This is a genomic window from Sphingobium sp. B11D3D, from assembly GCF_025961755.1.
In the GTDB taxonomy this organism is placed as follows: domain Bacteria; phylum Pseudomonadota; class Alphaproteobacteria; order Sphingomonadales; family Sphingomonadaceae; genus Sphingobium.
In genome coordinates, this window is record NZ_JAOQOG010000001.1 from 1,641,392 (window position 1) to 1,753,302 (window position 111,911).

At 64.7% G+C, this 111,911-nt stretch carries 107 protein-coding genes and 4 tRNA genes (2 of these 111 running past the window's edge); 65 read left to right on the forward strand and 46 right to left on the reverse strand.

Going from position 1 to position 111,911, the window contains the following annotated elements:
- Window positions 1-460, reverse strand: partial view of a response regulator transcription factor gene (locus tag M2334_RS07730; protein WP_264573007.1) — the 5' portion only. Its footprint begins 248 nt before the window's first position; 460 of the gene's 708 nt are visible here — the first part of the coding sequence; it begins with the start codon at window positions 458-460; its stop codon lies off the left edge, out of view.
- Between the two features lie 269 nt (window positions 461-729).
- On the opposite strand from M2334_RS07730, the gene M2334_RS07735 reads away from it, so the two are divergent.
- The 3 genes from M2334_RS07735 to M2334_RS07745 all read left to right on the forward strand — a co-directional run bounded on the left by M2334_RS07735 (window position 730) and on the right by M2334_RS07745 (window position 4,069).
- Window positions 730-2,337: a phosphoenolpyruvate carboxykinase gene (locus tag M2334_RS07735; RefSeq protein ID WP_264605153.1), complete on the forward strand. Its 1,608-nt coding sequence runs from the start codon at window positions 730-732 to the stop codon at window positions 2,335-2,337.
- Window positions 2,338-2,486: 149 nt separating this feature from the next.
- Complete coding sequence (locus tag M2334_RS07740) at window positions 2,487-2,978, forward strand: hypothetical protein (protein WP_264594378.1); 492 nt, start codon at window positions 2,487-2,489, stop codon at window positions 2,976-2,978.
- 59 nt (window positions 2,979-3,037) lie between these two features.
- Complete coding sequence (locus M2334_RS07745) at window positions 3,038-4,069, forward strand: mechanosensitive ion channel family protein (RefSeq protein ID WP_264605154.1); 1,032 nt, start codon at window positions 3,038-3,040, stop codon at window positions 4,067-4,069.
- Window positions 4,070-4,072: 3 nt separating this feature from the next.
- Here the strand turns inward: M2334_RS07745 and M2334_RS07750 are convergent, their stop codons facing one another.
- Genes M2334_RS07750 through M2334_RS07760 form a run of 3 tightly spaced genes read right to left on the reverse strand, consistent with a single transcriptional unit; the run spans window position 4,073 to window position 5,870 of the window.
- On the reverse strand, window positions 4,073-4,396 hold the full coding sequence (locus M2334_RS07750; protein ID WP_264594380.1) for a YnfA family protein: 324 nt from the start codon (window positions 4,394-4,396) through the stop codon (window positions 4,073-4,075).
- Window positions 4,393-4,890, reverse strand: a complete 498-nt coding sequence (locus M2334_RS07755; protein ID WP_264606053.1) for an NfeD family protein — start codon at window positions 4,888-4,890, stop codon at window positions 4,393-4,395. The genes M2334_RS07750 and M2334_RS07755 overlap by 4 nt, the downstream gene beginning before the upstream one ends.
- Before the next feature lie 5 nt (window positions 4,891-4,895).
- Window positions 4,896-5,870, reverse strand: a complete 975-nt coding sequence (locus tag M2334_RS07760; protein ID WP_264579048.1) for an SPFH domain-containing protein — start codon at window positions 5,868-5,870, stop codon at window positions 4,896-4,898.
- Window positions 5,871-5,962: 92 nt separating this feature from the next.
- Between M2334_RS07760 and M2334_RS07765 the strand changes: the two genes are divergently transcribed.
- From M2334_RS07765 to M2334_RS07785, 5 genes are all read left to right on the forward strand, one after another.
- Window positions 5,963-6,811: an HpcH/HpaI aldolase/citrate lyase family protein gene (locus M2334_RS07765; RefSeq protein WP_413716111.1), complete on the forward strand. Its 849-nt coding sequence runs from the start codon at window positions 5,963-5,965 to the stop codon at window positions 6,809-6,811.
- Window positions 6,812-6,865: 54 nt separating this feature from the next.
- The gene (locus tag M2334_RS07770) at window positions 6,866-7,207 is read left to right on the forward strand and encodes a hypothetical protein (RefSeq protein WP_264605155.1); all 342 of its coding nucleotides are present in this window, start codon (window positions 6,866-6,868) and stop codon (window positions 7,205-7,207) included.
- A 120-nt stretch (window positions 7,208-7,327) separates the two neighbouring features.
- Window positions 7,328-8,785, forward strand: a complete 1,458-nt coding sequence (guaB, locus tag M2334_RS07775; protein ID WP_264594382.1) for an IMP dehydrogenase — start codon at window positions 7,328-7,330, stop codon at window positions 8,783-8,785.
- Between the two features lie 30 nt (window positions 8,786-8,815).
- Window positions 8,816-10,009, forward strand: coding sequence for an RsmB/NOP family class I SAM-dependent RNA methyltransferase (locus M2334_RS07780; protein ID WP_264605156.1), 1,194 nt, complete (start codon window positions 8,816-8,818; stop codon window positions 10,007-10,009).
- Between the two features lie 50 nt (window positions 10,010-10,059).
- Window positions 10,060-10,569 carry a tetratricopeptide repeat protein gene (locus M2334_RS07785; protein WP_181559856.1) on the forward strand — a complete coding sequence of 170 codons (510 nt, stop codon included), beginning with the start codon at window positions 10,060-10,062 and terminating at the stop codon, window positions 10,567-10,569.
- A gap of 20 nt (window positions 10,570-10,589) precedes the next feature.
- On the opposite strand, the gene rsmA is transcribed toward M2334_RS07785, so the two are convergent.
- The 4 genes from rsmA to M2334_RS07805 all read right to left on the reverse strand — a co-directional run bounded on the left by rsmA (window position 10,590) and on the right by M2334_RS07805 (window position 16,323).
- Window positions 10,590-11,411: a 16S rRNA (adenine(1518)-N(6)/adenine(1519)-N(6))-dimethyltransferase RsmA gene (gene rsmA / locus M2334_RS07790; protein WP_264605157.1), complete on the reverse strand. Its 822-nt coding sequence runs from the start codon at window positions 11,409-11,411 to the stop codon at window positions 10,590-10,592.
- Entirely contained in the window at window positions 11,408-12,436 is a 1,029-nt protein-coding gene (gene pdxA / locus M2334_RS07795; protein ID WP_264605158.1) for a 4-hydroxythreonine-4-phosphate dehydrogenase PdxA, read from the reverse strand. Before pdxA ends, rsmA begins: the two co-directional genes overlap by 4 nt.
- Window positions 12,437-12,449: 13 nt before the next feature.
- Window positions 12,450-13,820 carry a peptidylprolyl isomerase gene (locus M2334_RS07800; RefSeq protein ID WP_413714889.1) on the reverse strand — a complete coding sequence of 457 codons (1,371 nt, stop codon included), beginning with the start codon at window positions 13,818-13,820 and terminating at the stop codon, window positions 12,450-12,452.
- A gap of 142 nt (window positions 13,821-13,962) precedes the next feature.
- Window positions 13,963-16,323 (reverse strand): LPS-assembly protein LptD, encoded by a 2,361-nt coding sequence (locus M2334_RS07805; protein ID WP_264605159.1) that lies wholly within the window; start codon window positions 16,321-16,323, stop codon window positions 13,963-13,965.
- Window positions 16,324-16,549: 226 nt separating this feature from the next.
- On the opposite strand from M2334_RS07805, the gene M2334_RS07810 reads away from it, so the two are divergent.
- Together M2334_RS07810 and M2334_RS07815 are read left to right on the forward strand one after the other, a co-directional pair.
- Window positions 16,550-18,004, forward strand: coding sequence for a leucyl aminopeptidase (locus M2334_RS07810; RefSeq protein ID WP_264594387.1), 1,455 nt, complete (start codon window positions 16,550-16,552; stop codon window positions 18,002-18,004).
- Between the two features lie 61 nt (window positions 18,005-18,065).
- Window positions 18,066-18,503 carry a DNA polymerase III subunit chi gene (locus M2334_RS07815; RefSeq protein WP_264575676.1) on the forward strand — a complete coding sequence of 146 codons (438 nt, stop codon included), beginning with the start codon at window positions 18,066-18,068 and terminating at the stop codon, window positions 18,501-18,503.
- A gap of 25 nt (window positions 18,504-18,528) precedes the next feature.
- Here the strand turns inward: M2334_RS07815 and M2334_RS07820 are convergent, their stop codons facing one another.
- A complete protein-coding gene (locus M2334_RS07820) occupies window positions 18,529-19,269 on the reverse strand; it encodes a hypothetical protein (RefSeq protein WP_264594388.1) in 741 nt (246 codons plus the stop codon).
- 171 nt (window positions 19,270-19,440) lie between these two features.
- Here M2334_RS07820 and ndk point away from each other — a divergent pair, with 171 nt between their 5' ends.
- Window positions 19,441-19,863 (forward strand): nucleoside-diphosphate kinase, encoded by a 423-nt coding sequence (ndk, locus tag M2334_RS07825; RefSeq protein WP_181559849.1) that lies wholly within the window; start codon window positions 19,441-19,443, stop codon window positions 19,861-19,863.
- Between the two features lie 74 nt (window positions 19,864-19,937).
- On the opposite strand, the gene M2334_RS07830 is transcribed toward ndk, so the two are convergent.
- From M2334_RS07830 to moaA, 4 genes are all read right to left on the reverse strand, one after another.
- The gene (locus M2334_RS07830) at window positions 19,938-21,155 is read right to left on the reverse strand and encodes a glycosyltransferase family 4 protein (protein WP_264605160.1); all 1,218 of its coding nucleotides are present in this window, start codon (window positions 21,153-21,155) and stop codon (window positions 19,938-19,940) included.
- Between the two features lie 109 nt (window positions 21,156-21,264).
- Window positions 21,265-21,339, reverse strand: a tRNA-Asn gene (locus M2334_RS07835).
- Between the two features lie 66 nt (window positions 21,340-21,405).
- Window positions 21,406-22,179, reverse strand: coding sequence for an NAD kinase (locus M2334_RS07840; RefSeq protein ID WP_264570410.1), 774 nt, complete (start codon window positions 22,177-22,179; stop codon window positions 21,406-21,408).
- A gap of 9 nt (window positions 22,180-22,188) precedes the next feature.
- Window positions 22,189-23,220 (reverse strand): GTP 3',8-cyclase MoaA, encoded by a 1,032-nt coding sequence (gene moaA / locus M2334_RS07845; RefSeq protein WP_413715935.1) that lies wholly within the window; start codon window positions 23,218-23,220, stop codon window positions 22,189-22,191.
- 95 nt (window positions 23,221-23,315) lie between these two features.
- Between moaA and M2334_RS07850 the strand changes: the two genes are divergently transcribed.
- Complete coding sequence (locus tag M2334_RS07850; RefSeq protein ID WP_264605161.1) at window positions 23,316-25,436, forward strand: putative bifunctional diguanylate cyclase/phosphodiesterase; 2,121 nt, start codon at window positions 23,316-23,318, stop codon at window positions 25,434-25,436.
- A gap of 10 nt (window positions 25,437-25,446) precedes the next feature.
- Here the strand turns inward: M2334_RS07850 and M2334_RS07855 are convergent, their stop codons facing one another.
- The 3 genes from M2334_RS07855 to murI all read right to left on the reverse strand — a co-directional run bounded on the left by M2334_RS07855 (window position 25,447) and on the right by murI (window position 27,959).
- Complete coding sequence (locus M2334_RS07855; protein WP_181559792.1) at window positions 25,447-25,623, reverse strand: hypothetical protein; 177 nt, start codon at window positions 25,621-25,623, stop codon at window positions 25,447-25,449.
- Between the two features lie 174 nt (window positions 25,624-25,797).
- Window positions 25,798-27,018: a 5-aminolevulinate synthase gene (hemA, locus tag M2334_RS07860; RefSeq protein ID WP_264572941.1), complete on the reverse strand. Its 1,221-nt coding sequence runs from the start codon at window positions 27,016-27,018 to the stop codon at window positions 25,798-25,800.
- Window positions 27,019-27,143: 125 nt separating this feature from the next.
- Window positions 27,144-27,959, reverse strand: coding sequence for a glutamate racemase (murI, locus tag M2334_RS07865; RefSeq protein WP_264585135.1), 816 nt, complete (start codon window positions 27,957-27,959; stop codon window positions 27,144-27,146).
- A gap of 109 nt (window positions 27,960-28,068) precedes the next feature.
- Between murI and M2334_RS07870 the strand changes: the two genes are divergently transcribed.
- Window positions 28,069-29,082: an acetylserotonin O-methyltransferase gene (locus M2334_RS07870; RefSeq protein ID WP_264594392.1), complete on the forward strand. Its 1,014-nt coding sequence runs from the start codon at window positions 28,069-28,071 to the stop codon at window positions 29,080-29,082.
- A 54-nt stretch (window positions 29,083-29,136) separates the two neighbouring features.
- On the opposite strand, the gene folD is transcribed toward M2334_RS07870, so the two are convergent.
- Window positions 29,137-30,033, reverse strand: a complete 897-nt coding sequence (gene folD / locus M2334_RS07875) for a bifunctional methylenetetrahydrofolate dehydrogenase/methenyltetrahydrofolate cyclohydrolase FolD (protein WP_264578979.1) — start codon at window positions 30,031-30,033, stop codon at window positions 29,137-29,139.
- A 401-nt stretch (window positions 30,034-30,434) separates the two neighbouring features.
- Here folD and M2334_RS07880 point away from each other — a divergent pair, with 401 nt between their 5' ends.
- Window positions 30,435-30,968, forward strand: a complete 534-nt coding sequence (locus M2334_RS07880) for a PEPxxWA-CTERM sorting domain-containing protein (RefSeq protein WP_264605162.1) — start codon at window positions 30,435-30,437, stop codon at window positions 30,966-30,968.
- A 93-nt stretch (window positions 30,969-31,061) separates the two neighbouring features.
- Here M2334_RS07880 and M2334_RS07885 read toward each other — a convergent pair whose 3' ends face one another.
- Entirely contained in the window at window positions 31,062-31,541 is a 480-nt protein-coding gene (locus M2334_RS07885; protein WP_264605163.1) for a PH domain-containing protein, read from the reverse strand.
- Window positions 31,542-31,726: 185 nt separating this feature from the next.
- Between M2334_RS07885 and M2334_RS07890 the strand changes: the two genes are divergently transcribed.
- Window positions 31,727-33,109: an AcvB/VirJ family lysyl-phosphatidylglycerol hydrolase gene (locus M2334_RS07890; RefSeq protein ID WP_264605164.1), complete on the forward strand. Its 1,383-nt coding sequence runs from the start codon at window positions 31,727-31,729 to the stop codon at window positions 33,107-33,109.
- A 15-nt stretch (window positions 33,110-33,124) separates the two neighbouring features.
- Here M2334_RS07890 and mprF read toward each other — a convergent pair whose 3' ends face one another.
- The 3 genes from mprF to M2334_RS07905 are packed head-to-tail and all read right to left on the reverse strand — an operon-like array spanning window position 33,125 to window position 36,821.
- On the reverse strand, window positions 33,125-35,674 hold the full coding sequence (mprF, locus tag M2334_RS07895) for a bifunctional lysylphosphatidylglycerol flippase/synthetase MprF (protein ID WP_264605165.1): 2,550 nt from the start codon (window positions 35,672-35,674) through the stop codon (window positions 33,125-33,127).
- Between the two features lie 24 nt (window positions 35,675-35,698).
- Window positions 35,699-36,109: a DUF2147 domain-containing protein gene (locus M2334_RS07900; RefSeq protein ID WP_264605166.1), complete on the reverse strand. Its 411-nt coding sequence runs from the start codon at window positions 36,107-36,109 to the stop codon at window positions 35,699-35,701.
- Window positions 36,102-36,821: a virulence factor gene (locus M2334_RS07905; RefSeq protein ID WP_264594397.1), complete on the reverse strand. Its 720-nt coding sequence runs from the start codon at window positions 36,819-36,821 to the stop codon at window positions 36,102-36,104. The genes M2334_RS07900 and M2334_RS07905 overlap by 8 nt, the downstream gene beginning before the upstream one ends.
- Window positions 36,822-37,055: 234 nt before the next feature.
- Here M2334_RS07905 and M2334_RS07910 point away from each other — a divergent pair, with 234 nt between their 5' ends.
- From M2334_RS07910 to M2334_RS07920, 3 genes are read left to right on the forward strand one after another with little or no spacing between them, the layout of a single operon-like run.
- Window positions 37,056-37,337, forward strand: coding sequence for a hypothetical protein (locus tag M2334_RS07910; RefSeq protein ID WP_264605167.1), 282 nt, complete (start codon window positions 37,056-37,058; stop codon window positions 37,335-37,337).
- A gap of 19 nt (window positions 37,338-37,356) precedes the next feature.
- Window positions 37,357-38,037, forward strand: a complete 681-nt coding sequence (locus M2334_RS07915; RefSeq protein ID WP_264605168.1) for a winged helix-turn-helix domain-containing protein — start codon at window positions 37,357-37,359, stop codon at window positions 38,035-38,037.
- Window positions 38,034-39,413, forward strand: a complete 1,380-nt coding sequence (locus M2334_RS07920; RefSeq protein ID WP_264605169.1) for a sensor histidine kinase — start codon at window positions 38,034-38,036, stop codon at window positions 39,411-39,413. Before M2334_RS07915 ends, M2334_RS07920 begins: the two co-directional genes overlap by 4 nt.
- 110 nt (window positions 39,414-39,523) lie before the next feature.
- On the opposite strand, the gene M2334_RS07925 is transcribed toward M2334_RS07920, so the two are convergent.
- Together M2334_RS07925 and M2334_RS07930 are read right to left on the reverse strand one after the other, a co-directional pair.
- Window positions 39,524-39,712: a hypothetical protein gene (locus M2334_RS07925; protein ID WP_264587294.1), complete on the reverse strand. Its 189-nt coding sequence runs from the start codon at window positions 39,710-39,712 to the stop codon at window positions 39,524-39,526.
- A 177-nt stretch (window positions 39,713-39,889) separates the two neighbouring features.
- Window positions 39,890-39,979, reverse strand: a tRNA-Ser gene (locus tag M2334_RS07930).
- Between the two features lie 148 nt (window positions 39,980-40,127).
- Here M2334_RS07930 and M2334_RS07935 point away from each other — a divergent pair.
- The 10 genes from M2334_RS07935 to M2334_RS07980 all read left to right on the forward strand — a co-directional run bounded on the left by M2334_RS07935 (window position 40,128) and on the right by M2334_RS07980 (window position 49,256).
- Window positions 40,128-41,210 carry a lytic transglycosylase domain-containing protein gene (locus M2334_RS07935; protein WP_264594402.1) on the forward strand — a complete coding sequence of 361 codons (1,083 nt, stop codon included), beginning with the start codon at window positions 40,128-40,130 and terminating at the stop codon, window positions 41,208-41,210.
- A 97-nt stretch (window positions 41,211-41,307) separates the two neighbouring features.
- Complete coding sequence (locus tag M2334_RS07940) at window positions 41,308-42,468, forward strand: D-alanyl-D-alanine carboxypeptidase family protein (protein ID WP_264594403.1); 1,161 nt, start codon at window positions 41,308-41,310, stop codon at window positions 42,466-42,468.
- An 8-nt stretch (window positions 42,469-42,476) separates the two neighbouring features.
- Complete coding sequence (tmk, locus tag M2334_RS07945) at window positions 42,477-43,106, forward strand: dTMP kinase (protein ID WP_264594404.1); 630 nt, start codon at window positions 42,477-42,479, stop codon at window positions 43,104-43,106.
- Window positions 43,103-44,083: a DNA polymerase III subunit delta' gene (locus tag M2334_RS07950; RefSeq protein ID WP_264605170.1), complete on the forward strand. Its 981-nt coding sequence runs from the start codon at window positions 43,103-43,105 to the stop codon at window positions 44,081-44,083. The genes tmk and M2334_RS07950 overlap by 4 nt, the downstream gene beginning before the upstream one ends.
- A 240-nt stretch (window positions 44,084-44,323) precedes the next feature.
- The gene (locus tag M2334_RS07955) at window positions 44,324-45,607 is read left to right on the forward strand and encodes an Nramp family divalent metal transporter (protein ID WP_264585122.1); all 1,284 of its coding nucleotides are present in this window, start codon (window positions 44,324-44,326) and stop codon (window positions 45,605-45,607) included.
- 126 nt (window positions 45,608-45,733) lie between these two features.
- Window positions 45,734-47,299 carry a methionine--tRNA ligase gene (metG, locus tag M2334_RS07960; RefSeq protein WP_264605171.1) on the forward strand — a complete coding sequence of 522 codons (1,566 nt, stop codon included), beginning with the start codon at window positions 45,734-45,736 and terminating at the stop codon, window positions 47,297-47,299.
- On the forward strand, window positions 47,299-48,081 hold the full coding sequence (locus M2334_RS07965; protein ID WP_264587289.1) for a TatD family hydrolase: 783 nt from the start codon (window positions 47,299-47,301) through the stop codon (window positions 48,079-48,081). The genes metG and M2334_RS07965 overlap by 1 nt, the downstream gene beginning before the upstream one ends.
- A gap of 4 nt (window positions 48,082-48,085) precedes the next feature.
- Window positions 48,086-48,859 carry an MBL fold metallo-hydrolase gene (locus M2334_RS07970; protein WP_264605172.1) on the forward strand — a complete coding sequence of 258 codons (774 nt, stop codon included), beginning with the start codon at window positions 48,086-48,088 and terminating at the stop codon, window positions 48,857-48,859.
- A gap of 40 nt (window positions 48,860-48,899) precedes the next feature.
- Complete coding sequence (locus tag M2334_RS07975) at window positions 48,900-49,076, forward strand: hypothetical protein (RefSeq protein WP_264587287.1); 177 nt, start codon at window positions 48,900-48,902, stop codon at window positions 49,074-49,076.
- 93 nt (window positions 49,077-49,169) lie between these two features.
- Window positions 49,170-49,256: transfer RNA gene (locus tag M2334_RS07980), tRNA-Leu, on the forward strand.
- A 222-nt stretch (window positions 49,257-49,478) separates the two neighbouring features.
- Here the strand turns inward: M2334_RS07980 and M2334_RS07985 are convergent.
- Together M2334_RS07985 and recJ are read right to left on the reverse strand one after the other, a co-directional pair.
- A tRNA-Glu gene (locus M2334_RS07985) sits at window positions 49,479-49,553 on the reverse strand.
- 77 nt (window positions 49,554-49,630) lie between these two features.
- A complete protein-coding gene (gene recJ / locus M2334_RS07990) occupies window positions 49,631-51,379 on the reverse strand; it encodes a single-stranded-DNA-specific exonuclease RecJ (protein WP_264605173.1) in 1,749 nt (582 codons plus the stop codon).
- Between the two features lie 296 nt (window positions 51,380-51,675).
- Here recJ and M2334_RS07995 point away from each other — a divergent pair, with 296 nt between their 5' ends.
- Together M2334_RS07995 and M2334_RS08000 are read left to right on the forward strand one after the other, a co-directional pair.
- The gene (locus tag M2334_RS07995) at window positions 51,676-52,623 is read left to right on the forward strand and encodes an ABC transporter ATP-binding protein (RefSeq protein WP_264594412.1); all 948 of its coding nucleotides are present in this window, start codon (window positions 51,676-51,678) and stop codon (window positions 52,621-52,623) included.
- A complete protein-coding gene (locus M2334_RS08000; protein WP_264572906.1) occupies window positions 52,620-53,390 on the forward strand; it encodes an ABC transporter permease in 771 nt (256 codons plus the stop codon). The genes M2334_RS07995 and M2334_RS08000 overlap by 4 nt, the downstream gene beginning before the upstream one ends.
- 79 nt (window positions 53,391-53,469) lie before the next feature.
- Here the strand turns inward: M2334_RS08000 and glpX are convergent, their stop codons facing one another.
- The 3 genes from glpX to M2334_RS08015 form a co-directional block, all read right to left on the reverse strand.
- Complete coding sequence (glpX, locus tag M2334_RS08005) at window positions 53,470-54,459, reverse strand: class II fructose-bisphosphatase (RefSeq protein WP_181559765.1); 990 nt, start codon at window positions 54,457-54,459, stop codon at window positions 53,470-53,472.
- A 134-nt stretch (window positions 54,460-54,593) separates the two neighbouring features.
- Window positions 54,594-55,910, reverse strand: coding sequence for a homoserine dehydrogenase (locus M2334_RS08010; protein WP_264594413.1), 1,317 nt, complete (start codon window positions 55,908-55,910; stop codon window positions 54,594-54,596).
- Window positions 55,911-56,002: 92 nt separating this feature from the next.
- Window positions 56,003-56,884, reverse strand: a complete 882-nt coding sequence (locus M2334_RS08015; protein ID WP_264605174.1) for a hypothetical protein — start codon at window positions 56,882-56,884, stop codon at window positions 56,003-56,005.
- 229 nt (window positions 56,885-57,113) lie between these two features.
- On the opposite strand from M2334_RS08015, the gene M2334_RS08020 reads away from it, so the two are divergent.
- The 5 genes from M2334_RS08020 to M2334_RS08040 all read left to right on the forward strand — a co-directional run bounded on the left by M2334_RS08020 (window position 57,114) and on the right by M2334_RS08040 (window position 60,430).
- Entirely contained in the window at window positions 57,114-57,767 is a 654-nt protein-coding gene (locus tag M2334_RS08020; RefSeq protein ID WP_181559762.1) for an energy transducer TonB, read from the forward strand.
- A gap of 72 nt (window positions 57,768-57,839) precedes the next feature.
- A complete protein-coding gene (locus tag M2334_RS08025; protein WP_181559761.1) occupies window positions 57,840-58,589 on the forward strand; it encodes a MotA/TolQ/ExbB proton channel family protein in 750 nt (249 codons plus the stop codon).
- Between the two features lie 101 nt (window positions 58,590-58,690).
- Window positions 58,691-59,176, forward strand: a complete 486-nt coding sequence (locus M2334_RS08030; RefSeq protein WP_181559760.1) for an ExbD/TolR family protein — start codon at window positions 58,691-58,693, stop codon at window positions 59,174-59,176.
- 25 nt (window positions 59,177-59,201) lie between these two features.
- Entirely contained in the window at window positions 59,202-59,627 is a 426-nt protein-coding gene (locus M2334_RS08035; protein WP_181559759.1) for an ExbD/TolR family protein, read from the forward strand.
- A gap of 482 nt (window positions 59,628-60,109) precedes the next feature.
- Window positions 60,110-60,430 carry a PilZ domain-containing protein gene (locus M2334_RS08040; RefSeq protein WP_264606054.1) on the forward strand — a complete coding sequence of 107 codons (321 nt, stop codon included), beginning with the start codon at window positions 60,110-60,112 and terminating at the stop codon, window positions 60,428-60,430.
- A gap of 465 nt (window positions 60,431-60,895) precedes the next feature.
- On the opposite strand, the gene M2334_RS08045 is transcribed toward M2334_RS08040, so the two are convergent.
- Entirely contained in the window at window positions 60,896-62,686 is a 1,791-nt protein-coding gene (locus M2334_RS08045; RefSeq protein WP_264605175.1) for an ABC transporter transmembrane domain-containing protein, read from the reverse strand.
- Window positions 62,687-62,864: 178 nt separating this feature from the next.
- On the opposite strand from M2334_RS08045, the gene M2334_RS08050 reads away from it, so the two are divergent.
- The 3 genes from M2334_RS08050 (at window position 62,865) to M2334_RS08060 (ending at window position 65,597) form a co-directional block, all read left to right on the forward strand.
- The gene (locus M2334_RS08050) at window positions 62,865-64,100 is read left to right on the forward strand and encodes a polyhydroxyalkanoate depolymerase (RefSeq protein WP_264587282.1); all 1,236 of its coding nucleotides are present in this window, start codon (window positions 62,865-62,867) and stop codon (window positions 64,098-64,100) included.
- A gap of 23 nt (window positions 64,101-64,123) precedes the next feature.
- Complete coding sequence (gene dgcA, locus M2334_RS08055) at window positions 64,124-65,146, forward strand: N-acetyl-D-Glu racemase DgcA (RefSeq protein WP_264594416.1); 1,023 nt, start codon at window positions 64,124-64,126, stop codon at window positions 65,144-65,146.
- 76 nt (window positions 65,147-65,222) lie between these two features.
- Window positions 65,223-65,597 (forward strand): hypothetical protein, encoded by a 375-nt coding sequence (locus M2334_RS08060; RefSeq protein ID WP_181559754.1) that lies wholly within the window; start codon window positions 65,223-65,225, stop codon window positions 65,595-65,597.
- On the opposite strand, the gene M2334_RS08065 is transcribed toward M2334_RS08060, so the two are convergent.
- The gene (locus tag M2334_RS08065) at window positions 65,579-66,700 is read right to left on the reverse strand and encodes a mechanosensitive ion channel family protein (RefSeq protein WP_264605176.1); all 1,122 of its coding nucleotides are present in this window, start codon (window positions 66,698-66,700) and stop codon (window positions 65,579-65,581) included. The two genes, M2334_RS08060 and M2334_RS08065, sit on opposite strands and share 19 nt — an antisense overlap.
- 62 nt (window positions 66,701-66,762) lie before the next feature.
- Complete coding sequence (ubiG, locus tag M2334_RS08070) at window positions 66,763-67,533, reverse strand: bifunctional 2-polyprenyl-6-hydroxyphenol methylase/3-demethylubiquinol 3-O-methyltransferase UbiG (RefSeq protein WP_264605177.1); 771 nt, start codon at window positions 67,531-67,533, stop codon at window positions 66,763-66,765.
- Between the two features lie 106 nt (window positions 67,534-67,639).
- Between ubiG and M2334_RS08075 the strand changes: the two genes are divergently transcribed.
- The 8 genes from M2334_RS08075 to M2334_RS08110 all read left to right on the forward strand — a co-directional run bounded on the left by M2334_RS08075 (window position 67,640) and on the right by M2334_RS08110 (window position 78,404).
- A complete protein-coding gene (locus M2334_RS08075; RefSeq protein ID WP_264605178.1) occupies window positions 67,640-68,899 on the forward strand; it encodes an aspartate kinase in 1,260 nt (419 codons plus the stop codon).
- 119 nt (window positions 68,900-69,018) lie between these two features.
- On the forward strand, window positions 69,019-70,029 hold the full coding sequence (locus M2334_RS08080; RefSeq protein WP_264570374.1) for an NAD(P)H-dependent flavin oxidoreductase: 1,011 nt from the start codon (window positions 69,019-69,021) through the stop codon (window positions 70,027-70,029).
- A 345-nt stretch (window positions 70,030-70,374) separates the two neighbouring features.
- On the forward strand, window positions 70,375-72,675 hold the full coding sequence (ptsP, locus tag M2334_RS08085) for a phosphoenolpyruvate--protein phosphotransferase (protein ID WP_264594420.1): 2,301 nt from the start codon (window positions 70,375-70,377) through the stop codon (window positions 72,673-72,675).
- A 107-nt stretch (window positions 72,676-72,782) separates the two neighbouring features.
- Window positions 72,783-73,640, forward strand: coding sequence for a helix-turn-helix domain-containing protein (locus M2334_RS08090; RefSeq protein ID WP_264594421.1), 858 nt, complete (start codon window positions 72,783-72,785; stop codon window positions 73,638-73,640).
- Between the two features lie 93 nt (window positions 73,641-73,733).
- Window positions 73,734-74,699, forward strand: coding sequence for a hypothetical protein (locus M2334_RS08095; RefSeq protein ID WP_413716435.1), 966 nt, complete (start codon window positions 73,734-73,736; stop codon window positions 74,697-74,699).
- Window positions 74,692-75,639: a tRNA lysidine(34) synthetase TilS gene (tilS, locus tag M2334_RS08100; RefSeq protein WP_264605179.1), complete on the forward strand. Its 948-nt coding sequence runs from the start codon at window positions 74,692-74,694 to the stop codon at window positions 75,637-75,639. Before M2334_RS08095 ends, tilS begins: the two co-directional genes overlap by 8 nt.
- A 70-nt stretch (window positions 75,640-75,709) precedes the next feature.
- Window positions 75,710-77,659, forward strand: coding sequence for an ATP-dependent zinc metalloprotease FtsH (ftsH, locus tag M2334_RS08105; RefSeq protein ID WP_181559746.1), 1,950 nt, complete (start codon window positions 75,710-75,712; stop codon window positions 77,657-77,659).
- Window positions 77,660-77,768: 109 nt separating this feature from the next.
- Entirely contained in the window at window positions 77,769-78,404 is a 636-nt protein-coding gene (locus tag M2334_RS08110) for a DUF3800 domain-containing protein (protein WP_264605180.1), read from the forward strand.
- Window positions 78,405-78,486: 82 nt separating this feature from the next.
- Here M2334_RS08110 and rpoZ read toward each other — a convergent pair whose 3' ends face one another.
- On the reverse strand, window positions 78,487-78,831 hold the full coding sequence (rpoZ, locus tag M2334_RS08115) for a DNA-directed RNA polymerase subunit omega (RefSeq protein WP_181559744.1): 345 nt from the start codon (window positions 78,829-78,831) through the stop codon (window positions 78,487-78,489).
- A gap of 204 nt (window positions 78,832-79,035) precedes the next feature.
- Between rpoZ and M2334_RS08120 the strand changes: the two genes are divergently transcribed.
- The gene (locus M2334_RS08120; protein ID WP_264605181.1) at window positions 79,036-80,217 is read left to right on the forward strand and encodes a phospholipase D-like domain-containing protein; all 1,182 of its coding nucleotides are present in this window, start codon (window positions 79,036-79,038) and stop codon (window positions 80,215-80,217) included.
- Here the strand turns inward: M2334_RS08120 and M2334_RS08125 are convergent.
- The 5 genes from M2334_RS08125 to dapF all read right to left on the reverse strand — a co-directional run bounded on the left by M2334_RS08125 (window position 80,186) and on the right by dapF (window position 84,664).
- Window positions 80,186-80,746, reverse strand: coding sequence for a class I SAM-dependent methyltransferase (locus M2334_RS08125; RefSeq protein WP_264605182.1), 561 nt, complete (start codon window positions 80,744-80,746; stop codon window positions 80,186-80,188). The genes M2334_RS08120 and M2334_RS08125 overlap by 32 nt on opposite strands.
- A 191-nt stretch (window positions 80,747-80,937) precedes the next feature.
- Entirely contained in the window at window positions 80,938-81,582 is a 645-nt protein-coding gene (locus M2334_RS08130; protein WP_413714723.1) for an inner membrane-spanning protein YciB, read from the reverse strand.
- The gene (gene ftsY / locus M2334_RS08135; protein ID WP_264572890.1) at window positions 81,572-82,504 is read right to left on the reverse strand and encodes a signal recognition particle-docking protein FtsY; all 933 of its coding nucleotides are present in this window, start codon (window positions 82,502-82,504) and stop codon (window positions 81,572-81,574) included. Before ftsY ends, M2334_RS08130 begins: the two co-directional genes overlap by 11 nt.
- A complete protein-coding gene (mtaB, locus tag M2334_RS08140) occupies window positions 82,497-83,837 on the reverse strand; it encodes a tRNA (N(6)-L-threonylcarbamoyladenosine(37)-C(2))-methylthiotransferase MtaB (RefSeq protein ID WP_264594425.1) in 1,341 nt (446 codons plus the stop codon). The genes ftsY and mtaB overlap by 8 nt, the downstream gene beginning before the upstream one ends.
- Window positions 83,834-84,664: a diaminopimelate epimerase gene (gene dapF / locus M2334_RS08145; RefSeq protein ID WP_264594426.1), complete on the reverse strand. Its 831-nt coding sequence runs from the start codon at window positions 84,662-84,664 to the stop codon at window positions 83,834-83,836. Before dapF ends, mtaB begins: the two co-directional genes overlap by 4 nt.
- A gap of 122 nt (window positions 84,665-84,786) precedes the next feature.
- On the opposite strand from dapF, the gene M2334_RS08150 reads away from it, so the two are divergent.
- The 3 genes from M2334_RS08150 to M2334_RS08160 all read left to right on the forward strand — a co-directional run bounded on the left by M2334_RS08150 (window position 84,787) and on the right by M2334_RS08160 (window position 87,169).
- Window positions 84,787-85,371, forward strand: coding sequence for a hypothetical protein (locus tag M2334_RS08150; protein ID WP_264605183.1), 585 nt, complete (start codon window positions 84,787-84,789; stop codon window positions 85,369-85,371).
- A gap of 113 nt (window positions 85,372-85,484) precedes the next feature.
- The gene (locus M2334_RS08155; RefSeq protein WP_264570363.1) at window positions 85,485-86,510 is read left to right on the forward strand and encodes an aspartate-semialdehyde dehydrogenase; all 1,026 of its coding nucleotides are present in this window, start codon (window positions 85,485-85,487) and stop codon (window positions 86,508-86,510) included.
- 5 nt (window positions 86,511-86,515) lie between these two features.
- On the forward strand, window positions 86,516-87,169 hold the full coding sequence (locus M2334_RS08160) for a DUF2238 domain-containing protein (RefSeq protein ID WP_264594429.1): 654 nt from the start codon (window positions 86,516-86,518) through the stop codon (window positions 87,167-87,169).
- Here the strand turns inward: M2334_RS08160 and M2334_RS08165 are convergent.
- Genes M2334_RS08165 through M2334_RS08175 form a run of 3 tightly spaced genes read right to left on the reverse strand, consistent with a single transcriptional unit; the run spans window position 87,159 to window position 90,305 of the window.
- A complete protein-coding gene (locus M2334_RS08165) occupies window positions 87,159-88,700 on the reverse strand; it encodes a DHA2 family efflux MFS transporter permease subunit (protein ID WP_264572885.1) in 1,542 nt (513 codons plus the stop codon). The two genes, M2334_RS08160 and M2334_RS08165, sit on opposite strands and share 11 nt — an antisense overlap.
- 14 nt (window positions 88,701-88,714) lie before the next feature.
- Window positions 88,715-89,842 carry an HlyD family secretion protein gene (locus M2334_RS08170; protein ID WP_264585097.1) on the reverse strand — a complete coding sequence of 376 codons (1,128 nt, stop codon included), beginning with the start codon at window positions 89,840-89,842 and terminating at the stop codon, window positions 88,715-88,717.
- On the reverse strand, window positions 89,835-90,305 hold the full coding sequence (locus M2334_RS08175; protein ID WP_264594430.1) for a MarR family winged helix-turn-helix transcriptional regulator: 471 nt from the start codon (window positions 90,303-90,305) through the stop codon (window positions 89,835-89,837). The genes M2334_RS08170 and M2334_RS08175 overlap by 8 nt, the downstream gene beginning before the upstream one ends.
- A gap of 131 nt (window positions 90,306-90,436) precedes the next feature.
- Here M2334_RS08175 and M2334_RS08180 point away from each other — a divergent pair, with 131 nt between their 5' ends.
- From M2334_RS08180 to M2334_RS08190, 3 genes are all read left to right on the forward strand, one after another.
- The gene (locus M2334_RS08180; protein ID WP_264605184.1) at window positions 90,437-91,201 is read left to right on the forward strand and encodes an alpha/beta fold hydrolase; all 765 of its coding nucleotides are present in this window, start codon (window positions 90,437-90,439) and stop codon (window positions 91,199-91,201) included.
- 71 nt (window positions 91,202-91,272) lie between these two features.
- Window positions 91,273-93,162, forward strand: coding sequence for a M2 family metallopeptidase (locus tag M2334_RS08185; RefSeq protein WP_264605185.1), 1,890 nt, complete (start codon window positions 91,273-91,275; stop codon window positions 93,160-93,162).
- Window positions 93,163-93,345: 183 nt separating this feature from the next.
- Window positions 93,346-94,179, forward strand: coding sequence for a GGDEF domain-containing protein (locus tag M2334_RS08190; protein ID WP_181559729.1), 834 nt, complete (start codon window positions 93,346-93,348; stop codon window positions 94,177-94,179).
- A gap of 15 nt (window positions 94,180-94,194) precedes the next feature.
- Here M2334_RS08190 and M2334_RS08195 read toward each other — a convergent pair whose 3' ends face one another.
- Together M2334_RS08195 and M2334_RS08200 are read right to left on the reverse strand one after the other, a co-directional pair.
- Window positions 94,195-95,643 (reverse strand): AMP nucleosidase, encoded by a 1,449-nt coding sequence (locus M2334_RS08195; protein ID WP_181559728.1) that lies wholly within the window; start codon window positions 95,641-95,643, stop codon window positions 94,195-94,197.
- Window positions 95,644-95,734: 91 nt separating this feature from the next.
- Entirely contained in the window at window positions 95,735-96,217 is a 483-nt protein-coding gene (locus M2334_RS08200) for a peroxiredoxin (RefSeq protein ID WP_264594433.1), read from the reverse strand.
- Window positions 96,218-96,426: 209 nt separating this feature from the next.
- Here M2334_RS08200 and M2334_RS08205 point away from each other — a divergent pair, with 209 nt between their 5' ends.
- The 5 genes from M2334_RS08205 to M2334_RS08225 all read left to right on the forward strand — a co-directional run bounded on the left by M2334_RS08205 (window position 96,427) and on the right by M2334_RS08225 (window position 102,342).
- Window positions 96,427-96,999, forward strand: coding sequence for a YqgE/AlgH family protein (locus M2334_RS08205; protein ID WP_181559726.1), 573 nt, complete (start codon window positions 96,427-96,429; stop codon window positions 96,997-96,999).
- A 154-nt stretch (window positions 97,000-97,153) separates the two neighbouring features.
- Window positions 97,154-98,554, forward strand: a complete 1,401-nt coding sequence (gene ahcY, locus M2334_RS08210) for an adenosylhomocysteinase (protein WP_181559725.1) — start codon at window positions 97,154-97,156, stop codon at window positions 98,552-98,554.
- 138 nt (window positions 98,555-98,692) lie between these two features.
- Window positions 98,693-99,646: a metal-dependent hydrolase gene (locus M2334_RS08215; RefSeq protein WP_264594434.1), complete on the forward strand. Its 954-nt coding sequence runs from the start codon at window positions 98,693-98,695 to the stop codon at window positions 99,644-99,646.
- 4 nt (window positions 99,647-99,650) lie between these two features.
- Window positions 99,651-101,027 carry a cryptochrome/photolyase family protein gene (locus tag M2334_RS08220; RefSeq protein WP_264594435.1) on the forward strand — a complete coding sequence of 459 codons (1,377 nt, stop codon included), beginning with the start codon at window positions 99,651-99,653 and terminating at the stop codon, window positions 101,025-101,027.
- Between the two features lie 46 nt (window positions 101,028-101,073).
- Window positions 101,074-102,342, forward strand: coding sequence for a class I SAM-dependent methyltransferase (locus tag M2334_RS08225; protein WP_413716436.1), 1,269 nt, complete (start codon window positions 101,074-101,076; stop codon window positions 102,340-102,342).
- A gap of 701 nt (window positions 102,343-103,043) precedes the next feature.
- Here M2334_RS08225 and M2334_RS08230 read toward each other — a convergent pair.
- Together M2334_RS08230 and M2334_RS08235 are read right to left on the reverse strand one after the other, a co-directional pair.
- Window positions 103,044-105,413, reverse strand: a complete 2,370-nt coding sequence (locus tag M2334_RS08230) for a patatin-like protein (protein WP_264605186.1) — start codon at window positions 105,411-105,413, stop codon at window positions 103,044-103,046.
- 59 nt (window positions 105,414-105,472) lie between these two features.
- A complete protein-coding gene (locus tag M2334_RS08235) occupies window positions 105,473-106,177 on the reverse strand; it encodes an endonuclease/exonuclease/phosphatase family protein (RefSeq protein WP_264605187.1) in 705 nt (234 codons plus the stop codon).
- Between the two features lie 110 nt (window positions 106,178-106,287).
- On the opposite strand from M2334_RS08235, the gene M2334_RS08240 reads away from it, so the two are divergent.
- The 5 genes from M2334_RS08240 to M2334_RS08260 are packed head-to-tail and all read left to right on the forward strand — an operon-like array spanning window position 106,288 to window position 109,523.
- Entirely contained in the window at window positions 106,288-106,734 is a 447-nt protein-coding gene (locus M2334_RS08240; protein ID WP_181559720.1) for a host attachment family protein, read from the forward strand.
- A gap of 42 nt (window positions 106,735-106,776) precedes the next feature.
- Window positions 106,777-108,144, forward strand: coding sequence for a DNA repair protein RadA (gene radA / locus M2334_RS08245; RefSeq protein WP_264605188.1), 1,368 nt, complete (start codon window positions 106,777-106,779; stop codon window positions 108,142-108,144).
- 9 nt (window positions 108,145-108,153) lie between these two features.
- Complete coding sequence (locus M2334_RS08250; RefSeq protein WP_264605189.1) at window positions 108,154-108,729, forward strand: CvpA family protein; 576 nt, start codon at window positions 108,154-108,156, stop codon at window positions 108,727-108,729.
- Window positions 108,730-108,741: 12 nt separating this feature from the next.
- A complete protein-coding gene (locus M2334_RS08255) occupies window positions 108,742-109,191 on the forward strand; it encodes an iron-sulfur cluster assembly scaffold protein (RefSeq protein WP_264605190.1) in 450 nt (149 codons plus the stop codon).
- Complete coding sequence (locus tag M2334_RS08260) at window positions 109,188-109,523, forward strand: DUF423 domain-containing protein (RefSeq protein WP_264570348.1); 336 nt, start codon at window positions 109,188-109,190, stop codon at window positions 109,521-109,523. The genes M2334_RS08255 and M2334_RS08260 overlap by 4 nt, the downstream gene beginning before the upstream one ends.
- Window positions 109,524-109,538: 15 nt before the next feature.
- Here the strand turns inward: M2334_RS08260 and aroB are convergent, their stop codons facing one another.
- A complete protein-coding gene (gene aroB / locus M2334_RS08265; protein ID WP_264605191.1) occupies window positions 109,539-110,636 on the reverse strand; it encodes a 3-dehydroquinate synthase in 1,098 nt (365 codons plus the stop codon).
- Complete coding sequence (locus M2334_RS08270; RefSeq protein ID WP_264578929.1) at window positions 110,633-111,187, reverse strand: shikimate kinase; 555 nt, start codon at window positions 111,185-111,187, stop codon at window positions 110,633-110,635. Before M2334_RS08270 ends, aroB begins: the two co-directional genes overlap by 4 nt.
- Before the next feature lie 96 nt (window positions 111,188-111,283).
- Here M2334_RS08270 and M2334_RS08275 point away from each other — a divergent pair, with 96 nt between their 5' ends.
- Complete coding sequence (locus M2334_RS08275) at window positions 111,284-111,475, forward strand: hypothetical protein (RefSeq protein WP_181559713.1); 192 nt, start codon at window positions 111,284-111,286, stop codon at window positions 111,473-111,475.
- Window positions 111,476-111,517: 42 nt separating this feature from the next.
- Window positions 111,518-111,911: the start of a hypothetical protein gene (locus M2334_RS08280; RefSeq protein ID WP_264606057.1), read on the forward strand. Its footprint extends 1,412 nt past the window's final position; 394 of the gene's 1,806 nt are visible here — the first part of the coding sequence; the start codon lies at window positions 111,518-111,520; its stop codon lies beyond the right edge, outside the window.

The following is a 111,911-nucleotide window of genomic DNA, read 5'->3' on the forward strand; positions in this document are numbered from 1 at the left end:
ATTGCACCCGGTGGCGGGCGGGGTCCATGCTCAGCCGGCCGCGTGCGATGGTTTCGGTCTCGCCTTCGCCGCCATTATCATCGCGCGGCTGGCTGAGTGCCGTGCGGCGGAGCAGCGCCCGCACCCGCGCAATCAGCAGCCGCTGCGAGAAGGGCTTGGCGATATAATCGTCCGCGCCCATCGCAAAGCCGAGCGCTTCGTCCAGCTCGTCGGTCTTGGAAGTCAGGAAGATGAAGGGCAGATCGCTCTTCTCCCGCAGCCGGCGGAGCAGCTCGATGCCGTCCAGATTGGGCATCTTGATGTCGCACACCACGATATCCGGCGGGTTCTCGATCAGCGCCTTGAGCGCAGCCTGCCCATCGGGATAGAGCCGCGTCATGAACCCTTCCGCGATCAGGGCGATGCTGAGCGAAGACAGGATGTTCCGATCGTCGTCGACCAGGGCGATGGTAGCGCTCATCGAGCTTTGCGCCGATCCTCTGACTATTGCTGGTCATTCGGCCTAGACGAACGCGGGACCGGGCGCAACCTGGGCCGGGCGGACGATAGGGAATCCGCTGTTTTGTCCCGCCACCGGACGAAAGCGACAGATGCGCGGCACTGCACAACGGGTGGCGTTTGACGCTGGGCCATCAAACCCTTATGCGCCGGGGACGGGGCTGAATTTGAAGTTTTCTCGCGGAGGACGGCCGTAGGAGCCCGCCCTGCGTTTTTGCTTAGGAGACAGGTGTGCAGGTTATCTCTTCCTTTGGTCTTGGCGACCAAGGCATATCGACGTCGGCTGACGTCAAATGGAATCTTCTGACCGCGCCGTTGGTGGAAGAAGCGGTTCGCAACGGCGAGGGCGTGCTGGCCAAGGATGGGCCGCTGGTTGTCGAGACCGGCAAGCACACCGGCCGCAGCGCGAAAGACAAGTTCATTGTGCGCGATGGTACGACCGAGGACACGGTCGCCTGGGGCGACGTGAACGTGCCGATGACGCCGGCGCAGTTCGCCACGCTCAAGGCGGATTTCTTCGCGGCACTGGGCGACAAGAAGCAGCTTTACGTCGCCGACCTGTTCGGCGGGTCGCAGCCCGAGCATCGCGTCAACGTGCGCGTGATCAACGAGTTTGCCTGGCACAATTTGTTCATCCGCACGCTGCTCGTGCGCCCCGAGCGCGATGAGCTGGCGGGCTTCAAGCCCGAATATACGATCATCGATCTGCCGACCTTCCGCGCGGACCCTGCCAAATATGGCTGCCGCAGCGAGACGATCATCGCGGTCAACTTTACCGAGAAGCTGATCCTGATCGGCGGCACGGCCTATGCCGGCGAGATGAAGAAGTCGGTCTTCTCCATCCTCAACTATCTGCTGCCGGCCAAGGGCATCATGCCGATGCACTGCTCGGCCAATATCGGGCCGAATGGCGACACGGCGGTCTTCTTCGGCCTGTCCGGCACCGGCAAGACGACGCTTAGCGCCGATGCCAGCCGCACGCTGATCGGTGACGACGAGCATGGCTGGTCGGATACCGCCGTCTTCAACTTCGAGGGTGGCTGCTACGCCAAGATGATCCGCCTCTCGGCCGAGGCCGAGCCGGAAATCTACGCGGTTACGAAGCGCTTCGGCACGGTGCTGGAAAATGTCGTGATCGATCCCGACACGCGCGAGATCGATCTGGACGATGCGACGCTGGCGGAGAACAGCCGCGGTTCCTACCCGATCGACTTCATCCCCAATGCCTCGGCCGACAATCTCGGCCCGGTGCCGAAGAACATCATCTTCCTCACCGCCGATGCCTATGGTGTGCTGCCGCCGATCGCGCGTCTCACGCCCGATCAGGCGATGTATCACTTCCTCTCGGGCTATACCGCGCGCGTCGCGGGTACGGAAATCGGCGTGACCGAGCCGCAGGCGACCTTCTCGACCTGCTTCGGCGCGCCGTTCATGCCGCGTCGCCCGAGCGTCTACGGCAATCTGCTCAAGGAGCGGATCGCCAAGGGCGGCGTGAAGTGCTGGCTGGTCAACACCGGCTGGACCGGCGGCAAGGCGACCGATCCGGGCATCAGCCGCATGCCGATCAAGGTTACGCGCGCGCTGCTCAACGCGGCGCTCGATGGCAGCCTGAACAACGCCGAATTCCGCATCGATCCCAATTTCGGGTTCGAGGTGCCGGTGGCCGTGGGTGATATCGACCCCAATATGCTCGATCCGCGCGCCGCGTGGAGCGACAAGGCGCGCTATGACGAGACGGCCGCCGAACTGGTCGGCAAGTTCGTGGCCAACTTCGCGCAGTTCGAGGCCGACGTGGACGCATCCGTCCGCGACGTGCTGAAGGCTCCCGTCGCGGCCTGAACCCGCGCCGACTGACACCTTTCGAGACTTATGAGCGGCGGCTGCCCATGCTAGGGTGGCCGCCGTTCTCATATCTGCGGGGGGTGCGCATGAGCAGATGGAATGGCCTGTCGGTCGCAAATGATGCCGCGCAAGCTTAGGGCGCCGTTGTGACGACGGATAACAATCATCGCTTGTTCAGCGATGCCGCCCCCATCCACGCAATTGGAGCGGGGCTGCTGGATTGCACCTTGCCGCGCGAGCGCTGGACGCATGAGGCCCACCTTGCCGCCTGCTTCTGGCTGATGGTCGAGCGACCGGATATCGATCTGGACCGGGAGATCGCGCCGACCATCCGCCGTTACAATGCCAGCGTGGGCGTGCCGAACGATGATCGCCACGGCTATCATGAAACGATCACGCGCGCGTTCCTCGGGGGAGTGCGGCTTTATCGGGCCGAGCATATAGGCGGTGATCTGCTCGATCAGGTCAATGGCCTGCTGACCTCAGCGCAAAGCGCGCGGGATTGGCCGCTCAATTTCTGGTCGCGTGAGCGCCTCTTCTCGGTCGAAGCGCGGCTGTCCTACAAGCCGCCGGACCTGGAAACGCCTGCGCTGGCAGCGTTGCTTCCCTATCTGCCGCGGGAACCGGATCGCGCCTGAGCAGTAAAAGGGACATGTTTCCCCACCATTGGACCCTGCCGCCATTATTGGAATCGCTGATGCTGGGCGTTCTCGCCGTTCTGGCGGCTCTGGCTCTGCACTGGCTCAGCGTGCGGGTGCTGCGCCGTCTGCTGACCCATGCGCATTCTGAAGGTGGCCTCGCCTTGCTCCGCCGGGCGCAATGGCCGTCGCGCTGGCTGCTGGTTGCCTTCGCGCTGGCGTTCCTCCGTCCGTCGCTAACGTTGGGAGAGCGCGGTCACCTGATCTGGAGCCAGGCGGCGGCGATGATCGTGCCGGGATTGATCGGCTGGCTGGCCGTTGCCCTCATTCGGGGCACGCAGGATGTGGTCGAGCAGCGGACGGATATCAGCGTGGCCGACAATCTCCGCGCCCGGCGAAAGCGAACGCGGACGGGCATTCTCGGCAGGATCGCCGTGGTGCTGGTGATCTTCATCACCCTGTGCCTCATGCTGTTCAGCATCCCCTCGGTGCGGGCGGTGGGTGTGACACTGATGGCCTCGGCCGGCCTTGCGGCACTGGCGGTCGGCGCGGCGGCGCAGCCCTTGCTCAAAAACGTAATCGCGGGCATCCAGCTTGCCTTCACCGAGCCGATCCGCATCGATGACGTTGTCATCATCGAAGGCGAATGGGGCAAGATCGAGGCGATCTACATGACCTATGTGGTCGTGGCGGTGTGGGATGAGCGACGGCTGGTCGTGCCCATCTCCCGCTTTCTCGAAGACAGTTTCCAGAACTGGACTCGTTCGACAAGTCAGTTGCTTGGCTCGGTTTTCTTCCATCTCGACCCAACGGCCGATATCGATCAGTTGCGTGCCCGCTATGAAGCGATCGTGGCTGCCTCGCCGCTCTGGGATGGGCGGGTGAAGGTGCTTCAGGTGACGGAGGTGCGCCCGGACGCCATCGAGGTGCGCGGCCTCGCCAGCGCGCGCAATGCGGGCGAGGCATTCGACCTGCGCTGTGAGATTCGTGAGAAGGTGCTGGCCTTCATCCGCGATGAGATGCCTCAGGCGCTGCCCCGCCACCGCGGCCTGCTGGCGCGGGATGTCACTGAACGGGCGCATGCCGGGTGATCGCTAGGCTGTGCGTGGCCCGAAGACGATGATCGCGGCGCCGCACAAACAGACTGCGCCGCCCAGCACATCCCAGCGATCCGGCCTGGTGCCCTCTGCAAGCCAGAGCCAGGCAAGCGCGCTGGCAATATAAACACCCCCATAAGCGGCGTAAGTCCGCCCCGCATAATCGGCTTCCACCAGCGTGAGAAGCCAGGCAAAAACCGCCAGTGAGGCAAGGCCCGGGAGCAGCCAGAGCGGTGATTTGTCGAGCCGCAACCATGCCCAAAATGCAAAGCAACCGGCGATCTCTGCCAGCGCCGCGCCGATAAAGGCGAAAGCAGTCATTCCGGCTCCGGCATGTCCTTGCCGTCACGGGCCAAGTCGGGCGGGGCGAGCGGAGTGGGCAGGGGTTCGACAATCAGCGCCGCGCCCTTGGTGCCCGTCACCCGCACATAGCTGCCTGCATCTGCATCCGGCCCGGTCGCCGTCCAGCTTCCGTCATCCACCTTCACCCGACCGACGCCATGATTAATCGGTTCGACCACCAGCAGTTCGCGGCCAACAAGGCGCGCGGCCCGGTCATTGAGCATCGGGTCTTGGGATGCGACCGGGCGGGCGAGATACCAGAGCCGTCCGCCGCTCACCGAAATGGCCGTGAAGATGGCAAAGGCGAGCAGCTGGAAGGCCGGGTTGATCGGCAGGACCAGACTGAGCCCGGCCGTGAGCGCCGCAGCCACGCCCAGCCAGATGAGAAACACGCCGGGCACGATGATCTCCGCCCCGGCGAGGATCACCGCGAACACACCCCAGAGGATGGAAGGATGCATGCCGTCCAGCATCGGCGTCACGGCGTCCGCGTGTGAGGCACGCCGGTGCCGGACACGGGCCGTGCAGGCTGCGTTGCTGCATGATCGCCCAGCGCTTCCTTGGCGAGCTGGCCGATGCCGCCGAGCGTGCCGATGAGCTGGGTAGCTTCCACCGGGAAGAGGATTGTCTTGGCGTTGCTGGAGGTCGCGAACTTCTCCACCGCCTCGACATATTTCTGCGCCACGAAATAGTTGATCGCCTGGGCATTGCCGCCCGCAATGGCCTCGCTCACCACTTGGGTCGCCCGCGCCTCGGCCTCCGCCTCGCGTTCGCGCGCCTCGGCGTCACGGAACGCTGCCTCACGCCGGCCCTCGGCTTCGAGGATCTGCGCCTGCTTGGCGCCTTCGGCCCGCAGGATCTCGGCGCTTTTGAACCCTTCGGCATCAAGGATATTGGCGCGCTTCTCACGCTCGGCCTTCATCTGCCGGGCCATCGCGTTGACGATATCCTGCGGTGGGCGGATGTCCTTGATCTCGACGCGGGTGATCTTGACGCCCCAGGCATTGGTGGCGTGGTCCACCACGCTCAACAGCCGGGCGTTGATTTCATCCCGCTTGGAGAGGGTCTCGTCCAGGTCCATCGACCCCATCACCGTGCGCAGATTGGTGGTCGAGAGTTGGAGCAGGGCCGTATTGAGGTGGCTCACCTCATAAGCAGCCTTGGCGGCATCCAGCACCTGGAAGAACACCACCGCATCCACGGCCACCATGGCATTATCGCGGGTGATGATTTCCTGAGACGGAACATCAATCACCTGCTCCATCATGTTGATCTTGCGGCCAACCCGGTAGAAGAAGGCGGGGTAGATGTTGAAACCGGGAGACGCGACTTCGGTAAACCGGCCGAACCGCTCAATGGTGTAGCGATGGCCCTGCCGGACGATCTTCACGCTGGCAAACAGATAGAAGATCACCAGAATGGCGATGAACATTGCGAACGTGACCAGATCCATGGTCGATAGCCTCCTGCGCTTGCGGTCGCTACTATGGCCCTTCAGAACATTGCCGGAAAGCGGAATCGGCAGGATAAGAGGATTGAAAAGGCATGCAGAAGCGTCGTCCGGTCGAAAGAATTGATTTGCCTTTGCGCCTCGTACGGACGCTGCTGTTCGTCCCGGCGTCGCGCCCGCGCGCGATTGAGAAAGCGCGCCAACTCGACTGTGACTTCATTATTCTCGACCTTGAGGATTCGGTGATCGCCGAAGACCGCGACGCGGCCCGGCAGCGCGCCGTGGAGGCTGTGCAGGCCGGGTTCGACGGGCGCCCCTGCGCCATCCGCATCAATGCCGAGGGGCGTCCCGAGCATGGGCTGGACATGGTCGCGGCCCGCAGTGCCGGGGTGCCCTATGTCATCGTGCCCAAGGTGATCGAGGCCCGGCAGGTCCACGACGTCAATCGTGTGACGCAGCGGCCGGTCATTGCGATGATCGAGAGCCCGGCGGGGATCATCAATGCCTTGTCCATCGCGCGCGAGCCGGGCGTCGCAGCCCTGATTGCCGGCACTAACGATCTGCGCCGGGGCCTGGCCGTGCCGCCTGATGCACCGCGCAGCGCGATTTCCTACTCGCTGCAGTCGATCGTGCTGGCGGCGCGCGCCGCCGGTGTCGCCGCGTTCGACGGCGTCTACAATAATCTGGAAGATCCGGCCGGTCTTGCCGCCGAGTGCGACGAGGGGCGGCAGATGGGGTTCGATGGCAAGACCATCATCCACCCCAGCCATATCGACATCGCCAATGATGCCTTCTCCCCCAGCGGCCCGGCGGTGGAACAGGCCCGCGCATTGGTTGAGGCCTTCACCGGTGGCGCCCAGCGCTATGATGGGCGCATGATCGAGGCGATGCACGTCGAGGAAGCCAAGGCGATTATCGATCGGGCCGAACATCTGCGCAGCTAGGCTTTGGATCGCGTCGTAACGGATCGCTAACCTGCTTTCTTTACGAATCGCTACATGGATATTCCCGCCGCTTATGTCGCCCTGACGGAGGGGAGCCTGCGCTTTCTCGCCATTTCGCACGAGCGCGCGCACCTGATCGGCGGCTTGCTGCTCTATGCTCTGGTCGCTGCCTGGCCGCTCACGCGCCGCCATCCGGCCTTGCCATTTGCTGTGGTGGCGCTGGCCGAGCTCATCAATGAGAGCCTGCAGGCCGCTTATTACCGGTCGCTACGCCTTGATGATACGCTGGCCGATCTGGTCTGGACGCTTGCAGTGTCAGCCCTCCTGCTCGCGTTGACGCAGATGATGGCCGGCGGTCGTGCGGGGCGCGGGGTGGTCCGTCCCGCCCTCGGATAGGCGCAAACCAGCCTTCGCGCCCTTCTCTTTGACGACCCCCTAGCCCTGCACGGGGGAAATGGTTACATGGGCCGCCACTGATTCCCCCAAGGGGTCTCTCCAGATCAGGTGGCGACATATATGGACATTCGGCTCGGCCTCACTTTCGACGACGTGCTTCTTCAGCCGGGCGAGTCCGATGTGCTGCCGAGTCAGGCCGATGTGTCCACGCGGGTCAGCCGCAATATTTCACTGAATATCCCCATTCTTTCCTCGGCCATGGACACCGTAACTGAGGAAGACATGGCCATCGTGATGGCGCAGCTTGGCGGCATCGGCGTCTTGCACCGCAATCTCTCCATCGAGGAGCAGTGCGCGGCGGTGCGCGCGGTCAAGCGGTTCGAGAGCGGTATGGTCGTCAACCCGATCACCATCGGCCCGGATCAGCCTTTGTCGGAGGCGCAGGCGCTGATGGCACGGCACAAGATCAGCGGCATTCCGGTTGTGGAGTCGACCGGCAAGCTGGTCGGCATCCTGACGAACCGCGACGTGCGCTTTGCCGAAAACCCGGCCCAGCCGGTGCGCGAGCTGATGACGCATGAGAATCTCGCGACCGTGCGTACGGGGGTCTCGCAGGACGAGGCCCGCCGCCTGCTGCATCAGCGCCGGATCGAGAAGCTGCTGGTGGTCGATGATGCGTTTCGCTGCGTCGGGCTCATTACCGTCAAGGATATCGAGAAGGCGGTCACCTATCCGCAGGCCACCAAGGATGCTTCCGGCCGCCTGCGCGTGGCTGCAGCAACGACGGTCGGCGACAAGGGCATTGAGCGCACCGAGGCGCTGATCGATGCGGAATGCGACCTGATCGTCGTCGATACTGCCCATGGCCACTCCAAGATGGTGGCCGAGAGCGTCGCGCGTATTCGCAAGCTCTCCAACGAGATTCAGCTCGTGGCCGGCAATGTCGCCACGGCAGAGGCCACGCGCGCGCTGATCGATGCCGGCGCTGACGGCGTGAAGGTCGGCATCGGCCCCGGTTCGATCTGCACCACGCGCGTGGTTGCCGGTGTCGGCGTTCCGCAGCTCACCGCAATCATGGATGCGGCGGAGGAAGCGCTCAAGAGCGGTATTCCGGTCATCGCCGATGGCGGCCTGCGCACCTCGGGGGACGTTGCCAAGGCGCTGGCTGCGGGCGGCGCTGCGGTGATGATCGGATCGATGCTGGCCGGCACGCAGGAAGCACCGGGCGAGACGTTCCTTTATCAGGGCCGGGCCTATAAGAGCTATCGCGGCATGGGATCCGTCGGTGCGATGGCGCGCGGCAGCGCGGATCGCTACTTCCAGCAGGACATCAAGGATCAGATGAAGCTGGTGCCGGAGGGGATCGAAGGCCAGGTGCCCTATAAGGGGCCGGCGCGCGATGTCATCCACCAGCTGGTTGGCGGTGTGAAGGCCGCCATGGGCTATACCGGCAGCAAGACGATCCGCGAACTGCAGGAGCGCGCCCGCTTCGTGCAGATCACCAATGCCGGCCTCTCCGAGAGCCATGTGCATGACGTGACGATCACGCGGGAAGCGCCGAATTATCCCACACGATAACGATATACGCCCTGCACCGGGGGCAGCGTTGTGACGCCTGCCGCGCGGATGCAGGCCGCGATCGACCTGCTCGATCTCATCATCGCCAGCGCGCGCGATGATGGCGCTGCTGCCGATACGCTGATTACCCGCTATTTCCGTGAGCGTCGCTACGCCGGATCGAAGGATCGCCGGGCGGTGCGCGATCTCGTCTATCGTGCGGTCCGGGCCTATGGCGATCCGCCGGCATCCGGCCGTGGGGCCATGGCGGGTCTGGCGCGCGAGGATGCGGCGCTCGCCGCGCTGTTCGATGGCTCGGCCCATGCGCCGGCGCCGTTGGGCGAGGCAGAGTCTGGCCCGGATGGCTCCCGCCTGCCGGGCTGGATCGCCGATAGGTTTTCCGCCCTGATCGATGAGGCCGAGCAGGCGGCCCTGCTCGACCGGGCGCCTCTCCACATTCGGCGCAACCCGTTGATCGCGAGCAATGCCGAGACGCTGGCCCGCTGGCCGGATGCCCGGCCGATCGAGGGCGCAACATATGGCTATGCGCTGCCAACCGGCACGGACGTGCCCGATGATGGCACCGCCGAGGTGCAGGATGCCGGGAGCCAGTTCATCGCGCAGGCTTGCCGCGCCGCGCCGGGCCTGACGGTGCTCGATCTGTGCGCAGGGGCAGGGGGTAAGACCCTCGCTTTGGCCGCAGACATGGTGAACGACGGCGGTCTTGCTGGGCGGCTGATCGCGGCCGATGCGGTGCGGGACCGCCTCGCCAGATTGACGCCGCGTGCGGACCGCGCCGGCTATGGCGGGCAGATCGAAACACTGCTGCTCGATTCCGGGCGGGAAGAGGCAGGCCTCAGGCCGCTCGCCGGGCAGTGCGACATCGTGCTGATCGATGCGCCCTGCAGTGGATCGGGCACCTGGCGGCGCAACCCCGAGGCGCGCTGGCGGCTCACACCCGCGCGGCTGGAGCGCGTGGTTGCGTTGCAGGCGCGACTGCTGCGGCTCGCGCTGCCGCTGGTGAAGCCGGGCGGGCGGCTCGTCTATGCGGTCTGCTCGTTGATCGACCGGGAAGGGCGCGATCAAATTCAGCAAATCGTCAGGACCGATCCCCTATGGCAGCCGGTACACTCTACCGGGTCGGAACAGGCGCCGGGTCGTTCATGGGGCGAGGGCACATTGCTCACGCCCGCACATGACGGAACCGACGGCTTTTTCTTCGCGGTGCTTGAAAAACCATGCTAGCGTCGTCGACCATGGCGTCTGTTGCGCAGGGCTCGATCTGGGAGACAATCATGCGGTTCACCCCCGCCTCCATTTTACTTGCGAGTGCGCTTGCCCTGTCGGCGAGCAGTGGATTTTCCCAGCAGAGCGCGACGCCCGCGCCCAGCCCGCGCGCAGTCGAGTGGATGGCGAAGGGCAAGGCGGCGGCAGATGCCGGCGATCTTACCAAGGCCCGCGATGCCTACGAAACTGCGCTGCTTCTGGCGCCCGATCAGCCCGGTATCTTCATGTCGCTGGCCAAGATCGCCCGCGCCCAGAAGCTCCCCGGCAAGGCGATCCGCTATTATGGTCGCGCGCTGGATCTGGAGCCCGGCAATCAGGCGGCCCTGCAAGGCGAAGGGCTCGCGATGCTGGACAAGGGCGCGGTGGAAAGCGCCCGCGAGACGCTCGCCAAGCTGCGCCTGCTCTGCAAGACGCAATGTGCCAGTGCGGATCAATTGGCCTCCGCGATCGCCACGACCAAGCCGCCGGTGACCACGGCTGAGGCGGTGACCAACGCACCGAAGGTCGAGCAGCAGTAAATTTCGCGCTGTGAACTTGCTCAGCGCCCCATCAGGCGCGCGAGCATCACGAAATCGTCCACGCTGAGTGTCTCGGCGCGGCGGCTGGGGTCGATTCCGGCTTCCGCCAAAGAATCGAGCGCGCCCGGCAGCCCCTTGAGGCTCTGCCGCAGCATCTTGCGCCGCTGACCGAAGGCGGCGGCCGTCAACCGGCTGAGCGTTGCGACATCGACGCCGCCGGGCGCGTCGGCCGGGACGATGTGGACCACAGCGGACATGACCTTGGGCGGCGGCGTGAAGGCTGACCGATGGACTTTCATCGCGATGCGCGCACGGCTGCGCCACTGGGCCAGTACCGCGAGCCGGCCATAGGCATCGCTGCCGGGCTGCGCGACGATCCGCTCGGCCACCTCGGCCTGGAACATGAGCGAGGCGGAAAGCCACCAGGGCGGCCACACCCCGCTCTCCAGCCAGCCGACGAGCAGAGCCGTTCCGATATTATAAGGCAGGTTCGCGACGATATGCGCTGGTCCGCCGCAGGCCTCTACGGGATCGACCCGCAACGCATCATCCTCGATGACGCGCAACTGGCCCGGAAAGGCCGCTGCGACTTCGGCCAACGCCGGAATGCAGCGGGCGTCACGCTCCACAGCGGTCACCTGCGCGCCGGCGCGGAGCAGGGCACGGGTCAGCCCGCCGGGGCCGGGGCCCACCTCGAACACCCGCGCACCGGTCAGCTCCCCCGGGATCGCGGCGATGCGATCCAGCAACTGCTCGTCCAGCAGGAAGTTCTGGCCCAGCGCCTTGCTGGCCCGCAGGCCATGCGTGGCAATGACCTCACGCAGCGGTGGAAGTGGGGTCATGAGGGCTGGCAGGGATCGACCCAGGCGCGGCGATTGAGCTCGGCCTGTTGTGCCATGCGAATGGCGGCGATCATCGCGCCGGGATGCGCCTGATCCTTGCCGGCCAGATCGAACGCCGTGCCATGGTCGGGCGATGTGCGCACGATCGGCAGGCCCAGCGTGATGTTGACGCCCTCGTCAAAGTCCAGCGCCTTGATGGGGATCAGCGCCTGATCGTGATAGCAGCACAAGGCCGCATCGTAGAGCGCGCGGGCGCGGGGCGTGAACAAGGCGTCCGGCGAATGCGGCCCGGAGATGTCGAGCCCATCCTCGCGCAGCTGGTCGAGCACCGGCGCAATCAACGTTGTTTCTTCCGTGCCGAGCATCCCATTTTCGCCGGCATGAGGATTAAGACCGGCCATGGCGAGGCGCGGGTTCTCGATGCCGAACAGGCGCTTCAGACCGCGCGCGGTGGCCAGCGCGCGGGAGCGGATCAGCGCGGCGGTGAGTGCCTCCGGCACCTCTGTATAGGGAATATGGATGGTGAGCGGCACAACCCGTAGCGAAGGGCCCGCCAGCATCATCACCACATTGCCGCGCGAGACGCCGCAGCGCTCGGCCACGAACTCGGTCTGGCCCGGGTGCGTGAAGCCGACTTGCGACAGCTGGGATTTGGAGACGGGTGCGGTCACAAGGGCGCTGGCGCTTTCTGCCCTGACCAAGCCGGTCGCCGCTTCCAACGCCTGGAAGGCGCAGCGCGCGCCATCGATCGAGGGCTGGCCGGGGATGATCTCACCGGCGTCGGCGACCTGCAGGCAGGGCAGCGCCTTGCCGAACACCGCATCGGCCTCGATCGGGTCGCCGATCATCGCCACCGGGCCTTGCCAGACCGCAGCGATGGCTGCGCTGTCACCGACCGCAAAGAAAGGCGGGAGATTGTGCGCGTCCCGCGCTTCCCAGGCTTTCGCGGTTACCTCCGGGCCGATCCCTGCGGGGTCGCCCAGCGATATCGCGATCGGCCGCGGCAGCGCGGACGCGGAATACATCGTGCGGAAGACGTCAGTTATAGTCGATCACCGCATCGCGACGGAGGTCGCGCAGATATGTGCGTGCACGCTTGTTTACGCGGTCTTCCTCCATCTGCGCCATGATCGACTCCACCGAGGGCGCGCTCGCGTCTGGCGGATCGTCCCGGCCGCACAGAACGAGCGCGCGAACGCCTTCCGTTGCCGAGCCGAAGGGCGGCGTGGATTCGCCGACCTGCATCGACAGCAGAATGGACTGGAGCTGCGGCGGCAGGTTGCGCGCCTGAATATCGTTTTCGATGACCGTCGCGCCGACGCCCTTGGCCATCGCCTCGACCGATCCACAGCCCTGAAGCTTCTTGAGCGCTTCCCCGAAAGCGTTGGCGCGGCGCTGGGCTTCGGCAGCCGATGTGCCGGCGGGGAAGTCGATGGCGACCTGCTTGAGGCTGAGCACGGCGTCGCGCGCGTCGGCCATCAGCACCTGGCGCTTGTCGATCAGATAGACGAGCGAAAATCCGCCCGGAATGGCAATCGGGCCGGCGATCTGGCCGACCTGGAGCTGCTGGGCGGCTTCCGCCAGCGGCTCGGGCAGCTGCGCGGCGCGCACCCAGCCCAGATCACCGCCGACCGCAGCGGTCGATGCTTCCGAATATTGCCGCGCATAGGCCTGGAACGAGCCACCCTGGCGAATCTGCGCCATGATCTTCTGGGCGTTCTCGGCCACCTGCTGGCTGTTCGACGGGTTGGCGGAGAGATATATCTCGCCGATGTGGAACTCTTCCTTGCCCTTCGCGGCCTGGAGACGCTCATAGGTCGAGCGGACCTCGTCCTCGGAGACGTTCACGAAAGGCTGGACCTGACGCCGCAGCAGGCGGCTCCAAGCGACCTCGCCTTCGATCTGGCGCCGGATGCTGCGTGCGGACGAGCCCTGCGCGGCAAGATACTTTGCGAAATTGTCCGGCGTGTAGCGGAAGTTCGCGGCGACGCGCGCGAAGTTCTCGTCAAGCTCGGCGGCGGGGACGCGAATGTCCTTGGCCGCTGCCTCCTGAATCTGCAGCGTCTCGTCGATGAGGTTGCGCAGCACCTGCAGGCGCAGGCGGTCCTTTTCCTCGGCGCTGACATTGCCGCCATTGGCGAGAACTACCAGCGCGAGCCGCTGCTCCACATCCGTCTGCGTAATGACCTCGCCGTTCACCAGCGCCGTTGCGGTGCGGACATTGGGGTCGCGCTTGCCGAAGAGCACCACCGAGGCGGGAATATCGAGCGCGGACGCGGTCGCCCCGGCGGCGTCCTCAGCCTGGCCTTCCGGCGCTTGAGCAATGGCTGAGCACGCCAAAAGGCCCGTTGCGGCGCCTGCAAGAATCCGGGCGGTGAAACGGGAGGAAATCCTTTTCACGCTGTTCACGTCAGTCAAACTTGCTCTCCATTCAGAAGCAGGCGGCCTCAAGAGGCCGCGAACCTGCCCGGCGGATTAATGCGCGGCGGCTGAACCGGGCCTGAGCGACAGATGACGTCCGGCCTTCACACCCTTTGCGAAGCTGGAGTCTTTACAGGCCGAGATTCTTAAATACCAGCCGCAGTTGAAACGAATTGCCGCGACGGGCGTCGCCGACCGTCTGGTAATCGCGCCGCCAGGTGAAGCCGAGTTCCAGGCAGTCATCCTCATAGGCGATGCCGAGGCGGTGACGCACCGGCTCGAAGCCGGACAGGGTACTCGTCGGATCGTCCCGCTGACCGGTCAGATCGATGTTCGTCGAGCCGAAGACCGACCAGAAGCGCGCAAAGGCTACGCGCGCTGCGAGGCGGATTTCCTCGACATCGCGCAGATCCTCGACGCCGGACGTGATGTTCCGGTCCAGACGGAGATAGCCGACCTCGGCATAAGTGCGGCGCGTGCCGACCGTCGCCTCGATCTCGTTACGGCGGACGGCGAAGCCATCCTTGTCGAGCCGGAAGCGGTGGGTGAAGGACAGGAAATCCTTGTAGCGGATTTCCGACCGACCAACGATGTCCGACAGCCGATCGGACAGGCCGGTGCCATTGGGCAGCAGGGACGGGCGGTCATCGATGCGGTAGCTCTGGCCGACGGTGGTATCGAACGAGAAATTCGGCACGTCGAAGCGGTAGTCGAACCCGTAGGTGATGCGGGTCGAATCCTCGAAGCGGTCATAGCCGGGGAAGCGATTGAGCGCGAAGAGGTTGGAATCCTCCAGGTCAATCGCGCGGGCATCCTCGTTGGGTACATTCAGGTTGGCGAGGCGCGGCGCGGCAACCAGCTGGATGCGTGGTGTCAGGCGCTGGGTGCCGCCAAAAGCCTGCCCGATGAACGGCCAGCGCACATCCAGCGCCAAGGCGGCGATTCCTCGCGTCTGCCAGCCTTCCTCACCCCGATAGACCACCGTTGGCGAAAGATCGTTCTGCGCGCTGTTGTAGACATCGCCCCGCGCATAGGCGGTCAGCGAGACTTCCTGTCCCATGCCGGTCAGCCGGCTCTGCTTCCAGGTGAAGCCCACGAACGCGCGCTGGGTATCCTGCCCGTCTGTGCGGAGGATCGACAGGCTGTTGGCCTGCAGTTCCACCCGTCCGCCGAATAGCGGATCGGTGGTGCGCAGGCGGTAGTCGATGGCGGGAATGGCGATAGGAACCTGGCCGGCCCGGTCCCCCGAGCGCAATGACTGGAAGGCCCAGCCGGCAATCGAGAGATAACTGCGCGTGCCGATCCGCTCCAGATTGAGCGTGGAGCGCAGACGATCCTCGTGGCTCAGGTCATAGCGATTGAGAAAGGTGCGGTCGGATGCGTAACGCAGCGATCCGGTCAACGACCAGAGCGGGTCGAACTGGAATTTGCCGCTGGCAGCGATGTAGCCGCGCAGACGCTCATCGCTAGTGACATCGGTTTCGCCCGTAACCGGCGTGACGGCGCTGACCGTGCCGTAGCCGGTGATCTGATAGGCACCCTTAGACAGCAGGGCGCGATAGCTGGCGCCGAGCATCGGCAGCACCGCGCTGTAGACATAGGGCGTGAGCGTCAGATCGCGATTTGGCGCAAGCCGCCAGTAATAAGGCTGCACATATTGCACCCCGTTGCGCCGATCATAGCCGATATCCGGCACCAGCAAGCCGCTGCTTCCTTCATCGCCAATGCTGTGGCGCAGGCCCGGCAGGGGAAGCAGGGGCAGGCCGAACATGCTGACGCGCGCATTCTCATAGCGCACCCGCTGGCGAGCCTCGTCCAGAATGACGCGATCGGCCTGAATCTGCCAGGTCGGCTCCTTGGGGCAGCCCTTGACCGTCTCGACCTTGCAGGGCGTGAACGCCGCCTTGTCCAGCACGTAGATATTGTCGGTGCGCTGGGCCTTTACCGCCGCCAGACGATTCTCGCTGTTGGTGACGATCAGCAGATTTTCGATGACGCCGTCCCGCAGGCTTTCGGTGACGTCCATCTCGTCGGCATAAGCGCGGTCGCCACGCTCATTGACGAGCAGCACATCGCCGCGCGCGATGACGGTGCCGGCCTTGCGATCCCACTCCACCTGATCGGCGGACAGATTGGCATCCTGTCGGGCAACGCGGACATTGCCGGAGGCGCGCACGATATCGGCATTGCTGTCGTAGTCGATCCGGTCGGCCTGGAAATTGATCTCGTTCTTGGAGACCGGCGCTGCCGGCATGGGCACGGCCTCGGCCTCTGCCTTCGCCGGGCGGTCTTGAAAATCGGGTTCAGCGCCAGCGGGAATATCCTGCGGCGCCACATTGTCGATGGTGAGCGGCGGTTCGCCCTGCGTAGGCGGCTCGGCCTGCGTCTGGGCGTAGGCCGGCGCGGCCATGACCATCGCCAGAATCAGAGCTGGCGCGCTGATGCACAGGTGCACGCGCATCATGGTCCGCTCGCGCGTGTCACGGCTCATCGTGGCAACCAATCGTCATTCTCCCAGCGCGGCTCGCGGTCTGCGCGCGCCGTGTGCAACGCTGCCCTATTGCACTGCAGCGCCCGCTCCGCAATTGCCTTCCCAAGCGTGAAATCGCGCTTAACGGTCCCTTTGCCGTGGCATACCCCCTGGCAAGGCGCTATTCCGCTTCCATATTCACACCAGGTCATCTGGCCACATAATTCCTTTCCAGGAGCTTGTATCCATGCACATTGCCATTTCCGCCAGTCGCCCTGCCGACATGGACTGCCTCGTTTTCCCGGTCGCAAAGGGCGCCGCCGTGTCGCCGGGCATCGAGGCGCAGGCTCTGGCGGCGCAGGCGGCGGAGGCATCGCGCTTTGGCGGCGAGGCAGGCGCCGTGGTGGAACTGTTCGTGGCCGAGGCGGGCAAGACTCTCCGCGTCCTGCTCGTCGGGACGGGCGAGGGCACGCCGGCCGATCTAGAGAAGGCAGGCGGCGCGGTGACGGCACGGCTGCAGACCTCCGGCGTCAAGCATGTCGCGATCGATGGCGCGGGGCTTACCGCCGACGCGCTCGCCCGAATCGCGCTGGGGGCCGAACTGCGCGCATGGCGCATCGACACCTATCGCACTAAGCTGGCGGAGAAGGCCAAGCCGACGCTCGAAACCGTAACGCTGGTTCATGAGTCCGGCGATCTGGCGGCGCTCGTGGATGATGCTAAAGCCGTCGCACAAGGTGTTGCATTCACGCGCGAACTGGTCGCCGAGCCAGGCAACATCATCTATCCCGAGAGCTTCGTAGAGCGCTGTCGGCATCTGGTCGATCTCGGCATTGAAATCAGCGTGCTGGATCAGACGGATATGGCCAATCTCGGCATGGGTGCGTTGCTCGGCGTGGCACAGGGCTCGGTGCGCAAGCCGCGCATTCTTGCGATGCGTTGGGACGGTACCAATGGCGCGCAGGCCAAGCCGCTGGCGCTGGTCGGCAAGGGCGTCACCTTCGATACCGGCGGCATTTCGCTCAAGCCCGGTGCGGGCATGGAAGACATGAAGTGGGATATGGGCGGCGCCGGTGCCGTTGCCGGCGCGATGAAGGCGCTGGCCCTGCGCAAAGCACCCACGCATGTCGTCGGCATCTGCGGGCTGGTCGAGAATATGCCCGACGGCGGCGCGCAGCGTCCCGGCGATATCGTCAAGACCATGTCCGGCCAGACCGTGGAAGTGCTGAACACGGACGCCGAGGGGCGTCTGGTGCTGTGCGATGCGATCTGGTGGACCCAGCAGACCTACAAGCCCGAGACGGTGATCGATCTTGCAACCCTCACCGGGGCGATGCTGATCTCGCTCGGCAGCGAGCATGGCGGCTTGTTCAGCAATGACGATGGTCTTGCCGAACAGCTCCTCGCGGCCGGTCGCGAGAGCGGTGACAAATTGTGGCGCTTCCCGCTGTCGCCCGCTTATGACAAGCTGATCGACAGCCCCATTGCCGACATGAAGAACATCGGGCCGCGTTATGCCGGCTCGATCACGGCGGCGCAGTTCATCAAGCGCTATGTGCAGGAGGGCGTAAAATGGGCGCATCTGGACATTGCCGGCATGGTCTGGGCCGACAAGCCCGGCGCGACATGGGAGAAGGGCGCCACCGGCTATGGCGTGCGCCTGCTCGACCAGTTGATCCGCGATCATTATCAGGCCGGTTGAGGTCTTGCGCATATTTCGGCCCGGCCTTCGCAGCCGGGCCGGATCGCGCTAGAGCCGCAACATGCAGGTGGATTTCTATCAGCTCAGCCGGGATCCCGTCGAGGCGACGGTACCCGCCATCGCGCGCAGGGTGCTTGATGGCGGCGGGCGGCTGCTGGTCGTTTCCGCCGAGCGCGACCAGCTCGACCGTATCTCCGAGGGTCTGTGGAGTGCTGGGCCGGAGAGCTATCTGGCCAACGATCATGCGGATGCACCCATGCCGCAGGTCCAGCCGATCCTCCTTGCGCCGAGTTGCGATGCAGCCAATGGCGCGCGGCATGTCGCGCTGGCCGATGGCCTGTGGCGGGATGAAGCGCTGGGCTTCGAGCGGGTTTTCTACTTTTTCGATGATGCCACGGTGGCCGGTGCGCGGCTGGCCTGGAAGGCGCTGAGCCGATCGGAGGACGTCACGCCGCGCTTCTGGAAGCAGGATGGCGGGCGGTGGCGCCAAGGGCCTTGAGGCACCGCCGGCGCGCCGGATTCGCTCACCGCATGTGACGCGGCTTCTTGGTGGTATCGGCGCGCGCTTCTGCGTGACGGCTCTTGAGGGACGTCGGTGCGCTGGCCTGAAGAAATTCACGGCCGCTCAGCCCGTCTCCGCCGCGTCGGTTGAGCGGCGGTTCGAGCGTTTCGATCAACAGCGCTTCCATGGTTCTGAGCATATTGGCTTCGCTCCAGCACGCGCTTTGCGCGAAAGGCAGATGCTGACTGGCGTCTCGCAGGCCGAACCAGGAAAAGCGATTCCACCGGCCGGCAAGTCGGTCGGTCGTATGCGTCTTGAGTCGCGCATAGAGATCGTTGCTCGCACGCCCGACATAGACGGTCCGCGCGCCATCCTGCAGCAGATAAAGACCCACCTGACGGGCAAAGTTGAACAATGGCGTCCCTTTGGTGCGCCGGCCGAGGAGGAGGGGCGGTCCAGACCAGGGCACCAGTTCGCGTTTCCAGAACATGCCAAAGGCATTCAGGCTCTCGCCCGGTCCGAGGTCGGGCCAGCAAATGGCAGGATATTGGGAAGCCCGGTTGCAGGTTGAGCTTTTACGCGCAGCGGCTCGAGCCAGTGCCGGCTCCGCCGCCTCTGCTGGTAGGGTCAGGCAGGGCGTCGTCACCGTCGCCGCGTCCGGAAAGCGGCGCAGCTGCCCCGGCGCAATGCTGTGAAAGCGCAGCGACCCGTCATCATGCCTGTCGATCCGATAAATGGATTCCTTCGCCTCCGCGCCCTGCATGTTCCCATTCCCCCTTTGCGCACTCAACTATGGCAAACTGTAACAATGTGAACTCAAAGCGCTTAATTGATCGTAACCCGTTGGGGGACTGCTGCTCTTGATCGGTTGTCGCTTCGCGGGTAGAGCGCGCGCGACCTCAACTCGTTCGTTTTCTTTACCGGAGCATTTCTCATGGCGGCGACCCGCACCTTCTCGATCATCAAGCCCGACGCGACCCGTCGCAACCTGACCGGTGCTGTCACCAAGATGCTGGAGGAAGCCGGCCTGCGCGTCGTGGCATCCAAGCGCATCCACATGAGCCGCGAGCAGGCTGAGGGTTTCTACGCGGTGCACAAGGAGCGTCCCTTCTTCGGTGAGCTGGTCGAGTTCATGATTTCCGGCCCGGTCGTCGTGCAGGTTCTGGAAGGCGAGGACGCCGTGAAGCGCAATCGCGACATCATGGGCGCCACCAACCCCGCCAATGCCGAGCCCGGCACCATCCGCAAGGAACTGGCCGAGTCGATCGAAGCCAACAGCGTTCACGGGTCGGACAGCGAAGAGAATGCCGCGATCGAGATCGCCTACTTCTTCAAGCCGGAAGAAATCGTCGGCTAATCGGATGGCCGTCTAACCGTCGGCCTTCTAAAAAAGGGCGCCAGACCATCGGGTCCGGCGCCTTTTTGTTTGGCTTAACGCTGCCGGCCGGAGGCTGCTTCCGCCTTGAAATAATCGAGCAAGGTCTGGGCCGATTTGAACAGATCGTGCCGCTCTTCCACGCGGCGCCGCCCCTCGGCGCCCAGCGCAGCCCGCTGATCGGGCGTGGCGCGCATGATCCCGCGCAACGCCTCGGCAATGGCGTCCTCATCGCCAGGCGCGAAAATCCAGCCGCAGCCCTCGTCCAGCAACTCGGGAATGCCGGCGATGGTCGTGCTCAGAACCGGTCGGCCGATGGCGAAGGCTTCCATGATCCCGATGGGCAGGCCCTCGGCATAGCTCGGCAGCAGCATGGCGCGACCGGCGAGCAATTGCTCCCGCACATAGGCGCCAGTGCCCCAGCCGTGCAGGATGACATGATCCTCGACGCCATGTGCCCGGATCGCCTCCCGCAGCGCCGCCTCGTCGTCGCCACCCCCGATCAGCTCGACAACCAGGTCTGGAAACTCCCCGATCACGGCAGCGACGGCGGGCGGAATATGAATCTGGCCCTTGTTGGCGCACAGGCGGCCGATGCAGATCACTCGGCTGCTCTCGGGCGGGGCAGGCTGATAGGGGAAGTCGGAGAGGTTGATGCCGCAATGGACGATGCGGACCTTCTGGGCCGCCTCTGGGGCCTCCGCTACGATGCGATCGTGGCAGTAACGGGTGATGGCGACGATGAAAACCGCATCGCGTGCCTTCTCGCGGATGGAGAGGCGGGCCGGCTCGCCGGGCACCAACTCATCGGGACCATGGACCGTGAAGCTGTAGGACGGCCCACCCAGCCGCCGGGCCAGCATCGCCACGGTGGTCGCGTTGGTGGAGAAGTGGGTGTGGACGTGATCGATCCCTTGCGCATTGGCGCGGCGAGCGAAAGCCATGGCCTCCAGCAGATAGGCGACATGGGCGACAAGGTTTCGCCCCGCGTTGCGCCACACCCGCCACCAGAGCGGCAGTACCCGCAGCGTTCTGACCGGATGCAGCAGGCAGGTGAGCAGCACGTCCCACAGCAGCGCCGCCTTGCTGCCGGTGATGATATAGTGCGTGCGCGCCTGCTCGGCGATATCTTCTGGGTCAACCAGCTCACCATCCCAGTGCCGCAGGGCAAAACGCTCGACCGGCTGACCAAGCGCCTCGATCGCGCCGATCTCGCGGCGGATGAACGTCGTGCTGATAAGCGGATACATGTTGAGAAGATAAGCAAGTTTCATGGCCGACCGCTCATGGGAGCGGAGAGGCGAGCCTGTCAACGCGGCTAACCCTTTTTGCGGTAACGCCGGCCAGCAGGTCCGGCCCAGCAGGCCGGCAATGTGTGGAAAGTGGCTCCCCGAGTAGGATTCGAACCTACGGCCATTCGATTAACAGTCGAATGCTCTACCGCTGAGCTATCGGGGAGCAGCCGGGCTTTCGTCCGGCGAGGCCGCGCCTATAGCAGCGGGTTTGAAAGAAACGCAAGAGCACTCATGAGATAAATTGTTCAGCCGCGATCCGATCGTCCAGCGTGTGCTCGGGATCGAACAAAAGCGTGAGCGGCATGGCGAAATCCACGGCGATCTCGACCTGCGAGACATCGCGCACTTCGCGCTGGTCGGCCACGGCGGAGACCGGACGCTTGACGGGGTCGACCACGCGCAGCCGAATCTTGCTGCGTTCCGGCAGAATCGCGCCCCGCCAGCGGCGCGGACGGAAGGGGCTGATCGGCGTGAGCGCGACGAGGCCGCAGTCGAGCGGGAGAATGGGCCCATGTGCCGAGAGATTATAGGCCGTGGAGCCGGCCGGCGTGGCCACCAGCGCGCCGTCGCAGACCAATTCCTGGATCACGACTCGCCCATTGACGGAAACTTCGAGCCAGGCGGTCTGGCGCGTCTCGCGCAACAGAGAGATTTCGTTGATCGCGGGCATGGCGAAGGTTTCGCCGCTCACTGTCACGGCGTGCATCCGCAAGGGGTTCACTTTGAAGGCCTTGGCCTTGTCGAGGCGCTGGTCCAGCCCGTCCTGCCGCCATTCGTTCATCAGGAAGCCGACGGTGCCCAGGTTCATACCGAACACGGGCACCCGACGATGGCTCTCCAGCAGCGCGTGAAGCGTCTGCAGCATGAAGCCGTCGCCGCCCAGCGCGATGATGATATCGGCCTCGTTGAGGCTGACGAAAGGAATGACCGCCTGCAGCCGCCGCGCGGCTTCCTGCGCAGCGTCCGTGGGCGAGGCGAGCAGGGCAAGTTTGCGATCAGCCATGAGGTGGCGTTATCCGCCCGTCACGCTCATGTGGCGGCGCGTGGCGGGCTGCGCGCCAGCCGCGACGCTGAAGTCATGTGCCAGCGGCTTGGCAGCCAGCGCCCGGTCGAGCAGGGCGTCGATCCCCGCGACACCCTGTTCGCGGAATGCGGCCTTGAGATCGATATGATCTTCATGCCCCAGGCACATGTAGATGCGTCCCTGGCAGGTGAGGCGCATCCGGTTGCAATCGGCGCAGAAATTCTGGGAGAGCGGCGTGATGAGGCCCAGCCGGGTCTTGAGGCCGGAGAGGGCAAAATAGCGCGCCGGCCCGCCGGTGCGGTCATCCAGCGGGATGAGAGCGTGCCGCTCGCGAATCGGAGCGATTGCCTCGATCAGCGGCAGGAAGCGATCCGAGCGATCCTCTGCCACTTCGCCGAGCGGCATTGTCTCGATCAGGGTGAGGTCGAAGCCCTGCTGCGCGCAATAATCGAGCAGCGGCAGCATCTGGCCTTCGTTGGTATCCCGCAGCGCCACAGTGTTGAGCTTGACCTTGAGGCCCGCCTGCCGCGCGGCCTCAAGACCGCCGAGCACCTTGGCGATATCGCCCCCGCGCGTCACATGCGCGAAAATGTCCGGATCGAGCGCATCGAGGCTGACGTTGATGCGCCGGATGCCGGCATCGAACAGCATGTCGGCATAGGTCGCGAGTTGCGTGCCGTTGGTCGTCAGCGTCAGTTCGTCCAGCCGGCCGGCCTTCACATGGCGCCCCAGCGCACGGGCGAGGTCGCCGAAATCACGACGCACGAGCGGCTCGCCGCCGGACAGGCGAATCCGGCGGACGCCCCGGGCAATGAAGCGCTCGGCGATGACTGCAATTTCCTCCAGCGTCAGGATTTCCCGCCGGGGGAGGAACTGCATTGTCTCGCTCATGCAGTAGCGGCAGCGCAGATCGCAGCGATCCGTCACCGAAATCCGCAGATAGTCGATGCGGCGACCGTGACTGTCGCGCATGGCCGGAGCTGCGTCGGGGAGGCTGTCGATTGCGTTCGCCATACGCATTAGCTAGGCGATGCGGGGGGAAGGCGCAACCATCGCGCGTCGGTTGCGCTCGATCCCGTCCGCTAATCCACGAGCCTGAACGGATCGCGACCATTGTGAGTGAGCCTGCCGCAACCCGGCCCCATGAAGAGGGCGACCAGTCCTCCGGCCTGTCCGGGGACATGGGCGGGCTGCCGCTGTTCATTCTCTCGGCCGCGCACCGTGACGCGCTTTCCGCCTGTGCTGCGCAGGCCGGGTGGAAGCCCATCGCGGCGCGGCGGTTGGACCGGGCCGAGAGCCGCTATCTCGGGAGCCTAGCGCGCATCGCGGTCATCGATCTGCGCGGCGTGACGCCGGATGATGCCCTCGAAATGGTGAAAGCCCTTGCCGCCGCCGTCGAAGCCTCCGGGGGCGCCTTGCTGCTGCTCGTTGAAGACGTCGGCGCGCCGCACGTCCCCGGGCTGATCGCCGCCGGCGCCACCCATCTGCTTGATGGCGAGATCGACGAGGCCCGCTTCACCATCGCGCTGCGCACCGCGGACAAACTCGCCGAGCGATTGATCGGCAGTCTTGCCGCGGCGGGCAACCGCCATGCTGTCGCACGCAGCGATGGCCTGTTCTGGCGCTGGAACGGGGCGGAGCGGACGCTCGCGATCAGCCCGGCGCTGGGCGATCTGCTGCGGATCATGGTGCCGGATGCCGATCATGCCCGGCTGGGCATTGCCGATCTGGTCCGCGCGCTGGATCGGGCGGACCGGGCAGGGGCCGTGGCCGCGATCCGCCGCGCCGTTGACGACCTGATGCCCTCCGCCTTTGCCCATGCCGTCCCGTCCCAGCCGGATCGACGGCTGGTCCAGCATCTCTATCCGGACGCGCAGGGCTTTAGCGGTGAGGTCGAGGAACTCGATGTGCATCATCGCGCCAACCGGCGGGATCGGGACCCGATGACTGGCCTTGCCAGCCGCCAAGGCGCGATCCGCTGGCTCGACCATCATTTGGCGCAAGGGCGGCTGCCGGCGGTTCTGCTGATCGGGCTTGGCGATTTCGACCGGGTCAACAGCGCTTATGGGCGGTTGGTCGGCGATGCGATGCTCTCTCGGGTGGCGATCCGCCTCCAGCGGCTCGTGGATGCCATGGCGCCGCGCGACTCGCTGGTGGCGCGGATCACCGGCACGGAGTTCGTCATCGCCGTGCTGGGTGGGCCTGAAACCGCGCTGCCTTCCGTCGAGCGGGCAACGCTGCTCGCGCAGCAAATCGTCGCGGAAATCAGTCGGCCTTTCAACGCGGGCGACTATCTCATTCGCCTGACGGCGCGCTGCGGCCTTGCGCCCGGTCAATCGGGCGATGCGGCCGAGACGATTCTGCGCCGCGCGAGCAATGCGCTCGCGGACGCCCGGCGCGGGAGTGCGCAGGGCGGCATCCGCATCCGGGTGGCGGACGAAGCCAGCCGCATCGTGGATGACGATCGCTTGCAGAACGACCTGCGCCACGCCCTCGATTCCGGGCAGATCCAGCTCCTGTTCCAGCCGCAATATGCCATGGAGGATGACAGCATCGTGGGCGTCGAGGCGCTCGCCCGCTGGCAGCACCCCCATTATGGCGAGATCGGCGCCGGCGCGCTGTTTGCCATCGCCGAGCGATCCGATTTCATGCTGCCGCTCTCCGATCATATTCATGCGCGGGCATTGGCGGAGGCGGCGGCATGGCCCGATGAGCTGCGCGATCTGCGGTTAGCGATCAACGTGACCGCGGCCGATATCTCCGAGCCGGATTTCCTGCAGAACTTCCTCCGGACCGTCGATGCATCGGGCTTCGCGCGCGAGCGTTTGACCGTCGAACTGACCGAAAGCGGCCTGGTCGAGCATCTCGCCGGCGCCTCGCTTCTGCTCACGCAATTGCGAGAGGCGGGGCTCAAGGTCGCGGTCGACGATTTCGGAACCGGCTATTCAAGCCTTGCCTATCTCAAGGCCCTGCCGCTCGATTATCTCAAGATCGACCGGAGCATCGCGCGCGATATCGAGGGCACTGCGCGTGATCGTGTGATCGTCCTGGCGATCATCGATATGGGGCGCTCGCTGGGGCTGGGCGTGATCGCCGAGGGTGTGGAAACCGAGCAGCAACTCGCGCTTCTCGCGCGGGCGGGCTGCACTTGCTATCAGGGTTTTCTGCGTTCGCCGGCCATTGCCAGCGACAAGCTCGCCGATCTCGTGCGCACGAGCCAGCGCCCCGCCACCTAGCGCGGCCAGATCAACCGTAACGCAGTTCACCCCGGAAGGGCAGATTACGACGGGCAATTTCGGTGTTCACCGCCTGTTGCAGCGGGGTATTCGACTCGCGCGCAGCCGCACGACGGGCGATTGCGTATAACTCGGCATCGAGCATGGCTCTCGCCATGTCCGTGCATTCGTCGGTTAATTTTCTCATCGGATGTCCCTCCTATCGAGGGGCAAAGCGGAATTCCGCGCACCGTCTGCTGCAATGCACAGCCGACTCGATGATAAACAGCGAAACTCCCCGCCTCAACGCGAGAAGTGTAACACAGCTGGCAAAAAATGGGTGGGAAATCGGAACCGCTCGCCCGATTTCCCGTGCCGCCGATCAGGCCGCCTTGCGGAACTCCAGGTCCAGCCGATCCCAAATCTCGACCAGCGCGGAGACGAGCTCACGCATCATCTCTTCGCTGTGGGACGGGCCGGGCGTGAACCGCAGCCGCTCCGTACCACGCGGCACGGTGGGGAAGTTGATGGGCTGCACATACACGCCATATTCGGCGAGCAGAATGTCGCTGATCCGCTTGGCCTTCACCGGATCGCCCACCATCAGCGGCACGATATGGGTGACCGACGGCATGACCGGCAGATTGGCATTGGCCATCTCGGCCTTGAGGAACGCCGCTGCAGCCTGTTGCGCGTCGCGCTCGACCTGGCTCTGCTTGAGGTGACGCACGGCCGCGAGCACGCCGGCAACGAGCACGGGCGAGAGGGAGGTAGTGAAGATAAAACCCGGCGCATAGCTGCGGATCACATCGATGATCACCTTGTCGGCAGCGATATAGCCGCCCATCACGCCAAAGGCTTTGCCCAACGTGCCCTCGAGGATCGTGATGCGGTGCGCCGCCTCGTCCCGCTCGGTGATGCCACCGCCGCGCTGGCCGTACATTCCTACGGCATGCACTTCATCGCAGTAGGTGAGCGCGTTGAACTCATCGGCAAGGTCGCAGATGTCGTGGATGGGCGCCACGTCGCCGTCCATCGAATAAACGCTCTCGAAGGCGATCAGCTTGGGCGCATCCGGATCGGCCTCGGCCAGCAGTTCGCGCAGATGGGCCACGTCATTATGACGGAACACGCGCTTCTCGCAGCCCGAATTGCGGATGCCCGCAATCATCGAGGCGTGGTTGAGCGCATCAGAAAAGATGATGCAGCCGGGCAGCAGCTTGCCCAGCGTGGCGAGTGTCGCCTCGTTGGAGACATAGCCGGATGTGAAGAGCAGCGCGCTCTCCTTGCCGTGCAGGTCAGCCAGCTCGGCTTCCAGATCGATATGATAATGGGTGTTGCCGCCGATATTGCGGGTGCCGCCGGAGCCGGCGCCGACATCGTGCAGCGCCTCTTCCATGGCCGCGATCACCTTGGGATGCTGGCCCATGGCGAGATAATCGTTGGAGCACCAGACGGTGATCGGCTTCGGACCGTTATGCCCGGCAAAGCAGCGCGCATTGGGGAAGGCGCCCTTGTTCCGCAGAATGTCGATGAAGACCCGGTAGCGGCCCTCGCCATGCAGGCGCTCGATCGCCTGCGTGAAAACATGCTGATAATTCATGGTCGGCAGCTTGTCCCGTCTCGATACCGCGCCTCTAGCGGTCTATGGCTCGCAATTCCACTGATAATGGCTTGCAAGTCGATATTGGCGTCTAATGATGTGGCGCCGCTACGCTTTGATTTGGCTCAAAGTAGTTCGGTTTTGGTGATGCCGTAGGTCTGCAGCGCGGGGCTGAGTGCTTCGATGTCCGGTGAGGGGCCGGTGAAGACGGCTTTGCCCGGCGCCGGGTCGGCCGGCCAGGGCGCATCGCCGTTCAGCCAGGCGATCCGCCGCGCGATTCCGTCGCCACCGTGGAGAAAGGTGATGGGGTGCGGCGCGGCCTCGGCCAGTTCAGCTTCCACCAACGGAAAGTGCGTGCAGGCGAGGACCACCATGTCCATCCGGTCTCCGCCCGGCTGCTCGAGCAGGCCGGCGAGAGCAGTAGCCGGAATTTCCGGGTCGGCCGGTGCACCGCGCAGCCGCGCCTCGGCATAAGCGACCAGAGCGGCGCTGCCATGCCGCAAGACCGTACAGTCCGCGCCATGCTCGCGGGCGAGCCGATCCACATAGGGCTGTCGCACCGTGGCATCGGTACCGAGCACGCCGATGACTCGAGTTTTCGAGGCCAGAGCGGCCGGCTTGATCGCCGGCACCGTGCCGACGACGGGAATATCGAGCGCCGCACGTACGGAGGCGAGGGCGATGGTCGAAGCGGTGTTGCAGGCGATCACGGCCATGCGGGGGCGATAGCGCTCCACCAGCCGGCCCAGGAGCGCCGGGACGCGTGCCGCGATCTCCGCCTCGCTCTTGATGCCGTAGGGAAAGCCGGCATTATCGGCGGCATAGACGATGGGCATCGTCGGCAGCAGGGCCATGGCGGGGCGCAAGATGGAAAGCCCCCCCACGCCGGAATCGAAGAACAGGACGGGAGCCGCTTCAGGCGGGCGGGTCGGTTCAGCCATGGCGCTTCTCTTGACGCTGCGTGTTCGCACAAGTCAATCGTCGATGATGGGCGCGGTTGAGCGCTGATGGCGGCTCTGCCATCATGGCATCCGATAAGGGAGGAAGAGCATGGACGGCACAATCGACCGTGAAGAGCGGCATCGGCTTATAGACATGATCACGGCGGCCTGGAAGACCAAGGTGATTGGCGAGGCGGTTGGGCTGGGCCTCGTCGAGGAACTCGCGGCCGGACACCACGATAGCGCGGCTATCGCTCAGTCACTGGGTGCCAGTGAGGACGGGGTCATGCGCCTGCTGCGCGCACTGGCGGTGCTTGGCCTTGTCACGCATGAGGGCGCGGATCGCTTCTCGCTTACGCCGGTCGGGGATTGCCTGCGCAAGGACGCGCCAGATTCGCTGTATGGCATGAGCGGACATTGGAATGAGCGGATGTGGAACAGCTTCGCCAATTTGGGTGTCAGCGTGAAGAGCGGGGAGCCCTCCGTGCCCTCCGGTCCTGATCATTTCGTCCAGCAGCAAGCTGATCCGGCGCGGGCGGATGTCTTTAACCGCGCCATGGCAGAAGGGAGCCTGCGTGCCGGCCGGGCTCTCGCGCGGGCTTATGACTTTTCGGATGTGAAGACGGTGCGGGACGTCGGCGGCGGCTATGGCGCACTGCTCGTTGGCCTGCTCGAAGCCCATCCCCATCTGCGCGGCGAAATTTTCGACCTGGCAACGCTCGGCGATGCTGCGCTCAAGTGGCAGGATGGGCAGTCCGTTCGAGATCGCATTGCCTATCTCGGCGGCAGCTTTTTCGATACCGTTCCGCCCGGCGCGGACCTTATTCTTCTCAAATTCATTCTGCACGATTGGAACGACGCGCGGTGTCGGACAATCCTGTCCAACTGTCGGGATGCAATAGGGGACGGGCGCATCCTGATCATCGAGCGGATCGTGCCCGAGCGTGTCGGGCCGGGCGACGAAGACGTGATCCGGGGCGACCTCATCATGCTCAGCGTTGGCGGCAAGGAGCGAACGGAGGCCGAATATCGCACCTTGCTGAGCGCGACTGGGCTCGAAATGACCGGCATCACCCCGATCGATGACCGTTATGCGGCCATTGAAGCGCGGCGCGTCGGCTGATCGATTGAAGCGGAGCGCACCGGCGGGCGATCCGCCAGTGCGCTGGAACACTGATCAGCCTTCCTTATTGGCCGCGATTCGCTCGGCTGACTGGATGGTGTTCTCCAGCAGCATCGCGATGGTCATCGGGCCGACGCCACCCGGCACGGGCGTGATGTGGCTCGCCTTTTTGGAAACGCCCTCGAAATCCACATCGCCGACCACGCGGCCATCGGGCAGGCGATTGATACCGACGTCGATCACCACCACACCGGTCTTCACCATCTGCGGCACGATCAGGTTCGGGACGCCGGCCGCGACGACGAGAATATCGGCGAGGATGGTCCACTGGCCGAGATCCCGCGTCTTGGCATGGCAGATCGCGACCGTCGCATCATTGGCCATGAGCATCAGCGCCATCGGCTTGCCGACGATGTTGGATGCGCCGACCACGACGACATTGCGCCCTTCGATGGGGATGCCCTCATGCTTGAGCAGGTTCATCACGCCATAAGGCGTGCAGGGCGGGAAGACCTGGCGCCCCACCACCAGCGCGCCGACATTGTAAAGGTGGAAGCCATCCACGTCCTTCTCGGGCGCGATCGTCTCCAGCACCTTCTCCATGTCGATATGCTTGGGCAGGGGCAACTGGACGAGAATACCGTGGACATTGGGATCGGCATTCAGCTTGCCGATCAGCACGAGCAATTCCTCATTGGTGATGGTGGCCGGGTGACGATGGCTGATCGACTTGATGCCGACCGCCTCGCAGGCCTTCACCTTGCGGCTGACATAGATGGCGGAGGCGGGATCCTCACCAACCAGCACAACCGCAAGACCCGGCGTTACGCCGCGCGCCTGAAGTGCCTCGACCCGCGCGCGCTGCTCGTCGCGCATCTTGAGGGCGACGGTCTTGCCGTCGATCAGCTTGGCGCCGCCCACTGGCCGATTGTCCGTTGCGAGAGCGTTCACGCGATCCTGCCTTTCTGATGCGGCCTGTGATGTCGGCCCATTTGCTGTTCGTCCCGATCCCATGCCCGGCGGTCGCGCGCGTCACGCTTGATCTCTCCCAGGTGGAATGCCCTCATAGAGCCTTCTGCTCTTTAAGGGCCGCGACGCAGCAGGTGCAGCCAAGCAATTGATCTTTGGCGCCGTCCATAAGTGGCGGGATAATTCAAGTCAAACGAGGCTGGGGCTTTCTCAGGAATGCCTGATGGGCCCGGCGTAGCCTTACCGCGCTGGACCATCGAAGCGATAAAGAGTGGCCCATTTTAGAACAGCAATGGTTAATATCGTTGTTAATCAATTTTAAAGGTCTGCTATGTCGCTCGCTGTCAGCTGCAGAGTCGCAGCGACACATGTGGGAGACTATCATGCGTAAATCACTTTTGGCGGCGGCTTCGCTCGGTGCGATGCTGCTGGCGGCAGCGCCTGCCTCTGCAGCAATCACCTTCACGCTGGATGACGTGAACTTCATCGGCGGTGGTGCGCTGACGGGATCGTTCACCACCAGCGACGATCTGTCGACACTGCTCGATTTCTCGATCAGCACCACGGCAAACAATTACGGCTTCTTCGGCAATTTCCCGGGTGACACCTACACGCTTGCGGATGCGACAAGCGTCGCCTGGTCGTCCACCCTCGGTCTGGGCGCTACCTTCGTTTCGCCGATCTCGGCGATCGCGCTGGTCTTCGCGAGCCCGCTCACGGCTGATGGCACGTCGCTGGCGCTCTCGAACGAGACCGTCGTGAAGTGGAATGGCGGCACGCGCTTCGCCCTGTCCGGCAGCGTTTCGCCGGTTGCGGCGCCCGTGCCTGAGCCGGCAACGTGGATGATGCTGATCGGCGGGTTTGCGATTGCTGGTACGATGATGCGTCGTCGTCGCACGACTGTCAGCTTCGCCTGAGTCGAACGCTCGATTTCAAGGAAGCCCGGCTGGAAACGGCCGGGCTTTTTTGTGCGCGCCGTTCTCGCCGGTCCGGCAGCGCGCCCGGTGCGCTCACATATCGATTTCGCGCACGCCCTTGATCCTGCGCGCGCGCTCGACGCGGTTGCGAAGCTCGGTGCGAATATGGCGGGCATTTTCGAGGTTGCTGATACGCAGCGCTGTGCGTTGATCGCCGCCTTCGCCCGTCAGATCCGAGGAGATGATTTGTAGATTGCCGACGTCGAACATCTGCTGGATGATCGAGAAATCCGCGCGCACATCCTTGATGCGGTAGAGTTCGATCTCCTCTTCCGTCCGGGCGAGGATGCCCTGCCGAATGAACAGGCGCTCGCCGCTCAGCTCGTACCATGTCATGCGATAGCGCAGCGCGACCACGCCCACGGCAATAAAGGGAATCCCCAGCAGCAGGATCGATCCGGCCAAGGTCAGCCAGCCCTTGAAGGATTTGAGCAGGAAGGCGGACATGGTTGGGCGAAATCCGATGACATGCTCGGTCTGCCATCCCGCCATCTGAACTGCTCTGCCGGTCATGCTCTGCTCCATCCTCGCCGCGCTCTAGTCGGCCGGGGCAGGGGGCACGTCAAGAGGGGTGAATGATCGCTTTTGCGACGAGCCCATCTTGCGTCTCGCAGAGCAGCGGGCGCTGTAGTATTCCGGCCCGCTAGAGGCATCGGGCGACGCGGTCGCCGACGGTCGGATCGAAGGCGAGGTAGAACATGCGCAAGAAACTGCTCGACTTTCTGGCGTTGGGATTGCTGGGTGCGGTCAGCGCGACTGCGCAGGGGCGCACACCCTCCGCCGCGCCGGGCGCATCCTATCGGCTTGCGCCCTTTGGCGCCGTGCATGTCGACCGGCCGGCCGGTGCGCCGCAGGGTGTCGTGATTTTCCTTTCGGATTCGCCGACGGCCGCCCCGATCGCGCGGGGCTTGAGCGAGCGCGGGTTGCTGGTCGCGACGGTTTCGGCCGCTACGTTGCTCAAGACCGTTCAGGGTTGGCATCAACGCTGCCTCAACCTGAATGCGCCGATCAACGATCTCTCCAAGGATCTCCAGCATCGTGCGGGAATTGAGGCCTATCTCAAGCCCGTGCTGATCGGCCAGGGTACGGGAGCGGCCCTGGCCTATGCCGCGCTCTCGCAATGGCCCAACGCGCCCTACCGTGGGGTGATTTCGATTGGTTTCACGCCGCAGGTGACCAGCGCCAGCCCTTGGTGCGCGACCGGCGGCGCGTCCTTTGCGCGAGCCGGGCAGACCGGCCGCTGGTCGTTGAATCCGAACAGGCAGATTGGCGTGCCGTGGCTCGTCATGGGCACGGCGGCGCAAGTCGGCCGGACGCAATCCTTCGTGCGCGCGGTGCCGGGCGCCAACCAGAAAACGCTGCCCCCAGCCGCGCAGGCATGGCCGCAAGCCATCGCCGATGCGACGATGGCGCTGCTGCCGCGCGACCAGCCGCGCCCTCCCGCCGGCGCGCTCCCGCACCTCACCATGCCGCTCACATTGGTGCAGGCGGCGCCGACGCCGATGAACCGCGATCTGATGGCGATCATCTATTCGGGCGACGGTGGCTGGGCGAGCATCGACCGCGACGTGGCGAGCCAACTCGCTGCGGCAGGGATACCGGTGGTCGGCGTGGACAGCCTCGAATATTTCTGGACCGCGCGCACGCCTGCCGGGACCGGGCGCGATCTCGCGGCGCTCATCGACATGTTTAGCGAGCGATGGGCGCGTCCGCGGGTTCTGCTCATCGGTTACAGCTTCGGCGCGGATGCCCTCCCGTTCATGGTCGATGCTCTTCCGTCGGCTGTCCGCAGCAAGATCGAGCGCGTGTCCCTGCTGGGCTTGAGCAGCACGGCGGATTTCCAGTTTCACCTCAGCAGCTGGCTGGATGTGGGCGATAACGGCGGGCTGCCGACCATTCCGGCGATTACGCGGCTGCGGGGCCTGGCGGTCCAGTGCGTGCGCGGGCAGGATGAAGACGAGAGTGCCTGCGGCAAGATCCCGCAGGGGGTCGCCCAGCAATATGTCGTGCCTGGAGGCCATCATTTCGATAGCAATGCGGCGTTGCTGGCGCAGATCATCCTCGCTCGCAAGCGCCCCTGAAGCGCTGACGATGGATCAGGTCTGGGGGCTGCCGCCGATGAGGCTCTGCAGGTCGATCAGCGCGCGGGCGAGCGAGATGCCCTGAGGCCCGGCGATGTACCGCGGCTCCCATTCGGGCGAGAATTTCTCCTTATAGGCGCGCAGCCCCTCAAAGCCGTAAAAGGCATTGCCATGCTGGTAGAGAAAAGCCCCGAGCTTTGACCACAAAGGCGCGAGGCGGCGCGCTTCCAGGCCGGAGAGCGGCGCCATGCCGATGTTGAACCAGCGATAGCCCTGCTGCTGTCCCCACTGCATCAGGCGGATGAAAAGAAAATCCATGGTGCCATAAGGTGCGGCGTCGTCATGGCGCATGAGGTCGATGGAGAGTTCCGAGCGGGTCTGTGTCGGCCAGATATTGGCGAAGGCGACGATCTGCCCCTGACTGCGCACGACGGCACAATCGAACCTTGCCAGATAGGCCGGGTCGAAGCGGCCGACACTAAAGCCCTTCTCGCGCTGGCCCTTGGCCTTGAGCCAGAAATCGGAAACGCGCTCGAGCTCGCCCATATGGGCGGGCACATCGGTGGCAGGGATGAACTCGAACGTCGCGCCCTCGCGCGTCGCCCGGCGCTCTGCATGGCGCAGCGACTTGGCGCTGGGGCCATCGAGCGAGAATGTCGCGAGGTCGACATGGGCTTCCTCGCCATATTTGGTGATGCGCAGGCCCAGCTCAATGGCCGTCGGCAGAGCGACCGGGCTGATCTGGTAGAGCAGCAGGCGCCCCTGCGCCGCGTCCGCCTTTTCGCGCAGGTCCCAGAGCAGGTCCGACCATTCGTCCTCGGCGCCGACGGGATCGCCCATCACGATCCAGCTCGCTCCCTTGATCTGATACATCAAAAAAGCGCGGCCGCTTGGCGAGTGGAGGAAGCGCTTGTCTCCGGTGAAGGCAAGATTTGCGTCGGTCCGATCCGCCAGCGCGAGAGCGGCGGGGGACGGCTCATCGCCCTCAGCTTCTACGGCGCGTTCGGCCCGGGCCGGCTCGAACAGGCGGGCAAGGCCGACGCCCACGAGCAACACCGCGACGGCAAGACTGGCGCGCAGGAATCGCGCAGCATCGGCGCGCTCGGCAAAGCGCCACCATAGATCATTCTGATAATCCACATGGCGGTAAGCGAACAGACCGATCCAGATCGACAGGCCGACCACCACCGCAATCGTCGCCAGCCAGCCGGGCGAGAAGGCTTCCGCCAGCAGACGTGTGCGCCGGTAGAAAGCGGGCTTGGACCATTGCAGCGCGGCCGCGATCAGCAGCATGACGCCCGCTTCCTCATAATCCAGGCCCTTCACGATCGAGAAGACCGCACCAGCGAGCAGCAGGAGCCGCGTGAGCCAGAAGGCCCCGTCGAGGCGACGGTAGAGGCCGGCGGAGAGCACCAGTAGAGCCGCGCCGATCAGGCTCCCGGCCATGTGGGAAAGCTCCACGAACGGCAGCGGCACAATGTCGGACACGGTGTTGGCGCGCCAGGGGATGGTCGGCAGCGATCCGGAGATCAGCAGCACCGTGCCGCCGAAAAAGACCAGCGCGGAGATCATCAGCGGCGCCATGCCGGAGGCGACGACCTGAGCGCCACGCAGCGTTCGCCCGATGGGCTTATGCCACCGAGCGCCCTCCTGCACCACGATCAGCACGGCCGCCACAATCAGCGGAGCGATATAGTAGATGAGGCGATAGGCCAGCAGGGCGGCGACCAGCTCCGGCCGGTCCACATTGGGCAAGGCAATCAGCATGATTGCCTCGAACACGCCAATCCCGCCCGGAACATGGGTGATGAGCACGGCGACGATTGCTAGGGTATAGCCGATGAAGAAGGCCGGCCAGGCGCTGATCTCGATGCCGGGGATCAGCACGAACAAGGCCGCGCTGGCCGCCGCGAGATCGAGCGCGCTGATCCCGATGAGCGCGATGATCTGCTTGGCCGGCGGCAAGGGGACCGACCAGCGACGGACGTGCAACGTCCGCCCTCGTCGTCCGGACCACAGGAGGACTGCAGCGGTGGCGAGCAGCAAGGCGAGCCCGATCGCACGCAGCAAAGCGGGCGGGGCGACCATCCCGTCATAAGCCAGCGCCTCGGGGCGCCAGGCGAGCATGGCACCGGAAAGCACGAACACACCGCTCCAGAAGGTGAGGCTGGCGATCAGGATCACGCGGGCAATATCCCCGGCGCCGAGCCCAGCCGCGCTGTACACCCGATATCGCGCCGACCCGCCGGTCAGCAGCGAGAGGCCGAGATTATGGCTCAGCGTGTAGCTGGTGAACGAGGCGATCGCGGCGGTGCGGTAAGGCAGCGGGCGCCCAATGGTGCGCAGAGCCATCACATCATACATAGTCAGCGCGGCATAGCTGCACGCGGTGAGGAGCGCGGCAGCCAGAAAGGCGAGTGGAGGCAAGGCGTGGAATGCCGCCCGCACGTCGCGCAGATGGACCTCGCGCAGCAAGTGGCTGAGCGCCACGAAGCCGAGCACGGCCAACAGCAAGGCAACGCCGATGGTCAGGATCGTGCGATGGCGCTGAGTCATGGTCTTCATCTGCTCCCCGGAGGCCATCGGGCGCTATTCGGCCTGAACCTGGCGGACCCAGATCTGGCTTTTGCACAGCCAGCCGCCGATCAGGCAACCGGAAATCTTCACCCGATCCCGGTCGAGCTGCTCGATGGTGGACGAGAAGGTGCGGCCAAGGTCCGGCACATAGACGCGGCCCGCCCAATGCCCCGGTGACTTGGCATGATAATCCTGCAGGAGTTTGGTCCCGATCAGCCTGGAGACCCCAGCGTCGGCGGCATCGGCAAGGGCGGTCGCGTTCGCCCAGCTCACCCAGCCGCACAGGCCGCCGTCGCAATCGCCCGTGGTGACGACCACCGTGCCGCGCGGATTGATCCAATGCCCGGCAATGGCATTCTCGGCATGGGCCGGCGTGAAGGCGCCGATCATGGCGGCAACGGCTATGGCGAGCAGCTTACCCATGAGGATTGATCCCGGCCGAGGTCATCGCGTCGAACAATAGCCCCCTAACCGCCTCGACATCCCAGTTCAGCTGATGCCCACCGGGCAGACCCTGACTGCGCAAATTAGGCAGGTGCAGGCGCGGACAGAGGCTGTGCGGTTCTTCCTTGCCGTAGACGCAGAGCAAGGGGAGCCAGCTGAGCGTGCTCGCGGTAGGCAGGGCATCATGCTCGGTCTCCCAGAAGCTCAGCACCTCGCCTGGCGATGCACGATACTCGACCGTCGCGCCGGGCACGAAGAGCGCCGCCAGAGCGATATCGCGCCGCTGCGCCTGCGGCAGGTTGGCGAGGCCGACATGGAGCATATCCGCGCCAAAGGATTGGCCGATCAGCACCACGCGCCCCTGCGGGTTCACGGCGCGCGCCTGCGCCAGTGCCTGGGTGATGAGCGCAGCAGCCTCAGATGGGGTGCGGGTCTGGCGATAATAGGTCAGGCTGTTGACGCCAACCACCGGGATGCCAGCCGCCTCAAGGCGCTGCGCGATCTTGGGGCCCATGCCGACGCGAAAGCCCATGTCGCCGGAAAAGATGACCGCCACGGGCGCACCGGCGCGGGGCTGGTAGCCGGCGGGCCGCAAGACCGTAAACGGGTCGCTGCCGAGATAGCCCAGCCAGCCGAACGCCATAAGCACCAGAGCCGTGAGGGCCGCGAGCGTGATTGCCGTCTTCCGCATCCGTCCTCCGCGCCTCGTCATGCTGCTCTCATGTTCATGATCGTCCGAGGGTTATCCTCTGGCAGCGACAGCCGGTCAACGCGGTGGCCGCTTCATGAACTTCATGTCATGTGGCGGTCAGCCGCTCGCCATTCGCGATGGTCTAGGCCGGATGTCATGGGCCTCCCGAACCGCCTCCTCTATATCTTTCTCGTTCCGCTGGCGGGAGCGCCACCCTTGCTGTCCTCTCACCTCGTGCCCCCGTCCGCGGCCGCGCCTCGCCATGCTGCGCATGCCGGGTTTACGCTGGGCGAGGACAAGGCTGGCCGGATCGTTGTGACCAGCCTGCGGGACGGGCAGGCAGGGGGCGGGCCGATCGCGGTGGGCGATCAATTGCGCGCTGTGGATGGGCATGCAGTGCGAAGGCTCGGCGTGGCGCGGCACATGATCGACGACCCCGCCCATTGCGACATTCCGCTATCGCTGGCGCATGGCGCCGTGCGATATGAGGCCCGCGCTCGGCGATGCGGCAATTGATGGCGGCAGGGACGGTGGAATGGGCAGAAAAATACTCCTGATTGAAGATGATCGTGCGACGGCCGAGTTCATCCTGAAGGGGCTGGCGGAGCACGGCCATGTCGGCGATCACAGCGCGGATGGACGCGACGGCCTCTTCATGGCGACCGATGGTGGCTACGACGCGATTATTCTCGACCGGATGCTGCCGGGCATGGATGGCATGGCCGTGCTGGGTGCGCTGCGTGCTGCCGGCATCGAAACACCAGTGATCCTGCTCACCGCGCTCGGCTCCGTCGACGACCGCGTGACGGGGCTGACGGCGGGTGCCGACGATTATCTGGTCAAGCCCTTCGCCTTTGCCGAACTGCTCGCCCGGCTGGAACTGCTGATGCGCAAGCGCGGCCATGGTACATCCGTGGAGACGACCCTTGCCTGCAGCGATCTCCACATGGACCTGCTCAAGCGCACGGTACAGCGCGGCGGCCGACGCATCGAGCTTCAGCCGCGCGAGTTCCGGCTGCTCGAATATCTCATGCGTTACGCAGGGCAGGTCGTCACCCGCACGATGCTGCTCGAAGGCGTGTGGGATTATCATTTCGACCCCGGCACCAACGTCATCGACGTGCATGTCAGCCGCTTGCGACGGAAGATCGATACCGAGGGCGACGTCCCGCTGATCCACACCGTGCGCGGCGCGGGCTACCGGCTGGGCGAATGAGTCGACCGGGTGTCGCATCCGGGGCGGGCCTGCGCTGGCTGCGCTCGTCGCATGTCCGCTTCATGGGCTGGATATTGCTGCTGGAGCTGGTCTTCGGCGCGGCATTGCTGGCCTCGGTCACGCAGTTCGTGCGCGCCGACCTCGCGGCGGCCGACCGCAGCATCGCCGTTGAGGATCGCGACAGCCTGCTGATGATCGGCCGGGACGAAGGTGCGCAGGCGCTGAACCGGGCGATCGCCGAGCGAACGGCGGAAGATGACGATGCCCTCATTCTGCTCGTGGATCGCAACGGGCGCAAAGTGGGGGGAAACCTCTCGGACTGGCCGCCCAATGTCACGGCCGAGGCGGGCTGGACGCGCGCCGAGCTTTATCGGCTGGGAGATGCAGAGCCTGCCCCCTTCGGCATCACCGCCGCGCGGCTGGGCGATGGGCGCCGCTTGCTCGTCGGCCGCCGCGCCGAGGCCAGCGATCAAATCCGCCAGACCGTCCACGAGGCCCTGCTGACCGCGCTGGCGCTCGCTTTGCCGCTCGCGCTCGCCGGCGCCTGGTTCGTGGTGCAGATCATCGATCGGCGGATCGGACACATCGCCGCGACGGCAGAGGGCGTCAGCGCGGGTGATATCGAGCAGCGCGTGCCGCTGCACGGTTCCGGGGACAGCTTCGACCGGTTGGGGGAGGCGATCAATGGGATGCTGGACAGGATCGGCAGCCTGATCGGCGAACTGCGCACGGTCACCGATAGCATGGCGCACGATCTGCGCTCGCCATTGACCCGCCTGCGCGCACGAATCGACCGGGCGCTGGAGACGGACGATCCGGCCGCGATGCGCGCGGCCATCGAGGGCATCAGCCGCGAGGCGGACCAGTTGCTCGCCATGCTCACCACCGCGCTGGAGATCAGCCGCGCAGAAGCGGGCATCGGGCGCGAGCGCTTCCGGCCCACGCTGCTGGGCGAGATGTTCGCCGATCTGGAAGACTTGTACGCGCCACTTGTCGAGGAGCAAGGCCGCAGCCTTTCCATCGCAATCGAGCGGCCGATCGAGGTCAGCGTCCATCGCGAACTGCTAGGGCAGGCGATCGCGAACCTCCTCGACAATGCGCTCAAATACGGCGCGGGTGCGATGACGCTGTATCTGGATCGCGAGGGCGCAGACGTGATCATCGGTCTTGCCGATGAAGGCCGGGGGATCGCGCCGGATCGGGAAGCAGAGGCTTTGCGGCGCTTCGGTCGGCTGGATGCCGCGCGCGGGCAGGCGGGCGCAGGGCTTGGATTATCGCTCGTCGCGGCCGTGGCGCGCATGCATGGCGGTCAGGTCCGTTTCACCCGCCGCCATGGTCTGTTCGCGGTTGGAATTCTCATCGGCTTGGGAGGCTGAGCGGCCTTCGGTCTGCTTCCGCTGCCGACAGGATCATGCCTGTCTCGATGAAGCAGTCGACCGGAGCCATGCGGGCAAGGGGAGGGACGGCATGGCTCCGGTGACGGGGGTCACTTCTTGTCGGTCGTGCTCTTGGCCGGGGCAGCGAGCGATGCAGTCGTCGTGCTCTTGGCCGGCTTGGCGGGCTTGGACACCTTGTGAGGGCTTTCCTTCGCCGGTGCCGTCTTGGCCGACGCGACAACCGGCGTGGCAATGGCTGCGAGGGATGCCAGGCCGGCAATGATCAGGCGACGGTTCATGAGGGTATCTCCTTCAACAAGCGACCCTTCGTGGATCGCAAGCCCCTTATGGCCCCGCGCACCGAACCGGAGCATGGCGCCTGCATGAACTTTTGGACATGTGGGCAAGCGGGGTGGCGCACGATCCGCTGCCGCCAAAGAATAGCGACCGGAAGAGAAAGTCCGCGTGAGAAGATTTGGCGGACAGGGTGGGATTCGAACCCACGGTGAGCTTCCACCCACGGCGGTTTTCAAGACCGCTGCCTTAAACCACTCGGCCACCTGTCCGTTGTCCCGCGCCCTAATCGAAACTGTTCAGCAAAGGAAGCCCGCGCGAGCGAGGGATTGTTGCGCGGGCGGTTCGTCGCAGGGGCGATGCGTCCAATTGCGGAGGCTTGCCTTGCGCGCCGTGCGTCAACTCTGCCAATATGCACCGATGACAACGCACTCGCTTCGCCGTCGGCTCCTGCCGCTATGCGGTCTCGCTCTTGGTCTATCCCTCGCGGCGCAGGTTCCTGCAAATGCGCAGGCGCTGCCATCATCGAACGATCCGGTGGATGCGCAGACGGCGGCCGGGTTCACCGGCTATCTGGAGAGCCTGCGGGGTAAGGCGCGGGCGCAGGGCGTGAGCGATGCGACATTCGACCGTGCAATTGCTGGGCTGAGCTTCAATCCGCGCGTCGCGGCCCTGGATCGCGGCAATTTGCCGACAGCTGACAATGCCCCGATTCCCGATTTCGAGCCGTATCGCCAGCGCCATATCGATGCGCGGAAGATTGCCCGCGGCCGCGCCGTCTATAATGCCAATCGCGCGCTGCTGGTGGCGATCGAGCGCGATACGGGCGTACCGGAGGAGATCATGGTCGCGATTTACGGCCATGAGACCAATTACGGCACGATCAGCGGCGATTTCGACCTGCTCCGCTCGCTGGCGACGCTGGCTTATGAAGGGCGCCGGCGTGCGCTGTTCGAGCCGGAGCTGCTGGCCGTGATGGCGATGATGCAGCGCGGCGTGCCGCGTGAGCGGCTGGTCGGCAGCTATGCTGGCGCGTTTGGCTATCCGCAGTTCCTGCCCAGCGTCTATCTGCGCGATGCGGTGGATGCCGATGGTGACGGGACGCCCAATATCTGGTCGAGCGAGCCCGATGCGCTGGCCTCCATCGCCAATTATTTCCAGCGCGCCGGCTGGCGCAAGGGCGAGCCTTGGGGCGTCGCGGTGCGCTTGCCGACCGGGTTCGATCGAGGCCGGATCACCAGCACGCTCAATCCCACTCGCTGCCCGCGCGTGTTCGGTCGTCACAGTCGCTGGCTTTCGATGCGCGAGTGGCAGGCGCTCGGAATCACGCCGGAGGGCGGCTCCTGGCCGGATGGCAGCATTCAGGCGACGCTGATCGAGCCGGATGGCCCGGGCAAGACGGCCTATCTGCTCACCGGCAATTACCGCGTGATCCTCGATTACAATTGCTCGAACTTCTACGCGCTGTCCGTCGGCCTGCTGGCCGATGCGGTGCGGCCTTGATCCGGGGCTAGGCAGAGCCATGGCGGATGGCTAAGGACGAAGCGAAGCCGCGATGCCCGCAGGGCGCGCGATGACCTGTCAACGACCGGATTTTCCCATGCGCGCACTTCTGCCGATTGCCCTCGTTCTGCCGCTCTTCCTGTCCGCCGCGCAGGCGAACACGCCGAGCTACACCTCCGAGGCCTCTGTGGCCTATATGATCGATCTGTCGTCCGGCCGGGTGCTGTTCGACAAGGATGCGGACCGGCGGATGCCGCCGGCCTCGATGGCCAAGATGATGACCGCGCATGTGGCGTTCAATCTCATCAAGCAGGGCAAGCTGCGGCTCGACCAGAAGTTCACCGTCCGTCCGGAAACCTGGCGCAAGTGGCACAGCCAGGGCTCGACCATGTTCCTCTCCGTCAATGAGGAAGTCTCGGTCGAGAACCTGCTGCACGGCATCGTCACGCTCTCGGGCAATGATGCCTGCGTGGTGCTGGCCGAGGGCATTGCCGGCTCGGAAGAGGCCTTCACCGATCTCATGAATGCCGAAGCCAAGCGGCTGGGCATGACCAACAGCCATTTTGCGAACACCACCGGTTGGCCCGACGAAGGCCGCACCTACACCACCGCCCGCGATCTCGCGACGCTGGCCCGCAACACGCTGGACGAGACGCCGGACCTCTACAAGCAATTCTACACGGTCAAATCCTTCACCTGGGGCCAGACCATGGGCGGATCGGAGATCAGCCAGGCCAATCGCAACCCGATTCTCGGGCGTGTGGATGGCGCGGATGGCCTCAAGACCGGCCATACCGAGGAGGCAGGCTACGGCTTCACCGGCTCGGCCCAGCAGAATGGCCGCCGTCTCGTGATGGTCGTTGCGGGCCTCACCAGCTTCAATGGCCGCGTGGAGGAATCGGTGCGCTTCATGGACTGGGGCTTCAAGGCCTGGCGGTCCAAGCCGCTGGCGAAGAAGGGCGTTACCCTGGGACAGGCGCAGGTTCAGGGCGGCTGGGCACGCTCGGTCGATCTGGTGACGCCGCGCGATCTCGTCGCGACCGTGCCGATTGCGGCGGCGAATGGCGAGATCAAGGCGCGTGTCGTCTATCGCGGCCCGATCAAGGCGCCGATCGCGCAGGGGCAGGAGATTGCTCATCTGGTGGTGGATGCCGGGGACGGCACCACGCAGACCTTGCCGCTTGTAGCCAAGGAAGCTGTCGCAGAAGGCGGCTTCTTCGCGCGCCTGTGGAACGGCTTCCTCTCCTTCTTTAGCTGAGTACCGACATGACGCGCGGCCGCTTCATCACGCTGGAAGGCGGGGAGGGCGTCGGCAAGTCCACGCAGGCCCGTCTGCTCGCGGAGGCGCTTGAGGCACGCGGCATCGAGACAGTGCTGACCCGCGAGCCCGGTGGCAGCGAGGGGGCCGAGGCCATTCGCGGCCTCCTGCTCTCCGGTGCGGCGGATCGCTGGAGTGTGCGCGCCGAGGCGCTGCTGTTCGCTGCGGCCCGGGCCGATCATGCCGAGCGCACCATTCTGCCGGCCGTGGAGGCCGGCAAATGGGTGATCTGCGACCGTTTTCTGGACAGCAGCCGTGCCTATCAGGGCGTGGGCGGCGCGCTGAGCGACGAGGACATTCTGACCCTTCACCGCATCGGCTCGGGCGGGCTGTTGCCGGATCGCACCCTGCTCCTCGCCCTGCCGCTCGATGAGAGCAGCGAGCGGGCCGGCACGCGGGATGCCGGGGCGGTGGACCGGATCGGCGGGCGCGATGCTGGTTTTCACCGCGATGTGGCCGAGTCCTTTCGTCGGTTCGCAGCTGCTGAACCTGTGCGTTTCCGGGACATTGATGCCAGCGGATCGATGGAGACGGTGCGCGATCGGCTGCTGGCCGCGCTCGCCGACTGGCTGCCATGACGCGCTGGCTCGGCCATGACGAGCAGATCGCGGCGCTGATCGAGGCCAGCGCGACGACCCGGCTCCATCATGGGTGGATCTTCGCCGGGCCGCGAGGGCTGGGCAAGGCCGGGATCGCCTATGATTTCGCTCGGCGGCTACTGGTGAGCGGCGCGGGTCGTCCCGTTCCGTCCGACCGGCTCGCACCGGACCCCACCGACCCGGCCATGCGCCTTTTCGACGGCGGGGCCCATCCCGATTTCATGCGGCTCGAACGACTTGAGCGCGACAGCAAGACTGACAGCGGCGCACTCGCCCGCAACATCACCGTCGATCAGGTGCGCAGCCTCTCGCGGCTGCTGCACAGCGCGCCCTCCATGGGCAGCCGGCGGGTCGTACTGATCGACAGCGCGGATGATCTGGAGGCGGGCGCGGCCAACGCCCTGCTCAAGAGCTTGGAAGAGCCGCCGACGGGTGCGATCTTCCTGCTCGTGGCGCATCGGCCCGGTCGCCTGCTGCCCACTATCCGCTCGCGCTGCCGGGTGATGCGCTTCGCACCGCTCGATGATGCGAGCATGGCGCAGGCGCTGGCGACCGCGCTGCCGGAGGTGCCAGAGCCTGAGCGCGCCGCGCTGGCGGCCAGTGCCGAGGGATCGCCGGGGCAGGCGATCGTCAATCGGGATCTGGATCTGCCCGGGCTGGAGCGTGCGCTCGATGCCATCGCGCAGGGTGGACGCGGTGGGGAAGGCGCCCGCGCCGGCCTGATGAGCGCGCTCTCGGGTGTCGCGGCACGCCCCCGCCTCGAAGCCTTTGTCGATCTTGTGCCGCGCTACATTGCCCGCCGTCTGCGGGGTGCGCCCGCACCCAGTCTCGGGCCGGGCATCGCCGCCTATGAAGAAGCCCAGCGTATCGGCGCTGGCGCGGTCACCCCGCTGCAACTGGAGCCGGGTGCGCTGGTCTACACCTTGTGCGAGACCGTGGCGCGCGTCGGGCGATAGCTGCTCGCTGGCCTTTCTGCATAGGGTGCTCCTGCGAAGGCAGGAGCCCAGGGCACAACCGACGGACCTAGCCGCCCCAGGCTCCTGCCTTCGCAGGAGCGCATCCAAGCGTACATCATCGGCTCGCTCCGCAGGAAAATCACCACACCGCCAAAATCGCGCTATACCCCTCGCGGGACAGCAAGTGTGGGGACTGACAGGATGGTGAGTGAGCACAGGCAAACCCGAGATGCGCCCGACTTGCCTTCCACACCGATAGACGAAACCCCGCCCGTCGGACTGGAGCGCTGGAAACGGCTCGGCCCCGGCATCGTCGTGGCCGCGACCGGCGTCGGTGCCGGCGATCTCGTCGCCACGCTCGTTGCCGGCGCGCGCTTTGGCTATGCGTTGCTCTGGGCCGCCGTCATCGGCTGCATCATCAAGATCGCGCTGGCCGAGGCGACCGGGCGCTATCATCTCGCCACCGGATCGACGATGCTGCAAGGCTGGCGGTCGCTCGGCCATTGGACGAGCTGGTATTTCGGCATCTACATCCTGATCTGGGGCTTCGTGTATGGCGGCACGGCGATGAGCGCGACTGCGCTGCCGCTCGCTGCGATGTTTCCCGGCCTGTTGCCGTTCTGGGCGTGGGGCATGGCCTCGGGCCTCGCCGGCGCGCTGTTCGTCCTGTTCAATCGCTATGCGGCGTTCGAGGCCGTGATGAAGCTGCTGATCGGCGTCATGTTCGTCGTCGTTGTCGGGCTTGCGATCCTCGTCATGCCGGATCTCGACGCAGCACTGGTCGGCCTCGCGCCCACGCTGCCGGAGGGCTCGGCCATTTACACCTTGGGGCTCATCGGCGGCGTCGGCGGCACGATCACGCTCGCGGCCTATGGCTATTGGGTCAACGCAAAGGGTTGGCGCTCCCCAGCCTGGATCCCGATGATGCGGTTCGACAATCGCGTGGCCTATGTCGCGACAGGGGTCTTCGTGATAGCCATGCTCATCGTCGGTGCCGAACTGCTCTACACCGCGCAGATCGCGCTTTCCGGCGGTGATCGGGGCCTGCTCGATCTGGGGGCGGTGCTGGAAGCGCGCTTCGGGCGCACCGTGGCGACCTTGTTCCTCATCGGGTTCGCGGCGACGACCTTTTCGTCGGTGCTCGGCGTCTGGCAAGGCGTGTCGCTGCTGTTCGCGGACTTCGTCCGCAGTATCCGGGCGGAGCGAGCGGGGGAGACTGCCGTGCATGATCCGGCCATCGCGGCGACGCTGGACCGGACGCCGGCCTTCCGCTTCTATGTCCTCTGGCTCACCTTCCCGCCCATGCTCCTGCTGTTTCTGGGCCAGCCTTTTGCGCTCATCATCGCTTATGGCGCGTTCGGCGCCTTCTTCATGCCCTTCCTCGCCGTCACGCTCATGTGGCTGCTGAATTCGAAAGCCGTGCCAGCGCAATGGCGCTCGGGCTGGTGGTCGAACCTGATGCTGGGGCTGGCTTCGCTGTTATTTGCGGTGTTGTGCGTGGATCAGATCCGCTCGCTGCTATAGGTCACGGCTTTCCGCGCGGCGCTGTGCTGGGAGGTCGGAGAGGAGTCTAGGCATCCTCCCTGTACCCGGCTAGAGAAGCCGCAAGCGAAAGCCGCGCCTCAGACGGCCCTTATCCAGCAGGACATCATGCCCAAACCCTTCACCATTACCACGGCGATCAGTTACCCCAATGGCCGCCCTCATATCGGCCATGCCTATGAAGCAATCGCGACGGACGCCTTCGCCCGCGCGGCCCGGATGATGGGGCGGGACGTGTTCTTCCAGACAGGCACCGACGAGCATGGCCTCAAAATGGCGCAGGCCGCCCGTGCGCGCGGGGTCGAGCCTGTCGCGCTGGCCGATGAGATGTCAGGCTATTTCAGGGAGATGGATGATCTTCTGAACATTAGCTATGATCGCTTCATCCGCACCAGTGAGCCGGCCCATCATACCGCAAGCCAGGCCATCTGGCAGGCGATGGTCGACAATGGCGACCTTTATCTGGATCGCTATGAAGGCTGGTACTCAGTCCGCGATGAGGCATATTATGATGAGAGCGAGCTAAGCCTCAGCGATGGCGGGGAAAAGCTCTCCCCGCAGGGCACGCCGGTCGAATGGACTGTCGAGGAAAGCTGGTTCTTCCGCCTCTCGGCCTATCAGGACGGCCTGCTCGCGCTGTATCGCGATCAGCCGGACTTCATTCAGCCCGAAAGCCGCCGCAACGAGATCCTCCGTTTCGTCGAGGGCGGGCTGCGCGATTTGTCTGTCTCGCGCACCAGCTTCGATTGGGGCGTGAAGGTCCCCGGCTCGCCGGATCACGTCATGTATGTGTGGGTGGATGCGCTCACAAACTATCTCACAGGTTGCGGCTATCCCTCTGATCCAGAACGCATGGCGCGCTACTGGGCGGAAGGGGGCGACATCGTCCACATCATCGGCAAGGATATCGTACGCTTCCACACGGTCTACTGGCCGGCCTTCCTGATGAGCGCGAAACTGCCTTTGCCGAAAACGGTGTTCGGCCACGGCTTCCTGCTCAACCGCGGCGAGAAGATGTCCAAGTCACTGGGGAATGTTGCCGATCCGGTCGAGCTGGCCGAGGCCTTCGGCGTCGATCCGCTGCGCTACTTCCTGCTGGCCGAGGTCGGCTTCGGCAATGATGGCAGCTATAGCGCGGAAGCCATTGTTCATAAATCGAATACCGAGCTTGGCAACGCCTTCGGCAATCTCGCCCAGCGCGTGCTGAGCTTCATTGCCAAGAATCTGGAAGGCCGCGTGCCCACACCGGCACCCAATGCCGATGATGAGGCCTTGCTGGCGCAGGTGCGGCAGATTGCCATGCAGGATGTTCCGGGCGCATTCGAGCGCTTCGCCCCGCACGAGGCGATCCAGGCCTGGCTGCGCGCGGCCTATGCCTGCAATGCCTATGTGGATGCGCAGGCGCCCTGGGCGCTCCGCAAGACCGATCCGGCCCGTATGGAGGCCGTGCTGGCGACGCTCTACGTCTGTATTGCCACCCTGGCCGTCTCGGCACTGCCGGTCATCCCGCGCAGCGCAGAGGAACTGCTCGACCGCATGGGGCTGCCCCAGGATGCGCGCACCTTCAGCGCCATCGGCACGGACTGGTACACGCCGCTGCGCGCGAGCGGCCATGTCGTCGGCCCGCAGCAGCCGCTCTTCCCCCGCCTTGAACCCCCCGCAGCGGAAGCCTGATGCTCGTCGATAGCCATTGTCACCTCAATTATGAGGGGCTGGTGGAGGATCAGCCCGCCGTCCTCGCCCGTGCGCGTGCGGCGGGGGTGGGCACGATGCTCAACATCTCCACCCGCGAGCGGGAGTGGGCCGCGATTATCGGACTGGCCGAGCGCGAGGCGGACGTCTGGGCGAGCGTCGGCATTCATCCGCATGAGGCGGACAGCCATGCCCATGTCGATACCGCCAAGCTTGTGGCCGCTGCGGCCAATCCCCGTGTCGTCGGTATCGGCGAGACCGGGCTGGATTATTATTACGACCATAGCGATCGCGTCCAGCAGCAGACGAGCTTTCGCGCCCATATCGCCGCCGCGCGCGAGACCGGTCTGCCGATCATCATCCATACCCGCGATGCCGAGGCGGACACCGCCGCTATTCTGCGGGACGAGATGGGGCAGGGGACATTCACCGGAGTGATCCACTGCTTCACCGCCAGCGATGCCTTTGCCGATATCGCGCTGGACCTCGGCCTGTTCATCAGCATTTCCGGCATCGTGACCTTCAAGAACGCCAAGGCATTGCAGCAGACGGCGGCGCGCATTCCGGCCGATCGCTTGCTGGTGGAGACGGATTCGCCCTTCCTCGCGCCGGTGCCGCACCGCGGACGGCCCTGCGAACCGGCGTTCGTCGCCGATACCGCGCGCTTCCTGGCCGATCTTCGTGGCGAGCCTCTGGAGGCGCTGACGCAGGCAACGACGCACAACTTCTTCACCCTGTTCTCCCGCGCCGTGCCGGTCGCGTGACGCCATGACGCTCAAGCTGGTCATGTTGGGGAGCGGCACCTCCTCGGGCGTTCCGCGCATCGGCAATGATTGGGGGCAGTGCGATCCCGCCGAGCCGCGCAACCGCCGCACCCGCGTCTCGATCCTTGTCGAGAGTGCGACCACGCGGTTGCTGGTCGATACCTCCCCGGATTTCCGCGCGCAGATGCTGTCGGCCGATGTCGTGCATCTGGATGCCGTCTTCTGGACCCACGACCATGCCGATCACTGCCACGGCATCGACGATCTGCGCCAGATCATGCATTATCGCGGCACCCCTGTGCCGGGCTATGGCCACCAGGCGACCATGGCGGCGTTGCGCAGCCGGTTCGATTATGCGTTTGATGGCCGCGAAGGCTATCGCGCGACGATCGCCGGCCATGATCTGCCCGCCAGGGGTGTGACAGTGGGTGACATCGCGGTCACCCATGTCGATCAGCCCCATGGCTTCATCTCCTCGAGCGGATTCCGATTCTCGTACGGGGGCCGGTCGCTGGCCTATGCCACGGATTTTCACGAGATGACCGATGCGATGGTCTCGCTCTATGCGGGCGTGGATTGTCTCGTCATCGATGCGCTGCGCGAGCGGCCGCACCCGACCCACGCCCATCTGGCGCTGACGCTGGAGGCGATCGCGCGGATACGTCCCGGCCGTGCCATCCTCACCCACATGGATAACAGCATGGACTACGCACGTCTGCGCGCCATGCTTCCCGAAGGCGTCGACCCCGGCTACGATGGTCTGACCGCCCTGATCTGATCGCCCTTCGCGGGCGCACGTTCCAGCAGGAGAGTTGGCCATGACCGATATGATTGCGCACAGCCTCTGGTTCGTCCTGGCCTTCGTCCTCGTCGGCAGCAGCCTGGCCCTGCGCCGCCTTCCGCTCCACCATCTGGTGAAGATGATCCTCGTCTGGATCGCGATTTTCGCCGCTGTCTGGATCGTCGTTCTGGCCATTCACGGCCTCTCTGGCTGACCCCAACACAATATTTTGCATCAATCCCATCTTATCTGTCCGAGGCTGTTGACACCCCCGAACAGCCCCCCTAAAGCGCCGGTCCTACCCCGTGCCCAGATGGCGGAATTGGTAGACGCACCAGCTTCAGGTGCTGGCGATCGCAAGGTCGTGGAGGTTCGAGTCCTCTTCTGGGCACCATTTTTCTGACACCCCCAAGTAGCGATGATTTCGCTCTTCCCACGCTGGGGAAGGGGTTTGGCGGCTGTGTCTTTTCCCCTTGTAGCCGGCCCCCTGACACCACACGAATTTTGCGGTCGCGAGCCGCACATGCGCGTATCCGATCACCGAAGGGATGATCGCAGGTCAAGAATCTGTTTTGGGAGATGAAGGGCTTTTCCAAGCCTGCCCAGCCGGGAAGGCTGGTGACCCCTACGGGAATCGAACCCGTGTTTCAGCCGTGAGAGGGCCGCGTCCTGACCGCTAGACGAAGGGGCCACTGAGCGAGCGATGTGCATCGCTGCCGTGAGAGGGCGCCTTTACGGGGATGGTCTGGCGCGGTCAAGGCCATTTGCTCAGGCGATGGCAAGATCCTCGATATGCAGCTCCGCGGCGGGGCGGGAGCCCCAGTCGTCGATCTTTGCGCGGCCGGCGAGCCAGAAGCGCGTGCCGGCGCGGGAGGAGAGCAGCATCTGCCCAAGCTCGGTCTCTGCCTGACGGAACGCCATGGCCTTCAGCGAGCGGCCATCCTCGCCCGCCACGATGGCGCGGACGTGGCTCGTCCCGACGATATCGGCGCGGACGACGCGCACCGGCCCCAGCGCAACGCGGGGCGCGGGCCAGCCATTGCCGAAGGGGCCGGCCTGCTCCATCGATTGGATCAGCTCCGGTGTCAGTCCGGCCGGCGCCACCAGCAGGTCGATGAGGAGAGCGCGCGCGGTGGCGGCGCGGGCGACATCCTCGCGCAGCCGCTCCTCCAGAAACTCCGCCAGCGCGGTCACATGCTCGCGGCGAACGGTGAGCCCGGCCGCCATGGCATGCCCGCCACCGGCCACGAGCAGGCCGTGGTCCTTGGCGGCCAGAATGGCGGCACCCAGATCAACGCCAGTGATAGAGCGCCCCGAGCCCTTGCCGATGCCGTCCTCGTCAATGGCGATGACGATGGCCGGGCGGGTGATCTTTTCCTTCAGGCGCCCGGCCACAATGCCGATTACGCCCGGATGCCACAGATCGCCGGCGATCACGGCGACGGAGCGCTCGCCCAGCTCTGCGAGAAGGGCTTCGGCTTCCTCTTGCACTGTCGCCTCGATCGCGCGCCGCTCCTGATTGAGCTGATCGAGCTCTGCGGCGAGCATGGCGGCTTCATCGGGGTCGGCGGTGGTAAGCAGGCGCACGCCCAGATCCGAGCGGCCCACGCGTCCGCCCGCGTTGATGCGGGGCCCCAGGGCAAAGCCGAGGTCCGAGCATTGCGGTGCACGCTCCAGCCGGCTTGCGGAAAGCAGGGCGTTGAGGCCGATATTGCCGCGCCGCGCCATCGCCTTCAGCCCCTGGGCGACAAAGGCGCGGTTGAGGCCCCGGATAGGCGCCACATCTGCGACCGTCCCCAGCGCGACCAGATCGAGCAGGTCCAGCAAGCGCGGTTCCGGGCGGGCGGCGAACCAGCCCCGCGCACGCAAGGTGCGCACCAGCGCGGCGCCGAGCAGGAAGGCGACGCCGACCGCGGCGAGATGGCCATGGCCGGCGGCCTCATCGGCCTCATCGAGCCGATTGGGGTTGACCAGCGCAAGGGCAGGGGGGAGCGAGGCGGCGCATTTGTGGTGATCGACGACGATGACATCCAGCCCCACGGCACGTGCGGCCTCCAGCGCGGCAAAGGCCTGGGCGCCGCAATCGACCGTGACGACAAGGCTGGCACCGCCGCGTGCCAGTGCCACCAGCGCCTCGCCGGATGGGCCATAGCCCTCCATCAGTCGGTCGGGGATGTAAACGCCGGCATCGAGCCCGAGCTCGCGCAGCAGCCGGACGAGCAGTGCTGCGCTCGTCGCGCCGTCCACGTCATAATCGCCGAAGATGGTGACCGATTCCCGATCGATAACGGCTGCGGCGAGCCGCTCGGCGGCGCGGTCCATATCCTGGAAGATGGACGGATCGGGCAGGAAGCTGCGGATGGTCGGCGCCCGCTCGCGCTCCAGGCTGTCATGCGGGCACCCCCGCGCGCGCAGCAGATCGTCCACGAGATTGCCGCCGCTGCCGCAGGGCTCAGGTCCGCGCCAACGCCAAGCACGGCCGGTGAGCGATCGATCGATATCCAGAGCAAAGCGCATAGCGCCACCTTAGCCGAGCTTGTGGGGGAAAGGATAGGAGCGTCGTGATCGGGGTGGGGTTAGTCTTCGCCGCGTGCTGGGTAGGGTCGGAGGTGCGCCGCAGGCGCGTACCGAGGAGGCGTATCGAAGCATCGAATCCTTCGATACGCCGCTTCGACAGGCGCAGCAGCTGCTCAGGACGAACGGAGATATCATCCGAGATGTCGTCATTTTGCGCACAGCGTCTTTCGGGCGGAACGGCGTTTATCCGCTCGCCGCTCTTTGCAAGACCCGGCCGATGGAGTAGCTGCGCTATCATGACGGCAATCCTCTCGCTCCGCGGCGTCACCAAGCAATATGCCAGCGGTCACAAGGCGCTCGGCAGCGTCGATCTCGATGTGGAGGAGGGCGAGATCTTCGCGCTTCTCGGGCCGAATGGCGCTGGCAAGACCACGCTCATATCCATCATCTGCGGCATTGTGCGCGCCAGTGGCGGGACTGTGCATGTCGGCGGGCACGATATCGTGCGAGATTATCGCCAGACGCGCGCCACCATCGGCCTTGTGCCGCAGGAACTCTCGACCGATCAGTTCGAGCGCGTGATCGATACGGTGCGCTTCAGCCGTGGCCTGTTCGGCAAGCCGCGCGACGATGCCTATATCGAGAGGGTGCTGCGCGACCTGACGCTTTGGGACAAGCGCCACGCCAAGCTGCAGGAGCTTTCCGGCGGCATGAAGCGGCGGGTCATGATCGCCAAGGCACTCGCCCATGAGCCGCGCCTGCTGTTTCTGGATGAGCCGACTGCCGGCGTCGACGTGGAACTGCGCCGCGACATGTGGGCGCTGGTCCGCCAGCTGCGGGACAATGGCGCGACGATCATCCTCACGACCCATTATATCGAGGAAGCCGAGGACATGGCCGATCGCGTGGGGGTCATCACCGGCGGCGAGCTGATCCTCGTGGAAGACAAGGCGCGGCTGATGAAGAAGCTGGGCAAGAAGACGCTGCGGATCACGCTCAATGAGCCGATGTCGGCTGTGCCTGCTGCCCTGTCTGACTGGCGCGTGACTCTGGAGAGCGACGGCGCCGAGCTTGAATATGTGTTCGACAGCCAGGCCGAGCGCACCGGGATCTCGGCGCTGCTCGGCCAGCTGAGCGCCCTCGGCATCGGCTACAAGGACCTCAATACCAAGGAAAGCTCGTTGGAGGACATTTTCGTGGATCTTGTCCACAAGCCCACGGCCCGGTCGGAGCAGGCGGCATGAGCGGCATCAATATCCACGCGATCCGCGCGATCTATCTGTTCGAGCTGCACCGCTTTCAGCGCACGCTGATGACGGGGCTGGTCGTGCCGGCGTTGACCACCACGCTCTATTTCGTGGTGTTCGGCAGCGCCATCGGCTCGCGGATGACTGAGGTCGACGGGATTCCCTATGGCGCGTTCATTGTGCCGGGCCTCATCATGCTGTCGATGTTCACGGAGAGCATCTTCAATGCCAGCTTCGGCATCTACATGCCCAAATATAGCGGCACGATCTACGAGCTGCTCTCCGCGCCCATTTCCGCGCTGGAGACGATCATCGCCTATGTGGGCGCGGCGGCGACCAAGTCGATGATCATCGGGCTGGTGATTCTCGCGACGGCGCATCTGTTCGTCGATCTGCCCATCGCGCACCCTGCCGCGATGCTCCTGTTCATGATGGTGATCGCGATCAGCTTTTGCCTGTTCGGGTTCATCCTGGGCATCTGGGCGCAGAGTTTCGAGCAGTTGCAGGTCATCCCGCTGATCGTCGTCATGCCGATGACCTTTCTGGGCGGCGCGTTTTACTCGATCCATATGCTGCCCGAGCCCTGGCGGACGATCACCATGTTCAATCCGGTGGTCTATCTGATCAGCGGGTTCCGCTGGACCTTCTTCGGGAAGGGCGATGTCGCGATGGGCGTCTCCGTGGCGTTCGTCAGCGCGATGCTGGTCATCTGCCTCGCGGTAATCGCCTGGATGTTCAAGACCGGATATCGCCTCAAGAAGTAGAGCGAACGGGCGTCAGATACCAAAACGCCCGTCATGCGCGAACGCAGGCAGGCGGTTCAGTCTCTGAATACTCGGTGCGTCAGTCGCGGGCGCGGTGCTCGCCCTTGACCCAGCGGACCGTGCCGGACGAGGCGCGCATCACGACGCTGTTCGTGGTCATCTTACCGCCGCGCAGGAGCTTGACGCCCTCGAGCAGCGAGCCATCGGTGACGCCGGTTGCAGCGAAGATGCAGTCGCCCTTGGCGAGGTCCTCCAGCTTGTAGATGCGGTCGAGGTCGGTGATGCCCCACTTGCGGGCGCGGGCCTTCTCGTCCTCGTTGCGGAACAGGAGCTTGCCGTTGAACTGGCCGCCGACGCAGCGCAGCGCCGCACAGGCGAGCACGCCTTCAGGCGCGCCGCCAGAGCCCATGTACATGTCGATCGTGGTGTCCGGGTCCGTCGTGGCGATCACGCCGGCCACGTCGCCGTCGCCGATCAGCACCACGCCGCAGCCGATGCCGCGCAGTTCGGCAATCAGCTTCTCATGGCGGGGGCGATCCAGCACGCACACGATGATCTCGGAGGGCTTCACGCCCTTGGCCTTGGCCACGGCCTCGACATTCTCCGTCGCGCTCTTGCGCATGTCGATGATATCCGGCGGATAGCCGGGGCCAACCGCCAGCTTCTCCATGTACACATCCGGCGCGTTGAGCAGATTGCCTTCCTCGGCGGCAGCGAGAACCGCAAGCGCATTGGGGCCGGCCTTGGCGGTGATGGTCGTGCCCTCCAGCGGATCGAGCGCGATGTCGATCTTGGGGCCACGGCCGGGCGCGCCACCGACCTTCTCCCCGATGTACAGCATGGGGGCTTCGTCGCGCTCACCTTCGCCGATCACCACCGTGCCATCCATGTACAGGCCATCGAAGGCCTTGCGCATCGCTTCGACGGCAGCAGCGTCAGCGGCCTTCTCGTCGCCGCGCCCCACGAGCTTGGACGCGGCGATCGCGGCGGCCTCGGTGACGCGCACCATCTCAAGAACAAGTACCCGATCGAGTACGGAACTGGCTTCGACGGTATTCGACTTCCCCATCCTGCGGCATCCTTTGCTGAATTGATGGGACGCGATAGGCGAGGATTGTTGCAATGTCGATAATGAGCCAGCGTCTTACCGGTGCGGCCGGGCGCATATCGCATCCCGGCCTGTAAGCGCGGGGTCGCCGCCTGTCAGTCGAGGATGTGCATCAACATCGGCGCGCCCAACAGGCTGTCCGATCCGCCGAGCCTGCGCAGCAGATCATCGATGGCGGAGAGGGCGCCCGGGTGAGTGACGATGGCGACAAGAACGCCCTCGTCCGCGGTGGCGGCCCGCTGGATCACGCTTTCGATCGACACGCCCGAATCCCGCATCGACGCCGTGATTTCCGCCAGCACGCCGGGGCGATCTTGAACCTGGAAGCGCAGATAGGCGCGGCCGGTGCGCTGCCCGGCATCGGCCTTGACCTGGCGCTGCAGCCATTCGGCCGGCATGGCGAAGGCAGGACCATATTCATCGCGCGCCACGTCGATAACGTCTGCGACCACGGCGGAGGCGGTGGGGCCTTCACCGGCACCGGCGCCCTGGAAGAACAGACGTCCGACGAAATTGCCCTCCGCCACGACAGCGTTGAGCGCGCCATCGACATGGGAAAGCGGGTGGTCGAGCGGCACCAGCATGGGGTGGACGCGCTGGAAGAGGCCGACATTCTCGCTGCCGTCCGCCTCGCATTCCGCCATGCCGACCAGCCTGATCTTGAACCCGAGCGAGGCGGCCTCGCGGATATCGGCTGCCATGACATTGCGAATGCCGGTGATATCCACCGAGCCGAAATCGATCTCCGTGCCGAAGGCGAGGCTGGCGAGGATCGACAGCTTGTGGGCGGCGTCGATACCGTCAATGTCGAAGGTAGGGTCAGCCTCGGCATAGCCCTTGGCCTGCGCTTCCTCCAGCACCTGGTCGAACGGGCTGCCATGCTGTTCCATGGTGGAGAGGATGTAATTGCAGGTGCCGTTGAGGATGCCATAGACCCGCATGATGCGATTGGCAGCGGCGCCCTCACGCAGGCCCTTGATGACTGGCACGCCGCCCGCGACGGCCGCTTCATATTTCAGCGCAACGCCGCTCCGCTCGGCCTCATGTGCCAAATCGAGACCGTGATGGGCGATCATTGCCTTGTTGGCGGTAACGAAAGGCTTGCCCTGGCTCAGGCATTGGCGGGCCAGCGTCAGGGCCGGGCCATCCGCGCCGCCGATCAGTTCAACGACCGTGTCGATGTCCTCGCGCTGCGCGAGGGTCGCCATGTCGTCGACCCATTCATAGGCGGAGAGATCAAGTCCGCGATCCTTGCTGCGGTCCCGCGCGGAAATGGCGACCACCTCGATCGGGCGGCCTGCACGCCGGGCAATCAGATCCCGATTGGTCTCCAGCAGGCGAATGACACCGGCGCCCACGGTTCCCAAGCCGACGATGGCGAGGCGAAGGGGGCGGGAAGAGGCGTCGGTCATAATCATGTCCTGCAAAAAGGTGTGAGCGGCGGTCGCACGGAGGTCCGCCGCCGCTCATAGCGGGTAATCCCGTACAGGAAAGAGCCCTCTGCCTAAATGACCGGCGTTTGCGTGCGGTCGCATGGTCCCAGTGCGGCCCGGAATGCGCTGTAATCGCGACTGGCGGCTTCCGCATCGTTGCGCGCCAGTTCGGTGAGGGACAAGGGCGGGAGCTGGTCGGGCAGGCTGCACGCGAGGCGATACCACAGCAAGGTGTCCCGCTCGGGGAGCTTCGCCGAATCATCCACAACCTCGCCCAGCGACACGCTGAAATGCGGTTGCTCCTGCGGTCTGCGGATCACCGACAGTGAAATCGGCGAGCCGTCCGCCGTGCCGAGGAAGATCTGAGTCTCACCTTCGCCCACAATCGCGCCCGGCACATGGAAGGCGGAGGTGACCCCTGTGACCGGCGCTGGTGCGCCGGGGGCGGAAAGATCCGCGATCACTTTCCGCGCCAGCGCCTCGTTGGCGGGGGTCCAGGGCACGAGCGCTGTGCTCGCGCTCAACTGGAACTCGCTCACCTGCTGGCCGACTTTGCCGAAAGCGAGAAAAATCTTGTTCTTGAGGTTGGGGCGTCGGGCATTTTCCGCTGAGCCGTCCACGAGGAAAGAGATTCGCTTGGACATCACGCCATCGCTGCGAATCAAGCCGAGCGTTTCAGCCTGGACGTAAAAACGGCTCCGCGTTTCCGGCAGATCGGGCGCGCGCTCGCGCTTGAGGACGACGATAGAACGCACGGTAATGCGCGCCACCGTGGGGGATGACGATACCAGTTCGGCCATCCTCGCGTAACTCAAGCTTGCCGGCTCTGGCGATTCTGCCACCTGTGCCGTAGCGGAAGTGGAAATAAAGGGGAAAGCGGCTGTCAACAGGGCGCTGCAACCGATTGCCAACAGTTTGGATCGGGCCTTTGGGCGTCGGATTGTGTCGGTCATACGCAATTCTCCTGATAGGCCTTCCTCAGCCTCTAACATAGGGGGTTAAGCAGAGGTGACCACCGTCAACAAAGCGTTTGCTTCACACGTTTTGCCACGATAGGACATGCCTCGGAATTTAGGAGCCCGAGCGATCAGTATCGCACGGAAGACGTCGTGCTTTACGGCATTTCGTCGATTCGTGGTCTGATTGTCAGCGCTGTATCGAGCTAGGGAGTGTCATTGCTGAATGGCCTATGCTGACCAGTCACAATCGTCCGGTAGGACGGTTTCTCTTATCATCGTGGCAATCATTCACGCGATCCTCGGTTATGCGTTTGTGACGGGGCTTGGCATCAAGTATGTCAAGCAGGCTGCAGAACAGCTGAACGTCATCGACGTGGCAGAGGAGCCGCCGCCGCCAGAGGAGGAGCCGCCGCCACCGCCTCCGCCTCCGCCAGACATGCCGCCGCCACCGCCGCCGCCGCCCACAGCGCCGCCGCCGATGATTTCGCTGCCGAGCACGGCTCCGGTTCTGGCGCCGCCGCCGCCTCCCACGCCGCCGCCGCCGGCTCCGCCTGCACCACCGCCGCCGCCTGCGCCGGTTGTCAGCAAGGCCGCTGGTGCCAGGGGTAACCCTGCGAGTTGGATTACGTCTGACGACTATCCTGCCGGTGCTCGTCGTGACGAGGCCGAGGGTTCGGTGACGATCGCTTGGGATATCAATGCCCAGGGGCGCGTCGAAAATTGCCGGGTGACCGCATCGAGCGGCCGCAAGGACCTCGACGAAACCGCTTGCAGCCTGATCACGCGCCGGGGACGTTATTCTCCCGCGCTCGATCAAGCCGGCAATCCGATCAAGTCGAGCAGCTCGCGCCGCGTGGTCTGGAAGCTTGAACGTTAATCCTGATTTCGGCCGTCCCGAACCGGGGCGAGGGACGGCCCATTCACCGACTGGTTTGAGAGGAATACACGAATGTTGATTTATTTGTCCGCAGCCGCTGCGCCGGCCGATAACCCTTACGGTCTCATGGAAGCCCTCGAGCAGGGCGGCGTGATCGCCTGGACCGTTTTCATCATTCTTTGCGGCATGTCCGTGTTCTCGTTCTTCATTCTGTTCTCGAAGCTCATCGAGCAGCAGAAGGTGATCGGCCAGGCCAAGAAGGTCCGTACCACGTTCTGGCGTTCGGCGACCCTCAAGGAGGGTTCGGCCAAGCTCGAGAAGAACAGCGCCTACAAGCAGCTGGTCGACGACGGCATCATGGCGCAGGAACAGCATGCCAAGCTGACCGATCCGGTCGAGGCGCATGACTGGATGCACGCTTCGCTCGCGCGTTCGGAAGCTGCCATCAACTCCAAGCTCGGCGGTGGCCTCGCGTTCCTCGCGACCGTCGGTGCGACCGCGCCGTTCATCGGTCTGTTCGGTACGGTTATCGGTATTTACCGCGCGCTCATCAAGATCGGTGCGTCCGGTCAGGCCTCGATCGACGCCGTTGCCGGCCCGGTCGGTGAAGCTCTGATCATGACCGCGCTGGGTCTGGCCGTGGCCGTTCCGGCGGTGCTTGCCTACAACTGGCTGCAGCGTCGTAACAAGTCGATTGCTGAAGACCTGAGCGGCTTCAACAACGACCTGCTTGGCTACATGGTGTCCAACGGTGCGGTCCGTCCGACCGTGGTTGCTGCACCGGCCGCGCCCGCTGCCAAGCCGGCTGCCGCCAAGGCCTGAGCTATCAAATGAAGCAGGTGTGGCGATCCTCGAGCGGTCGCCACATCAAGCCTCCGCAAGGACGTGCGTGCTTCCAAAGCCAAGAGTTAGGATTTTGATCGATGGCAATTAGCTCTGGGGGTGGTGGTGATGACACCCCGATGTCGGACATCAACACGACGCCTCTCGTGGACGTCATGCTGGTGCTTCTCATCATCTTCCTCATCGCAATTCCGGTGGTGATCCAGACAGTGGACGTGAAGCTGCCGAAGATCGCCTTCGAGCCAACGACCACGAAGCCGGAAAATGTGAGCCTTACGGTTCGCGCAGTGGATGGGCAGTGCGAAGTGTACTGGAACGTGACCAAGGTCACGGCCGGCGATCTTCTCAACCGCGCTGTCAAGAAGCTGGAAGCGGATATCGAGAAGGCCGGTGGCGTGGAGAACATGAACCCCGACGATCTGCCCGAAGCGCACATCCGTGCAGACATCGATACGCCGTACCGGTGCATCGGTGGCACGATCTTCACGATGCAGCGCGCCGGCTATCCGAAGGTTGGCTTCATTTCTGAGCCTGACCCGGCTTCGATTTCCGTCCGTCGCCTCTGACGCCCAAGTTTAGGAGACCAGTCCCATGGCAATGAGTGGTGGCCGCGACGACGGCGAGCCGATGATGGAAATGAACACGACGCCGTTGATCGACGTCATGCTCGTGCTCCTCATCATGTTCATTATCACGATCCCGATCCAGACCCACGCGGTGAAGATCGACCTTCCGCAGAATGCGGACGCGCCGCAGAACACGATCGACCCGGTCAAGAATCGCCTGACCATCGATCCGGCAGGCACGATCTACTGGAATGGTGCCCCGGTCGACCGGGTGACGCTGCGCCAGTATCTCGATCAGACCAGCCGTATGGCCCCGGAGCCTGAACTGCAGTTCGAGCCTGACCAGTCGGCTCGTTATGTGGTGGTTGATGAGGTGCTCGCCATCATCAAGCGCGCTGGCGTGACCAAGCTCGGCTTCGTCGGCAACGACCGTTACGGCGGCGTGTTCTGATCATAGCGGAAACGCGCTTCGTCGCGGATCTGGATGCATTTGGAAAAGGGGGCTTCGGCCCCCTTTTTTTGTTGGGCTTCCGGGGTGGCGTGCCCAGGCGTGGTGACCGGCCTCGGAGGGGGCTTCGCCCCCCGCGTTGGCGTGGCCAGTCGGCCTTCAAACATTGATCCTGCGCACCGCGTACGAACACCGTTGTTTGTCTGGTGAGGCCAGCACGCGCGAGTGGCAGAAACACACACGCCAGATCAGCATAACGGTTTTAGGCCTTCGACGGCGCCAGTGACACCATTTGGGAATTAGCCGTCGCTCTGACACTGAACCCGGCGCTGCTGATTTTTGAGCGATGATAGGCAGGTGGTCGCCCGTCGAGGCCCATGTACGATTTCGGGTCCTCATATGCTGGGCCGGAAGGACTTCCTATGATTAAGACGATGGTAAGGTTCCCTTTCGTATCGTGCGATGTTCCAGGCAGGCAGGTCGATATGGGCGCAGTTCCAGACAAAATGAATGAGCCGTCCGCTCGTTCGTCAGCGCGGCAGTCGGTCTTGATTGGCGTCCGTGTGCGCCGCAAGGGCGAGAGCTGGTTCAAAAGCCGGATCTCGGACATGTCGCTCACCGGCTTCCGCCTGATGAGCTATGTGAAGCTTCAGGTCGGTATGGAAGTGTGGGTGATGTTTGCCGGCTTTGAAGGGCGCAAGGCGTTCGTCACCTGGGTATGCGACCATGAAGCGGGGTGCGAGTTCGAGACACCGATGCATCCGGCGATTTTCGATCACATCGTTCGCGGCGCTGAGGCGGACTGACGACATCGGGCCAATCAAGGGCGCGGGCTCGGCAAATGGTCCGCCTCCCCGAAAAGGGCTGGGGGGTGAGCTGAGGCTTGCGTACGCTGATCGCGGGAACACGCTCGGTCAATTCCGTGCCGCGCTGCAGATTCATTGCCGGTTTACTGCACACGACAGGCGGTGCCGAAAGGGCCCTCGGTTCGAGATTGACCGGTGTCGCTCGTGAACCTGCTAAGGACGTGTTTGATGCTGCGATGCGATTCTGAACCCGTTCTTAGACCTGGAAGTGCATGGGCGCATTGCCGGTCTCGGTGCTTCCACGTGAGATCCTGAACACCGACGCAGCCGACTTATGTGACGGTCGCCCACTTGGCCAACGCGGCTACCGGGCCAAACATGCGGCCCCTGCGCGAGCTAAGCAGCTAAGAGCCGGCGCCGCATCAGCAACAGCTGATCGCCGTGCCAACGTCCGGTAATCTCCGATCAGGTCGGTTCGTCGAACTGCAGCGATGCGAGCCGCGCATAGAGGCCACCGCGGGCAATCAGGTCCGCGTGGGTGCCGATGTCGGCGATCCGGCCCTGATCGAGGACGACGATGCGGTCGGCGGCGCGGACGGTCGCCAGGCGGTGGGCGATGACGATGGTTGTGCGATCCTTCATCAGGCGAGCGAGCGCATCCTGCACCAGGCTCTCGGATTCTGCGTCCAGCGCCGAGGTTGCTTCATCGAGCAGCAGCAGCGGCGCATCCTTGAGCAGCGCGCGGGCGATCGCGACGCGTTGGCGCTGGCCGCCGGAGAGGCGGGCGCCGCTCTCGCCGAGTTCGGTGTCCAAGCCCTGCGGCAGCGCCTTGAGAAAACCGTCAGCATTGGCTGCGCGCGCGGCCTCCATCAACTGCTCGTCGGTGGCATCCCAGCGTCCGTAACGCAGATTGTCGCGCGCACTGGCGGCGAAGATCACGGTTTCTTGCGGCACCAGGGCGATCATGCTGCGCAGGCTCAGCAGGTCTGCCTCGCGCAGGTCGACGCCGTTGAGGAGGACCCGCCCGTGGGACGGATCGTAAAACCGCTCGGCAAGCTGAAGGAGCGTGGATTTGCCCGCGCCGGATGGGCCGACGATGGCCACGGTCTCGCCCGGTGCGACATCCAGCGAGAAATCCATGAGGGCCGGCAAATCCGGCCGCGTCGGATAGCGGAAGGCCACGTTCTCGAACGTCAGTCGCGCCTGGCCGGGCTGCGGGATAGCGACCGGCCGGGCCGGTTGGCGGATTTCGGAGACGGCGCTGGTCAGTTCGCTCAGTCGTGTGGCGGCCCCGGCCCCGCGCAGCAGATCGCCATAGACCTCCGTCAGCGCGCCGAAGGCACCCGCGACAAGACCACCCGTCATGACGAAGGCCGCGATGCTGCCGCCGGACATCCGGCCCGCCGCGACGTCAAGCGCGCCCTGCCACATGATGAGGGTGATGGAGCCGAAGATCACCAGAATGATCGTCGCGGTCATGGCCGCTCGCAGGGTGATGCGCTGGCGGGCCGTGCGGAAGCTGTCCTCGACCGCGCGCCGGAACCGCCCGGCTTCACGCTCTTCCTGACCGAAGGCCTGGACGATCTTCATGGCGCTCAGCACTTCGTTGGTGATGCTGCCGACCGCAGCCAGCCGATCCTGACTGTTGCGCGAGAGCGCGCGCAGGCGCCGACCGACCAGAATGATCGGCCCGAGCACGATGGGAATGCCGAACAGCAGCATCGCCGTAAGGCGCGGCGCGAGCATGAACAGATAGACGATGCCGCCAAAACCGGTGAGCAGATTGCGCATCGCCACCGAGACCGTCGAGCCGACGACCTGCTCGATGATCGCCGTATCCGCCGTCATCCGAGAGGCGATCTCGGAGGGGCGGTTATGCTCGAAAAAGGCCGGCTCCTGCCGCAGCAGATTGGCCTGCGCGGCGATCCGCAGATCGGCCACCACGCGCTCGCCCAGCCAGGCGACGAAGTAGAAGCGCATGGCGGTCGCAAAGGCCAGGATGACCACGATGAGCAGCAGATACTGGAACCAGCGGCTGATGTCCCCATCGAGCCCCGAAGCAAAACCGCGATCGATGACCAGCTTGAAACCACTGGGGATGGCAAGCGTTGCTGCAGAGGCGAGAACCAGGGCGAAGCCGGCGCCGGCTATGCGGCCGGGGTAGCGGAGCGCGGCGCGCCAGATCAGTCGCAGATTGCCAAGATCGCCCGCTTTGCGCCGATCGTCATTGTCTGGGGTGGACGCCGAGGTAGCCATGGCCGCGCCCTAGACCAACTTTGCAACCAAGGGGAGGGCTTTTGCACCTGCGCTGTGCCTTCTGGTGTGGCAAAGGAGACGCGTCGGCACTATTTAGTGCTTCTAAGCCCGTTATCGGCGCTGGCGTCAGGGCGTTGGATGTGCTGGTTTAGACAGATGGCCCCGAGTAAGGAAACACATGCTCTATAGTGCCTATGAAATTCAGCGCAGCTTTCTGGCAAGCGCCAGTGCCATGGCGACCGCGAGCGTGGAACTGCTCCAAAATCCCGCAAATCCCTTTGCTTATTTCGGTGGCGGTCCGATGCTCGCCTCCGCGCTGGATGTGTTCGCGCATGCCGCGGCGCCGCGCGGCAAGCCCGCCTTCGACCTGCCGACTACCGAGGTGGACGGGCAGACCGTAGCGGTGCACGAAGTCATCGAGGCGCGCCAGGTCTTCGGCCAGCTGCGTCATTTCGTGCGGGAAGGGCAGGAGGGCCGGCACCCCAAGCTGCTGATCGTCGCGCCGATGTCCGGCCATTTCGCGACGCTCCTGCGCGGCACGGTGGCCCGGATGCTGCCGGGGCATGACGTCTATATCACCGACTGGCGCGATGCCCGCGATGTGCCGCTTTCCGACGGGTCGTTCGATCTGGATGATTATGTCGATTATCTCGTCGGGTGGCTCGAGCATATCGGACCGGGCGCACATATGCTGGCGGTCTGCCAGCCGTCGGTGCCCTGTCTGGCTGCCGCGAGCCTCATGTCCGCCTCCAAGCATCCGTGCCGTCCGCGCACATTGACGATGATGGGCGGCCCGATCGATACTCGCGAGGGGCCGACGGCCGTCAATCAGCTGGCGCAGGAGCGGCCGCTGAGCTGGTTCAGCCAGAATGTCGTGACCTCGGTTCCGTTCAATTATCCCGGCGCCGGGCGGAAGGTCTACCCCGGCTTCATGCAACTGGCCGGCTTCATGACCATGAACCTCGGCAACCACCTGATGAGCCATTGGCAGATGTTCCGTCACCTCGTTCAGGGCGATGATGAGAGCGCGGACGCGACCAAGAAGTTCTACGAGGAATATCGCTCGGTCTGCGACATGACCGCCGAATTCTACCTGCAGACCGTCAATGAGGTGTTCAAGAAGCACAGCCTGCCCAAGGGCGAGTTCATGCATCGTGGCGTCCGCATCGACACGGCAGCGATCACGGATGTCGCGCTGCTCGCGGTCGAAGGCGAGAATGACGATATTTCGGGCATCGGCCAGACGAGGGCGGCGCTCAAGATTTCCCCGAACCTGCCGGACGAGATGAAGCAATATTATCTCGCCGAGACGGTCGGCCATTACGGCATCTTCAATGGCTCGAAATGGCGGAACCGCATTGCGCCAGTGGTCGAGGCATGGATTGCCCGCCACGATGATCTGCCGCGCGGCTGATCGCCCGTTCTCATGAGGTCGGATTGGCAGTGATCGACATTGGCCTGCAGCAAGTCGCGGTCGAGCGCTTCGCCGTGCGCGACGCTTTCACCATCAGCCGTGGCGCCAAGACGTTTGTCGATGTGGTCATGTGCGTGGTCACGGATGGCATATTCATCGGCCGAGGCGAGGGCACGCCGATCTATTATCATGGCGAGACGGCCGAAGGGTGTGCGGCTGCGATCGAGGCGCTCGTGCAGGCGCAGGGCGGCGTGCCGGACCGCGAGACGTTGCGCACCCTGATGCCACCGGGCGCCGCACGCAATGCGCTCGATTGCGCACTGTGGGATCTGGAGGCAGCGCGGACCGGCAAGCCGGTTTGGGCGCTGGCCGGACTGAAGGCGCCCCAGCCGGTCCGGACGGCCTATACGATCAGCCTCGATACGCCGGAGAAGATGGCGCAGGCGGCCGCAGACGCGCGGGCGCGGGGGTTCACGCTGCTCAAGTGCAAGCTCACCGGCGACGGCGATCAGGCCCGCATCGAAGCGGTGCGCCAAGGTGCGCCGGATGTCGACCTGATCGTGGATGCCAATGAGAGCTGGGCCGATCTGGACGTGCAGGCGCAAGCCCGTGCATTGGCCGATCTGGGCGTCGCATTGATCGAGCAGCCCTTGCCGGCACAGGCTGATGCGGCGCTGGCCGGGCTGGCTCTGCCGGTGCCGATCTGCGCGGACGAGAGCTGCCAGTCGCTGGATGATCTCGCGCGGCTTGGGGCCTATCAAGCAATCAATATCAAGCTCGACAAGGCCGGTGGACTCACCGAGGCGCTCGCCATGGCCCATGCGGCAAGGGCCGCGGGGAAGCGCATCATGGTCGGCTGCATGCTCGCAAGCTCGCTCGGCATTGCGCCTGCCTTTCTGCTTGCACAGTTCGCCGATTGGGTGGACCTCGATGGCGCCTTGCTGCTAGCTCATGATCGCGAGGGCGCCATGAATGTCGCCAGCGGATATCTTTCGCCCGGAACTTTATGGGGCGAGGCGATTATAACGGATGCTCAACGAAGTTGAACGACAATAGGGTTTTGAAGCGGTCGTAAAGGCCGAGGACCGGCAATTGCCGGGTCGCGATTGGAGGAGGCTGTACGTGCGCCTAGCACGAATTCTCGCATTATTGGTGGTACTCGCGACTGTCGGCGTGTCGGCCTATTTCCTCTATCGCATGCCCTTTGCCTGGCTGCAGATCGTCCCTGCGGCGATTGGCGTTGGCCTGTGCCTCTGGTTCTGGCGTACGGCCCCCAAGCGTAAGAAAGCCCGCAAGCGCGCCGCGCTCGCGACGGTTCTGTTCGTGCCGCTGCTGATGGCGAGCGCCGTGCTCAGCCTGATGGTGTCGCCGGAATCGGTCTGGCCGGTGTTCACCGCGCTGGCGCTGCTCGCGATGATGGTTGCCGTGCTTGCGCTCATGCGGATCGAGCGCAAACAGAACCATGTGTGGGCCGGCTATTATTCCGACGTGGCCTGATCGGCGCTCCCGATACTGCGCGGGGCCAGAGCGCCCGGCAGTTCGTGAAGAACAGGGTAGGGCATGATCATCTTGCCGGCCGGATCGGCGGTAAACGTGGTCTGCGTGGGATAGGCAAATTCCAGCCCGAGATCGTTGAAGCGGCCGAGAATATCGAGGCCGATCGCGTGGCGGATCATGTAAACCTGATCCCAATCATGCGAGTGCACATCGAACTCCAGCTCGAAGTCCAGTGAACTCGCCCCGAACCCAATGAAGCCCGAGCGCACGAAGTCGCCGCCATGCGCGTTGACGATCTCTCGTAGCAGATCGGGTATTTTCGCCGCTTCGGCCGGCGGGGTCTGGTAGATGACGCCGATGGCGAACTTGACCCGCCGGCGATCGAGGCCGGTGTAGCTCGTGATCTCCTTGTTCAGCAATTGCGCATTGGAGACGATCATGCGTTCGCCCGTCACCACGCGCAGGCGCGTGGATTTGAGGCCAATGCGCTCCACGACGCCGGTCTGCGTACCGAAATTGATCGCATCGCCGACCTTGAACGGCTTGTCGAAAATGATCGAGAGCGACGCAAACAGGTCCGAGAAAATGCCTTGGGCGGCAAGACCAATGGCGATGCCGCCTATGCCGAGACCGGCCACAAGACCGGTGACGTTGACGCCCAGATTGTCCAGCACGACGATGGCCGCAACGGCGAAGATCGCGATGGAGAGGAGGACTTTGATAAGACCGCTGGCGTTGGCCAGGGCTTCGCTGCCGCCCAGCTCCGGGTCCGAGCGCATCTGGATGAAGCCGAGCGCCATGTGGCGCACCCAGGCCGCGATCTGCCAGGCCGTCACCACGATGAACAGGAAGTTGATCGCATTGAACAATGCCGGCGGCACCGGGAAATAATTGACGACGAGGCGCGCCGCGATGAGCATCATGAACAGATGCCCGGTTTTCCCGACGGTGCTGGCGGCGACGCCCATGATCGGGGCGCTGTGTGCCGCCCTGAGCAGCAGGCGCTGCACGATCCGCTTGAGCAGCCCCAGCGCAAAATAGATGGCGATGCCGATGGCCACGGCGATGGCCACCTCGATCCAGTTCTCGCCCAGCCATGTCATGGCATGTTCGAGACTGCGGAGGGGATTGGCGTGAGACGAAGTTGTCGTCGGGGCAGCAGTCATCAGGCTGGCGTGCTCGCAGATTGGAGGATGTCGTCCGATGAGAACGATGCAGAGAGAATGTAGTTCACGGACAGATTGTCACTGAGCACGAAGCCATATCGAGGGTCGGCCATCAGGCCTTTGGTCGTCGTGACGCGCAGGCCGCGGTCGGACAGCAGGGCTTCCATCTCCTCCGGGGTGATGAAGCGGGCGGCGTCATGCGTCCCCTTCGCGATGCGGCCGAAGCCTTCGGCCAGCGTCACCACCATCAGTTTGGAGAGCGGCGTCCGGTTTGGGGTCGAGATAATCAATAGCCCATCCGGCTTGAGCAGCCGCGCGACGGCGGAGAGAAACATCGCCGGATCGGTGACATGCTCGATGACTTCCAGGGCCGTGATCAGGTCGAATTGGGGATCGCTCAGCGTCTCCACCCCGCAATTGCGATAATCGATGGGCAGGCCCATTGCGGCGGCATGGTCACGGGCGATGGCGATATTCTCGGGCGCCGCATCCACGGCCGTCACGGCGCCGCCCATGCGGGCGAGCGGCTCGGCGACGAGCCCGGCCCCGCAGCCGACATCGAGAACGCTCTTGCCGGCCAGCGGGCGCAGATCCTGGGCCGATCCACCCCAGTGCGCGTCGATGGCGGCGCGGATGAAGCCAAGGCGCACCGGTCCCAGCTTATGGAGCATGGCGCTGGAGCCATTGGGGTCCCACCAATCGGCCGCGTGCGCGCCGAAATGCGCGGCTTCTTTGGGGTCGATGGTGCTGCTGTGCGGTTCGCTTGCCATTGCCGATCCTGCTGACTAATAGGGCGCCGGCTCGAAGGCCGGTGAATACCGATCCGTCGGCATTTCATGCCCCCTTGATAGTCCAAGAAAGGTCCGCGGCAAGTCCATGGCGCGTATTGTGATGAAATTTGGCGGCACGTCGATGGCCGGCATGGAGCGAATCCGCAACGTTGCGCTTCGGGTGAAGCATGAGGTTGGCCTGGGCAACGAGGTCGCGGTCGTCGTCTCCGCGATGGCCGGCGAGACCGATCGCCTGGTCAACTTTTGCAAGGAAGCCAGCCCACTTTACGACCCCGCCGAATATGACGTGGTTGTCGCGGCCGGCGAGCAGGTGACGTCCGGGTTGCTGGCGATGACGCTCAAGGCGCTGGGCGTCGATGCGCGCAGCTGGCTGGGCTGGCAGTTGCCGATCCGCACGAGCGAGGCACATAGCAAGGCGCGGATCGACACGGTCGAGATCGAAGGCCTGCTGGCGGCGATGACCGCCGGGCAGGTCGCGGTCATTCCGGGCTTTCAGGGGCAGATGGAGAGCGGCCGGGTCTCGACCCTGGGTCGTGGCGGGTCGGATACCTCCGCCGTGGCGGTCGCGGCCGCCGTGCAGGCCGATCGGTGCGATATCTATACCGATGTCGATGGCGTCTACACGACCGATCCGCGCATCGTCAGCCGGGCGCGCAAGCTCGACAAGGTTACCTATGAGGAAATGCTGGAGCTGGCCAGTGTCGGCTCGAAAGTGCTGCAGACGCGGTCCGTCGCGCTGGCGATGAAGGAGAAGGTGCGCGTGCAGGTGCTCTCCTCCTTCGACGCGCCAGGGGACGATCCCGAACCCGGCACGATGATCGTCAGCGAAGCAGAAATTGAGGAAAGCGACATGGAACGGCAGCTCATCACCGGCATCGCTCATGACAAGAACGAAGCCAAGATCATCGTCACGCGCGTGCCGGACAAGCCCGGTGCGGTTGCCAGCATCTTCGGCCCTCTGGCCGATGCGAGCATCAATGTCGACATGATCATCCAGAATGACAGCAAGGATAATGCGGAGACGGACGTGACTTTCACCGTCCCCCGTACCGACCTCGCGCGCAGCGTCGACATTCTGGAGAAGCTGCAGAACGAGATCGGCTTTCGTCGCATCATCACCGACGATCAGGTCGCCAAGATCAGCGTCGTGGGTGTTGGCATGCGCAGCCATGCCGGCGTTGCGGCGACGATGTTCAAGACGCTGGCCGAGCGCGGCATCAATATCGAGGCGATCTCCACCAGCGAGATCAAGGTCTCGGTGTTGATCGACGAGGACGAGACCGAACTGGCCGTTCGCGTGCTCCACACCGCCTACGGTCTCGACGCGGAGCAGGCGCCCGCTTGATCTATTTGGAGCCGCTTCCGTTCGGGAGAGGCTCCGAGGCAGCGTGCCGGCATCCGGTCGGCCGCTGATCTCCTCTTTGCCGTCGCTTCCCGGTGGGAAGGGTCAGATTGGGTATCGTGATGACCGACCGTCTTTCTTCCCTCATGGCCCGCGGCACCGCATTTCTCGGCAGCGAGACCGCGATCATCTGTGGCGCGATGAGCTGGGTGTCCGAGCGGCATCTGGTGTCCGCTGTCAGCAATGCCGGCGGCTTCGGCCTGATCGCGTGCGGCGCCATGACCCCAGACCTGCTCGATACCGAGATCGCGGCGACCAAGGCGATGACGGACAAGCCCTTTGGCGTAAACCTCATCACCATGCACCCGCAGCTGTTCGATTTGATCGCAGTCTGCGCGCGCCATTCGGTGACGCATATCGTGCTGGCCGGCGGCCTCCCGCCCAAGGGCAGCATCGAGGCGATCAAGGCGAGCGGCGCTAAGGTGATCTGCTTCGCCCCAGCCTTGTCCTTGGCCAAGAAGCTGCACCGGTCGGGCGTCGATGCGCTGGTCATCGAAGGCATGGAAGCGGGCGGCCATATCGGCCCCGTGGCGACCAGCGTGCTCGCGCAGGAAATCCTCCCGGTGATGGCAAGCGAGCTGCCGGTCTTCGTGGCCGGCGGCATCGGCCATGGCGAGGCGATCGCTGCTTATCTCGACATGGGCGCGGCCGGCGTGCAACTCGGCACTCGCTTTGCCTGCGCCAGCGAGAGCATCGCCCACGCCAATTTCAAGAAGGCATTCTTCCGGGCTTCGGCGCGCGATGCGATTGCCAGCGTGCAGATCGACTCGCGGCTGCCGGTGATCCCCGTGCGCGCCCTGCGCAACGCCGGAACCGACGCCTTCACCGCCAAGCAGCGTGAAGTCGCGCAACTGCTCGACGACGGCAAGGTCGACATGGGTGAAGCGCAGCTGCAGATCGAGCATTATTGGGCCGGTGCCCTGCGGCGGGCGGTGATCGATGGCGACATCGAAAATGGCTCGCTGATGGCCGGCCAGTCCGTGGGCATGGTGACGAAGGAAGAACCCGTCGCCGAGATCATCACGACCCTGATGGCCGAGGCGAGGGCCGCGTTGACCCGCCGGGTCGGCTGACCGCGGCGCTGCTCTCGCAGCCAGCCTGTCGGTCATTGGTTAACGGGTAGCGATATCACGGCGTTCCGTTTACAGCGGTGCGAACGCGCCGACTGGTGCGACCGCCGAAAAGAACAAGACGTCGGGAGAGGTGCCGTGCTGAAGGGCCGGTCAAATGACAGGTGCATAAGGGGCGCGTTGTTGCGCGTTTCAACGCCTGCTTGCGTGTCTGCCGCGTCTCCTTCTTTTCCGACTGGCTTTCTTCCTCTGCTGCTCGCCATTCCAACATCGTTTTTGCCGGGTTTCTCGCCCGGAAAGATCGAGACGAGGTTGGTTCCCGGCGGCAGTTTCTGATAGCAGGAACGCATGGATCAAACGCGGCGCCCGGAATCCCCATCGAGCAGTGCGGCCACGGCCGCGCGCAGAATTCTCTCTCGCCTCCACGAGGTGATGGCGGCGCGCACGCAAACCCAGGTGAAGCTCAACAAGGTCGTCGAGATCGTCGGTCAGGAGCTTTCCAGCGAGGTTTGCTCGATCTACCTGCTGCGCGATGGCATGCTGGAGCTGTTCGCGACGCGCGGCCTCAAGCAGGAGGCCGTTCACGTCACGCGCCTGGCGCCGGGCGAGGGCCTTGTTGGCACGATCGCCCAGAATGTCGAAACGCTCAATCTCGAGGAAGCCTCCGGCCATCCCGACTTCGCCTATCGGCCGGAAACGGGTGAGGAGCGCTTCCACAGCTTCGCCGGTGTGCCGATCGTTCGTCGTGAGAATGCGATTGGCGCGCTGTGCGTCCAGCATCTCGACCCGCGCGGTTATGAGGAAGTCGAGATCGAGGCGCTGCAGACGGTGGCGATGGTGCTCGCCGAGCTGATCAACAACGCCAATCTGGTCGATGAAAATCCCGGCGAAGATCGCCCGCTCGAGACGGGCGCGAGCATCCTCTCGGGCTTGCAACTCGTGATGGGCATGGCGCGCGGTCACGCGGTGTTCCATCAGCCGCGCGTGACCATCGAGCATACCGTCGCCGAGGATGTCGAGGTCGAGCGGCAGCGCGTGTATTCGGCATTCGCCAAGATGCGCGAGCAGATCGAGCGCATGGCGGGGCAGGCCGAGTTCGGCATGGACGGCGAGCACAAGGAGGTGCTCGAGACCTACAAGATGTTCGCCTATGATGAAGGCTGGTCGCGGCGGATCAACGAAGCGATCGACTCCGGCCTCACGGCCGAGGCGGCAATCGAGCGGGTGCAGCAACGCACCCGGATGCGGATGCGGCAGATCGACGATCCGCTGCTGCAGGACCGGATGCACGATCTGGAGGATCTTTCCAATCGCCTGCTGCGGATCGTGGCCGGGCAGCTCGGCACGGCAGCACAGCTTGGCCTGCGACAGGACACGATCCTGATCGCGCGCAATCTCGGGCCGGCGGAATTGCTGGAATATGACCGGCGGCGGTTGAAGGGCGTCGTGCTGGAAGAAGGCTCGCTGACCGCGCACGTCACCATCGTGGCGCGGGCGATGGGCGTGCCGGTGTTGGGCCGGGTCAAGAATACCCGGGCGCTGATCAACGAGGGCGATCTGCTGCTGCTCGATGTCAATCAGAACCGCCTTTACATCCGCCCCTCCGAGCCGATGGACGAGGCGTTCGAGAGCGGCCTGGCGCTCACGCAGAAGCGGCGCGCGGCCTATGCTGGGCAGCGCGATCTGCCGGCGGAGACAAAGGATGGCCAGCGCATCGAGCTGATGGTGAATGCCGGCCTGCGCGACGATGTCGCCGCGCTGGATGTGACGGGCGCCGATGGGATCGGCCTGTTCCGCACCGAGTTCCAGTTCCTCGTCTCGGCCACCCTGCCGCAGCGCGAGCGCCAGCAGCGGCTGTACAAGGAAGTGCTCGACGCAGCGGGCAACCGTCCGGTCATTTTCCGCACGGTCGATATCGGTGGGGACAAGGCGCTGCCTTATCTGCGCAAGAGCGATTCCGACGATGAGGAAAACCCCGCCATGGGCTGGCGCGCGGTGCGCCTCGCCCTTGAGCGAGACGGCCTGATGAAGGCGCAGGCCCGGGCATTGCTGGAGGCCGCAGCCGGACGGACCTTGCATGTCATGTTCCCGATGATCTCCGAACCTTGGGAACTGACGCAAGCGATGACGCTGTTTCGCGAACAGAAGGACTGGCTCGCAAAGCGAGGCCGAAAGCTTCCCAAGAGCGTAAAATATGGCGCGATGCTGGAAGTGCCGGCGCTCGCCGAAGCGCTCGACTTCGTGCTGCCGGACCTGGACTTTCTCTCCATCGGCACCAACGATCTCACCCAGTTCCTGTTCGCTGCCGACCGCGCCAACCCCAAACTGGCTGAGCGTTACGATTGGCTGAGCGTTGCGATCCTTCGCTTTCTCGCACGCGTCACGCGGACCTGCTCCGAACATGGGGTGCCGGTGGGGGTCTGTGGCGAAATGGGCGGACGCACGCTGGAAGCCATGGCCCTGCTCGGCCTTGGCATCCGCCGCCTTTCGATCACGCCAGCCTCGATAGGCCCGGTCAAGGCAATGGTGCGCTCGGTGGACCTCACGGCCTTGTCGCAGGTCACGGTCGATTTGCTAAAAGGCGGGGTTGCCAACCTTCGCGAGCCGCTGTCGCAATGGGCCGACGATAACGGCGTCGATCTCGGCTGAGAGCCTGTGCGGTGCTGCGCCAGCGAATTCGCGCGTTGACACCGCATAGCGACTGATGAAACAAAGGAACTGGCAAAAAGACCGAAAATAGACGGAAAAAGGCCTCAATGCGCGAAGATGCGAACGAAAAAGAGACGGTCGCGCGCAGCGGACTGAGTGCATCGGCGCAGATGCGGCAGGCGCGTGAGGCTGCGGGCATGTCACTTGATGATGTTGCGAACCGCACGCGGATCACCTTGCGCCATCTCACCGCGCTGGAAGCCGGTGACTATCAGGCCCTTCCCGGAACGACCTATTGCGCGGGCTTCTCGCGCGCTTATGCCCGCGCGGTCGGCATCGACGAACATGCCCTTGTCAGCAAGGTGCGTGAAGAAATCGCGGAAATGGGCGTCGAGCAGGACCCTTATGAGATTGAGGAGCCGGTCGATCCCAGCAGCGTTCCACCGCGCTATCTGGTGATCGCCGCCGCCGTCATCGCGCTGCTGTTTGCGGGCGGTTACGCGATCTGGCGGACGCAGTACATCACGCCGCCGACCGACGACCAGCTTGCGATCGAACAGCGGACCGAGCCGCGTATCGCCGATCCGCGCAACAAATCGGCGGCGCCCGCGCAGAGCCCGGCACAGGCGCGCCCCAATGGTCCGGTGGTCCTGACTGCGGTGAACGAGGTTTGGCTGCGCATCTATCAGCCGGACGGAAAGCGTCTCTTCGAAGGGACGCTGGAGAAGGACAAGAGCTTCACCGTCCCGGCCGAGGCGCAGGACCCGATGATCCTCACCGGACGTCCGGACGCGCTGGCGGTGACCGTTGGCGGGCAGGCCATCCCGCCACTCGGGACTGCCGAGCGGACGATATCGGACGTTCCGCTGACGGCTGCGGCTTTGCTTGAACGCCGCGTTCAGCCCACAGACACCGATCCGGCGGCATCGCAGACCAGCAATGGTGATGCACCGCCGGCGGGTTGATGCTAGCAGGCAGGGCCTCGTCAACGGATGGCGCAGCGCTCATTGCGCCTCGGCCACCGGCCAACATGATTTGAACATATCAGGAATTTCACCATGGCAGCAGAGCTTTCCCCCCACGAGATGACCAGCAAACGGACCGGCGGCGGGATTGTCCGCGCCCTGCTCCTTGCCGGCGCCGGCCTGCCGCTGCTGTTCAGTGCCCCGGCGAGCGCCCAGCGCACGGTGGAAGGGCGTGTGGACCGCCTCGAGCAGGAAATGCGGGCCGTGCAGCGCAAGGTGTTCCCCGGCGGGGCGGGCCAGATCATGGCGCCGGAAGTCACGCCGCCTGCGCCGACGCCCGGTGTCGCAGCCGGCGCGCCCGCGACGACGCCGATTGCCGATCTGACGGCGCGAATCAACGCCGTCGAGGCGCAGCTCGCTCGCCTCACCGGTCAGGTCGAGGAGAATGAGCACCGGCTCCGTCAGCTGGAAGAGAATTTCAAGGCGATGAGCGCCGCGCAGGCTGCTCCGGCCGTCGATCCGGCCAGTCCCTTTGGCCCACCCAGCGCGCCGCTGCCCGACCGCGCGGCGCAGACTGCTCCTGCGGCGACCCCACGCCCAGCAGCGCAGCCGTCCCTCGTGGCCCGCACCGAAGCGGTGGCGGCGGTCGAGCGCCCCAGCACCGGCAACGCCGCGCTGGATAGCTACACCTATGGCTTCCGCCTCTGGACCGCGAAATTCTATCCCGAGGCGCAGGTGCAGCTGCAGCAGACCGTCGACAAATATGGCAAGGACCCGGTCGCCAGCCGTGCCCACAATCTGCTCGGCCGTGCGTTTCTCGATGACAAGAAGCCGGCGGCTGCAGCCAAGATTTTCTACGAAAACTACCGGCAACGCCCGGCTGGCGACCGCGCGGCCGAGAGCCTTGCCTGGGTCGGTGAGTCGCTCATTCAGCTCAACCGGCTGAAGGACGCGTGCCTCGCCTATGACGAGCTGAACGAGGTGTTCGGCGCCAACATGCCGGGCAGTGTGCGCGACATGATGACCAAGGGCCGGACCCGCGCCAAATGTAGTGGCTGACACGCTCGCGCAGCGATTGCCCGAGGCGGTTCAGCACCTGCTTGGGCGCGACTTGCAAGCGTCCGAGCGCATCGGCATCGCGGTCTCGGGCGGGGCGGACAGCATGGCGCTGCTCGCGCTGGCGGCGCGTTGCTGGCCCGGGCAGGTTGAGGCGGCGACAGTCGATCACCGATTGCGAGCCGATTCCGCCGCGGAAGCAGCCATGGTGGCCCGCTGGTGCCAATGCGAGGGCGTCCCCCACGCCATTTTCACGGTCGCGCAGCCCCTTGAGGGCAATCTTCAGGCGGCGGCACGCGCGGCGCGCTATGCGTTGCTGGAGGATTGGCAGCAGGCGCGGGGCCTCGACTGGCTGATGACGGCGCATCAGGCGGACGATCAGCTTGAAACGCTCGTCCTGCGGCTCAATCGCGGGGCAGGGGTGGCGGGACTGTCAGCCATCCGGGCCCGGCGCGGGACATTGCTGCGGCCGCTGCTCAATGAGCGCCGCGCTGATCTGCGCGCGTGGTGCCAGAGCGAAAACGTCCCGTTCATCGACGATCCGAGCAACGAGAACCAGCGGTTCGACCGCGTAAGGGTTCGGCAGGCGCTGGCTGGCTGCGATCTCATCGACCCCAGTGGCATGAACCGCGCGCTGGAAGCGCTGGGCGAAGCGGAGGACGCCATCGCGTGGATGCTGGACCGGCTCGCCGCCGAGCACCTTGTGCTGGCCGAGGATCGCGCCGACCTCACCCGAACGGACCTGCCGCCGGAGCTCCTTCGCCGCCTGATCTTGCGCATGGTTGCCCATCTCAATCCGCAGGCAGAAAAACCGCGCGGGCCATCGCTGGATCAAGCGCTTGTTCAACTTTTCGATGGTAAGACCGTCACCTTGGCAGACTGCCTAGTCACCGGAGGGGCGCGATGGACGATGCGGCGGGCACCGCCGCGCAGGTCGTGCTGAGCCCAAAGCCGTTCCGGGCATTGTGTTCCGGGCAGGAAGTCCTATTTTGGACCGCGAAAGCGAGTGGTTGATGAACGATAACAAAGAGCCGCAAGGCAATCCATGGATCAAGAGCGCCCTCATATTGGCGGGCGTGTTTCTTGCGCTGCTGATGTTCGTGACGGTGTTCGACAGCAAGGGCATGAGCAACAACGGCACCGCGATTGCCTATTCCGATTTCCGCGACCGGGTTTCCGCCGATGCGGTGAAGGAAGTGGCGATCGGTCCGGACCGGATCAGTGGCGTGCTCAAGAACGATCAGCGTTTCGTCACCTACGCCGTGCCGGACCCGCAGCTCACGGCGCTGCTGGACGAGCATAAGGTCAAATATAGCGGCCAGCCCGAAGAGCAGCCAAACTTCTGGATGATCCTGCTGTACCAGTCGCTGCCGTTCATCCTGATCCTCGGCATCGCCTTTTTCGTTCTGCGCCAGATGCAGAAAGGTGGCGGCGCCGGGGGCGCGATGGGCTTTGGCAAGTCCAAGGCCAAACTGCTCACCGAGAAGCAGGGTCGGGTGACGTTCGACGACGTGGCCGGCATCGATGAAGCCCGTGAGGAGCTTCAGGAGATCGTCGAGTTCCTCAAGGACCCGAGCAAGTTTGCGCGACTGGGCGGCAAGATCCCCAAGGGCGCGCTGCTGGTCGGCTCGCCGGGCACCGGTAAGACGCTGCTCGCCCGCGCGATCGCTGGCGAGGCCGGCGTGCCGTTCTTCACCATTTCCGGCTCTGACTTCGTCGAGATGTTTGTGGGCGTCGGCGCAAGCCGCGTGCGCGACATGTTCGAGCAGGCCAAGAAGAACGCACCCTGCATCGTCTTCATCGACGAAATCGACGCGGTCGGTCGCCATCGTGGCGCGGGCCTGGGCAATGGCAATGACGAGCGCGAGCAGACGCTGAACCAGCTGCTGGTCGAGATGGATGGCTTTGAATCGAACGAAGGCATCATCATCATCGCCGCGACCAACCGGCCTGACGTGCTCGATCCGGCGCTGCTGCGTCCGGGTCGTTTCGACCGTCAGGTCGTCGTACCGCGCCCGGATATCGAGGGGCGCATCAAGATCCTCGAAGTCCATATGGCCAAGGTGCCGCTGGCGCCCGACGTCGATGCGCGCACGATCGCGCGTGGTACGCCCGGCTTCTCCGGTGCCGACCTTGCCAATCTCGTCAACGAGGCGGCGCTGATGGCGGCACGGCGCGGCAAGCGTCTTGTCGCCAGCGCCGAGTTCGAGGCGGCCAAGGACAAGGTGATGATGGGCTCCGAGCGGCGCTCCATGGTCATGACCGAGGACGAGAAGAAGATGACCGCCTATCATGAGGCTGGTCACGCCATCGTCGCGATTCACGAGCCGGCGTCCGATCCGATCCACAAGGCGACCATCATCCCGCGCGGTCGCGCGCTGGGCATGGTGATGCGTCTGCCCGAGCGGGACAGCTACAGCTATCACCGCGACAAGATGCATGCCAATCTGGCCGTCGCCATGGGCGGGCGCGTCGCTGAGGAAGTGATCTTCGGCCACGAGAAGGTGTCGTCCGGCGCTTCCGGCGATATCCAGTACGCCACGCGGCTCGCGCGCGACATGGTCACCCAGTGGGGCATGTCCGACGAGCTGGGGCCGCTGCAATATGAGGAGCCGCAGGGCGAGACCTTCCTCGGCTACTCACAAAGCCAGCGCGTCCACATGTCCAATGAGACCGCGCAGAAGATCGACGCGGAGATCCGCAAGGTTGTCGAATCCGGTTATGATCGGGCCAAGACGGTGCTGAGCGATCATCTCGATCAGCTTCACCTGCTGGCCAATGCGCTGCTGGAGTTCGAAACACTCTCGGGCGACGAGATCAAGACTTTGATCGACAAGGGCGAGCTCGTGCGTCCGAGTGGTGAGAAGATCCGGCCCTCTCCCGTCCCGGTGACCGGCACGTCGATCCCCAAGACGGGCAAGCGCAAAGGCCCGATCAGCGATCCGACGCCGCAAAACGTCTGACCCGGTGAGGGTGGACACGAAAGACTGACTGTCGCCGCGAGCCCCAACGGCTTTGCGGCGACATTCATTTCAACAGGCGGCTATTATAAGAAGCGGCATGGGAGGACGGATGCCCATCTATATTGACGAAAGCGGCAGCCTGCCCGCGGGTGCCATGATCATGGCCGGGGTCGAGATCGAGGCTGATGCCGCCGACCGGTTGCTGGCGCGGTTTCGGGCAGTTGTGGGTTTGCGCGGTGAACTCAAGGGCAGCCGGATCGGCCTTGTCGAACGCGCCTTCTTCTTCGAACTGCTCGACCGGTTCGATGCCCGGGCCAAGATTTGCATCATCCGCGCCGACCCGCAAGACGCCGGACGCCGTCCCGAAGACCTCGACGTCTATGTCGCTCTACTCACCCAACTGGTAGATGAGTGGCGACCGGATGCGGAGGAGGATTGTCTGCAGGTCTTCATCGATGCGGGTCGATACGACACGCTGGTGCTGGAATCCGTGCGGCAAGATATCGCCAAAAGGCTCGCGCGATGCGGCAGCGCGCAGATGATAGACAGCAGGCGCTCGGCCGGGGTGCAGATTGCTGATGTGGTCGCCAACAGTTTCTACAATATCGCGATCCGGTCCGGCCGCTCCGGGCGGATCGAGACCATCGTCGAGCCCTTTCTTACAGGCGGCGTGCTGCAAACCAGCGATTTGCGCCACAGGCCGGGACCCCGCGCGCCGCATCCGGTCGCGGCAAGGCACGATTGACATCGAATTCAGTCCCTAGCCGCATCAAAAAAGGCGGCTTCGACTGTGCCGAAACCGCCTTTCAATCTGATGTTCTGGGGGCTTAGCCGTCGTAATCGGCGCCCAGGCTGTGCGAGCGCGGGGGCGTCGCAGCGGTGAGGCGCAGCGCCTCGGCAGAGCGTGCGATCGAGCCGATTTCGTCCGGCGTATCGTCGTCGTCGATCTGCATCTTCTGCATCGAGCCGACGAGGTCGTGCTTGAGGTCGTCCGGCATGATCGTCTCTTCGGCGATCTCACGCAGAGCGACGACCGGGTTCTTGTCGCGATCCCGATCAACGGTCAGCTCGGCGCCACCGGAGATGGTCCGGGCGCGCTGCGCCGCCAGGAGAACGAGGTCGAACCGGTTGGGAACCTTGTCGATGCAATCTTCGACAGTAACGCGCGCCATGCTTGGCTCCTGAACAGATTAAGGAGAATGCGGGAAAGGCTGTCGGCTAACAGTCGAGGGAGCGAAAGTCAAGAAAATCGCAGGGGCGATGGGAGGCTCGCGGCGCTGCGATCATGGAAACAATAGCGCCTATCCGGCATTGAAGGATGTGGAATGCGCGCGTGATGGTTGGCAAGGCAGAGTGGTTGACGCATGAGGGGGGGCATGACAGGCAACGTCTCTACGTTGGCACCGCGCGTGCACGATGATCGCCTGCACGAGGTGGCCGGTAACAAGCTCAGGTTGCTGCCCGGCGGGCAGGATCGGCTCGATACGCTGCTCGATCTGATTGGCAACGCGCGCAAGACACTCGACCTCTATTTTTATATTTTCGCGTCGGACGACTGCAGCAGGCTGATCCGCGATGCTCTGGTCGAGGCCTGCAAGCGCGGCGCCGCCGTCACACTGATGATCGACGCGTTCGGATCGGCGCGGACGCCCGATGGGTTCTTCGATGCCTTCATCGGTGCTGGCGGGCGTTTCGCGCGGTTTGGTGCACGCCGATCGATGCGCTACCTGATCCGCAATCATCAGAAGATCGTGATCTGCGACGGCCGCCGGGCGATGATCGGCGGGTTCAATTGCGAGAACAGCTACTTCGCCGGCCCCGAGGACGCGGACGGCTGGTGCGACCTTGGCCTCGCGCTGGAGGGACCGCTCGTCGCAGATCTCGCCCGGTGGTATGAGGGATTGGCGAAATGGAGCCTGGAGAGCCGACAGCGGTTCAGCCAGTTGCGGCGGCTGGTCCGCACCTGGCAGCCCGGAGAAGGAAAGGCGCGCTGGCTGATCGGGGGTCCGACGCGCTTTCTCAACAGCTGGGCAAAGTGCGTGAAGACAGATTTGCACCATGGCCGCACGCTCGATCTGGTCGCGGCCTATTTCTCCCCGAGCCCCGGCATCATGCGCCGCATAGCCGGAATCGCTCAGCGCGGGAGCGCCCAGCTCATCACGCCGGAGCGATCCGACAACACCACCACGGTCGGTGCTGCCCGGCACCTTTATCGGCGGCTGCTGCGGGCCGGGGTGCAAATCCTGGAATATCAACCGCAGAAGCTGCACATGAAGCTGATCGTCATCGACGATATCGTCTACGTCGGTTCCGCCAATTTTGACATGCGCAGCCTGTTCCTCAATCTGGAGCTGATGCTGCGCATCGAGGATGCCGAATTTGCCCGCGCCGCGCGCGCGCTGGTCGACACGATGGCGAAGGACAGCACGGTCATCGACGGCCGCACTTATGCGGCGCTCGCCAGTCCATTCAGTCGGTTTCGCTGGTGGATTGATTATCTTCTGGTCGGCGTGGCCGACTATACCGTTACGCGACGGCTAAACTTTCGGCGTCGCTGAGCGCGGCACTCGCTTCGGTTCCCTTGCGGGCCCAGAAAAGGCGGGCAGGGGGGATGCACCGCCACACCATGCCCTGCGCCACATTCGCGAAATTGGCTTCAAGGCGCGAGAGCACGAAGCGCGAATATTGATAGACGAGAAACTGGCCGCCCGGACGGATCGCACGCGCCGTCGCGGCCGCGATGTCGTCGGCGACGGCGGGGGGCAGGGTGGAAAAGGGCAGGCCGGAGATGATGTAGTCCGCCGCCTCGAAGCCCTCGCGCGCAAGAATGGCTTCCACATCGGCGGCCGATCCTTCCACGCAGATGAGCCTCGGATCCGCAATATGCTGGCGCAGATGGTTCACGAACATGGGATTGGTGTCGATGGCGATCAGCCGCGCGTCCGGCCCAAGCCGCTCAAGAATACGCCGGGTGAACACTCCGGTGCCCGGCCCATATTCGACGACGCAAGGCACATCCTGCCAGTCGACTGGATCAAGCAGGGCGTGGATCGCGATGTCGGATGTGGGGATCACCGATCCTACCATCCGCGGATGGCGGATGAACTGTTGAAGGAACAAAAATTTGGGAGACATTGCCAACGTCGTTGCGGTCACTTTCCGGGCTTCCCTCTCTTTGACGTGACAAATTAACGCGCGACGCGCAAGGTCGTTTCTTAAGCCTTGAAGAATATTGCTAAAATTCTTCGGTCGACACCAATTCTTATCGCGCGCTTGTCTTAGGCTGTTGGGCCGCTCTGCTTGTCGCCCAGCTCCAGACCGTGCTTCATGAGCATGGGGACATTGGCCATGGCGAACAGCATCGAGGCAGCGGTGACGCCCCAAACCTTGACCAGCAGCCAGGTATCGAAATCGAGCGACATCCGCATCAGTTCATTCGCCACGCCCAGCGCCGCGAAGAAGAAGCCCCAGTTGCGCGAGAGCTTGAGCCAGCCCGTTTCATCCAGCCCGCTATAGGCCGACTGCAGCAGGTAGCGCAGCAACGGGCGGCCGCCCATCCAGCCGCCGATCAGCATCAGCGCGAAGAAGCCGTAAATGATCGTCGGCTTGAGCTGGATGAAGGCCGGATCATGGAAATACAGCGTCAGGGCGCCGAAGAAGAGGACGAGGATCGCCGAGAGCCAGAGCATCGGCGACACTTTGCCCAGCCGCCATTTGCTGACCACGACGGCCACCGCAATCGCGGCCATGAAGGCGGCGGTGCCGGCAAACATCCCGATGACCTTGGTGGCGAGGAAGAAGACGAGCAACGGCCCGAAATCGAGCGCCATCGGCAGCCAGCTTTCGCCCTTGGGGCCGGGCGCGATCGGCGCGGAATCGATGGTCGCATCGACGCGGGGCGGGGCTTTGTCGTCAGCGTGCATAAGCCGCTCCTGCAATGGCGTGGGCGAGTTCGCCGGGGTCGAAGGGGCGCAGATCGTCGATCTTCTCGCCTACGCCGATGGCGTGAATGGGCAGGCCGAATTTCTCGGCCGCCGCGACCAGAACGCCGCCCCGCGCCGTGCCATCCAGCTTGGTCATCACCAGCCCGGTGACGTTAGCGACATTCTGGAAAATCTCGATCTGCGACAGCGCATTCTGGCCGGTCGTCGCGTCGAGCACGAGCACGACATCGTGCGGCGCGGCGGGATTGAGGCGCCCCAGCACGCGGCGGATCTTGGCCAGCTCGTCCATCAACTCGGTGCGGTTCTGCAACCGCCCGGCGGTATCGACGATAAGGATGTCCGTGCCCTGCGCGGTCGCCTGCTTGACCGCGTCGAACACCACGCCTGCCGCATCGCCGCCTTCGGGCCCGGTGACGATGGGCACGCCCAACCGCTCGGCCCAGATGCGCAACTGGCCGATGGCCGCGGCGCGGAAGGTGTCGCCGGCCGCCAGCATCACGCTGTAGTCCTGCTCCTGGAACAGATGCGCGAGCTTGGCGATGGTCGTCGTCTTGCCCGAGCCGTTGACGCCGATGACTAGGATGACCTGCGGGCGCGGGAAAGCCTCGATCTCGATGGGCTTGGCTACCGGGGTCAGCACCTTCTCGATTTCCTCGGCGAGGATCTCGCGCAGATATTCCTCGGTCAGTTCCTTGTTGAAGCGCCCCTCGGCCAGCCGGTCACGGATGCGCGCGGCCATCGCCGGCCCGAGATCGGTGGTGTAGAGCGCTTCCTCGAGTTCATCGAGCGTCTGCTCATCCAGAGCGGCCTTGGCAAAGACGCCGGAAATGCTCTCACCGAGCCGGTCGGAAGTGCGTTTGAAGCCGCCGAAAAGACGGTCGCGCCAGGAAAGTTCAGCCATGCTCGGCTCCATGCGCGATGAGCGTGTTTCCCTCAAGCCCCGTGATGCGGGCGCGGACAATCTCGCCGGGCTTTTGTGGGGTAGCAAAGCGGACCGATGCGAAGCTCTCGCCATGGCCTATGAGGCCGCTGGTCTCGATCAGCACGCTCTGGGTGGAGCCGACGAGGGCGCGAAGCCATACCGTCCGTTCCGCTTCACAGGCGGCCCGAAGCCGCGCGGCGCGCTCACGGATTACGGCCCGGTCGAGCTGGGGCATCCGCGCTGCCGGGGTGGCGTCACGCGGAGAATAAGGGAAAATATGGCCGTGAACGATGCGGCAATCGCGGACCAGCGCCAAGCTGTTCTCGAACATCGCGTCATCCTCGGTCGGGAAGCCGGCGATGATGTCCGCGCCGATGGCGATCTCCGGGCGCCGCGCGTGCAAGCGCTCGACCAGATCGACGGCTTGGGCACGGCTATGCCGACGCTTCATCCGCTTGAGGATCATGTCGTCGCCTGCCTGCAGCGAGAGATGGACATGCGGCATGAGCCGCGGTTCGCCGGAGATGAGGTCGAACAGCCGGTCGTCGATCTCGATGCCGTCGAGCGAGGAGAGGCGCAGGCGGGGCAGATCGGGCACATGGCGCAGGATGCGCTCGACCAGCAGCCCGAGACTGGGCGTGCCGGGCAGGTCCGGGCCATAGCTCGTCACGTCGACGCCGGTGAGCACGATTTCCTGCACGCCCTCATCGACCAGCGCGCGAACCTGATCCACGACGGCGCCGGCCGGCACCGACCGGCTCGGCCCACGCCCGAAGGGGATGATGCAGAAGGTGCAGCGATGATCGCAGCCATTCTGCACCACGACGAAGGCGCGAACCCGCTCGGCAAAGGCAGCCAGCATGTGCGGCGCCTGATGTTCCAGCGTCATGATATCGGCGACACGGACCCGCTCGGGCGATGGAATCTCTCCTCCGTTCGTGTCGAGCGAAGTCGAGACACCAGAGGACGAGCCTGGCCGTATCTCGACTTCGCTCGATACGAACGGAGAGGTCCGGAGATGCTCTGCAAAGGCTGCTTTCTCGCCATTGCCGATGACGGCAGTCACCTCCGGCATAGCAGCGAACATTCCGGGGTCGGTCTGCGCCGCGCAGCCCGTGACCACGATGCGCGCTTCCGGCCGGGTGCGGTGGGCGCGGCGAATGGCCTGGCGGGTCTGGCGAACGGCCTCGCCGGTGACCGCGCAGCTGTTCACCACGACAAGATCATCCCGCCCCCCCAGCTGCTGGCGAATGGCCTCACTCTCGGCGATGTTGAGCCGGCAGCCGAGCGTGATGACCTCGGGGCCGGTCATGCGGCGGGTGCGAACTCTGCCGGATCGAGCGTGCCGTCGAACACATGGGCAGCCGGGCCGGTCATGCTGATATGGCCGCCGGGCGCCCAATCGATGAGAAGATCGCCGCCCGGCAGGCTAACCCGCACCGGCCCTTGCGCGATCCGCCGGCGAAGCGCGCTGACTGCCGTCGCGCAGGCGCCGGTCCCGCAGGCCTGGGTGAAGCCAGCTCCGCGTTCCCAGACCACCAACCGAATATGATCGGGCGCGAGCATCTGCGCGAAATTCACGTTCACGCGGGCTGGGAACAGCGGATCATGCTCGATCAGCGGCCCGAGGCGCGCCATGTCCACATCATCCAGCGCATCGACGAAGAACACCACATGCGGGTTGCCAATGCTCACCGCGGACGGCGCCGGCAGATCGTCCCAGCTCACCGGCATGGTGAGCGTGTCCATGGCATAAGCCAGCGGCACCTGCTCCCAATCCGTCCGCGCCTCGCCCATGTCGACGCTGACCAGATCGCCCTGGCGATGGGCCTCCAGCAGTCCGGCATTGGTCTCGATGGTCACGTCCCGTCCCACGAACAGCGGCACGCAGCGGGTGGCATTGCCGCACGCATCGACCTCGCTGCCATCCTGGTTGAAGATGCGCATGGAGACATCGGCGCGCTCGGAGGCGCCGACGACGATCAGCTGATCGCATCCCACCCCGGTCCGACGGTCGGCAATGGCCCGCGCCAGCTGCTCGGTCATGACGACCGGTCGCTCGCGGGCATCGATGACCACGAAGTCATTTCCGAGGCCATGCATCTTGGCGAAAGAGAAAAGGGCGGGGTTGGCAGACATGCGGCGCATTTAGGCGCGCGAGGCGGCGAAGTCCATGTTTCGCGGAAAAATGCAGCCGCGCGGGGTTGTCACTGCGGCCCCCAACGCCCATTCTCTATCGAAGCTGATGAGATGGAGGAGGCATGATGAGACGATTGACCCTGATGGCGGCACTGGCGCTTCTTTCTGCCTGCGGCCAATCCGGGTCAAATCTGTCGGAGGACGTCTCGAACAGCCTCAACGTGCTGGAAGGCGATGTCGGATCGCAAGCCAAGGCAGCCAATGCGATGAACGGCGCCGGCAATAGCGCAGCGAATAGCGCAGAACCCGGCAAAGTGCTCGTCGGTGGCCTGCCTTTGCGGCTGGGCTATTATGTTTCCAATGAAACGGCGTGTGAGTCAGCCTCTAAAGCCACGGTCACGCTGATCGGCCGGAATGGCTATAGCGGCGCGCGCTACAGTTGCACCTTCGGCACCATCGAGAAAACCGGACCCACCACCTATCGGGTGACCGAGACATGCCGCGAAGGCGATGCCATCGCGAACCGGCAGGAGGTGCGCACCAGCACCCGGACCTATGACGTGACCGATGCGGAAAATTACGCCGCCCAATCGGACAGCGGCTGGGCCAACAAGGCGCGCTACTGCCCGCAGAGCAGCCTGCCGGCACCGTGGAAAGACGAGGATATGCGCGCGCTGACCGGCGCGCCGCCACCCGAAAAGCCCTGACGCTTCACCGGCGGGGTACAAGTACCCGCCACCAAGATTGCGCTTTTGCCTCTGCGGCTCTTTTGCGGTATCCGGCCCGCAGTTCCCCTCATTCAACCGCTGGAGAAGCCCCTGTGGGATATCGTGTCGTCGTCGTAGGCGCCACCGGCAACGTCGGTCGCGAAATGCTCAACATCCTTGCCGAGCGGGAGTTCCCCATCGACGAGATCGCGGCCGTTGCCAGCGCGCGGTCGACGGGCGACGAGATCGAGTTCGGCGAGACCGGCAAGATGCTCAAGGTCAAGAATATCGAGCATTTCGATTTTACGGGCTGGGATATGGCCCTGTTCGCCGCCGGCTCCGGACCGACCAAGGAATATGCCCCCAAGGCTGCTGCGGCCGGCTGCGTGGTGATCGACAACAGCTCGCTCTACCGCATGGACCCCGATGTTCCGCTCATCGTGCCGGAGGTGAATCCCGAGGCCATCGAGGGCTACAAGCGCAAGAACATCATCGCCAACCCCAATTGCTCGACAGCCCAGCTCGTCGTGGCGCTCAAGCCACTGCACGATGCCGCCAAGATCAAGCGCGTGGTGGTGGCGACTTATCAGTCCGTCTCCGGCGCCGGCAAGGAGGGGATGGACGAGCTGTTCGAGCAGAGCCGTAACATCTTCGTCGGCGATTCTGCCGAGCCGAAGAAGTTCACCAAGCAGATCGCCTTCAACGTCATTCCCCACATTGACGTGTTTCTCGACGATGGCTCCACCAAGGAAGAGTGGAAGATGGTCGTTGAGACCAAGAAGATCCTCGATCCCAAGATCAAGGTCACGGCGACCTGCGTGCGCGTTCCGGTATTCGTCGGCCACAGCGAGGCCGTGAACATCGAGTTCGAGGATGAGATCAGCGCGAAGGAAGCGCAGAAGATCCTGCGTGAGGCGCCGGGCGTGATGCTCGTCGACAAGCATGAGGACGGCGGATACGTCACCCCGGTCGAGTGCGTGGGCGACTATGCAACCTTCGTCAGCCGCGTACGCGAGGATTCGACCGTCGAGAACGGCCTGTCGCTCTGGTGCGTCTCGGATAATCTGCGCAAGGGCGCAGCGCTGAATGCGGTGCAGATCGCCGAACTGCTCGGCCGCAAGCACCTGCAGAAGGGCTGACCGTAATGGGCCGGGCTCGAGCGCGCGAAGCCTTGCCCGCATTGCAATGGGGGCTACTCGGATCGCTGCTCTCTGCCATCGGGCTCGCCAATATCGATCAGCCCTTTCCGGCGCTGGCGCCGCTTCAACATGCGCCGACGGTGTTGCTGGTGATTGTGGCGCCCTGGCTGCTGCGCCGCTGGCCGCTCACCGTGCGCAGCGTGGGACTGATCTGGCTGTTCCTGCTGCTGCACACGGTTGGCGGACGTTATATCTATTCCTACGTGCCTTACGGAGGTTGGATCGCCGGGGTCACTGGCGATGCCGCAGCGGCTCTCCTGGGATCGGCGCGCAATGGCTATGACCGGTTCATCCACCTTATGTTCGGGTTACTCCTCACGCCAGTGTTCGCCGAGATCGGCCAGCGGCATGGCGCGTTGCGGCGCGGGACGGCGTGGCTGCTCGCCTTCGCGTTGGTAGGTCTGGCTAGTGCGCTCTACGAAGTGTTCGAGTGGCTACTGACGCTGATGCTCGCCGGCGATACCGCCGATTATTATAACGGCCAGCAAGGCGACATGTGGGACCCGCAGAAGGACATGGCACTTGCGCAGATCGGCAGCGGCTTCGCGTGTCTGATCTCACGCGCTGCGATTGGTCGTTGGAGTCCCCTCACTCGCTGATCGGCGGTGGCGGGGGCGATCCTGGCCCTCGTTTGGGCTTGCGCAGGAAGAAGGCGGCCGGGATGATCAGCGTGCTGACGATGGCCATGGCGTAGAAATCGTCGAGGAAGGCGATCATCGTCGCCTGCTGGTTCACGATCCCATCGATTGTCGCGAGCACGGTCGTGCCGAAGCTGCCGAAGCGCTGCAACTCGCTCGGGTCCACCGGCAGATTGGCCGACGAGATATGCTGCGTGAGATCGGCATGGCTGACCTGACTGTTGCGCGCTAGCAGCGCCATAACCACTGCGATGCCGATCGACGAGCCGATGTTCCGGGTAAGGTTGAGCACGGCGGCGCCCTCGGTGCGGGCGCCGGGTGGCAGGGTGCCGAAGGCGAGCATCTGCAGGGGCACGAATACGATGCCGATGCCGGCCCCCTGAACCACGCCGGTGACCACGAACGGCACCCAATTCTGCTCCAGTGACCAGCCGGTCATCATCCACAAAGAACTGGCCGTGACCGAGAAGCCGCCGGCAATCAGCACGCGCGGATCGATGAGGCTGGTGAGGCGGCTGGAAAGGGCCATGGCGACCAGCAGACCGGCACCGCGCGTCGCCAGGATCCAGCCGGTGTCGACCACTGAATAGCCATAGAGGCCCTGGAGCAGCGGCGGGAGCAGCGCCATGGCGGCGAACATCACCAGCCCGATGATGAACATGAACGCAGCGGCGCTCAGGAAATTGCGATCTGCGAAGAGGGCAGGGGCGAAGAGCGGTTTGCGGGCGGTGAGCGTGTGGACTGCGAACATCCACAGGCCGCTGACGGCCAGAGCGGCCTCGACCCAGATCTCCGTCGAGGAGAACCAGTCGGCATGTTGCCCGCGATCGAGCATGAGCTGGAGGCTCGCCAGACCCAAGGCGATCAGCGCGAAACCGAACAGGTCGAAGTTCCGCCGCTGGAGCGGCTTCTCGGGGAGAAGAGCGTAAAGTCCGACCAGGCAGACGATGCCGAAAGGGACGTTGACGAAGAAGCACCAGCGCCAGTCGATCCACTCAGTGAGCCACCCGCCGACTACCGGACCCATGATCGGGCCGATCATGACGCCCATGCCATAGACGGACATCGCCTTGGCGTGCTGGGACGGGCGATTGATGTCGAGCATCAGGCTTTGCGCCAGCGGGCCGACAAAGGCGCCGCCAACACCCTGCAGCGCGCGGAACAGCACCATCTCCGTCAGGCTCTGCGCAATGCCGCAGAGCACGGAGGCCACCACGAAGACGAAGACGGAAATCAGCAGCAGGCGCCGCGTCCCGATCCGGTCCGCAAGCCAGCCGGTGATGGGAATGGCGATGGCGGCGGCGAGGATGTAGCTGGTGAGTACCCAGCTGATTGTCTCGTCACTGGCACCGAGCGAAGCGCGCATGTGCGGCAGCGCCACGTTGGTGATCGTCGTATCGAGCACCTGCATGATCATGGCCGACATGATCGCCATGGTCAGCAGCGCCTTGTGGCGCACCTGCAGTTGCGGAAGATCCGACGTAGGGGCCATGATGCCGGTTTGCGTCAGCGGGCGGAGGCGACTGCGGCGCCAGCTTTGGTCGCGTGAATGTCCACCGTCACCTTCGCGCTCAGGCCAGCGATCATCGGCCGCTGCGGATGGCCGTCGATAGCGATGCGCACCGGCACGCGCTGCGTCACTTTCACCCAGTTGCCATTGGCATTCTGGGCCGGGAGCACGGAGAATTCCGAGCCTGTGCCCGCGCCGATGCTATCGACATGGCCACGGATATGCGAGCCGGGATAGGCATCGATCTTGATATCCGCGCTCTGGCCCGGGCGCATCCTGTCGAGATCGGTTTCCTTGAAATTCGCGGTCACCCAGATCCGGTCGCTGGCGACGATGCTGACCAGCGGCAGACCCTGCACGGCCATCTGGCCCACCTGCAGGCGACTGGCCTGGCTGATCCGGCCGGAGACTGGGGCGTGGACCACGGTGCGATCGAGGTTAAGGGCGGCCTGATCGCGCTGGGCTTGGGCCGCGGCGATTTCAGGATTGACGCCCGGCACCTGCGCGCCGTTGGCGAGCGCCGCCTTGGCCTTGGCGGCATCGGCCTCCGCCGTGCGCAGCCGCGTGCGGGCATTGTCGAGCGCCTGCTGGGATTGCTGGAGACGGGCGCGGGTGGTGAACCCGTCCTTCATCAGCGCCTGCTGCCGGTCGAGATCCTGCTGGGCGTAATAGACATCCTCACGCGCACCGGTGATGTCGACGTTCGTTGCCTGAAAATCCGTGCGGAGGCGCCCGACCGCGACCTGCGCGTTGGCGATCTGGGCGTTGGCCTGCTGGAGCGCGACCTTGTAGGGCTGCTGGTCGACGACGAACAGCACGTCTCCGGCCTTCACCATCTGGTTCTCGCGAACCTTCACCTCGATGATCCGCCCGGCGACATCGCTGCCGACCGCCACGATGTCCTGCTTCACATAGGCATTGTCGGTGGAGACGGTGCGCCCGCTCGTCGCCCAGAACCACGCGCCCACCGCCAGAATGATCAACGGTACCGAAATCATGAGCAGGCGGTTGCGCAAACGCTTGCCGCGCGGCTCCGCTGCGGCTGATTCATCGGGTGCGGCCACGGTCTCGGCAGGCGCAGGCGCCTGAGCGGTCGGACGCAGGGCAGGATCGGCTTCAGACATGGACTGCCGCCTCCTTTGCGGCCTCGTCAGTGGCAGGCTGGCTATCACCGGACAGATTGTCACGGATGCGGAAGAGCACGGAAAGCACGGTGTCCTGCTCCTCCGCTGAAATGCCGGCGAGTGATTCATTGAGCACCCGCTGGCCGATCTGCTGCAATTCGGCGGCGAGCGGCTTGGCCGCCTCGGTCAGGAACAGCTGCCAGGCGCGGCGGTCCTGCGGATCGCGGCGGCGCTCGACCATGTCGGCCTGCTCGAGGCGGTCCACCATCCGGCAGGTCGTGATCGGCTCGACATCCAACCGCTCGGCAAGCGCGCCTTGGTTGATGCCGGGAAAGCGCATGATCTGCGCGAGCGCGCGCATCTGCGGCCCGGTGATGCCAAGGCTGCGGGTGCGCTCGTCGAACCGGCGACGATACAGGCGCCCGAGGTCGCCGATCGCAAAGGCGAGATGATTGCCGTCCATGATGCCGGCGCATTTAGTAAGCGGGCTTATTAAAAGCAAGTCCAGACTCTGTCACCCAATGGCGGGACAGGGCGCTCATCTCCCGCGCATTGGCCTTGCCTTTCGGACCCGATCTCCGCCACAATCGGGCGATGACAGAGACATCGACGATCCGCCTCGAGCATCTTCAGGGCCATGACGGCACGCGCATCGCCGTCCATCGGCTCGGCGATGGGCCGGCGGTCATCATGCTGCATGGCCTCAGTTCCAGCGCGCAAATCAACTGGCAGCGATATGGCACGGCCCAGAAAATCGCTGATGCCGGTTTCGAGGCGATCATGATCGATCAGCGCGTGCATGGCTGCAGCGATGCGCCGACGGATGCCGATGCCTATCCGCAGGACGTGATGCTGCTCGACATGGAAGCGGTGATCGGGGCGCTGGGCGTCACGCAGTTCGATCTAGTCGGCTATTCAATGGGCGCGCGGCTGTGCCTGGGACTGATCGACCGTGGCATGGCACCACGGCGACTGGTGCTGGGTGGCATGGGGCTGGAAGGCCTGCTGGAGTGGGCGCGCCGTCGGCAGTTCTTCCTCAATGCACTCGATCATTTCGAGACGGTACGGCCGGGCGACCGCGACTATATGGCGATCCAGTTCATGAAGACCATGAAGATCGATCCGGTCGCCTTGCGCCTGCTGCTGATGAGCATGAGCGATATGGATCACGCGGTGCTGGCCAAGGTGACGATGCCGACCCTGGTGCTGTGCGGCGAGGATGATGACGATAACGGCTCGGCCGATGCGCTGGTCGGGGCTCTGCCCAATGCGCAACGCGGCACATGCCCCGGCACGCATATGACAGCGATCACCAAGCCGGAATTCGGACAGGCCATCGCCGATTATCTCGCGGGTTGACGAACCTAGCCCTGACAGGCCAGCTTGGCCGCAATCCACAGGCTCAGGCCACAGGTTCAGGGACACCAATCATGCTCAACCCCGTTTCGCGCCTTGCCGTAGCGGCAGCGCTCTCATTGGCCGTTTGCGGCGCGCCGGCTTTGGCCCAGGCCGATTCGGCTCCGGGGCAGGCAACCCCCACGGCGGCGCAGGCCGATGCGCTCGTCGCGCAAGCCGAGAAGGAATTCTTCGATTATTCGCTGGAGGCCAATCAGGTCTATTGGGTCAACGCGACCTATCTGACCGAGGATACCGATGCGCTTGCCGCCCGCGTCGGCGCCAAGGGCACCGAGATGTCGGTCCACTATGCGCTGGAGGCCGCCAAGTTCGAGAAGGTGCCGGGCCTCTCCTATGACACCAAGCGCAAGCTCGACATCTTGCGGGCAGGCATCGTGCTGCCGGCGCCGACCACGCCCGGCGCTGCCGCCGAGCTGAATGCCATCGCGACCAAGCTGCAGTCCGATTATGGCAAGGGCCGCGGTACGCTGGACGGCAAGCCGATCAATGGCAGCGATATCGAAGCGGAGATGGGCAATCTCGACCACACGCCGAACGAGTATCGGGAGATGTGGACGAGCTGGCACGACAATGTCGGCAAACCGATGCGCGGCGAGTTCGAGCGGCTGGTAACCATCGCCAATGAAGGCGCCAAGGAGCTGGGCTTTGCGGATGCAGGCGCGATGTGGCGCTCCAATTACGATATGCCGCCGGACGACTTCGCCAAGCTGACCGAGAAGCTCTGGCAGGATGTGAAACCGCTCTACGATTCGCTGCACTGTTATGTCCGGGACAAGCTGAACGCCAAATATGGCGATGCCGTCCAGCCAAAGACCGGGCCGATCCGCGCCGATCTGCTCGGCAACATGTGGGCGCAGGAGTGGGGCAATATCTACCCGCTGGTCGCGCCGGCCGGGGCTGGGGATCTGGGCTATGACATCGGTGCCCTGCTCAAGGCCAAGGGCTACGTGGAAACCAGCCCGACCGAGGCGGACCCCGCCAAGCGTGGCAAGTGGGAAACGCAGATGTTCAAGTTCGGCGAGGGCTTCTTCTCCTCGCTTGGCTTCGATCCGCTACCGGAAACCTTCTGGACGCGCACCCAATTCATCAAGCCGCTCGACCGGGAAGTGGTCTGCCACGCTTCCGCCTGGGATATCGACAACAAAAACGATATCCGCATCAAGATGTGCACCAAGGTGGACAGCGGTGACTTCGTCACCATCCACCATGAGCTGGGGCACAATTATTATCAGCGCGCCTATAAGGACAAGAGCTTCCTCTATCTGAACGGCGCCAATGACGGCTTCCATGAGGCCATTGGCGACACCATCGCGCTGTCGATTACGCCGCAATATCTGGTCGACATCGGCCTGCTCGATCCGTCCAAGGTGCCAGGCACGGACAAGGACATCGGCCTGCTGCTGCGGCAGGCGATGGACAAGATCGCCTTCCTGCCCTTCGGTCTGCTGATCGATCGCTGGCGCTGGGGCGTGTTCGACGGCTCCATCCAATCCGCGGACTACAATAAGGCGTGGAATGCCATGCGGCTGCAATATCAGGGCATCGTTCCGCCGACGGACCGTCCGGATGACGCGTTCGACGCCGGGGCGAAATATCACATTCCGGCGAGCGTGCCCTATACCCGCTACTTCCTGGCGCGGCTGCTGCAGTTCCAATTCTATGAGGCTGCGTGCAAGCAATCGGGCTGGAAGGGGCCGCTCCACCGCTGTTCCTTCTACGGCAACAAGGCCGTTGGTGAAAAGCTGAACGCCATGCTGGAAATGGGCGCCTCCCGCCCGTGGCCGGACGCGCTGCAGGCCTTCACCGGCTCGCGCGAGATGAGCGGCAAGGCGCTAGCCGCCTATTTCTCGCCGCTGAAGACCTGGCTTGACCGGCAGAACAAGGGAAAGAGCTGCGGCTGGTGAGCCGCCAGCGGGGCAGGGCGAGCCGCTCTGCCCCGTCCTACACCGAAGCCTTGATCGTCCGCTGATGCGCTAGGCGCGGGCGAGGCGAGTGGACGTGCGAATGATGGTTAACGCAGCAGGGAATGCGCGCAATGCTTAGATAAACATGCTATTTGACAGCATGTTAGATGGTCTGGTGGGCATATGGTCTGGCTTCTCCTGTTAATCGTCTCGGCCGGCATTGGCTTGCTCGCATCGTCCCTTCCCTCGATCCATTCGATCCTCAAGGCCCTCAAAGGTGGCGATTTGTACCGCCGCTGGAATCGCCTTCGCTGGTTGGTCGTCGGCTTCATCATGGCCTATGCCGTGTACGGCAGCACCCGCTTTGCCACGGTGTCGGAGCCAACGGATTTGCTTGGCAGTCTGATTCTTCTGGCGGGCGGGTTCTTCGTGCTCGCCGTGGCCCGGCTCTCCGCGCTGACCACGCAGGATCTCGTGCGCATCGCCATACTGGAGCGCGATGTGGTGCGCGATCCGCTCACCGGCACTTTCAACCGACGCTATCTCGACACACGGCTGGACGAAGAGATCAGCCGCTCCCGCCGCTCGGGACTCCCCCTCTCGACGCTGATGATCGATCTCGACCATTTCAAAGGCGTCAATGATTTCTATGGGCATCTGGTCGGTGATCAGGTGCTGCGGCATGTCAGTTCGTTGATCCAGAGCCAGGTGCGTCTGAACGACATCGTGGTGCGCTATGGCGGCGAAGAGTTCGTCGTCATCACGCCGGACAGCAGCCTGGAAGATGCGGCGCGGCTGGGGCACCGGCTGCTGCGACAGTTGCGCGACCACAGCATCGATTTGCCCAATGGCGACACGCTGGCGGTCACCGCCAGCATCGGCGCGGCCACGCTTGCGGAGGCGGAGGGGCGCACGACCTTCCTGCGCCGGGCGGACGATGCGCTGTATGAGGCCAAGCGCGGGGGCCGCGATCGGCTTTGCGTTGCCGGCCGGCTGGCGGAGGAGAGCCCGGCCTGACGTCCCTTCGCGCCGTCAGCGAAAGGGCGGCTCGTTGAACGCGCGCAGCTTGCGGCTGTGCAGGCGGTCGCCCTGCTGGCGCAGGCGTTCGCAGGTCTCGATGCCGATGGCGAGGTGCCCGGCAATGGCCTCCTCGTAGAAACGATTGGCCTGGCCCGGCAGCTTGAGCTCGCCATGGATCGGCTTGTCGGAGACGCACAGCAACGTGCCATAGGGCACCCGGAAGCGATATCCCTGGGCAGCGATGGTCGCGCTCTCCATATCCACGCCGACCGCGCGGGATAGGGAGAAGCGCAGGGCTGAGCGGGAATAGCGCAGTTCCCAGTTGCGGTCGTCCGTCGTCACGATGGTGCCGGTGCGCAGGCGGCGCTTCATGTCGCCGCTGGCGCCCAGAATATGCTCGCACGCCTCGGCCATGGCCACCTGCACCTCGGCAATTGCGGGCACCGGAATTTCCGGCGGTAGCATTTCGTCGAGCACATGGTCGTCGCGTAGATAGGCATGGGCCAGCACATAGTCGCCGATCCGCTGGCTGGGGCGCAGGCCGCCGCAGTGGCCGATCATCAGCCATGCCTCGGGCCGCAACACGGCGAGATGATCGCAGATGGTCTTCGCGTTGGCGGGGCCGACGCCGATGTTGACCAGCGTGATGCCCGTGCCATCCGGGGCGATCAGATGATAGGCCGGCATCTGGTGACGCCGCCAGGCGCTGTCAGCGATCGCGCTTTCCGGATTGGCGGTGTCGGCGGTGACCTCGACTCCCCCCGCGCCGGAAAGCGCCGTGAAGCGCGTACCGGGTCGCTTGAGTTCGGTGCAGCCCCAACGCACGAATTCATCGACATAGCGGTGATAGTTGGTGAACAGGATGTAGCGCTGGACGTGCTCGGGCGGCGTGCCGGTATAATGCCGCAGACGCGCCAGACTGAAATCCGTGCGCAGCGCATCGAACAGCGCCAGCGGTCGCTCGCCTGATGGGCCCGGCAGCAGCAGCCCGTCCGCCACCTCATCGCCGATCTGCGCGAGCTCCGTCGACGGGAAATGGCGCGCCAGTTCGCTGGGCGGGATCGCAGCAAGTGTACCGGCGGGCAGCGAATCCAGCACATAGGGGAACGGGATCGCCTGATCGCTACGGCCGACGCTGACTTCCACCTCATAATCGGCCATCAGCAGATCGAGCTGTTCGGTCAGATAGCGCGCGAACATCTGCGGCCGGGTGATCGTCGTCACATAATGGCCGGGGCGAGAGAGGCGCGCGAAGGAGCGGCGGCTCGGCACGCCGTCATTGGTCTGATGATAATCGATGATCAGCGAGGGATAGCAGAAATCCCGGTCCGCCACCGAGCGGGCGGAAGGCACGGTGCCATCCTTGGCATAAGCGAAAATGGCCTCGCGCAGATTGGCGGTCGCTGTTTCATAGCCCGCGATCAGCGCTTCGACGATGTGGGTGCTGGAAGCTTGGTTCATGCCCCTTCATAGCTGGCCTGTATGACAGGCGGAAGAGGGGGCGCGGGGCGGGGCAGCAGCGACCTGTGCCACCGCCCCGCTCGCAATGGTCTTAGAGCTGCTCGAGCATGAAATCTGCGCTGGAGACGCGGAATTCGCCCGGCGCTTCGACATGGAGCTGCTCGACCACGCCATCATTGACCAGCATCGAGAAGCGCTGGCCGCGCGTGCCGAGACCGAACTTGCTGCCGTCCATGGTGAGGCCGACGGCTTCGGCGAAGCTGCCATTGCCATCTGCGAGCATCGTCACCTTGCCATCAGCCGACGAGGCCTTGCCCCACGCGCCCATGACGAACGGATCGTTGACGGCGGTGCAGGCGATCTCGTCGACGCCCTTGGCCTTCAATTCGCTTTCCTTCTCGATATAGCCCGGCAGGTGCTTGGCCGAGCAGGTGGGCGTGAAGGCGCCCGGAACGGAGAAGAGCGCGACCTTGCGGCCAGCAAAATAATTCTTGCTGTCAACCGGTTCGGGGCCGTTTTCGGTCATCTTGACGAAGGTCGTTTCGGGCAGCGTGTCGCCAACTTTGATCGTCATCGGTGTCTCCTGTTCTGGGGGAAAGGGCTCGGCTGGTGAACCAGCGCGTAGCGAGCAAGTCGGGGTTCGGCTTGCGCCTGTCAAGGTCGATGCTGTGCGGGGCCGGGCGGCTCTGCGGTACGATGGCCGCTCAGCCGGACGGGTCAAGCGCCTGCGGGGTGGACGCATTGTCCCCAACAAGGCATGGTCGCGATCAGGAGGCCCATCGCATGAGCGCGCCCGCGCAACCGAGACTCTCCCTCGCCGGCAAATTGTTGCTGGCCATGCCGGATATGCCGGACGCGCGGTTCGAGCGCGCAGTCATTCTCCTGTGCGTGCATGACGAGGGCGGCGCCCTGGGCATCGCGCTGCACGAGCCGATGGAGGGCATGGGGCTGCACGCTCTGCTTGGGTCATTGAGCATCGACGCGCAGTCGGTCGGCGATGAGCCGGTGCTGCAAGGCGGACCCGTCGAACCGCGCCGCGGCTTTGTGCTGCACAGTCGGGACTGGATGACGGCGGACAGCCACCCCATTGATGACGAGATTGCGCTCACCGGGTCGATGGAGGTGCTGCACGCCGTTGCTTCGGGCGGCGGGCCGGCGCGCTGGCTGGTCGCCTTGGGCTATGCCGGGTGGAGCGCGGGACAGCTGGAAACGGAGCTGGCCGCGCCGGGCTGGTATCTCAGCAAGGCGCAGCCTTATCGGCTGTTCTCGATGGCGCCAGAGAACCGCTGGGCCGGTGCGTTTTCGCTCGAAGGCATCGATCCCGCGATGCTGACCGGCAATATGGGGCACGCCTGACGCGGCAGGCTGGTTTCCTTCATCCCTCTCGCCCGACCCCAATCACATAAAGATATCTTTATATTTGCGACGGGGCGACAGCCTTGGTAAGGCGCCGCGGTGTTGCCGGTGGCGTGCGTAGCGGCCCCGGCTCAGGCAATCAGGAGAATCATCAGTGGCGACCGTGGCCCAGGACTATATCGTAAAGGACATCTCCCTCGCTGGCTTCGGCCGCAAGGAGATCGAGATCGCCGAGACCGAAATGCCGGGCCTGATGGCGCTGCGCGAGGAATTCGGCGCATCCAAGCCGCTCAAGGGCGCGCGGATCACCGGCTCGCTGCACATGACGATCCAGACCGCTGTGCTCATCGAGACGCTGGCTGAGCTGGGCGCAGAGTTGCGCTGGGCCACCTGCAACATCTTCTCGACCCAGGACCATGCCGCCGCCGCGATCGCCGAGCGGGGCATCCCCGTGTTCGCCATCAAGGGCGAGACGCTCGAGGAATATTGGGATTATGTCATCAAGATCTTCGATTGGGGTCAGGACACGACCTGCAACATGATCCTGGACGATGGCGGCGACGCCACAATGTTCGCGCTGTGGGGCGCCCGTGTCGAGGCCGGTGAAGAGCTGTTCGCGCCGTCCAACGAGGAAGAGACGATCTTCGTCGCAACCCTCAAGCGCTTCCTCGCCGAGCGTCCCGGCTATCTCACCAAGACCGTCGCGGCGATCAAGGGCGTGTCCGAAGAGACGACCACCGGCGTCCACCGGCTCTACGAGCTGGCCAAGAAGGGCAAACTGCCCTTCCCGGCGATCAACGTGAACGATAGCGTCACCAAGTCCAAGTTCGACAATCTCTATGGCTGCAAGGAATCGCTGGTCGATGCCATCCGTCGCGCCACGGACGTGATGCTGGCCGGCAAGGTCGCGTGCGTCGCCGGCTTCGGCGATGTCGGCAAGGGCTCGGCTGCCTCGCTCCGCAATGGCGGCGCCCGTGTGCTGGTGACCGAGATCGACCCGATCTGCGCCCTGCAGGCGGCGATGGAAGGCTATGAAGTCGTGACCATGGAAGAAGCGGCCACCCGTGCCGACATCTTCGTGACGGCGACGGGCAATGAAGACATCATCACGCTCGACCACATGCGCGCGATGAAGAACATGGCCATCGTCTGCAACATCGGCCACTTCGACAGCGAGATCCAGATCGCGGCGCTCAGCAACATGAAGTGGACCGAGATCAAGCCGCAGGTCGACGAGGTCGAGTTTCCCGATGGCAAGAAGATCATCATGCTCGCCAAGGGCCGTCTGGTGAACCTGGGCTGCGCGACCGGCCACCCGAGCTTCGTCATGTCCTCTAGCTTCACCAACCAGGTGCTGGCGCAGATCGAGCTGTGGACCAAGAGCGATGCCTATAAGAACGAGGTCTATGTTCTGCCCAAGCATCTCGATGAGAAGGTCGCAGCGCTTCACCTCGAGAAGCTGGGCGTGAAGCTCTCCAAGCTGACCGACAAGCAGGCCGCTTACATCGGCGTGACGCCCGAGGGTCCGTTCAAACCGGATCACTACCGCTACTAAGCCGCATAAGGCTGAGAAGACGTGAGAAGGCGCGGGCTAAGTCCGCGCCTTTTTTCGTGATCCCGGTCGCGCCCCTGATCCGTTCCCGCCCTCTCGGGCAACTTGACCTGCAGCGGTGGGGTCGTGAAGACAGGGGGCATGGATAATCTCACACACAGCATGGTGGGCGCCGTGCTGGGCCAGATCGGGCTCAAGCGCACCTCCGGCCTTGCCATGCCGACGATTATCATCGCGGCGAACATCCCGGATATCGACGCGACCTGTACGCTGCTGGGGACACAGGCGCTGGCACTGCGACGCGGGCTGACGCACGGCCCGATCGCGATGATCGTGCTGCCATTGATCCTCACCGCGATCATGGTCGCATTCGACCGGTGGCAGGCGAAGCGTGGGACACGGCCAGAGACGCGGCCGCCGGTGAACATAGTCTGGCTGTGGGTCGTCGCGCAGATCGGGACGCTCAGCCACCCCGCGTTCGACTGGCTCAACAGCTATGGCATCCGATTGCTCTCGCCGTTCAGCGACCAGTGGTTCCATGGCGATACGCTGTTCATCATCGATATCTGGCTCTGGGCGCTGCTGATCGGCGGCTATCTCTGGGCACGGCGCGGCGAACGCACCGGGCCCGCGCCGATGATGCAGCGCGCGCGGATCATCGCGACGGCCGCCTGCGCCTATATCTTCGTCAACGGACTGATCACCGGATCGGCGGAGGCGAAAGCCGCCGCATGGCTGCGCGCCCAAGGCCGCGAGCCGGACCTGGTGGTCGCCAATCCGCGTCCGTTCGCACCCTGGTCACGCGAAATGCTCTGGCGTGGGGACGGGCGCTTCGGCGGCTTTCCCTACAGCCTCGCCAGCGGGCTTGAAGCCGATGCAGGCGCAGCGGAAGGGATGCCGACCGGGATGGACGATCCCGGCGTCGAGCGCGCGCGGCAGCGGGATGCTGATGCACGGGCGTTCCTGTTCTGGTCGCGGATGCCCCTCGCGCAGCGGGCGGAGAATGGCGACCTGCTGATCTCCGACCAGCGCTTTGCGGGGCGTGGCGCCAGCGCGAGCTTTTCCGTGCAGGTGCCTGCGCAAGCAGTGCGGTAGGGCGATGTCGGCAGCGAGCATCTTGTGGTTCCGGCGGGATCTTCGCTTGGCCGATCAGGCCGCGCTCATACAGGCGTGTGCGGAAGGGCAGGTGATCCCGGTCTATATTCTCGATGATGAGACGGCGCGGCACCGGGCGATGGGCGGCGCATCGCGCTGGTGGCTGCATCATAGTCTCGAGAGCCTTGACGCCGCCCTTCGCGCGCGCGGTTCGCGGCTGATCCTGCGCCGCGGCAAGTCCGAGGCGGTTCTCGCCGCGTTGGCCACGGAGACCGGCGCCACCCGCATCCATGCCTTGCATCATTATGAGCCCTGGTGGCGCCAGGCAGAGAAGGCGGTTGCGCGCTCCCACGAACTGATACTGCACGATGGCAATTATCTCCTGCCGCCGGGCGCCCTGACCACGGGCAGCGGTGGCCCGTACAAGATCTTCACGCCCTTCTGGCGTGCGCTGCGAGAGGTCATGCCGCCGGGTCGGCCCGTGCCGGCGCCTGATACCGTTCCTGCTCCCCAAAAATGGCCGGTGAGCGATCAACTCGAAAACTGGGCCTTGCTGCCGACCTCGCCCGACTGGGCGGACGGGTTCGCGCATGATTGGTCGCCTGGCGAGGCGGGCGCCCACGATCGGCTCGATGCCTTTATCGACCATGTCGATGGCTATGACGAAGGCCGCAATCTGCCTTCCATCGAAGGCTCCTCGCGCTTGTCGCCGCATCTCCATTTCGGCGAGATTTCGCCGGCAACACTGTGGCACGCACTCGACCGGGAGGATGGCGCCAGCGAGGTCTATCTGCGTGAACTGGGCTGGCGTGATTATGCCCAGAATGTGATCGCGCAGATAAGTGATTATGGGAGTCGGAACGGTCGCGCGCAGTTCGATGCCTTTCCCTGGCGCTCGGGCCATGAGGCGCGGGACGACCTCAAGGCCTGGCAGGAGGGCTGCACCGGCTACCCGATTGTCGATGCGGGGATGCGCCAGCTCTGGCAGACCGGATGGATGCATAACCGGGTGCGGATGATCGCGGCGAGCTTCCTCATCAAGCATCTGCTCATTGACTGGCGGGCAGGGGAGCGCTGGTTCTGGGATACGCTGGTCGATGCCGATTATGGCAACAATGCAGTCAACTGGCAGTGGGTCGCGGGCACCGGGATCGATTCCAACATGTTCGTGCGGATCATGGCGCCGCTCACCCAGTCCGAGAAGTTCGACGCGGCCGCCTATATCCGGCGCTGGGTGCCGGAGCTGGCGCATGTGAAGGACGCCGCAATCCACGATCCCGAGTCCGCGGGTGTTAGGCCAGCGCAATATCCGGCCAAGTTAATCGAGCATCGCGCCGCGCGAGAGCGGGCGCTCGCCGCCTATGCCCGCGCGAAAGGCTGAGCGGGCCCCGGTTGTCTTTGCGTGAGGAATGCGTTCATATGGGCGCATGACCATTCACAATCCCAAAGCCAGCCGCCAGCGCGCCATGATGCGCCGGGCCGGCGCGCAGGTGGGTGGGCGTTTCTGGCGGGCTTTGCCGACCCGGCTGTTCGAGCCGATGCTCGTGCGGGTCGACCGGGGTCTGATGCGGGGATCACTCGAACTGCATCTGCCGGATGGATCGGTGCGCTTGCTAGGCGGGCGCAAGCAGGGCTTTTCGGCGATCGTGCACCTTGCCAACTGGCGGGCCTTGATCCGGCTGGCGGCCTCCGGCTCAACCGGCTGGTATCGCGCCTGGGCGGATGGCGACTGGTCGAGCCCCGATCCGGTGGCGCTGTTCGCCCTCTTTGGTGCCAACGCCCGTTCGCTGGGGAAGTCCGCGCGCTCGACTGGCCTGCCGCGCCTGATGGGCCGCTGGAAGCTGGCGCGGCGGCATAACAGCCGGCGGGGCGCGCGGCGGAACATCGCCGAGCATTATGATCTGGGCAATGATTTCTATCGGCTGTGGCTGGACGAGACGCTGACTTATTCCAGCGCCCGACCGGCGCATCCCCAGGAAGCGTTAGAAGCCGCGCAGATCCGCAAGATCGATGAGCTTTTGGCGCGAATCGATCTCGACGATGGCCGGCAACTGCTTGAAATCGGATGCGGCTGGGGAGGATTGGCCGAGCGCGTGCTGGAGCGGTGCGATGTCGACTATACCGGCCTTACACTCTCCACCGAGCAGCAGCAGATCGTGCAGGGGCGGATCGAGGGGTTGGGCGCGCAGGACCGTGCCCATGTGCTGCTGCAGGATTATCGCGATTGCGAGGGCCAGTTCGATGCCATTGCCAGCGTGGAGATGGTGGAGGCCGTCGGCGAAAGCTATTGGCCGACTTACCTCGCCTGCATTGCCCGGCTGCTCAAGCCCGGTGGGCGCGCGGCCATCCAGTATATCAGCATCGATGACGAGATTTTCCCGGCCTATGCCGCACGGGCCGACTTCATCCAGCGCTACATCTTCCCCGGCGGTTGCCTGATCGCCGAGCGGCGCTTTCGCGATCTTGCCAAGCGCGAAGGGCTGGAATGGGCAGACCAGACGCGCTTCGGCCTCGATTATGCGTGGACGCTGCGGCAGTGGCGCGCGCACTTTGACGCAGTGGTGGATGCAGGTCGTCTGCCTGCCCGGTTCGATGCCCGGTTCGTGGACATGTGGCGCTACTATCTCATGTATTGCGAAGGCGGTTTTGCAGGGCGGAGCATCGACGTATCGCAAGTAACGCTGATTAAGCGCTAGGCGGCGGCGTGGACAAATTCAGGGCGCAGGTGGCGTCCGGTTTCAGACAGAGTCCCGAGAGGTCTGTACCTCTGATTTGGGGTGGTTAGCTGACGTTCATGGCCGTGGTGAATGAAGGCTCAAGAATGCGGTGTCGTCGCCTTGGGGACTCTCGCCGGGCCTTGGTCCGTCGCCGACCATAGCAGAAAATGCAAATCCTACTTTACTTTGCACGCACCGCACGACTTCCAGACTCGATGGTTTGTCTGGCCGCCAGTTGGTCGGAAACGCCACATATCTTGCATGAGTCCATGAGACATCAATCGTTGCTATCGAGGGGCCACAGGCAAGAACCGCGTCTGTCAAAGCTCTTTCCGAAGGCAAGCATTCGTCCCTCATGAGCATCCTGCCTGCTTTGTCCGTGCATTCGGCAGCGCCCTCGATTGCGCCGCCTGTTAGATCGGTGATGCTAAGGATGACAGATTTTTGTTCTGCCGATGCACTCTGATCTTGCTTTGATGCTGAAAAGCAAGCTGTCAGAGAAATCAGGCCACAAGCTGCCGCGAAGTTATGCGCCCATATCTTAGTCACTATTCGATCCATAGGACTGTATCAGATGGTTGTTCAATGTCTGCAAGGTCGTCGTATCCTGAATGCCTGCTCCGAGACGACAACGCCGGATAGCCTACATTGCGTAAAAGCACCGAATGTGCCCACGCGGCCTAGGCGCCGATCAGCGCGATCTCGGCGCGGATGGCCTCAATCTGGCCCGGGATCAGGGTCAGTCTTGGTTCTTCCTCATCCAGAATCGCTTCAAATGCCGCGCGCTTCCATGCCGCCTTGCGGGCGTCATCGGCGGCGATTTCCGGCGGCATGGTGGAGAGCAGGATGTCGATCAGTCGATCAGCCCCATGGAGCCGGCCCCAGAGATAATCATTTTCGCGATAGGCACGGCTGAAGAACGCACCGAAGCAGTTGAATTCGATGCCACGCAGCGTCGCCGGTGCGCCGCCTTTGCGGATCGCCACGGCATCTTCGGGAGATATGCGATCCACCTTGATGGGGTCGTACTCGTCCAGACCTTCTCCCTGCAGCAGCGGAAAGGTCGCAATGTCGTAATAAGGGAAGCCGAGATAGGCCTTGAGCAAGGTCCGCCGGTCCTCGGCCGGGAGCGCCACACACGCAGCCGCAAAGCGCGCGTCGATCTGCTGGTCCAGATCCCGCAAGCCCCGCGCCTCCGCGATGATCGCAAGGGACGCCATCAGGTTATCGCCGTGCGGCCGCAGGGCTTCGCGTGTGCCCGCGCCAAACCATGCCGGCGTCTGACGTTCGGCATAAAGGCCGATGGCCTCGTAGAGCATATCCTGCATGGCGGAGAGGGCGGCGCCTTTCCCCTCATCCTCCTCGCTCTCGCCTTCCACAGCCTGCTCACGGAGCTGGACGAGGCGCCGGGCGAGGAAGCGCAGTCGGCGGATGCGGAACGCGATGTCGTGATTGCGATAGAACAGAATGAGCGCCGCGCTTGCGCCATCGCCCGATCCGGGGTCCATCTGGTCCACGCCCGCCGCATGGAGCTGCGCACGCAGCGGCTCCCGCAGACTGTCGCGCGCGGCCATGCCAGGGGCATCGCGGAGTTGAATGAGCAGATCGGCCAGTTCATCGATGATGCCGGCATATTTGAGATAGCCATAAGCGGGATAGGCAAAGCCCGCCGCCCGCGAGGCCTTTTGCTGCAGCCTCGCGCGCAGATGCGCCAGACGGCGCGGCGAGGGCCGGCTGAGCAGTAGGCTGAGGCCGACGGTCTGGTCCACGGTTCGTTCGATGTCCGGCCGCAAGCGCTCGGTGATTTCCAGCATCCGGTGAATGCGGCTGGAGCGGGCGCCTATCGCCTCCAGATTGTCCCGGATCGGCTGTTCGCGCGGAATATCGCTGACCGCGCCGAAGATCGTGCGGAAGAAGCCGGGGACAGGGCGCTCACCATTTTGGGCATGGTGGGAAGGGGAGGTGAGGCGAAAGCCGGGCGCGCTGGGCGTCGGCTCGATGAACACGAAGCGCCGGTCGACCGTCCGCCGCGCCGGGCGATTCTTGAGCGCATCGATTGCCTGCGCAAAGGGCGCATTGGCCAGCACCGATCCGTCGATCAGCACGGCATCCTCCGCATCGCCGGTGGCGCTGTGACCGGGGAGCACACGGCGCAAAAACGCATCGCGACCGGGCCAAGCGCGACTGCGGTCGGCAAGCACCTTGTCCATTTCCCGAGCCGTGAACGGCGGAAAGGCGCCCGGAAAGCTGGCCGTCGCGCGGGCGGCAAACGCGAGTTCGGCAGGGTCGGCGAGGGTGCGCGGTTGCCCGCCCCGGGCATGGAAGCCTATCGTGAGCCGGTGCTCGGTCTCGCTGATTTCCGGCGGGCTATTGAGGCGCAGCCGTTCCTCATGGCCGGTAAAATCCGTGGCGGTGACGAACAGGTCCAGCGGATGCCCACGGGGCAGCAGCGATCCTCCGATCTTCTCTGGCTCCGTCTCGCGCGCCTTTTCCATCGCATCGAAGGCGTTGAGCAGCAGCTCGGTAAACCCCTTGCCGCCGAAGGGAGGCGCGAACCAGCGCGCCCGGATGAAGTTGGACAGTTTGCGCCGCACCTCCGAGCGCGTTTCCGGCGCCACGGTGCGGGACACCGTGTCGTTGCGGCGGCGCAGCAGCAGCCAGAGCAGTGGCGCGGCCCAGAATTTGGTGAAGCGCGAGAGCGGTCGCGCATCAGGGTCGAGCAGGATGTCGACATCGGCGCAGCGCAACCACAGTTCGGTCAGCGGGTCGAGCGACTGACCGCTTTCTATGGCCTGCGCCAGATAGACCCCGTTGATGCCGCCCGCGCTGGCCCCGGCAATGATGTCCGGCAGAATCCGCACCCGCAGGCCGGTCTCCGCAAGGCAGGTCTCCAGAATGCGCTGGTAAACGAGATTGCCCGGTCGACCGCTGCGGAAATCCCGGCTGGCCTGCGCCAGATGCCAGATTTCCTTGGTGACCCCGTGCATGTAGACGGCGAGGCTGACTCCACCATAGCAGACCAGCGCCAGCCTCAGTTCCTTCTCCCGCATGAGCGCAGATTGGCGCGCTACGGCCGGCTTGTCGAGCCGTTGCACAGATTATCCGCAAATCAGCGAAGGTCGAACGTGGCCCAGACCGGCAGATGATCGGACGCGCGCCGGGCCAGAACGGAGGAATGGACGCCGCTGTCGGTCAGCGTCAGGCCGCCCCGCCACATGATCCGGTCGAGTTCGGCAATCTGGCGGCGGGCGTGGAAACTGCGGCCGCATGGCGCGATGTCATAGTGGCGCGAGAAATCCTGCAGGCACCCGCGATTGGCGGTCCACTCGTTCGTATCGCCCATCAGGATGGTCGCATCGGCGGGATGCTGGACATCCACCATATCGACATGATGCTGGACCGCCGCAGCCTGCCGGCGCCGCCAGAGGCCGGAGAGGTCGAGGTGCATCCCAACCGTCCGCAAGCGGATGCCCTTGATCTCGATACAGGCCATCACAGCGCCGCGCGGCTCCAGGCAGGGGAGATGGATCACGCTGGCATCGGCATGGCTCTGGTTGCGCCGAACCAGGAGCGCATTGCCGTGCCAGCCCATGCTCTCGACTCGCGTCGGCAACTCGATGGCGCGATAATCCGAATGCATCTCCAGCAGGCGATCGGGCAGCACCGCATGACGGATGCCGAAGCGGCGGTCGGCTTCCTGCAGGGCAATCAGATCGGCATCCAGCTCGTTCAGCACATCAATGATGCGCTCTGGCATGCGGCGCCGATCGGTGCCGACGGCTTTGCGGATGTTGTAGGAAGCGACCTTGATCATTGCGCCGTAGATTTGGCCTTATCGGCCGCAAGGCAACCCCATGGCCAAGAAAAAGGCAACTCCGCGCCGGCTCAGCCATTCAACTTATATCACAATCTTGGAGGATGATGATGAAAGTTGCTCATGACGCGCTCGTGATGGTGGTCGATGGTAGCAAGATGCTGCTGTTCCGTAATGCTGGCGACGAGGAGTTTCTCAACCTTCAGGTCGAAGAGGCGGTGGAGCAGAAATCCGAGCAGGATCAGGATCTTTCGACCGATCGGCCCGGGCGCAGCTTCGCTTCGGCACCCAACAGCCAGGATCGCAGTGCGATGGAAGAAACCGACTTCAAGCAGCAGGCGGAAGACCGCTTCGCAGCGGATGCAGTCGCGCTGCTCAACAAGCGCGCCATGGAGGGCTCGTTCGACCAGGTCGTCATCGTCGCGGCACCGATCACTCTGGGCGAGATGCGCCGCCATTATCACAAGACGCTCAAGGATCGGCTCGCCGGCGAAATCGGCAAGACGCTCACCAGCCACCCGGTCGACGAGATCGAACAGATCCTCATGAAGAGCTGATCTCGCCTCTGGCGTTCCCTCTTCGTTCTGCTAAGAGGGCGCATGGCGAAAGTGAAACGTCGATATGTGTGCCAGGCCTGCGGGGCGGTGGCGTCCCGCTGGCAAGGGCAGTGCGACGACTGCGGAGAATGGAACAGCCTGATCGAGGAAGCGCCGCCCACGGCGTTCTCGGCCAAGCACGATCTTCAGGCCGGCGGGCAGGCGATCAATCTGATTGGCTTGGACGCGGATATCGCTCTGCCCGAGCGGATGACCACCGGCCTGCCGGAGTTCGATCGCGCAGTCGGCGGCGGGCTGGTGGCCGGGTCCGCCAGTCTGATCGGCGGCGATCCGGGCATCGGCAAGTCCACCCTGCTGCTTCAAGCTGCGGCGCGGATGGCCAAGGCCGGGCGGCATGTCGTTTATGTGAGTGGCGAGGAAGCTGCGGATCAGGTCAGGCTGCGCGCCCGGCGGCTGGGGCTGGGCGATGCCCCGGTGCATCTCGCCAGCGCTACGTCGGTGCGGGATATTCTGACGACATTGGGGCAGCGGGAAGAACCCGATCTGCTCATCATCGATTCGATCCAGACCATGCACAGCGACCTGATCGAAGGTGCGCCGGGCACGGTCAGCCAGGTGCGGGCGAGCGCTCAGGAGTTGATCCGCTTTGCTAAGCGGGGTGGAACGGCTCTCATTCTTGTCGGCCACGTCACCAAGGATGGCACCATTGCCGGCCCGCGCGTGCTGGAGCATATGGTGGACACCGTCCTGAGCTTTGAGGGCGAACGCAGCCATCAGTATCGCATCCTGCGCGCGATCAAGAATCGCTTTGGCGGCACCGACGAGATCGGCGTGTTCGCAATGGTCGAGGAGGGACTGCAGGAAGTCGGCAATCCCTCGGCGCTGTTCCTGACCGACCGCGAGGAGCGCGTGGCGGGCACGGCCGTCTTCCCCGCGCTTGAAGGTACGCGGCCGGTGTTGGTCGAAGTGCAGGCGCTGACGGTGCGGCTGGCCAGCGGCGCGACCCCGCGCCGGGCCGTGGTCGGCTGGGACAGCGGCCGGCTCGCCATGGTGCTGGCCGTGCTCGAAGCGCGCTGCGGCTTGAGCTTCGCGACTTGCGAGGTCTATCTCAATGTCGCTGGCGGTTACCGCTTGCAGGACCCTGCCGCAGACCTTGCTGTCGCTGCCGCCCTGATCTCGGCGCTTTCCGAAAACCCCGTGCCGCATGATGCGGTGATGCTCGGAGAAATTGCGCTGTCCGGCGAATTGCGCCCGGTCGCCCATAGTGCGCTGCGCCTGCGGGAAGCTGCCAAGCTCGGCTTCGGGCGTGCCTTGTTGCCGGCATCCAGCGCGGCGCAGGCCAGTGGCATTTCGACGACCGGATTCCGCCGGCTCGGCGATCTTGTTGACCATCTGCTTGGGCGGGACTAGCCAGCCGGCATGACCGTGCTGGATTTTGCCGTTCTTCTGCTCATCGGTGGCTTGGCCGTGCGGGGCTTCCTGCGCGGTTTCGTGACCGAATCGCTGTCGCTTGCTGCACTGATTGGCGCCATCGTCGCGGTGCGGCTTTTCCACGCGCCATTCACGGCTCTGCTCGACACCATCGTGGGGGCGGAATATGTGGCGGCGCTGCTGGCATTCGTCGCGGTGTTCGGCGTCGTCTTCATGCTGGGCACGCTGCTGGCGCGCTGGATCGGCGACAAGACCAAGACCTCGCTGCTCGGCCTGTTCGACCGGACGCTGGGCCTTGGCTTCGGCGCCATCAAGGGCCTGCTGGTGGCGACCATCGCCTTCGTGCTGTTCACGATCGGTTATGATGCCATCTACGGCGTGCAGACCAATCGGCCGGACTGGATGCGGCTGTCCCGTTCCTATCCGCTCCTAAGCGCGAGCGGCTCGGCGATGAGCGGTTGGATGGCGGAGAACAGCCGGCGCGGTGGCCTGCTCGGTATTCTTGAGGATGATGGCGCTGAGAGTAGCAACGCAAGTGGCGAGGACAGCAATGCCGCGCAGTGAAGGCACCGGCGCATGAGCAGCGCGCTCTACAGCATGGATGTGCTGCGTCGCGCTGCCGGCATTTCGGCCTATCCGCCGCTCGATCAGGCTGATTTCGTCGAAGAGCGGCGCTCGCCGACCTGCGGCAGTCGTGTCTCGGTCAGCTTGCGGGTGGATGAGGCCGGCCGCATCACCGCCTTCGGGGTCGATGCCAAGGCCTGCGCGCTGGGGCAGGCGGCCTCGGCGATCCTCGCTGCGCAAGCTGTCGGCGCTGATCGCGCAACCATCGACTCGGTGAGCGAGGCATGGCGGGGCTATCTGGCCGGGGAGCAGGATGCCCTGCCGGACTGGCCGGATCTCGCCTTGCTCGCAGCCGGTCGCGATTATCCCGCCCGGCACCCGTCGATGCGACTGGCGTTCGAGGCCACGGCCGCCGCCCTCGCCCGCGCAAATGGGGACGCGCAAAAGGAGACGTCGTCATGATCGGCATACTGGCCGCGCTGAGCGCCGCCTTGTCCATTGGTGCGTCGGCATTCGGCGCTCATGCGGCCAGCAGCCCGCAGGCCGCGGAGTGGTTGCGGACCGGTGGCGTCTATCAGCTTGTCCATGCCGTGGCGGTGCTTGCGTTGCTGCGCCTGCCGGTCAGCAATGGTCCTTCATGGACATTGCTGACCGGCAGCGCGCTGTTCGCCGCCACGCTCTACGCCATGGCGCTGGGTGCCCCCCGCTGGCTGGGCGCGGTCACACCGATTGGCGGCGTGGTGATGATCCTGGGATGGCTCTGGTTGGCCTGGCAACTCGCGCGCGCTGACTGAGGCGATCTGCCTGTTTCAGGCGCCGTCGAGATAGGCGGCAACGTCCGCCAGATCGACATCCTTGGCGAGATAGGTCTTGCCGATGCCACGGGCGAGCAGGAAGGGCAGGGTGCCGCTGCTCATCTTCTTGTCATGCAGCATATGCTCGACGAGCCGCGCGCCGGACGCGGACACGCCCGCATCCGCCAGCGACGCCGGCAGGCCGACGGCGCGCAGATGCGCAACGACCCGCTCTGCATCCTCGGGCGGGCATTCGCCGCGCCGCACGGAGTATCCAAACGCTAGGGCCATGCCCGCCGCGACGCCCTCGCCATGCAGCAGTCGATCCGAAAAGCCGGTTTCCGCCTCCAGCGCATGGCCGAACGTGTGGCCAAGGTTGAGGAGCGCCCGGCGGCCGCTGGTCTCGCGCTCATCCTCGGCGACGATGGCGGCTTTGGCGGCGACGCTGCGGGCAATGGCATGGGCGCGGGCCTCGGGGTCGCCAGCCATCAGCGCCGTGCCGTTCGCCTCGCACCATGCGAAAAACTCGGCATCGTCGATCAGGCCGTATTTCACCACCTCGGCATAGCCGGCGCGCACTTCTCGCGGGCCGAGCGTGTCGAGCGTGTCTGGGTCGATCAGCACCAGTGAGGGCTGATGGAAGGCGCCCAGCAGGTTCTTGCCTGCCCGGCTATTGATCGCGGTCTTGCCGCCGACCGAGCTATCCACCTGGGAGAGCAATGTCGTCGGGATCTGCACGAAGTTGCAGCCGCGCTTGACGATGGATGCCGCGAAGCCGACCAGATCGCCGATCACCCCGCCGCCCAGTGCAACTACATGGTCCCGCCGTTCGATGCCGTGTGCGATCATCCGGTCGGTCAGGGCTTCGAGATGCTGCCAGCTCTTGGTGGATTCGCCCGCCGGAAGCGTCACCAGCTCGGCCGCCAGTCCAGCCCGCTCCAGCGCGGCGGCAAGGCGGGGCCATTGAGCCGAAGCGACATGCGCGTCCGTCACGACCAGAAAGGGTCGGCTGCTGGCAAAAGGCGCCAGCGCCTCGCCCGCGCGCTCCATCAGCCCGGCTTCGATGCGGACATCATAGCTGCGCTCGCCAAGGGAAACGGGGACGGTGGTCATGGGTTGAGCGCTTTCACGATCTTGTCGATGGTCGCCTCATGCGGCGAGTCCGAGCTTTTGATGTGGATGGGCGCTTGCTGGTAAAAGGGCGTGCGCGCCGCAGCGAGGCTCTTGAGCACTTCGCGCGGCTCACGGCCCTTGAGCAGTGGGCGGCCATCGCGCCGGGAAACGCGGTCGACGAGAATGTCGATATCCGCATCCAGCCAGACGGCCGTGGCGTGCGCCAAGATCAGCGCCCGCGTCTCGTCATTGACGAAAGCGCCGCCACCGGTGGCGACAACCTTGGGCACGCCGTCGATCAGCCGGGCGATCACCCGCCGTTCGCCATCGCGAAAGGCCGGCTCGCCATAGGTGTCGAAGATTTCCTGAATGGTCATCCCGGCCGCCCGCTCGATCTCGTCGTCAGCATCGACAAAAGGCAGGTTGAGTCGGGCTGCGAGGCGACGGCCGATGGTGGACTTTCCCACGCCCATCAGGCCCACCAGGACGATGGAAGGTCCTGCGGATAACCCTGCGATGGCCTCTTCGCGATATTTATCGTTTCGCCCCATGATCTGCGCGGCTATACAGCCGCCAACGTCTGAGGCAACGGCGTTCGAACGCCATCAGGCATATGTCACTGCAACGGTAAGGCCCGATCCCCCATCATGAAACTCAGCCGCCGCGACCCTTATCAACAGTCCTATCGCTCACGCCGTCCGCGTAATCCGCTGTCGCTGATCGGCGTCATTCTGTTGGTCGTCATCGTGCTGCTCCTCGTGCTCTCCTGGTGGAACGGCGCCGAACGACCCGTCACCGAGATCGAGCTGCCGGTTTCCGCCGAGCAACTTGCCGGTTAGGGCAGGGCAGTGCGAGGCAGACAGATTGGCTTGCTGGCGGGGATGAGCGCGCTGGCGCTCAGCATCCCCGTGCTGGCGCAGAGCGGCCCTGAATCACTGCTGCCGCCCGGATTTGGCGATGCCGCGCCGACACCGTCGCCCAGCGGGCCGCAGCCGGCGACACCGCAGCCCGCGCGGCCGGCCGCGCCCGCGCCAACGCCGCTGCTGCCGCCCGGCGCGGTGATCGACCGCGCCGCCAATGCCATGGCAGCCGACGAGGCGGTGAACGAGACAGCTGCCGACGAAATCGCCGAGAAATACGACCTGCCGCCGTCCGCACGCCGGTCTCTGGACCGGATCGGCCCGCTCAAGGTGGCGCAGGGCGGCCTTGGCGAGAGTGCCTTCGGGCAACGCAATGGGCAGGCCCTTGCCGGCGTAATGCGCACGATGCGCGCGC

Excerpts from the sequence above, each read along its gene's own strand:
- M2334_RS07745 (WP_264605154.1), top strand. The coding sequence starts at position 3,038 with ATGCTGGGCGTTCTCGCCGTTCTGGCGGCTCTGGCTCTGCACTGGCTC.
- M2334_RS07750 (WP_264594380.1), bottom strand. The coding sequence starts at position 4,396 with ATGACTGCTTTCGCCTTTATCGGCGCGGCGCTGGCAGAGATCGCCGGT.
- M2334_RS07755 (WP_264606053.1), bottom strand. The coding sequence starts at position 4,890 with ATGCTGGACGGCATGCATCCTTCCATCCTCTGGGGTGTGTTCGCGGTG.
- M2334_RS07760 (WP_264579048.1), bottom strand. The coding sequence starts at position 5,870 with ATGGATCTGGTCACGTTCGCAATGTTCATCGCCATTCTGGTGATCTTC.
- M2334_RS07765 (WP_413716111.1), top strand. The coding sequence starts at position 5,963 with ATGCAGAAGCGTCGTCCGGTCGAAAGAATTGATTTGCCTTTGCGCCTC.
- M2334_RS07770 (WP_264605155.1), top strand. The coding sequence starts at position 6,866 with ATGGATATTCCCGCCGCTTATGTCGCCCTGACGGAGGGGAGCCTGCGC.
- guaB (WP_264594382.1), top strand. The coding sequence starts at position 7,328 with ATGGACATTCGGCTCGGCCTCACTTTCGACGACGTGCTTCTTCAGCCG.
- M2334_RS07785 (WP_181559856.1), top strand. The coding sequence starts at position 10,060 with ATGCGGTTCACCCCCGCCTCCATTTTACTTGCGAGTGCGCTTGCCCTG.
- rsmA (WP_264605157.1), bottom strand. The coding sequence starts at position 11,411 with ATGACCCCACTTCCACCGCTGCGTGAGGTCATTGCCACGCATGGCCTG.
- pdxA (WP_264605158.1), bottom strand. The coding sequence starts at position 12,436 with ATGTATTCCGCGTCCGCGCTGCCGCGGCCGATCGCGATATCGCTGGGC.
- M2334_RS07805 (WP_264605159.1), bottom strand. The coding sequence starts at position 16,323 with ATGAGCCGTGACACGCGCGAGCGGACCATGATGCGCGTGCACCTGTGC.
- M2334_RS07810 (WP_264594387.1), top strand. The coding sequence starts at position 16,550 with ATGCACATTGCCATTTCCGCCAGTCGCCCTGCCGACATGGACTGCCTC.
- M2334_RS07815 (WP_264575676.1), top strand. The coding sequence starts at position 18,066 with ATGCAGGTGGATTTCTATCAGCTCAGCCGGGATCCCGTCGAGGCGACG.
- M2334_RS07820 (WP_264594388.1), bottom strand. The coding sequence starts at position 19,269 with ATGCAGGGCGCGGAGGCGAAGGAATCCATTTATCGGATCGACAGGCAT.
- ndk (WP_181559849.1), top strand. The coding sequence starts at position 19,441 with ATGGCGGCGACCCGCACCTTCTCGATCATCAAGCCCGACGCGACCCGT.
- M2334_RS07830 (WP_264605160.1), bottom strand. The coding sequence starts at position 21,155 with ATGAAACTTGCTTATCTTCTCAACATGTATCCGCTTATCAGCACGACG.
- M2334_RS07840 (WP_264570410.1), bottom strand. The coding sequence starts at position 22,179 with ATGGCTGATCGCAAACTTGCCCTGCTCGCCTCGCCCACGGACGCTGCG.
- moaA (WP_413715935.1), bottom strand. The coding sequence starts at position 23,220 with ATGCGTATGGCGAACGCAATCGACAGCCTCCCCGACGCAGCTCCGGCC.
- M2334_RS07855 (WP_181559792.1), bottom strand. The coding sequence starts at position 25,623 with ATGAGAAAATTAACCGACGAATGCACGGACATGGCGAGAGCCATGCTC.
- hemA (WP_264572941.1), bottom strand. The coding sequence starts at position 27,018 with ATGAATTATCAGCATGTTTTCACGCAGGCGATCGAGCGCCTGCATGGC.
- murI (WP_264585135.1), bottom strand. The coding sequence starts at position 27,959 with ATGGCTGAACCGACCCGCCCGCCTGAAGCGGCTCCCGTCCTGTTCTTC.
- M2334_RS07870 (WP_264594392.1), top strand. The coding sequence starts at position 28,069 with ATGGACGGCACAATCGACCGTGAAGAGCGGCATCGGCTTATAGACATG.
- M2334_RS07880 (WP_264605162.1), top strand. The coding sequence starts at position 30,435 with ATGCGTAAATCACTTTTGGCGGCGGCTTCGCTCGGTGCGATGCTGCTG.
- M2334_RS07885 (WP_264605163.1), bottom strand. The coding sequence starts at position 31,541 with ATGACCGGCAGAGCAGTTCAGATGGCGGGATGGCAGACCGAGCATGTC.
- M2334_RS07890 (WP_264605164.1), top strand. The coding sequence starts at position 31,727 with ATGCGCAAGAAACTGCTCGACTTTCTGGCGTTGGGATTGCTGGGTGCG.
- mprF (WP_264605165.1), bottom strand. The coding sequence starts at position 35,674 with ATGAAGACCATGACTCAGCGCCATCGCACGATCCTGACCATCGGCGTT.
- M2334_RS07900 (WP_264605166.1), bottom strand. The coding sequence starts at position 36,109 with ATGGGTAAGCTGCTCGCCATAGCCGTTGCCGCCATGATCGGCGCCTTC.
- M2334_RS07905 (WP_264594397.1), bottom strand. The coding sequence starts at position 36,821 with ATGCGGAAGACGGCAATCACGCTCGCGGCCCTCACGGCTCTGGTGCTT.
- M2334_RS07915 (WP_264605168.1), top strand. The coding sequence starts at position 37,357 with ATGGGCAGAAAAATACTCCTGATTGAAGATGATCGTGCGACGGCCGAG.
- M2334_RS07920 (WP_264605169.1), top strand. The coding sequence starts at position 38,034 with ATGAGTCGACCGGGTGTCGCATCCGGGGCGGGCCTGCGCTGGCTGCGC.
- M2334_RS07925 (WP_264587294.1), bottom strand. The coding sequence starts at position 39,712 with ATGAACCGTCGCCTGATCATTGCCGGCCTGGCATCCCTCGCAGCCATT.
- M2334_RS07935 (WP_264594402.1), top strand. The coding sequence starts at position 40,128 with ATGACAACGCACTCGCTTCGCCGTCGGCTCCTGCCGCTATGCGGTCTC.
- M2334_RS07940 (WP_264594403.1), top strand. The coding sequence starts at position 41,308 with ATGCGCGCACTTCTGCCGATTGCCCTCGTTCTGCCGCTCTTCCTGTCC.
- tmk (WP_264594404.1), top strand. The coding sequence starts at position 42,477 with ATGACGCGCGGCCGCTTCATCACGCTGGAAGGCGGGGAGGGCGTCGGC.
- M2334_RS07950 (WP_264605170.1), top strand. The coding sequence starts at position 43,103 with ATGACGCGCTGGCTCGGCCATGACGAGCAGATCGCGGCGCTGATCGAG.
- metG (WP_264605171.1), top strand. The coding sequence starts at position 45,734 with ATGCCCAAACCCTTCACCATTACCACGGCGATCAGTTACCCCAATGGC.
- M2334_RS07965 (WP_264587289.1), top strand. The coding sequence starts at position 47,299 with ATGCTCGTCGATAGCCATTGTCACCTCAATTATGAGGGGCTGGTGGAG.
- M2334_RS07970 (WP_264605172.1), top strand. The coding sequence starts at position 48,086 with ATGACGCTCAAGCTGGTCATGTTGGGGAGCGGCACCTCCTCGGGCGTT.
- M2334_RS07975 (WP_264587287.1), top strand. The coding sequence starts at position 48,900 with ATGACCGATATGATTGCGCACAGCCTCTGGTTCGTCCTGGCCTTCGTC.
- recJ (WP_264605173.1), bottom strand. The coding sequence starts at position 51,379 with ATGCGCTTTGCTCTGGATATCGATCGATCGCTCACCGGCCGTGCTTGG.
- M2334_RS07995 (WP_264594412.1), top strand. The coding sequence starts at position 51,676 with ATGACGGCAATCCTCTCGCTCCGCGGCGTCACCAAGCAATATGCCAGC.
- M2334_RS08000 (WP_264572906.1), top strand. The coding sequence starts at position 52,620 with ATGAGCGGCATCAATATCCACGCGATCCGCGCGATCTATCTGTTCGAG.
- glpX (WP_181559765.1), bottom strand. The coding sequence starts at position 54,459 with ATGGGGAAGTCGAATACCGTCGAAGCCAGTTCCGTACTCGATCGGGTA.
- M2334_RS08010 (WP_264594413.1), bottom strand. The coding sequence starts at position 55,910 with ATGACCGACGCCTCTTCCCGCCCCCTTCGCCTCGCCATCGTCGGCTTG.
- M2334_RS08015 (WP_264605174.1), bottom strand. The coding sequence starts at position 56,884 with ATGACCGACACAATCCGACGCCCAAAGGCCCGATCCAAACTGTTGGCA.
- M2334_RS08020 (WP_181559762.1), top strand. The coding sequence starts at position 57,114 with ATGGCCTATGCTGACCAGTCACAATCGTCCGGTAGGACGGTTTCTCTT.
- M2334_RS08025 (WP_181559761.1), top strand. The coding sequence starts at position 57,840 with ATGTTGATTTATTTGTCCGCAGCCGCTGCGCCGGCCGATAACCCTTAC.
- M2334_RS08030 (WP_181559760.1), top strand. The coding sequence starts at position 58,691 with ATGGCAATTAGCTCTGGGGGTGGTGGTGATGACACCCCGATGTCGGAC.
- M2334_RS08035 (WP_181559759.1), top strand. The coding sequence starts at position 59,202 with ATGGCAATGAGTGGTGGCCGCGACGACGGCGAGCCGATGATGGAAATG.
- M2334_RS08040 (WP_264606054.1), top strand. The coding sequence starts at position 60,110 with ATGGGCGCAGTTCCAGACAAAATGAATGAGCCGTCCGCTCGTTCGTCA.
- M2334_RS08045 (WP_264605175.1), bottom strand. The coding sequence starts at position 62,686 with ATGGCTACCTCGGCGTCCACCCCAGACAATGACGATCGGCGCAAAGCG.
- M2334_RS08050 (WP_264587282.1), top strand. The coding sequence starts at position 62,865 with ATGCTCTATAGTGCCTATGAAATTCAGCGCAGCTTTCTGGCAAGCGCC.
- M2334_RS08065 (WP_264605176.1), bottom strand. The coding sequence starts at position 66,700 with ATGACATGGCTGGGCGAGAACTGGATCGAGGTGGCCATCGCCGTGGCC.
- ubiG (WP_264605177.1), bottom strand. The coding sequence starts at position 67,533 with ATGGCAAGCGAACCGCACAGCAGCACCATCGACCCCAAAGAAGCCGCG.
- M2334_RS08075 (WP_264605178.1), top strand. The coding sequence starts at position 67,640 with ATGGCGCGTATTGTGATGAAATTTGGCGGCACGTCGATGGCCGGCATG.
- M2334_RS08080 (WP_264570374.1), top strand. The coding sequence starts at position 69,019 with ATGACCGACCGTCTTTCTTCCCTCATGGCCCGCGGCACCGCATTTCTC.
- ptsP (WP_264594420.1), top strand. The coding sequence starts at position 70,375 with ATGGATCAAACGCGGCGCCCGGAATCCCCATCGAGCAGTGCGGCCACG.
- M2334_RS08090 (WP_264594421.1), top strand. The coding sequence starts at position 72,783 with ATGCGCGAAGATGCGAACGAAAAAGAGACGGTCGCGCGCAGCGGACTG.
- M2334_RS08095 (WP_413716435.1), top strand. The coding sequence starts at position 73,734 with ATGGCAGCAGAGCTTTCCCCCCACGAGATGACCAGCAAACGGACCGGC.
- ftsH (WP_181559746.1), top strand. The coding sequence starts at position 75,710 with ATGAACGATAACAAAGAGCCGCAAGGCAATCCATGGATCAAGAGCGCC.
- M2334_RS08110 (WP_264605180.1), top strand. The coding sequence starts at position 77,769 with ATGCCCATCTATATTGACGAAAGCGGCAGCCTGCCCGCGGGTGCCATG.
- rpoZ (WP_181559744.1), bottom strand. The coding sequence starts at position 78,831 with ATGGCGCGCGTTACTGTCGAAGATTGCATCGACAAGGTTCCCAACCGG.
- M2334_RS08120 (WP_264605181.1), top strand. The coding sequence starts at position 79,036 with ATGACAGGCAACGTCTCTACGTTGGCACCGCGCGTGCACGATGATCGC.
- M2334_RS08125 (WP_264605182.1), bottom strand. The coding sequence starts at position 80,746 with ATGGTAGGATCGGTGATCCCCACATCCGACATCGCGATCCACGCCCTG.
- M2334_RS08130 (WP_413714723.1), bottom strand. The coding sequence starts at position 81,582 with ATGCACGCTGACGACAAAGCCCCGCCCCGCGTCGATGCGACCATCGAT.
- ftsY (WP_264572890.1), bottom strand. The coding sequence starts at position 82,504 with ATGGCTGAACTTTCCTGGCGCGACCGTCTTTTCGGCGGCTTCAAACGC.
- mtaB (WP_264594425.1), bottom strand. The coding sequence starts at position 83,837 with ATGACCGGCCCCGAGGTCATCACGCTCGGCTGCCGGCTCAACATCGCC.
- dapF (WP_264594426.1), bottom strand. The coding sequence starts at position 84,664 with ATGTCTGCCAACCCCGCCCTTTTCTCTTTCGCCAAGATGCATGGCCTC.
- M2334_RS08150 (WP_264605183.1), top strand. The coding sequence starts at position 84,787 with ATGATGAGACGATTGACCCTGATGGCGGCACTGGCGCTTCTTTCTGCC.
- M2334_RS08160 (WP_264594429.1), top strand. The coding sequence starts at position 86,516 with ATGGGCCGGGCTCGAGCGCGCGAAGCCTTGCCCGCATTGCAATGGGGG.
- M2334_RS08165 (WP_264572885.1), bottom strand. The coding sequence starts at position 88,700 with ATGGCCCCTACGTCGGATCTTCCGCAACTGCAGGTGCGCCACAAGGCG.
- M2334_RS08170 (WP_264585097.1), bottom strand. The coding sequence starts at position 89,842 with ATGTCTGAAGCCGATCCTGCCCTGCGTCCGACCGCTCAGGCGCCTGCG.
- M2334_RS08175 (WP_264594430.1), bottom strand. The coding sequence starts at position 90,305 with ATGGACGGCAATCATCTCGCCTTTGCGATCGGCGACCTCGGGCGCCTG.
- M2334_RS08180 (WP_264605184.1), top strand. The coding sequence starts at position 90,437 with ATGACAGAGACATCGACGATCCGCCTCGAGCATCTTCAGGGCCATGAC.
- M2334_RS08185 (WP_264605185.1), top strand. The coding sequence starts at position 91,273 with ATGCTCAACCCCGTTTCGCGCCTTGCCGTAGCGGCAGCGCTCTCATTG.
- M2334_RS08190 (WP_181559729.1), top strand. The coding sequence starts at position 93,346 with ATGGTCTGGCTTCTCCTGTTAATCGTCTCGGCCGGCATTGGCTTGCTC.
- M2334_RS08195 (WP_181559728.1), bottom strand. The coding sequence starts at position 95,643 with ATGAACCAAGCTTCCAGCACCCACATCGTCGAAGCGCTGATCGCGGGC.
- M2334_RS08200 (WP_264594433.1), bottom strand. The coding sequence starts at position 96,217 with ATGACGATCAAAGTTGGCGACACGCTGCCCGAAACGACCTTCGTCAAG.
- M2334_RS08205 (WP_181559726.1), top strand. The coding sequence starts at position 96,427 with ATGAGCGCGCCCGCGCAACCGAGACTCTCCCTCGCCGGCAAATTGTTG.
- M2334_RS08215 (WP_264594434.1), top strand. The coding sequence starts at position 98,693 with ATGGATAATCTCACACACAGCATGGTGGGCGCCGTGCTGGGCCAGATC.
- M2334_RS08220 (WP_264594435.1), top strand. The coding sequence starts at position 99,651 with ATGTCGGCAGCGAGCATCTTGTGGTTCCGGCGGGATCTTCGCTTGGCC.
- M2334_RS08225 (WP_413716436.1), top strand. The coding sequence starts at position 101,074 with ATGACCATTCACAATCCCAAAGCCAGCCGCCAGCGCGCCATGATGCGC.
- M2334_RS08230 (WP_264605186.1), bottom strand. The coding sequence starts at position 105,413 with ATGCGGGAGAAGGAACTGAGGCTGGCGCTGGTCTGCTATGGTGGAGTC.
- M2334_RS08235 (WP_264605187.1), bottom strand. The coding sequence starts at position 106,177 with ATGATCAAGGTCGCTTCCTACAACATCCGCAAAGCCGTCGGCACCGAT.
- M2334_RS08240 (WP_181559720.1), top strand. The coding sequence starts at position 106,288 with ATGAAAGTTGCTCATGACGCGCTCGTGATGGTGGTCGATGGTAGCAAG.
- radA (WP_264605188.1), top strand. The coding sequence starts at position 106,777 with ATGGCGAAAGTGAAACGTCGATATGTGTGCCAGGCCTGCGGGGCGGTG.
- M2334_RS08250 (WP_264605189.1), top strand. The coding sequence starts at position 108,154 with ATGACCGTGCTGGATTTTGCCGTTCTTCTGCTCATCGGTGGCTTGGCC.
- M2334_RS08255 (WP_264605190.1), top strand. The coding sequence starts at position 108,742 with ATGAGCAGCGCGCTCTACAGCATGGATGTGCTGCGTCGCGCTGCCGGC.
- M2334_RS08260 (WP_264570348.1), top strand. The coding sequence starts at position 109,188 with ATGATCGGCATACTGGCCGCGCTGAGCGCCGCCTTGTCCATTGGTGCG.
- aroB (WP_264605191.1), bottom strand. The coding sequence starts at position 110,636 with ATGACCACCGTCCCCGTTTCCCTTGGCGAGCGCAGCTATGATGTCCGC.
- M2334_RS08270 (WP_264578929.1), bottom strand. The coding sequence starts at position 111,187 with ATGGGGCGAAACGATAAATATCGCGAAGAGGCCATCGCAGGGTTATCC.
- M2334_RS08275 (WP_181559713.1), top strand. The coding sequence starts at position 111,284 with ATGAAACTCAGCCGCCGCGACCCTTATCAACAGTCCTATCGCTCACGC.